A 93,207-nucleotide genomic window follows, 5' to 3' on the forward strand; every position below is an offset into this window, starting at 1 on the left:
ATCGCACAGCTCGGGTGTGCCCCCATCACAGTAGGAGTACTCAAAGGTGTCCATACCGTTGAAGTCCAGGTCCGGGGTATAGGTGAACGTACCGTCCAGGTTCAGCGTCAGCATGCCGTTCATCGGGCCAGTGACCAGCGTGATCAAAGTATCTGGGCCGTCTACATCCATATCGTTCAACACAACGTTGCCCATCAACTGGCCATCTTCGTCAACCATGGCGGTGTCGTCATTGGCTACAGGGGCGTCGTTGATGTTTTCCACCATGATGCTGACTACAGCTGTATCGCAATCTCCGTCAAAATCACAGATCGCGTAAGCCAAGCTATCTACACCAAAAAAATCACCGCCTGGCGTATACAATATGGTATCGTCAGTTGGATTGGCAGGAGTGCCATTGTCATCAACTGAAGCTATCCCATTGGCAGGAGCAGTCACTATAGAGATCGGAGCCAGAGCTGGCCCGTCGAGCCCAAAGTCATCGTTGCCCACAACATTAAGCACAAAATCAACAGCATCCTCTGGCACAGAAACCATGTCATCAACTGCCATTGGCAGGTTATTGTCACAAGCGTCTGGGATACCATCCCCATCAACATCAAGGTTATCATCCCCAAGACAGCACTTATCCAGGCAATCTGGCACCCCATCGCCGTCCTCATCGCCACGAGCGAAACCGTAAAGCAGGTTGACGGTGCCTGCCGCTACACCGGCAGCGACTGTAGCATTGATGCTAAACTGTATTTCATCAAAAGAAAGAGAAGTGGGGAAGCTGATGGCAGCATTGCCCGAGCCGCCGCTCAACAGCCCAAGGTTCAATAAGCCCGTACCACCGGTCACAGATTCTCTAACTGTGCCGTTAAGGTAAGTAGTGACACTCAGCCCGTTTAGGACATCGGCAGAAAGCAATCCGCCATCGATCCGGTAAACAAACCCTGCTTCTTTGCCTGCAGGGATAGGCTCAGGCAATAGTATGGAAACACTCGCATCGCCCAATGCCCCTACCAACAAGTTAATAGGTGTTGCATTGGACAGATCGTCGTCAATGACGTTTGATATAGAACTGATAGAACAGCCCACACACGCAGTGGGTGGCAGCTGTGTACGCGCGTAATTGATGCTTGCGCAATAAAAGGAATTGGCAGTAAAAACCTCTCCACAAGTATCCGCAATATTATCCGTCGCACCATCGCCACCCGGGCAGCTTACCGGCTCTACGAAAGCATAGAATACGTCAACCGTGGACAACAGCCCGAGATCAAGGACGCCTCCCTGTAATACCACTTCTATCTCATTATAAGGAAGGGTGGTGACAAATGAAACCCGCTGTTGCCCTGAAGGGGCAAGTGCATCTGCCCCCAGTAAACTGCCGCCTGTACCAGAAACCTCAACAGGCACTCCATCTAAATAAGTGCGGATCTGGAAACCGCTCAACAGGCCCGCATTCAACAGCCCGCCTGTCTGTACGACGAAGCCAGCGCGAGTGCCACCTGGATAAATTTGGGTAGTATCCACTACGGAAATCAAAGGTGTGGCAGAGCCTAGCAGCCCAAGGTTGAGCAAGCTGGCTGTGCTCACGGCATTAGAAAGGTCTCCGTCAGTAAGGTTTCCAGCATCAGGGCTTGCGCACAGGGTGCAGCCGGGCAAATTGCCCACTATCGTGCCCGGGCCAGATACAGGGTCGTTGCAATCCGTATCTACAGAAGCCTGCCGGAAATCAACTGTAACCGTTTGCGAACAGCCTGGGATGCTGGGGTCTGTGAGCGTGAAGGAGTATATCCCCTGAACCGTTAGCCCAGAGACCAAGCCGTTATTATCTATTGTTGCAGCTGCAGGGTTGCCAGGGTCGGCAGACCACACTTGCCCTGGGCCAGCGGCCGGTAGCTGTGCGGTGCTCGTCAGCCCATCTGGGCATACTTTTACCGGAGCGATGGGAGCGAGGGCGCAGTCCATATCACAGGCATCGGGCACGCCATCACCATCCGCATCGAGTGCATCGCTGCCTCCAGGGCATTTGTCTACACAATTGGGGAAGCCGTCGCCATCATCGTCAAAGCGGACAAAAGCGTAGTATACGCGCCTGGAGGATAGGTTCAAAACAGAAGGGTAGGCTATCCTGACACTGGCGAAAGGCAGGGTAGTCTTGAAGCTGATAGATGCCACGTTGGTGCCAGACAACAGCCCCACACTTGCTAAGCCAGACCCCGCGTCAAATACTTCAAGGGGTGTGCCAAGTACAGAGTAGGTCGTGATGGTAACTCCATCAAGCAGAGATAGGTTGAGCAAGCCTGTGCCCAACAAGCCTGCCGTCTCTATGACAAACCCTACGTCATTGCCTCCGCTGATCAAGGTACCTGTGTTCACCTCAATGAACGGTGCTGCCAGTACCCCGATAGCTGAAGTAGCAAAGTTGGTCGTATCAGGGTCAATAACATTAGCCGTAGGGCCAAAGCTAGCTAGCCCGAGCAGGCCGCCACCGCCCGAAGAGACCGAAGCCAGAGGGAAATTAGCTGTCGTGATAGCTGTAGAGCAATCATAATCGCAGCCATCTACCTCCTCATAAGCATAATACACACGCAGCCCATCTAGCTCCGTATTGAGCAGGCCGGTTTTGACAAGCGCGACCTCGTCAAAAGGAAGGGAGGTGAGGAAGTCGACCCGGCGCCTGCCGGCATTCTCTGCAGAAAGCAGGCTCAGGTTGATGCCCCCCCCACTGCCATTCGAAATGGCGACGGTCTCCTGTACTACATTGTTCAGAGAAGTCTGAATCGCCAGTCCGTTGAGCAGATCGAGGGACAATAGCCCTCCTGTAGCTTCTATGACAAAGCCTGTCCTACGGCCTGCAGGATAGGTGTTGTTTACGTCTTTTACATTGACCAGCTGTAAATTGCCGACCGCAATAGAGCCCAAGCCTGCAAATTCGGCGAAGTTGTTGAGGTCGCCGTCCAAAATGTTGTTCAGATTGGGGTTGGTCGCAAGGAGATTGATCAGCCCAGCGGACAAATCGTCTACCACGACGCCTTTTCCAGAAATGGGGTTGTTGCACGCTCCTGGTATTTGCGCAGACAGGCCGAAGGTTGCCAGGAAAACAAGAAGTGCGGAAAGAAAAGATAATCTACCTCGCCTAGACCAATTAATGGGGCGTGGCATTTGGACAACTGCTGCGGCTGCAGCAGCTCCCGTCATTAGGTGCTGTTTCATGAGCGTTTGTGTCGTTTATAGTGTGCAATATTAGTGCCAAGCAAAAACTCCGAGGACGGGCACCCACTACTATAAACGCTCATGCTCCCACAGAGGAGAGGCCAAACAGGTATAGCCTAATGGCAAAGTTGTGCATATTTGCCGATATGGGCAGCTCACTTCCTCTGTAGCCTTGGTTTACCGTTACAAGGCCCTTAGCAAGGACTGTCTGGCACAATCATCCGGGCAAGTATCCTCTGCTAAAGGACATACGCTCGGGATTGCCGCAGTCAGCGGGCTGTCACATTCTTAATTATAAGGGGGACTATGCGCCGGCAGATTAGCAGCGCATCTTGTTTTTTAAGGGGAAAAGACCTGAGATGAACGGCTTGACATACTGTAGCTAAGCTCATCCAATCAAATCTTCCGATTTACAAAGTTACACTATTAGCTTACCACAAACAATCCTTTAAACACAAAAAAGCGCTTGCTAATACAAAAAAACACCTAACTGTCTAAAAATAAGCAATTTAAAAAACACCCCCCTCCTTCCATCTTACCAAACATCAACCTTCCTGACTTACGAAAGCCAAAGACAGGCCAGCTGCTACAATTCAGTACTGAACCAAGCCCAGAGGCGCTAACGCCGGCGCCGGCGCCACCAAATCAACCCTGCCAATCCGATGGCCAACAGGGGCCAAGCTCCGATTGCCCCTAAGAAAAGCTGCTGCAGCAAATCCCAGCCGCTGCGGAAGGCATCCGCCACTTCCCGCCCAAAAGAACGCTCAGCCAGCCCTGTGGCGGTCTGTTCGTACATAGACAGCCGGATACTGCTTAAGCTCACCTGACGCTCGAGATAACGCATCTGGCCTTCCATAGACTCCAGCTCAGCGATGGCGCTCTGCAACTGACGCTCGACCTCCATCACCTCTCCTACGTTTACGGCTGCTGAAAGCAAAGACTCATAGCGTGCTACGAGCGCGCGCTTGGCAGAAAGGCGCGACTCCAAATCGATGTACTGACGGGTCACATCTTCCTGCCTGACCGAACGGGATTCAATAACTTCTGCCAGCTCCGCCAGCTCATCAAGCAGGCTATCCAGCTTTTCCGGGGCGACCCGGATAACCATTTGGCGCTGCAAGCGGTTGCCATATTGCTCTTCCGTATCTTCTTCGATCTCAGCGCCTGCCCTGCGCACTAGCTGCCTGGCCGCCTCAGCCTTTCGGTGGAAATCAATCACTTCCATGCGCAGCTCAGCCGTCCGGATCAACTTGCGCCCGGGCAACTCGGCCTCATCGGGGGCATCGAACTCCCCAGCCGTCATTTTTGCTTCATAGGAAGGTGCTGAAAATTGACTCCCGTCTTGCGTGCAGGCAGTGCTCATGACGATCACCAAGAATAGGGCAAAGTAGGTGGTTAGCAGCTTCATCATCGTTTGGTTTTCCTGACAAGATGCAGGGATAAAACAGAATGCACAAACTCGGCCACTAAATATATGATCTACGGCATAAACGGTACAGGCAAAAACCAGATTGCCGCTTTTTCCCCTGCATAATGTGAGGGGGCCTGCCCCTGCCAAACGGCAGGTGCCGCTATGCTACGGGGCTCGCTGCCCGCTCGGCCCCTCGCCCTACAGGCGTCGGGTCTGGCCTTCGGCCACCCCTGCGCAGCGCTAGGCCAATGCCAGCCTAGAGCTCAAAAAGCATAAACGCCTGCGGTATTTCAGTTTACGCACAGCTGCACTGCGTCCCCATTTCACCCGCTGCCCCTTTCCGCAGTGCAGACATATTTGCTACCTTCGCACCGCAATTGCTCATCAACCCTCATCCCTCTTGAAAGATACTTACCGTCATAAAGGGCTTAGGCGGCAGCTCATCGAAGAGCTTGCGCAAAAAGGCATATCTGACCAGGCCGTACTCGATGCCATGCAAGTGTTGCCCCGGCACTTTTTCCTGGACAAGGCTTTTGAAGAATGGGCTTATCAGGATAAAGCTTTCCCGATCGGCAATGAGCAGACCATTTCACAGCCCTACACGGTGGCTTTTCAAACCAGCCTCCTCAATGTACAAAAAAGGCAAAAGGTACTGGAAATAGGGACCGGCTCCGGATACCAAGCCTCCATCTTAGCTTTATTGGGCGCGCGCGTGTACACCGTCGAGCGGCAGGAAGCCCTCTATCTCCGGGCACAACAGCTGATCGCTCAGCTCAAGCCAGGGAACATCCGCTGCTATTGGCGGGATGGGTACAAAGGGCTCCCAGAATTTGCACCCTTCGATAAAATTTTGGTCACGGCCGGGGCTCCTGAAGTGCCAACGCCCCTACTCCAACAACTAACGATGGGAGGCCAGCTTGTCATCCCTGTAGGCAAAGGCGCTCAGTCTATGCTCAGGATTACCCGCGTTTCAGCCGATGAATATGAGCAGGAAGAGCTCGGGCAATTCCAATTTGTGCCCTTTCTGAAAGGGCTGCACCGCAAGTAAGCCCATCAGTCTACCCGGCGCCCGCTTGCCACTCTGGAGCGGACATCCGTCTGCCGCACTTTATCCAGATCAATGAGCAGCGTGGCCAGGGCAGCTTCCCCTCCAGTGCGCCACTTTTTACCTTCATAAGTCACCACCCCTGTGCGCCGCTGCCAATCAGATGCCCTCAGGGTATAGCGGCCGGAAACACTGGGGTTGGGCCCAAAAATAAGGTAGCGCCCCTCTCCATTGCCTTCAAAAGCGACCGCCAGCCGCTCTTCTCCGGGAAAGAACTGTACCACTCCCGGGGTCCCTTTCCGGAACACAACCTGTTCGACCTGCCGCCCGTCTATCATTCGGATTTCTCCAGATACTACCTCCGCTTTAGAGCCGGTCAGCTCTCGGGTCAGTATAATGTCGCTGGAAAGATAAAATTGGACCTGTTGCAGTTCTTCAGGTGTGAACCGGCTCTCCTCGTAGAGCTGTTGTGTAAAGGGGCTGAGGGTAGGCCCGCAGGAGGAGAGCAATGGCAGCAGAAGGGCAAACGTCAAATATTTTTGCATCAAACAAAGGTTTTGCTGAGCATGCAAAATAAGCCCTGCACCTTACTCTTGCCGGAATTTAAAACCCCATTAACCCTTTTTAAGGCCACTTTAAAGGTCAGCGCCGCGCTTTGAAAAAAGCCTTCAGCAAACCTTGGCACTGCGCCTCGCGCACACCGTACTCTACCCTTGTTTTGGGGTGCAGCAGCCCATTCCCCTGACGGAGATAACCGCGTTTTTCGTCAGCAGCACCATACACCAGCCGGCCCAACTGTGCCCACTGCAAAGCCCCTGCGCACATCACGCAGGGCTCAAGGGTGACGTACAAGGTGCACTGCCTTAAGTACTTACTGCCCAAATGGTTGGCGGCAGCTGTGAGCGCTAGCATTTCAGCGTGGGCCGTAACGTCGTTCAGGAGCTCCGTCTGATTGTGGGCCCGGGCAATGATCTGATTATGGGCCACCACCACAGCACCGACGGGTATTTCGCCCGCAGCGAAGGCCTCCTCCGCTTCTTGCAGCGCCTTTTCCATGAAATATTCGTCTGTAAAAACCTTTATCATACCTCAAATATAACATGTACCGGCCAACTAGCTTTTTTTCCATTTCCCTACGGGATAGCCTTTTCTTTTTGAAACCAAATTCTTTACCTTTGCGCATGGAAATACAGAAAACAGCTCAAGACAAATTTTTAGGCGAAGGGCTCACCTTCGATGATGTACTTCTCGTTCCTGCTTACTCAGAGGTCCTACCACGGGAAGTCGATGTATCCACTCAATTTACCAAAGACTTACGCCTCAACGCGCCCATTGTCTCTGCTGCAATGGATACCGTTACGGAGAACAAGCTGGCGATCAGCATTGCCCGGCAGGGCGGCATCGGTATCATCCACAAAAATATGACTATCGCAGAGCAAGCCGAACAGGTGCGCAGCGTGAAACGCTCAGAAAGCGGGATGATTGTCGACCCGGTCACCTTGGAGGCGAGCGCAAGCGTTGGCGATGCCCTGGAGCTGATGAGGCGGTTCAAAATCGGGGGCATCCCTATCGTCGGCAAAGGGCAGATCCTCGCCGGCATCCTGACCAATCGGGACCTTCGGTTCGAAAAGGAGTTCAACGCCCCGGTAAGCGAGCTGATGACTAGCGAAAACCTGATCACCGCCCCGGTGGGCACTACACTGGAGCAGGCTCGTGACATCCTACAGCGCCACAAAATCGAGAAGCTGCCTGTTGTAGATGAGAACAGGAAGCTCGTAGGCCTCATTACTTACAAGGACATCATGAAGGTCAAAAACTACCCCAATTCCTGCAAAGACCACCTCGGCAGGCTGGTCGTCGGTGCAGCCGTTGGGGTTACCCACGACCTCATGGACCGGGTGGAGGCTTTGGTTAAAGTAGGCGTAGACGTCGTTATCGTAGATACCGCCCACGGCCACTCAGCAGGTGTGCTCCGCGCAGTACAAGAGGTCAAAAACACCTTCCGGGACGTACAAGTCATAGGCGGCAATGTGGCAACTGGCGCAGGCGCCCGCGCCTTGGCCGAAGCTGGCGTAGATGCCATTAAAGTTGGGGTGGGCCCAGGCTCCATTTGTACCACCCGTATCGTAGCTGGCGTAGGCGTACCTCAGCTCACCGCTATCCACAATGCCTATCAGGCGGTGAAAGACCTGGGCGTGCCTATCATTGGCGACGGTGGCATCCGCTATACCGGCGACATCGTTAAAGCGCTCGCTGCCGGTGCCAGCACCATCATGGCCGGCGGCCTTTTCGCAGGAGTGGAAGAAGCCCCCGGTGAGACCATCATCTACGAAGGCCGCAAATTCAAGGTGTACCGCGGCATGGGCTCCTTGGGCGCCATGGAGCAGGGCTCCAAAGACCGCTACTTCCAAGATGTAGAAGACGATATCAAAAAACTGGTGCCTGAGGGCATAGAGGGCAGGGTGCCCTACAAGGGGACGGTGGCTGAAGTCATGGTGCAATACTTGGGCGGGCTCCGCGCAGGCATGGGCTACTGTGGGGCACAGACCATTGCCGATCTGCAGAAAGCGCAGTTCGTTAAGATTTCCGGTTCGGGCATACTGGAAAGCCATCCGCACAACATCACCATCACTAAGGAATCGCCCAACTACAGCCGCCGTTAAGCGGCCGCAATAAAGAGCCTGAACACAACGGCTCATTAGTTGAGAAGGGGCTTCCGGCAATTCGCCAGAAGCCCCTTCTCTTTTAGGTATATGGTTTAGAGCGTGTTGGAACTTTAGTAATCGGTCTGTCCCGCTAAGCTAGCGGGACACTTTTTCGACTAGAAGACCAAAGTCCCAACACGCTCTTAGAGATCAGGAAACCCTGATTATTTCGTCACCACAACGCGCTTGGTCATTTCTCCCTGGCCAGCTTGTACGCGCACCATGTACACACCACTGCCGTAGGCGGAGAAGTCCAGCTGCTGCTGCACTTTTGCCGTCTGCCCAAGGTGGATCTGCCGGAGCTCTCGGCCTGCTACATCCGTGATGGTCAGGATGATTTCAGAAGCCTCTTCCAGCTGCAGAGAGAAATCTACTGCTCCAGAAGTAGGGTTAGGCCCGAGGTAGTAAGCCGATAAGCCTTCAATCTCGGTTACGCTTACCATAACCTGAATAGTGCCCGTAACCGTACAGCCATTAGCATCGGTAACGGTGACCGTGTACTCGCCATCCTCCAGGTCGGTAGCCATAGGGGTCGTTTGCCCGTCAGACCACTCGTAAGTGTAAGGAGGCACTCCGCCGCTGACCGTTACGGTAGCAGTACCATTGCCAGCTACCAGCTCGTCGATAATTGGCGCTGTGCCGAAATTGACGATAAGGGAGTCTGCAGAAACCTCGCAGATATTGGCGAAAGCCTGCCCACCTGCCGTGTTGGCCGTGACCGCAGCCTTGATGACCCATGTCCCTTGGAATGGAGGGAAGTTGTTGGCACTGAGCAGACCGTTGAGGTCTGCATCGTATTCTGAATTAGGGTCTGCGCCAGTAAGGATAAAGGTGCCACCGAGCGCGCCGGTGCCGCCAAGGTCACTGTAAAATACCCAGCCAAAGCTGCCGGCAGCAGGCACCTCTGAGGTTTCACCTGCCTCAAGGATAAAGGTTTCTTCCTCGCTACATACAGCCACTTCGCCAGTGCTGAGCATTGGAGCAACAGAGCAGGCCTCTTCTTCGCACATCGTAGTACCGTCAACGCAGGTCAGTGCAGGGAAGCCATTGCCTACCCCGGTGTTCTCTCCACCGCCACAAGCGCCAGCTTCATTGATGACAATCAGGTAAGTACCTTCCACATCAGCAGTCCAAGTAATAGAGCATCCGTCTCCATCGCCAGCGCCAAAGGCAACTACCTCCCCGTTGGGGTTGATAATAGTAAACTCAGGTACCCAGGTACCTGCGCCAGGGCCATTGCACATGCTGAATGTATAAGTGCCGCCAGCTTGGAAGTTGTCCACGCTGTAAGCTTCAGAAGCGAATACTTCAAAAGTCGTAATCTCGTTGAACGGGCAGCCGGTGCCGTCGTCGCAAGGCGCTCCTCCAAAAGTAGAGTTGAAGTCGGTCCAGCCCGTAGTATCAGTAGGAGCGACCCAGTCCAGGCAAGGCTCCATAGGCATGCCGCCAATTTCGATAGTACCTTCTGTAGCACAGCCATTATCATCTGTAATGGTAACGGTGTACACACCCTCCATCAGGCCAGTAGCGGTTGCCGTAGTCTGGCCATCAGACCAAGTGTAGGCGTAAGGCTCTACGCCGCCGCTTGCAAATGCCGTCACGGTGCCGTCCATATTGTCTACCAGCGAATCGATGCCTACCGCATCAGTGATGAAGTTGACAATGATAGAGTCTTCAGATACGGAACAGATAGAGCCAGATGGGCTCGCTGCGTTTTCGTAGACCACTGCACGGATAACCCATAAGCCTCCCAGATCAGGCAGGTTATTGGCCGCGAGGATACCGTTTAGGCCAGCATCATAGGAAGCCGGAGTGCTTGCGCCAGTGAGGTTGAATACGCCAGGGATGCCACCTGTGCCGCCCAATACATCAGAAAACTGCCAGCCGAAGCCGCCAGTGCCAGGGATGACATCCATCCCGTCAGTAGCCAGGTCGACACTTTCGCCCGGGCATACTGCCACTTCTCCGGTAGTCGTCAGGACACCCGCCGCGCAGGTCACTACGTCGCCAATGCCCAGCTCGCCAGATACAACGCTGCAGCCTGTTGCATCAGTAACCGTCACGGTGTAGATGCCTTCTTCCAAGCCAGTAGCGGTGGCAGTTGTCTGCCCATCAGACCAAACGTAGGAATAGGGCTCAGTGCCAGCATCTGCAACTACAGTCGCAGACCCGTCGCCATTGTCTGTCAAAGACACAATGAAAGGAGTGAACTCCACGACGAGTGAATCCATTGTGGTCGCACAGATGGTGCTAGATGCGCTGCCTGCGTCAGAATAGACCACCGCCTTGATGGTCCACACCCCGCTGAACGGAGGGAAATTGTTGGCACTAAGTATGCCGTTCAAGTCTGCATCATAGTTGGCAGTGATGCTTGCGCCTGTAAGGGTGAAAGTCCCGCCCAACGCGCCGCTCCCGGTAGTGCCAGGGATGAAACGGTAGCCAAAGCCTCCCCCTTCAGGAATGACATTGGCATCTTCTACGCCGATATCAAAAGAGGAAACACCGGTATCGTCACAGCTAAGCGTGACCACCCCGGTATTCTGAAGTGCGCCGACAGCGCAATCCTGTGCATGGGCTAAAGGTGTGCCCAGCAGCCAGACGGCTGCGAAAAGCAATAATCGGTAATGTTTTGCAATCATAGGTGCAATTAATTAATTAGGTGAAAAGGATTGGACTTGATGCATTGGGCCAGTGCAGTAGGAAAAATGAGCTGTGCTCAACCACGCGCCGGCTTTTCTTAGGAGCTTAGCCTAAGCTAAGTAACTGAAAAAGGCATAGTACGGGCAGGAAAGCGCCATTTCAACCCTGCAATGACCCCGGCACATCAAGCCTATTGATAGCCATAAGGCCAGATAGACTGTGCTAGCCTGCATAAATACAGCCTGTTTATGGGATATTCTCCCTCTACAGCTTTTTTTCCCTGCAAGCAAACCGACAAAGTTCCCTAAAAACTATAGGGCTCAGGAATTCAGCTTGGCCCGATTATTTAGTTAAATTTGTCTTTGACCTTTGCCTTTTCAACGGATGACGCCAACCTTGCCACAACGCATACCGCGTTCTTTTTTCCTGGAAGCAGATGTCCTCCAAGCCAGCAACAAGCTGCTTGGGCACATACTCGCTACTTCCATAGGCGGCATAGTGGCCAGGGGGCGTATTGTTGAAGTGGAAGCTTACCGCGGCAGCGATGATAAAGCTTGCCACGCCTACGGCAACAAGCGCACGCCCCGCACTGAGGTGATGTTCGGGCAAGGAGGGCACGCTTATGTTTACCTTTGCTATGGCATTCACCATCTGTTCAATATTGTAACAGGCCCGGCGGGGCAAGCTGATGCTGTACTGATCCGAGCGCTCGAACCGCTTCCCTGCTCCCATGGCCACATGCTGAAGCGCAGAGGGATGGAAAAAGTGCAAAAACGGCTTACGGCAGGCCCGGGCATGCTCTCCCAAGCCATGGGCATCACCACAGCACTTTCAGGAGCAGACCTGGCAGCGGCCGATAGCCCTGTATGGCTGGAGTGGGGCTCCGCCCTCCCAACTGAAACCGCTATCGCGCGCAGCCCCAGGATTGGCGTAGGCTATGCTGAAGAATGCGCAGCCTGGCCTTGGCGCTTCACTATAAAGCAGAGCCCTTGGCTGAGCCGGTAACGCGGCAATTCAACCGCTCCTTTTTGCGTTATGGAACCGGATTTTTTACTACCCTATGCAGAAAACTCGCTTTATGAAACTTCCAACAAGGACCTTACTCCTTCTCCTTTTTAACTTCGCTGCTCACCTCCAGGGCCAGAACAATCCTGCAGGCCTGAAAAATATAGACTATGTCTATGCCGACCACATCCGCTCTGTGCAGTTTCATATAGATGGGCTTGTGCTCTCCTCCCCTATCATCGACCTCAACAGCGCAGCTAAGCTCGAACTTACTTTTGACGACCTGGACGCTGATGTTAAAGACTATTTCTACAGCATCGTGCATTGCGACCGCAATTGGCAGCCTTCCAACTTACAGGAAATGGAATACCTGGATGGGTTCGCAGAGGAGCGCATACAGCAGTACGACTTTTCCTTCAAAACCCTTTGGCCTTATACGCACTACACCCTTAAGCTGCCCAACCGGGACATGAGGTGGCGGCTCTCTGGCAACTACCTTCTACTGGTTTATGATGAATCCAATAACCGGGAGCTCGTCATTACCCGCCGGTTCGTTGTCGTGGACCAACAAGTTGGCATTTCCCCTAGGTTCCTGCGCGCCAATAATGTGAGCAAGCTGCGTACCCATCAGGAAATTGACTTCAACGTCGCGCACAAACAGCTCCGCATTCAGAACCCGCAACAAGAGATCACCGCGACCATCATGCAAAATGGAAGATGGGACAACGCCATCACCGGAGTAGTGCCCAAGTTCATCCGGCCAGAGCTCATGATTTTCGATTACCAAGACGAGGTCGTATTCCCAGGCGGGAAGGAATTCCGCTATGCAGACCTGCGGAGCTTCCGGCGGGTCTCCTTCAATGTCGCCTCCGTAAGGCAAGAAGAACAGTCTTACGTAGTAGAGATGAAAGCGGACAACCGCAGGGATCAGTTGCCTTATACTACCTTTGAGGACATCAACGGCAATTTCATCGTGGAGACCAACGACCAGAACAGAGGGCGAGACCGGCAGGAAGACTATGAGCTCGATCAGCTCTACGCTGAATATGCGGATGTTTCCTTTGCCCTCAGCTCCCCTCCCCTGCCCGGGTACGACATTTACCTCTTTGGCGCCTTTACCGACTGGCAGCCAAAAGCGCAGTACCGCTTGGAATACGACCCCAAACTGGAAGCGTATACCGGGTGGACCATCCTCAAGCAGGGCTACTATGACTATATGTACGCTGCACTGCCCAGGCAGAGCAACAACCGGAACAAGCCTCAGGCGGGCCCTCTTGATGTCGGCCTTATCGAAGGCCACAGTGATGAAACCATCAATGAGTATACCATCATCATTTATTACCGCCCCTACGGCAGCCGCTACGATCAGGCGGTTGGAGCCGTGACTTTCACCTCTACTTTATGAGCGCAACATAGAGGGAATGCCCGGTTTTAAAGGGTATCTACAGCCGGGCGGCAGCCACTGACGGCTTTCCAAGTTATATGTTTACGTTTATCCGAGATTAGCCCAACTTGATATAATTTATCTTGCTATTTGGCAAAGGCCTGTTAATATTGCTGGGTATTCCAAAGTTAAGCTCCACATAGGGGCTGAACCCGACTTCCTCAGCCAACAGGCTGTCAAATGCCAAACCAAGATGATGCTAAAAAAACTGACTTCCACTTTCCTTTTTGCTGCCGGTTTTTTGGCTGTGCAGGCGCAGAGCCCCGCATGGTCATTGGAAAAATGTATTACCTACGCCCAGCAAAACAACCTTACCCTAAAACTAGCAGAATACGATATCCGCAATGCAGAGCTCGACTTGGAGCAAGACCGTTTTAGCCGGATGCCTACCCTGAGCGCCAACGGCAGGGCCGGTTATCAGTTTGGCCGTACCATTGACCCGACCACCAACACCTTCAATAACCAGCGCATTGGCTTCAATAGCTACTCCCTAGATGCCTCCGTCAGCCTCTACAACGGCGGAGCGATACACAACTCCATACAACAGAGCCAAGTCAATGCACGGGCTGCCCGGCTCGATGCCAAAGCCAGTAGCAATGATATCGCCCTCAGCGTAGCCAGTACTTACCTCAGTATCCTTTTGGCAGAAGAGCAGCTGGCAAATGCCAAAAAAAACCTGGAGCTGACTCAGGAACAATTGAGCCAGACCGATAAGCTCATCGACGCCGGCTCACTGCCGGAGAACGACCGCCTGGACTTCCTCTCCCAGATCGCTGTCAACGAGCAGGCCATCATAGAAGCAGAGAACCAGGTAGCCATAGGGTACTTGAACCTAAAACAGCTCCTCCAGCTGCCCCCCGAAGAGCAACTGCAAATCGTACGCCCAGAATTTATCGAAGCGCCAGAAGCAGTCAGCCCAGACGTGCTCAACCTCGACAAAGTCTACCTGGCTGCTTTGCAAACGCAACCGCAGGTAAGGTCCGCTGAACTCCGTGTGGAAAGCGCACAGTTTGGCGAAAAAATCGCCCGCAGCGGCTTCCTCCCTAGCCTTGCGGTCTTCGCCAACCTCAACTCCAACTATTCCTCAGCTTTTAGCCGGCCCATCACGGAAACGCTGCTTGTGCCACAAACGGTCTTTATCGATGGCAACCCGGTCGTCATTGAGTTTGAATCTACCGTCCCTGTAGATTTTGAGCAGATTTCCTATCCGGACCAGCTCGACCAAAACTTCGGGCAGGTCGTCGGCGTCAACCTCAGCATCCCTATCTATAGCCGGAATACCAACCGGATTAATGTGGAGCGGGCACGGGTGGGCGCTCTCCGGGCAGAAACCGCAAGTGAGCAAATCAATCAGCAGCTCAAAACAGACGTGCAGCGCGCTATTGCAGATACCCGGGCCTCGTACAACAATTACCAAGCGGCCCAACGGGCTGTAGAGGCATCTGCTGTCGCATTCGAAAATGCAGAGCAACGCTTCGACCTCGGTGCTATCAACACCTTAGAGTACACCACTGCCCGAAACACACTCGACCGTGCGCGCACAGATGCCATCCGGGCCAAGTACCAGTTCATCTTCAACCTCAAAACGGTAGATTTCTACCTCGGCAAAGAGCTCAAACTCAACAGCAACTAACCCGCGCCCCTTCTTTCACTTCAATAACCAACTTGAACCATCATCATTATGGCTAAGTCAAAACGAAACAACAAACTAATATTCGGATTACTAGGGCTCATTGCCATCCTTGTTGCAGTGGCTGTCTGGCGCAGTAAGAGCAAGCCCAAAGGTGAGAAAGTGATAACGGAGGCTTGCGAAAAACGCACCATAACAGAAGAGGTTTCGGCCAGTGGGAAAATATTCCCACAGACCGAAGTCAAAATCAGCTCGGATGTCTCCGGGGAAATCGTCGAGCTGCTGATCGAAGAAGGGGACTCTGTAGTCTCTGGACAGCTCTTGGCCCGTATCGACCCTGATGCCTTCGAATCACAGGTAGAGCGGGGCGTGGCCAGTGTCAATAGCGCTAAAGCCCAATTGGCGAACGCAAAGTCGCAGATCGAGCAGTTCAAAGCCCAAAAAGAACAGATAGAGGCACAGCTGGCCAATGCCCGGGAAATTCACCAACGCAATGAAAAGCTCTACGAGCAGGGCGTCATCTCTGAAGCAGACTATCAGCAGTCTCTATCCAACTTCCGGGGGCTGGAAGCCAACCTCAAATCCGCAGAAGCCAATATCAAAGCTGCTCAAGAAAGTGCACGGGCTTCCGCCTTTTCTGTGGAAAGCGCTGAAGCCAGCCTCAAAGAGCTGCGGACAAGCCTGAGAAGGACCGAAATTTTTGCCCCTATGAGCGGCATCGTTTCCCGCCTCGATGTAGAAGAGGGCGAGCGCGTTGTTGGCACCATCCAAATGGCAGGTACAGAAATGATGCGCATTGCCAACCTGAATGCCATGGAAGTCCGGGTGGAGGTCAGTGAAAACGATATCCCCCGGGTAACAGTAGGGGACGAAGTCGCTATTGAAGTAGATGCTTACATCGACCGCATCTTCAAAGGCAAAGTCACACAAATTGCCAACTCCTCTACCAACGCTGCCGCGTCAACTTCCCTGACCAGCGACCAAGTGACCAACTTCGAGGTACGCATCAATATCGACCCGGCTTCTTACAAAGACCTCATCTCCCCTCAAAAGCCCTACCCTTTCCGCCCGGGCATGTCTGCCTCTGTCGATATCCGGACAGAAGTAGCTAAGGGCATTCTCACTGTCCCTATCCAAGCCGTGACTACCCGGGAAAAAGAGGACGCTAAGAAAGGGGAGGCACAAGAAATTGGCGAAGACGACCTGCTGGAAGTTGTATTCCTTATCAAAAATGATACCGTAGCCATGCAGGAAGTCCGCACCGGTATCCAAGACGACTCTTACATTCAGATCCTTAGCGGGCTGGAAGGCGGAGAAGAGATTGTCACTGGCCCTTACGCTGCAGTAGCCCGGAAACTAAAGAGCGGCAAATCTGTTCAAGTGGTATCCGAGGATGAACTCTACAACAAAAGCGATGAATAAACCTGCTGATAAAGCACTGATCATATTTATCCGGAACCCGGAAAAAGGAAAAGTAAAAACACGTTTGGCGCAGGGACTCGGTGAAGACCGGGCCCTGCGTATTTATAAAGCCCTGCTCACCAAGACAAGGGATACTGCTCTCGCGGTAGATGCCCAGCGCTTCCTTTTTTACAGCCAGGCTATAGCTCAAAATGATGGCTGGCCAGAACAGGAATTTGACAAGCGCCTACAGTCTGAAGACCCGGACCTCGGGGTACGTATGCACGACAGCTTTTGCACAGCCCTCGCCAAAGCTGAAAAAGCAGTAATCGTCGGAAGCGATATCGCACAAATCGAGCCTCAAATCCTGGAAGAAGCTTTTGCTAAGCTCGCCCATCATGACTACGTCATTGGCCCCGCTCTCGATGGCGGCTATTACTTGTTGGGGATGAAAACGCCTTCTCCCGAACTTTTTACAGGCATGGCCTGGAGCACGGAAAAGGTGTTCCAGGATACCGTAGGCCGTATTCGGCAGCTCAACCGCACCTACGATACGGTCCCTGCCCTCTCCGATATAGATTTTGCCGAAGACTGGGAAAAGCATGGCTGGGACATCGGCCCAGCATGATTAAGGCCGATAACTCAGGAGCGTTTTCGTCACTTATGTGCTGTGCCAGCATAGCCGGCAGGGCCTTGGCGAAGCCGCTGAATTTGAGCTTAACGGGCTAAGTGAAAATGGGCGTAAACCCAAATACCGCAGGCGTTTAAGCTTTTCGGGCTTTAGGCTGGCAATCGGCCTAGCGCTGCGAAGGGGTGGGAAGCCCGATAGGGCCGAGCGGATAGCGAGCCCCGCAGCATAGCGGCACCTGCCCGCTGGCAGGGGCAGGCCCCCCATCCTTACGGCAGGGGCAGGGCCATCACGCGAAGCAAGCTAGGCAGGCCCCATCCTTGATTCGTAAGAGGAACGGGCTCCAAGCATGCGCTTAGCGCATCAAGACCACCTCCCCACTGTACACCTCCGTCTCCCCGTCTTTAAACCTAACCGCTGCAACGAAAGCATACACTCCGGCTGGCATTTGCTGCCCGCGGAAATTGCCATCCCAGCCGCCCGCGTTAACGTTAGGATCAAGGTTTTTGCCCTCAAATACCATTTGGCCGCCCCGGCTGAACACCCTCAGGTAGCCTACCTCCGCGACATCATTACCGGCAAATACCAAAAACTCGTCGTTCTGCCCATCCCCATTCGGGCTGAAAGCATTGGGGAGAAATACCTGCCGCTCCTTGCTGACCCGGACCCAGACCTCATCTTCCGCCCGGCACTGGCTCACTGTGTCCACGGCCACTACCCGGTACAAAGTGCTCAACTTAGGCGATACCCCCCACTCTGAGGCAGATTGGAAAAGCCCGCTACTGTCCTGCGCAGCCCACTCAAATACGGCAGTAGCTGAACTGGCCTGGGCCTGTAATATTACCGTGTCGCCCAGCCGGATTTCCTCGTCCGGCCCAGCAAAAACCAATAGCTCGGGCGCAGGGGCGACCAGCTGTTCCAACTCGGCCTCACAACCGGCTGAATCACGGACAACAACAGTGTACACCCCTGCAAAAAGCCCAGCCAACTTAGGAGATGAAGCAAACAGCACCCCATCGACAGCGTACTCGTATGGCGGTGTGCCGCCCACTACCGTATCGAAATTGATCACCCCGCCATTTTCCGGGCTCAGGCAGGTGATGTCCACTACAGATACCACCGGCTGCAGCGGCCCTGGCTCTGAAAGGTTGTACACGGCAGAATCCCGGCAGCCCCTTTCATTGGTAAGGGTAAGCCCGTAGGCGCCCGCAGCAAGCCCATTGACCTGAGCCCCCCCACTTCCATTTGACCAAGTATAAGCCACGGATTGAAAGGGGCCGCCGGGCAAGGCTTCCAATGCGCCGTCCGAATCGCCGGAGCAGCTGATGGCTGCTGCCAAAGCTATATCGGCTGTAAACGGGGCCACAGGCTGCGGCAAAAAGGCTTGTAGGGTATCTTGGCAGCCCGAGGCGTTGGTCAGCGTTACTTCGTAAGTGCCAGCTGACAGCCCTTCTATAATGGCCGCTGCCCCGCCGTTGGACCACTCAAACACCAAAGGCGCTTCATTCCCGCTCACAGCAAGCCGGCCATCGCCCCCACCAAAGCAGGAGACCTCCTGTAAGACCTCCACTGTACCGATCAGCTCGGCTGGCTCTTGCACGGCAAAAAACGTATCTGCAACACAGCCATTCCCATCTGTTACCGTAAGGGCATAGCTTCCTGCACACAGCCCCTCTGCCGACGGCCCATTCCCTCCGCCTTCCCACTCGATACTGTACGGCTGCACCCCACCAATTGGCGAAGCTTGCAGGCGGCCATCACAAAAACCAAAGCAACTGGCCCCGGCCGATTCCTCCAGAACAATCGCCAACGGTGCCGGCTCCTGGACTTCTACCGTAAAAACAGTATCCAAAATCCCATCTGTTACCGTAAGCGAATAGGCTCCGGCCCCCAGCCCGGCAAGGCTTGCCACTTCGTTATCTGCGGCCAATATACCAGTGCCGCCAGCCCCAACGCCAGCCGGCGCCCACGTATAGTCATAGGGGGCCAGGCCGCCAAGGACTGAAAAAGAAATCGTGCCTGTGGCACTGCCCTGGCAAAGGGCATCTTCTACCAAAACGGTAGGCAAAATGTTGTTGAGCAGGTCAGGCGTAAAACAAGTATCTGTGGTGCACCCTTGGCTGTCCGTTACGGTCAGGCAGCACGCTATACCACCTACCAAGGATTCATTCAGCGGCCCGGAGGTGCCGTTGCACCAGGAGAAAGTATAGCCACCTGCGCCACCTGAAGCGCTCGCCTGTGCAATGCCATTGGCATTCCCTTCCCCTACCCCAGGCTGCAACTGTTCGATATTCAGCACAATAGGCTCTAGCACGGTCAGGTTGGTCATTACGATGCTATCGCACCCCTGAAACAGGCTAAGGGTATCGGAATAGGTGCCTGCCTGCGTATAGGTAGAGCTGCCCACCTCGTAGGCCGATCCTGCACAAATCGTAGTATCAACGGTTGTCCTTGGGGTGATATCTCCTGCGTCTGACACCTGTAGGGAGAAAATCCCCCTGCCAAAACCGCCGTCCCCGTCTACCAAGACATAATACGTCTCTCCAGGATAGAGGCAACTGACCTGCAACGACTCGTCCCTATCCTCGAAAGTATAATTGCTGGCGATATGCTGAAAGAAACCGCTGCAGGTAGAAAAAGGGCGGTAGAGGGAAAGCTGCGCCCCAAGCGGCTGTGTCAGCGTATCAGCTATGGCCTCGATCAGCACATGGCCCGTAGGCGGAGCCTGAAAGGAGAACCAAACGGAGGCCTGAACAACGAAGGATGGGCTAAAGGGGTCGCCCACGCTGGTAGCGCAAAAATTGCTGTAAGGCTGGCCTGTAGCAACAGCCCCTCCTGTAGGCACGGCCCCGAGGCTGAGCGCATCACAGCGGTTGTCCGGTGCCTCGTCAACGTCTGTACTGTTGAGCGAAATGCCAAAAACACCTTCCTCAGAGCCCGGGCTGCTGAAAGCGCCATCTACCAGCACAAAGTACCGGGTATCGGGCTCAGGGCAGGACAAGCGCATGTAAACATCGGTGCGGTCGGTTGGAGCCGACCAGCTGACCAGTTCGAGGCTGCCGTCGCAATTGCCATTGTCTGAACGGTAGACAGCGACTTCCGCGTCGAAGTTGTCCCCTGTACCTTCTGGGTCTCCCAAAACTTCGATCCAAAGGACACTGCCTATATCTGGGCCGGTTGTAAATTCAAACCACACCCCGTTCTGATTAGAGAACCCTGCGCCCTCGTCTGCAGGGTCAGGCTCATTCTGATTGTTGGCGCAAAGGTTGCTGAACTGCCCCAGCCCAGCATCCCCTATCGTATCTCCCCGCACAAGCAGGCCGAGCCCTACCGCATCGCAGGGCAGATCGTTGTTCCCGGGCCCGGATACCGTTACTGCAAAAGACAGCTCCCCCGTAGTCGCCCCTGAGGAAGGCAAAGGCAAGGTATAAAAAACCGTATCTCCATGAGCAGGCACAGCAAAAGGGGCACAGGCTTGTTCCAGGCAATCGGGGGAAATGATACAGCCAAAAGGGATGATGGGGTCGTTCTCGAATGCGTAGAAACAGACTTGCACCTCCGTAGGGAGGGCATCGCCACAAGCGTAAGGCTCATTGTACTGCAGATTGGGCAGGGCGTTGAAGCAGCCGTCTGTTTGTAAAGGGTAAGTCAGCCGGCCTTGCCCATTGACTTCTACCTGCCAAAGCGGGTCTGGGGCAGAAAGGAAATCGGTGCAGCTCGTCTCCACCTCGGCACCGAGCACAATGACTTCTAAATTGAATTGGGCAAACGCAGCGGAAAAGCTACAGCACAGCAACAAGCACAGGGATAAAGATTTCATGTTTCCTTAAATTGGTTTTTTGATCCGGGCCTGCAGACAGCACCGGGGCAATGGAGTTGTTCACACATCAGGGGCCGCTGGCCAGGATGATGTGAAGTTGGCAATAAATCTATTCAGGGTGCAGATTGTGTGGGCAAGGGCATGGTCTGCCCTTTTACATTTCGCTAAAATCAGGAAGGATTTGTTATCAGCTGTGGGCAGATTTTGGAGATGGCTGCTCGCTCAAAGATAGGCAATAGAACGCTTTTGGCAAGTGCTAAAATAAAAAAAGCAGCACATAACTCAATGTATGTACTGCTTTTGTAGCCCGTACGGGATTCGAACCCGTGCTACCAGAATGAAAATCTGGCGTCCTAACCCCTAGACGAACGGGCCGGGGTTTAAATATTAGTGTGCAGTGGTTTGTAGTAGCCCGTACGGGATTCGAACCCGTGCTACCAGAATGAAAATCTGGCGTCCTAACCCCTAGACGAACGGGCCATGTGCACTCTAATATTTAAAGGATTGCAAAGCTAATGCTTACTTGTAACATTCAAAAGCTTTTTTTCAGCTCTTTTGCCATCCTATTGTCAAGCGTGGGCGCTTTAGCGCTGTCCTACTTGTGCCTTTCTTCAAAAGCGATGCAAATATAAACGCATTTTCAAGATAATGCCAAATAGAAATGTGTTTTTTTTCTACAATCGCATATCGCCCCTTTTGATGGGCTTTAAAATTGGATTACCCACACAGGAATTCCAACTTTATACGGTTTCTATTGGTTCATCAACAAGGAAATTTCTAAAAAAAGCTACAGGAGGAATTAATTATTGTTACTTTTACACTAAGTAATACTCAGCAGGGCACCTCTACCTGAAAAGCTTCAGCTCCTGCCGCAGTACTACTCCTGTTCTAAAAATTACAAAACTGCGAATCAACCATGGCAAAAAAAGTTGCAATCAACGGCTTTGGCCGTATCGGAAGACTGACTTTCCGCAACCTCCTGCAAAAAGAAGGCATCGAAGTCGTTGCGATCAATGACCTGACAGACAATCATACGCTTGCCCACCTGCTGAAGTACGATTCTGCGCAGGGGCCTTTTGACGGCACAGTGGAAGCTACTGAAGACGCCCTCATCGTCAACGGCAAGCGCATCAACGCCTATGCGGTACGCAACCCGGAAGAACTGCCATGGGCAGACTTGGGCGTAGACTTGGTCCTAGAGTGTACGGGCATTTTCCGCTCAAAGGACAAAGCGGGGCTGCACCTGAAAGCTGGCGCAAAAGACGTGGTCATTTCAGCGCCTGCCAAAGGCAGCGACGTACAAACGATTGTACTTGGCGTAAATGATGACGAGCTGGACCGCCGCGCCAACGTTTTCTCTAATGCTTCCTGCACCACCAACTGCCTGGCGCCTGTTGCCAAAATCATAACTGAAAACTGGGGCATCGAGGTAGGGTCTATGACGACTACGCACGCCTATACTTCTGACCAAAATATTCAGGACGCCCCCCACAGCGACCTGCGCCGCGCGCGGGCAGCTGCTTTCAATATCGTACCCACGAGCACTGGGGCAGCTTCTGCCACTGGCAAGGTGGTTCCTGCTGTCAAAGGTAAACTTTCTGCTATCGCTGTACGGGTGCCTGTCGTGACCGGCTCCATGATCGAGCTTAACGTCGTTACTGAAAAAGAGGCCACTGCTGAAGAGGTGAACGCCAAATTCAAAGCTGCCGCTGAAGGCCCAATGAAAGGTGTGCTGCAGTACAGCGAAGACCCTCTCGTGTCCAGCGATATCGTCCGCAACCCACACTCTTCCATCTTCGACAGCCTCATGACTGAAGTCAACGGCAGGATGTTGAAAGTGGTGAGCTGGTACGACAACGAGGCAGGCTACTCCGCCCGCCTTGCTGACCTAGCCCACTTGATCCTGACCAAGTAGGGTTTCAGAAAAAGGCTACAGCCACGGCGGGCAGAGGAAACCTCTGGCAGCCGTGGCTGTCCCCATTCCGGTGCCGCCTACGGCTGCCGCAGCCCCTTATTTTCTTCCTACCTCCACAAACCAGCCCCGTATGCAACTCAACTTCAAAGGCCGCAAAGCTCTTGTAAGGGTCGATTTCAATGTACCCCTCGACAAAGATTTCAAAATCACGGATGATACCCGGATCAGGGCAGCCCTCCCTACCCTAAAACACATCCTGGAACAAGGCGGCTCCGCCATACTGATGTCGCACTTGGGCCGCCCACTGAAGAAGCTCAAGGAAGATGGCAGCATCGACCGTGAGAAATTCACCCTGGGCCACGTCACGCAACATTTATCTAGCCTATTGGGCACAACCGTAGCGTTTTGCCCCGAAACCGTAGGCGAACAAGCTACCGCAATGGCAGCTGCACTGCAGCCCGGGCAAGTGCTCCTCTTGGAAAATACCCGTTTCAACGAAGGGGAGAAAAAAGGGGATGCTGGGTTTGCCCAAGCATTAGCTGCACTAGCCGACGTTTATGTAAACGATGCTTTCGGCACTGCCCACCGGGCACACGCCTCCACCACGACCGTAGCCCAATACTTTGGCACAGACGCCAAGTCGTTCGGATACCTGATGGAAGCAGAGATCAAAAATGCCAACAAAGTGCTCCACCACCCGGACCGCCCGCTGACTGCTATTATCGGCGGCGCTAAAGTATCGGACAAAATATTGCTGCTCGAACGCCTTATCGACTTTGTCGACCACCTCATCGTTGGCGGCGGCATGGCTTATACCTTCATGAAGGCGCAAGGCGGGCAGATTGGCAACTCCCTGGTAGAAAACGACCGCTTGGAGCTGGCCATCAGCCTGGTAGAAAAAGCCAAAGCCAAGGGCGTACAGCTTCTGCTCCCTGAAGACTCTGTGATTGCCGACGGCTTCAGCAATGATGCCAGCCACCGGGTGGCGCTCAGCCAAGATATACCCGATGGGTGGATGGGCCTCGACATTGGGCCAGCTGCCCGGGAGGCGTTCACCCAAGCCATCATGGCCTCCAAGACGCTGCTCTGGAACGGCCCGATGGGCGTCTTTGAAATGCCCAATTTTGCTAACGGCACCAAAACCATTGCAGAGGCAGTGGCTGCCGCCACAGCCAACGGCTCCTTCTCTCTCGTTGGCGGGGGCGATTCTGTCGCCGCAGTAAACCAAATGGGGCTGGCAGAACAAGTCAGTTATGTCTCTACAGGCGGAGGCGCTATGCTAGAGTTCCTGGAAGGCAAGGAGCTGCCGGGCATCAAAGCCATTACCGGATAGCCACGCCCCCAATGGGCAAGCCTTCAGCCTTATTGTCTGCACAGAAAAGCCATACCTGCCGGTATGGCTTTTTTTGGCTTGCAGGTATAACTTCCGGCCAGTATTTTACGTTGCAGATACTGGCCTTTCCGCCATAAAAAAGCTGATGCCCCAAAGAGGGCAATGCCAGGCCAATTCAAGATGAGCCCTCTGCACCCTCTTTGCTTAGTTGACCGCAACTTGTAACTGACATGACCCTACGACTTTCTCTACTGCTCCTGACGGCCTTATTTCTTGCCTTCGCGCTCCCTGAAAGCCATGCGCAGCGCATCGACCGCTACCAGAAAAAGCTCGAAGACATGAGGCGGGAGAACTGGCCGCCGGAACGTGGCTACGCTCGGATGAGCCTGGGCTACGCCCTGCAGCGGATTTTCAAACAGCACTGTGAGTACTGCGGCTTCTCCTCTCCTGCTGGCCGGCGCGACTACGTGCCTGAAGACATCAGCAAATTCCTCGGCCGGCGCGATCTGCGCACTGATGTCGAAATGGCGGACATCCGCGGGGGAGGCTTGCTCTACTACATTTTCACCGCTGATGATATCGAGCGGAAATTCGAAGATATCGACTACGCCCCAAGCCGGGTATTCAACCTGAGCAGTGTGGCCAATCAGTTTGTTGTACAACCAGACGAAAACTTTGATTCCTACTTCATGCACAAGACCTGCAGCGGCTACCTGCGCGCCGCTCTGGAAGCCGGTGTACAGCCACCCTATGCGGCCTTTCAGGCCGCCCTTGACACCGACCACCGCAGAGAATCGTCGGTAATTGCGCTCTCCGGGGCTTTTTCCTCCCCCCTCCGGTTCGTACTCGAAGCCAATGATTACCGCACCACAGAAGCCATGCTGAAGCTCTGGCGCTTTTATCAAGACTATCCCGAGTACATCGGCAACGCCTACTACCTTAGAGAATTTGAGGGGGTCATGCTCAAGCACCTGACTTCTGCAGAAGAAAATTACCGGATCGAAATGGAAGGCGGGCTCAACCTCAACGGCCCACTGCCCGCCCACCTGAATGCCAGCCTGGGGTTTGGCAAAGCGGGGCAGGCCAATTTCGCCGGCACAGATTGGGAAACCATCATCTATACCGAGTTCGACTACCCGAGGGATAAATGGCAACTGTTCAGCCCTCTGCCCGGGCCTGCAGAGGTGCAGGCCTACTTGCAGGGGATCAACCCGGTCTTTCAGCGCGCACAAGATCTCCCCCTCATGATTGAAGGTATTGAGCACAAACATTTCCTCATCGTAGAAGGCATACCGGAAGGTATGACCCAAAACTTTTGGGCCATCGAGTCGGTACAGCCCGGTGTTTACGACGGCACCCCCAGCCTGGCCGCAGAGCATTACTACGATGCAGAAAGCCAGACCGGCGGCTGCCGCTTTACCATTACTGGCCGCCCATTGTCTGCCAATTTTGATGGGCCCGTCGAAAAACGCCCTAGCAAACTGAATGCCCGGTACCGCATCCGGAGCAAAGAGCCCGTTGGGGGGCAATACCTCTATTTCGATATTGACGAAGAGATACAAACCAGCTCCCACCCTATTGCCGGCGTAGCCGACGGCCGGTTTGACCTCACCAAAAAAGATGGATGGGAATTTGCTTTCCAGTGGAAATTTGCCATCGAAATTGAAGACCGCTACAACCCGGTCAATTTCGATGCCAACCCCTACATCGGCAACTTGCTCGTCAGAAGGAGCGATAAGAACATGAACGTCAAAATCGTCAGCGTCGAGCCCGATAAACACCGCAAAAAGTTCTATGTGACCCTTGAGACCCAAGAGACTTACCCCTTGGAGCGCATTGACAATACTGCGATGCAGAGCTACAACCTGAGCCTCGACATCCACTTGGAAAGCGCTAGGACCGGCATAACGAGCGTGCGCCCCATCAAGGGCATTGTGCGCTTCCCTGTCATTAAGGATATTGTAAAGCCGGAAGAGCAGCCTACCGCTGAGAATACCCCTATTGAGAACAGCCCCACTGCTACGCGAAATGGCCTGCCCAATGCAGAGCCCGCCCCGCAAACGCCGCCCGCCCCGCTAGCCTACCCTATGGAAAAGCAGGCTCCACCGCCCAACGAAGGGAACAACCGCTAAAAAGGCCTCCGGGCTCACAAGAAAAGGGCATACCATGCAAATGGCCAGCGTTCAGGGCGCTGGCCATTTGCCAAAAGCTGTTGCCGAACGGGCGTGAACCAAAATGTCGCAGGCGTTTATGCTTTTGGGGCTCTAGCCTGGCATTGGCCTAGCGCTGCGAAGGGGCGGCAGGCCAATGCTATACTGAAGCCAAGGGCTGCGCCTCAGTGCCTTTTATTCTGCTTTGACTACAGCTCCAGCCTCAATGTGTGCAATGAGCTGATCCAATGCCCATGCATTGCTGATGTCAAAATCGCCCACCCGGGTGCGGCGCAGGGCAGTAAGGTAGCCGCCGCTATTGAGGGCTTTGCCAAAGTCATAGGCCAGAGAGCGGATATAAGTGCCTTTGCTGCAGCTTACGCTAAAATCAACCTCAGGGACGGCCACCCTTGTAAAGTCGAAGTTGTAGATATTCACAGTGCGCGGCTGCACCTCTACCACCTCCCCTTTACGGGCTTTTTTGTACAGCGGCTGGCCATCCACCTTTATCGCGCTGAACATAGGCGGCACCTGTTGCTGTTCGCCCAGAAACTGCAGGCGGGCTTCCTCCAGCATTTCAGGGGTAATGTGGCTAGTGGGGAAAGTCTCTTGTACTTCAGATTCTGCGTCGTAAGAAGGCGTAGTAGCGCCGAGGCGGATCGTACCGGTGTAGGACTTGGGCAGCCCTTGAAACTCATTTAAACGCTTGGTGAACTTGCCCGTACACAACACGAGCAGGCCCGTGGCCATAGGGTCGAGGGTGCCGGAGTGGCCCACCTTTATTTTTTTCACCCCTAACTGATGCTTGATTTTATAGCGGACTTTATTGACCACATCGAAGGAAGTCCAACCTTGAGGTTTGTCTATGAGGAGGACAGCCCCAGCTTTAAAGTCGTATTGCGGGAGAGGCGTATCTTCAGCATCCATAATTGCTGCTTCTGGCATGTTTGTATAAGTCGCTTTTTACGATGCTGTGATGGCCACTAGCACCGCTATTGCTGCAATGATAAAACAATATACGGAGAAGTAAATGAGTTTGCTGCGTTTTACCAGGCTGATCATCCATATACAGGCCAGGGCGCCCGTAATGAAGGCCGCAGCAAACCCAGCAGCCAAGGGGGCAGCTTGAGCGCTCGAAAAAGCCAGACCGCCATCCAGGATATCTTTGGCCATCTTGCCTAAGATGAGCGGCACGACCATCAAAAAAGAAAAACGGGCCGCCCGTTCGCGGTCTATCCCCAGCAGTACAGAAGTGGAGATGGTAGCCCCAGAACGAGAGATACCAGGCAAAATCGCGATAGCCTGTGCGATGCCTATGATGAATGCCTGCCCAAACCCCACCGGCTGATCCGTGTGCTGCGCACGGTCAGCCAACAGCAACAGCACTCCCGTGACCGCCAGCATAAGCCCCACCAACAGTATACGCTGCCCGAACAAAGCTTCTATTTGCGTTTCAAAAAGGAGGCCGACAAAGGCCGCAGGGATCATAGAGAGGATGATTTTCAGAGAGAAGCGCAGCTCCTCGTTCCACCTGAATTGGAAAAGGCCCTGCAGGATATCCCAAACGTCTTTCCGGAAAACCAGAAGCGTAGCCAGGGCCGTGGCGGCATGCAGGGTCACCGTCATCATCAGGCTTTCTTCGGCCATACTGTCGTCGCCCAGAATGTATTTAGCCAGCTCCAGGTGGCCGCTGCTGCTTACGGGCAGAAACTCGGTGAGCCCCTGAATGACCCCCAAGAGCACGCTATTGATTATTTCGTTCATAAAACTGACTTGTCACCCAAGCGTTGGAAACCAGGTTAGCTTGTACGTGGAGTAAGCGCTTCCTTTAAGCGGTTTAGCCGTGAGAACCAAGGATATATGCCTGCCTGCTGTGCCGGCAAGGCCCTGGCGGTACCGCTAAATGAAAATTTAGCGAGGAGGCAAGGCCCATAAAGCGTTGATTGGCAATAGGCGCAAGCTCCAAGCATGCGCGAAGTGATCAAAACTTTTTAAAGATGGCATATACCTCAAGGGCAAGGCCCGCGAGCATGACCACAGGAGCGAGCACTGTGCGGCGGAAAGAATAAATGACGCTGTCGTCCCAAACATCAGAGGAGGGCATCTCGCCACCTGCCATGAGGATGAGCCCAAGGAATACAAGCCCCAGCCCGGCCGCGATCAGTATGTAATTTTGCTTGCCCAGCTCCAAGGCTGTTTCACCTGCACTGTTGTCTGCCGCAGCAGACCTGCGTGCAGTTGTCGGTGTGACTTCCGGTTTCGTAGTCGTCACCACTACTTTCTTTTTTACGGGTTTCCCTTTGCTCATATTTTTGGTATTTGAGAGCTTTCTTGGAGCGGTTCCATTGTAAAAATCAAGTATTTAGCCTGCCTGCTGTGCCAGCATGGCCGAGCTGATTTGCAATAGGAACGAGCCCCAAACATGCTCTGAGTTCAATAAAGGTCATCTACCCGCATGCGCAGGTATTTGCGCACCACATAATAGGTGCTCAATGCATTGATAACGCCCCCGAGTAGCATAAGCAGCCCTCCAAGCAGGGCTTTATCGCTCCAGCCCTTGAGGAGGCTCAGCCCAACAGCGCTTTGCTCTACCCAAGCCGCCAGCAGCATTAGCGCTAAGAAGGCGGCTAACCCGCTCAGCGCACCGTGCCAGACTGCGCGCTTGAGAAACGGCCGGCTGATGAACTCCCAAGAAGCCCCGACCAGTTCCATATTTTTGATCAGGAAGCGGTTGGCATACAGGGCCAGCCGCACGGTATTGTGGATAAGGGCCACAGCCACGGCGGTAAACAATGCTAAGATTGCCAAAGCAGCCCAAGCGATAGCCTTCGCATTGCGGGCAATATCTGCGATCAGGTTCTCCTGATAGTATACATCCGCTACCCCTTCCCGTTCAATCAAGCGCTTCCTAATTTTAGCAAGGCTGTCGGACTCCATATAAGCCGACTCTACATTGAAGGTGATGACATCGTACAAGGGGTTGGGCAGATCGAGCTTGAGGAAATCGTCGCCAAACTCCTTGCGCATCAGTTCGGCCGCCTTTTCTTTGCTGATGAAAGTGGCTGAGCCTTCCCGCACATAGGGCAGCCGGTTGATTTCAGCGGTCAGGGCCTCGCCCTGCTCCCCTCCGAGGCTGTTCAGCTCAGCAATCAGGTTGACCTGCTCCTTGAGCTGCTTGATCAGCAAGCGGGCATTGACGACAGTGAGCACAAAAAAACCTAATGTGAACAACACGATCGCCACACTGCCTACCGAGGTCCAGTAATTGGGGCGGTGCTCCCGGGGAGGCCTTGGCGGGGCGGCATCTGACATACGCTCGATGATGATGATTAATAGTGACGGCTGAAGCCAAAGGACAAAATTAGGAAATATCATTCAAACGGCGGGGCAGGCAGGCACGCAATACTTGGTTTATAGCCCGCTTACCCAAGATCCAGCCCTACAGCTGCTCCGCATTGTGATGCCCGGCTTGCCCTTTTCGCACCTCAATGCGATGAAAATACGGCTCATGCTAAGGCCTGCACTGCTTACTGCGCTTTGCGCTCCATGTCATCCATGAGGCGTTCGGTCTTGCGCACCAAGGTCTCCCAGTCTTCTTCCAATTGTTTCTTATCCGCGCTGTCCAGCTGCCGGGCCGGCTGCGGCTCATCGTAGCCCTCGGGGGCAGGCTCGCCGCGCAGCTGCTCTGTGAGCCTGCGCTGAGACTGCTCCAAGTCGGCAATCTGGTCGAGCAGCTCTTTGTTGTCTTCCAACTGAGCAGCCTTGCCCTTCAGATCATCAATGAGGCCGCCGATTTTATCTACTGCCTCATCGTATTTGCCCTCGTCAAACTTTTGCTTTTCTGCCTTGAGCAGATCGAAAGCCGAGCGGGTCAGGTCACGTACATTGGTAAATATCTCTTTGGACTGTGCTTTCTCCTCGGGGGTGCCAAAAAAGTAATTGTACACCAGAATGCCGGCCACCAGGAACAAACCCAACTTGATCAAACTTCGTAACATGCTCTTTTTCGGGTAAAGATATAATTTGCTGCCCACACCTTAATACCGGGCACAGCCCAAAATGTCGCAAGCTTTAGCACGGCCATGGCATCGGCCTAGCGCTGCGGAGGGGCGGCAGGCCTGATAAGGCCGAGCGAAGAGCGAGCCCCGCAGCATAGCGGCACCTGCCGTCGGGCAGGGGCAGGCCCCTATCCTTGCGGAGGGGGCAAGCCCCACAAAATGGGCCATCCGGTTTGCGGGGCTCTCGCTAAGCCGTCGGAAGGATTGCCCCCTTGCAGCCGGCCCGGGCGTTTATTCCCAAGCGCATAGCAGAGCCCTTTTGCCAGTTTTTCTCTATTTTCGCGCCCTGAGCCACTGCACCGAACCACATGGGAACTTCTTGCCCTTTGTGTGCAGTTATTTTCAAATTCAGAACAGAACCCTCAGCCGTATGGAATACAAGCCTGGAGCGATTGAAGCCAAAATCAAAGCTTTCTGGGACAAGGAGCAGATTTACCGTGTCGAAGCGGATGAAGACAAGCCCAAATACTATGTCCTGGACATGTTCCCCTACCCTTCCGGGTCAGGGCTTCACGTAGGCCACCCGCTGGGCTATATCGCCTCCGATATATATGCCCGCTACAAAAGGCTGACCGGCTACAACGTGCTGCACCCTATGGGGTACGATGCATTTGGCCTGCCGGCAGAGCAATATGCCATTCAAACTGGCGTGCACCCTGCCAAGTCTACCGCGGAGAACATCAAGCGCTACCGGGAGCAATTGGACAATATCGGTTTCAGCTTTGACTGGAGCCGGGAAGTGCAGACCTGTGACCCTGCTTTCTACAAATGGACGCAGTGGATATTCATGCAGTTGTTCAACCACTATTACGACAAAGACGCCGACAAGGCTTTGCCCATTGATGCCCTGACAGCCAAGCTGGCCATGGAGGGGAACCGCGGGGTCAATGCTGTATGCGATGAGGAGACACCGGCCATCTCCGCAGCCGACTGGAACGGTATGAGCGAAAAAGAGCAGCAGCTGTTCTTGCTCCATTACCGCCTTACTTTCCCAGAAGAGAGCTACGTCAATTGGTGCCCTGCTATGGGCACAGTGCTCTCCAACGACGAAGTGAAGGATGGCGTGAGCGAGCGGGGCGGCTACCCCGTGGAGCGCAAGCTCATGAAGCAATGGAGCATGCGCATTACGGCCTACGCCGACCGCCTGCTCTATGGGCTGGACCATATCGACTGGCCGGAAAGCCTGAAAGAGCAGCAGCGCAACTGGATCGGCCGTTCTCAGGGGGCTAGCGTCAAGTTCCCGCTGGCACAAGATGAAAACCGGAAGATTGAAGTCTTTACGACCCGCGTGGACACCATATACGGCGTTTCCTTTATGGTTTTGGCCCCTGAGCACGATTGGGTAGCCGAGCTGACTACCCCCGAGCAAGAGGAGGAGGTGAGCCAATATGTGAAGTGGGCGGGCTCGCGCTCTGAGGTGGAGCGCATGGCTGAAGTCAAACAGGTCACAGGGGCCTTTACCGGCAGCTACTGCATCAACCCTGTCAATGGAGAGAAAGTGCCGATCTATATTGCCGACTATGTGCTTGCCGGCTATGGGACCGGCGCTGTCATGGCGGTCCCTTCTGGCGATCAGCGCGACTGGAGCTTCGCCTCCCACTTTGGCCTGCCCATTATACCCATACTAGACGCACAACAGGATATCGGCCAACAAGCGGATGCGACCAAGGACGGGCGCTACATCAACTCGGGCATGATCAACGGCCTGACGTATGCAGAAGCGGTGCCCAAGCTCATTGGCTGGCTGGAGGAAAAAGGCTTGGGCCGGGGCAAAATCCAATACCGGCTGCGCAATGCCGTGTTCAGCCGCCAACGGTACTGGGGCGAGCCGGTGCCTGCCTATTGGAAAGACGGCGTGCCCTACCTGATCGAGGAATCGGAGCTGCCCCTGCTTTTGCCGAAAGTCGACAAATACCTGCCCACCGAGACTGGGGAGCCGCCCTTAGGGCGTGCCACAGACTGGAAGTACAAGGGGGAATATGAGTACGAACTGAGCACTATGCCGGGCTGGGCGGGCTCTTCCTGGTATTTCTACCGCTATATGGACCCCGGCAATGAGGAAGCCTTCGCTTCTGGTGAAGCCCTGAAATATTGGAAGTCGGTAGATTTGTACATGGGCGGCTCGGAGCATGCCGTTGGGCACCTGCTCTACAGCCGTTTTTGGAACCACTTCCTGTTTGACCTGGGCTTGGTGCCTGAGCGGGAGTATGCCAAAAAGCTGATCAATCAGGGGATGATCCAAGGTGTGATCGAGTCTATTTACCTGGATAAAAACAGCACGGCGCCCCGCCGGTTCGTCTCAGCAGATAGGATTGGCCACTACCCTGATGCCGACTGGGCGATGATCCCTGTACATGTAGATTTTGTAACGGACTATGGCAAAGCAGAATCCTACCTGAACGCGGAGGGCATTCAGCAATTCCTCAGCTGGAGGGCAGAGTATCAGGGCGCAGAGTTCGTCACCAATGATCAAGGGCAGCTCGTAACGCATAGCGAAGTGGGCAAAATGTCCAAGTCTAAGTTCAATGTGATCAACCCAGACGATGTGGTGGCCAAGTACGGTGCGGATTGCTTCCGGATGTACGAAATGTTCTTGGGCCCCATTGAGCAGTCTAAGCCATGGGATATTCAGGGCATTGACGGGGTGTTCAAGTTCCTTCGCCGGTTCTATGAGCTTTTTACGGACGAGCATGGGCAGATCAGCCTCAGCACGGAACCCCCGACTAAGGAGGAGTACAAAGTGCTGCACCAGGCCATACAAAAAGTACGGCAAGACGTAGAGCGGTTCTCGTTCAACACCTGTGTGAGCGCCTTTATGATTGCGGCCAATGAGCTCCGCAAGCTGAAATGCAACAAACGGGGCATCTTGGAGCCCATGGCTGTCCTGCTGGCCCCTTTCGCCCCCTTCCTCGCCGAGGAGATCTGGCAGAGCCTGGGCAATGCGGGCAGTGTACACCGCGACGGGCAGTACCCTGAGCTGGACGAAAGCTACCTCAAAGAGGACAGCATAGATTACCCTATCGCCATCAATGGCAAAACGCGGGCCACGGCTTCCTTCCCGGCAGATGCAGAAAAGGCGGCTATCGAAAAAGCAGCACCGGAGCTGGAGGCCATACAAAAATGGCTGGAAGGGAAAACCATCCGCAAAGTGATTGTCGTCCCGAAAAGGATGATCAACATCGTAGTGGGGTAAATACAGGTACACCCTGTTGCCCCTTACCTCCTTCCTGCCCCGGCCAACCCTTCTGGCCGGGGCATTGTTTTAACTTTTTGGCTCGGGCCCTTGGGCCCCTGCCCATTCATCAAAACCCTCTCCCCCATGTCTACTGCTGTACGTTTCTTGTCCGTGCTATTCTTGTGCCCTTTGGCGCTTTCGCTAAAAGCCCAGCCCTTGGTCAGTGCCGATTCGCTCATGGCCCATGTCTACTACCTTGCCAGCGATAGCCTGCAGGGGCGGCGCACCGGAGCGCCCGGCAATGCAGCAGCCCGGGCCTATATCCGCAACCGCTTTGACGCCTATGAGCTGAAAACGTTCGAGAGCGGGCGGGAAGCCCCATTCAAATTTTTCAACCGCTGGATGCAAAAGACTTTTGAAGGCGTCAATGTTGTCGGTTATGTAGAAGGGGACACCTTCCCGGCCCAGTATATCGTCATCAGCGCCCACTATGACCACGTTGGCGTAAGGGACGGGGCGGTTTACAATGGGGCTGACGACAACGCCTCTGGTAGTGGCGCACTATTGGAGCTCGCCCGCTACTTCAAAAAACATCCGGCCCGCCACAGCCTCATCTTCGCCGCATTCGATGCTGAAGAGCTCGGGCTGCAAGGCGCAGCACATTTCGTAGATGAGCCGCCCGTGCCCCTCGATCAGATTGTCTTGAACCTAAATATGGATATGGTGGGCCGGAACAAAAGCCACGAGCTCTACCTCTGCGGCCCGGGGCACTATCCTCACCTCAAGCCAGCGCTGCAGGCGCTGGGCGGAAAGCAGGAGGGGATTAAGGTGTCCTTTGGGCACGAAACGCCAGAACCAGGGCCCGCTGATGATTGGACTTCCGCCTCAGACCACGGCCGTTTCCATGCTGTAGGCATCCCCTTCGTCTACTTCGGCGTAGAGGACCACCCCGATTACCATCAACCGGGGGACGATGCCGAAAAGATCATGCCTGACTTTTACCTGCAGGCTGCCGACTTCATCCGGCAATCCATAATCGCCCTTGACGGGCTGCAGCTTGGCACCGAAAGGGAATAAAAGGAGGCCGTAAATGAAAAAGCGCCTGCTACCGGAGATGCCCGGGCAGGCGCTAAATTTTGTTTTCCTTCAAATAGCAGTGCGCTGCGCAGCCAGCGGTTTAGAGCGTGCTGGGAGTTTGGCCTTCTAGCCGAAAATTAGTGCCTCAAGCCATTTTTTGATCAGACGAGGCCCGAAAACCGGAGTTTAGCGAAAGTTTCGGGGCGAAGTACAAGCGAAAAAGTGTCCCGCTATCTAGCGGGACAGACCGGTCACTAAAGTCCCAACACGCTCTTAATTATCCATAGCCGTAAGCTCCATATAGGTCTCTAGTTTCCCGTTGCTGCTGTAAGACTCTGAACGGACCACCCCCACTCCGTCTGCATAATACTCCACAGATTTAAACTTCCGGGTCATCATCATTTTGATTTCCGATTCCTGGGAGATCTTGTAACAGTCGAAAGTGCCAGCGGCAGTGGTCACCTTTTCTTTCGCTTCCACCTTCCGGTTGGTGATCCGCACCGTCATATTGATGATGGTCAGCCCGCTCGTGCCTGCAGAGATGGTCGTGCTCGCGTCCGGCAGCTCTTCGCCCACGTTGAGGGTAGCCGGTATGCTCAGGGCATCCCCCTCCACCGTCACTTCCATGCCATCAAAAGACTGCTGCATGGCAGGGTTGAGCATGGAATTGACATCCATCAAAAGTTGATTGTCCTGGCAGAGCACCTCAAAAGTGCCAGAAAATTGCTCTTTCCCTTTTTTGTCTTTTAAGACCGATACCACCTCTGCCCTGAGGCCGGCCCCGCTTGTAGCGACAGCTGAAATGGTATTCTCCTGAATGTTCTCCACCTTCCCCTTAGGGCTGTAGGTGGTATACTCCATCGTAACCCCCTCTTTAAAAGGGAAAAAGTTGTTGCACAAGTCTTGCCCTTGGGCAGAAAAACTGGCCGCGAACAAGGCCAACAAAAACGTAATTTTCTCGAGCTGCATGATTGGGTAATATTTAGTAGTCAGTATGTCGGTGTATAGAGCAGCTTCCCCTCCCGAATCCACAGGGGCTAGCGTTAAAGCGAAGTTAAGAAAGCCGGTAGTGGTAGAACTCCGTTTAAAGGCAAAAAATTATTTAGCCCTCCAGTTTTCTAACGGATAGCGCCAAAGCCCACCAGCCCCCCTTTTTTTGGCTTCCCATTGGAGCCTGCCCCTGCCGCAAGGAGGGCTGTAAAGTTTGGGGCTCCCCCTGCCCAGCGGCAGGGGGCGCTATGCTGCGGGGCTCGCTGTCCGCTCGGCCCTAACGGGCTTCCCACCCCTCCGCAGCGCTAGCCCGATGCCATCCTGTGGCCAATACAACCTGAATGGCTGCAACATCTGGGTTTCCGCTCCTAGCACCTGCCCGGCTCCACTGAACCCCAAATCCTTTTTTGTAATTTGTTGTTCTGCCTTTGATTGCTCAAATCCGCATCTGATTGACCACCGAAATTGATATGGTATGAAAAACCTCTTCCTTTTTTTATTCCCCTTTATCATGCTCAGCAGTAGCGGGGCCGCCCAAACCAACCTGCTGCTTACCAACCCGGAAGCCCTTGATGCGCTAAAAGGCTTGCATGCCCCTGAAGATTACCTGCCGGAAATCGTCATTAGCCAGCCTGCTGACATCTTCGAACGCATTGTGGCAGAAGTCAGCCCGGACTCGCTGAAGGCCTACCTGGAAGCCCTGCGCGCTTTTGAAAACCGGAACACTGGCGCAGACACCCTGAGCGAGACTTTTGGCATGGGCGCCGCCCGCCGATGGGCGCATGGCAAGATGGCCTCATTTTCCGAAAGGCAGGCTGGCCGGCTGCTCACCGGCTACTTCCAATTTGACCAGGACATCTGCGGCATGGGCCGCCACAGGAATGTAGTGGGCGTATTGCCTGGGGCCGGGCCCCACCGGTCAGAGGTCGTGCTGGTAGAAGCACATATGGACAGCCGGTGCGAAGAGGCTTGTGATACCGATTGCCTGGCAGAGGGCATGGAGGACAACGGCAGCGGCACTGCGCTTGTCCTCGAGCTGGCCCGAGTCATGAGCAGCTTCACCTTCGACCGTACCCTTGTCTTCATGATTACGACAGGAGAAGAGCAAGGCCTTTTTGGCGCTAATGCCTTTGCCGAATTTGCCGAGCAGGAGGGCATTGACCTGTATGGCGTGTACAACAACGATATCGTAGGCGGCATCATCTGTGGGCAGACCGCCTCCCCTCCGGGCTGTCCGGGGCTCAATGAAATTGACAGCATCAACGTGCGCATCTACTCAGCGGGCGGCGGGGTCTTCGGTGCTTCCTCCTCCCGCCTGCTGGCCCGTTTCACCCGCCTGCAATACGAGGAGAACATAGCCCCGATCGTCCCAGTCGTCTCACAGATCAACATCATCTCACGGGAAGACCGGGCCGGGCGGGGCGGTGACCATATCCCCTTCCGGCAACGCGGCTACGCTGCGCTCAGGTTCACCTCTGCCAACGAGCACGGCAATGGCAACCCCTCTACCGATGACTACCATGACCGGCAGCATACCATGGAGGATATCCTAGGGGTAGACACGGACGGGGACAACGTGCTCGACAGCTTTTTTGTCGACTTCAACTACCTCGCCCGCAATACCGTCATCAACGGCACGACCATGGCGGCCAGTGCTATGGGGCCGCCCACTGTTGATGATTTCGAGCTAGAACCCACTACGGCGGGGCTGAGATACCGCATTTCCGCGCCTGATGGCGCAGGCCCCTTCCGGCTGGGCATCCGTGCTTTCGATAGCGAGACGACCTACTTTGACACCCTGCTCACCGTTACCGAAGCAGAAGACACCCTTTCCTGGCTGGAGGATGGCACTGTCTACCTTGCAGCGGCAGCCACTATCGACAGCAACGGGATTGAGAGCCATTTCTCTGACGAAGGCTTTGCCAACCTTACTACCACTGCACAAGAGATCAAAACCTATCCGGGGCTTACGCTCCTGCAAAACCGCCCTAACCCTTTTGACGAGGCCACCACTATTGGGGTGCACGTAGGGCAGCCTGTCAGCTACAAAAGCGCGCAGCTGAGGGTAACTGATGTACAGGGCCGGCCTCTAAAACAATTTGACATTGAGCTCAAGCCGGGGCTGGTACAAGTGCTGTATGGGTATGAGCACCACCAATACGCAAGAGGCACCTACTACTATAGCCTGATTGTTGATGGGCAGGTGATCGATACCAAAGCCATGATATACGCCTATTGAGCGCCCAATATGTCCTGCAGGTAACAAATGCTGCAGGGCCGCCACAACAAGGCAGCAATAGGCGGGGTTATGATAGGGAACTTAACCCAAAGATCATGACACGCCTGTTGCTGTTTGCTTTAATGTTGTCCGCTTGCACTGCCTGTTCGGCCTCCTCTGCACCTTCCAATGCCCAAGCAGAGGCCAACACAGCCGAAAGTGCCCGTACAGCCCAATTGCCCGAGCCCCAATCCATTTCTGCCCGCCCCAACGAGCTGAGCGCGGTGCTGCCCCAGCAATCTGCTGCGGAAGCTACCGCAGCTGCCACCCCGCGCCCCACCACTAAAGCGGCCGCCCTCAAAGCTGGCCCGGAGGACCCAAAGGGCTCCCCTGACCATAGTATATGGGATGCCCTTTTGCGCAAGCACGTCAACCCCCTGGGCATGGTCGACTATGCCGCCCTGCGCAGCGACCGGGCCGAGCTGCAGCGCTACCTCAACGAGCTGTCTTCTTCCACCCCACAGCCCGATTGGCCAGAAATGGAGCAGCTCGTCTACTGGATAAATGCTTACAATGCTTTTACCATACAGCTCATTTTGGAGCATTACCCGGTAAAAAGCATACGCGACATCGACAACGGCAACCCATGGGATGTCAAGTGGATCCAATTGGGGGGCAAAACCTACTCTCTCAACCAAATTGAAAATGATATCATCCGGCCACAGTTCAATGAGCCCCGCATCCACTTTGCCGTCAACTGCGCCGCCAAGTCCTGCCCCCCGCTGTTGAACCGTGCATGGACTGCAGCCATCGCAGAGCGCTTCCTAGCAGCCCAAACCCTGGCCTTCATCAACAACCCGGCCTACAACACCCTGTCAGCTGAAAAAGCAGAAGTCTCCCAGATTTTCAATTGGTATGGGGCCGACTTTGGCGACGTCCGGGCATTCATCAACCAATATGCAAAAACGCCTGTAGATGCAACGACTACCCTACAGTTCAAAAGTTATGATTGGGCGCTCAATGCGCAGTAGCCTCCTCTTGGTGCTCCTGCTGGGCCTATCCCTGCCCTGCCTTGGGCAGCGGAAGGTGCTACTAGAACACTACACCTCAAGCTGGTGCGGGGAATGCGCTAATGCACACTGGGCTGCACAAGAACTGCAGGCCGCCTATCCCAACCTTATCCTTGCCTTCCACCACTCTTCCGCAGACCCCATGGCGAATGAGCACAGTACGGAATGGCGCCAGGCTTTTCAGATACCGGGCACTCCCCTGGGGCTGGTCAACCGCAGCAACAACGGCGGCGGGCCGCTATACTTGAATGTTGGCCAATGGGAAGAAAACATAGCGGCAGCTTTGGCGCTCCCAGATTTGATGGGCCTGAGCCTTTCCGCCTCCCCTGCCGGAAATGGGCAAGAAGTTAGGCTGCAGGTAGAAGCCAACCTGCTTTCCCCCCTGCCTCAAGGGGAAATCCGGCTGAGCGTGCTGCTCTTGGAGGACTACGTATCGGGAGAAGGGCCCGCATGGAATCAGTCGAACTATTATCATGATGTGCCCGGCCACCCTCTTTTTGGGCTCGGTGGCTCCATTGAAGGGTATGAACACCGGCATGTCGTGCGCGATATCTGGCCGGGGACTTGGGGAGCAGCTGACTTCCTGCCGGCAGGGGCACAAGCTGGGGACAGTTATTTTTGGGAAGGCCGTTTTTTCATTCCTGAAGAAGCCAGGCCTGAATTCCTGAAGGCCGTAGCAGTAGTACACCGCTACCTGCCCGGCAGCCTTAGCGCTCAGGAAGTGCTGGAGGTAGAAGAAATTGCGCTTGGCCCTGTCCTCGTCAGCACAAGCCCCCGGCAAGCTGTTCATGCTATAGATTTTGATGTTTCCCCCAACCCTGCTGCAGGCAGCTGCTCCATCCGCCTGCCCGATGGTTTGTTCTGCCTGACATTGGCCAATGCGCAAGGGCAGCCCGTGAAGGAGTGGGCACAAGCCAGCAACGGGCAAAGGCTTGAACTGCCTGAGCTCCCCAACGGGCTATACCTGATGCGGGCAGCCAATGGCCGCCGGTACGCCACAAAAAAGCTCCTGATACAGCGCTTCTAGCGTTTTAGCTGGCCATCTTCCAAATGGCACAAAGGGCTGAAGCGGAATATACCACTTCAGCCCTTTGGCTTTGAACGAAACTCAAGCTTAGCAGTCCTGCCAAGGCCCTGCCGGCACAGCTGACAGGCATAAGCCTTTGGTTGTCATAGCGCAACTGCTCTAAACAAGCGCTAAGACAGCTTCGCCATATCCCGTACCAGTATTTTGCCCCGGTTAAAGTAAATGAGGTCTGACTTCTTCAGCTCGTTGAGCACCAAAGTGACCGTTTGGCGGGAAGTACAGGTGATATTAGCGATATCTTGGTGCGTCAGGGAGTGCCGCAGCAACATTTCGTAGCCTACCCGGCGGCCACGCTTCACCACTGCATCCTTGATAAACTCGATGATCCGAGTGCGGGCATCCTTGAAAATAAGCGACTCCAGTTTGTCTTCCGCACGGACAAGGCGGCCGCCAAATAAATTCATCACTTGTGTGCACAGCTCAAAGTTGGTCTGCATGAGCGCTTTCATATCTGCCACCCGCAGTTGATAGATGTGGACATCCTCTTTGAGTGCCTGTGCAAAATCTTTGCGCGAAGTTTCCCCCACCAGCCCCAGCTCTCCGAACATGGCCGTGGGGTGGATAAGAGATTTGATGATTTCTTTGCCATCGGTAGAATGTGTCCCGATTTTCACTGTGCCCTTGGCCAGGAAGTAAATATAATCGGAGGCGTCCTCCGGCATGTATATAAAGGAGTACTTAGGCTTTACCTTGTGCTCCATCATCTGTGCCAGCTGAACCTTCTCCGCCGGCGTAAGCATGGCAAACAGGGGGAATAAATCGATAAATGAAGATTTTGCCTCTGCGTTCATAACGTCATTATTTTTAAGCTGTAGACTCCTGCAATCAAATACTGCTGTGTTTTGATTTTGCAATTACACCTATAAAGACACGAAATGACGCCCTTCCCCCCATGTATGGAATAAGAATTTTTCAATATCCGGAAATTAAAAATGGAATTGGGTACGCCTGCCCGGGCAATCGGGGCCTATTCGAAAACGCCCGCACCGGTATGGCCCCAGCGAATAGCAGCCCGCAGGCGATGCCAAGCCCTAAACCGGCTACCGGCCTATTGATTGCGTGCCATGCTGTAGCTCACTTGAGGCGCTTTGTACGCTTATCGAGCTTGGCCCTTACTGCAGGCTTTCGGCTGGAATTGGCCTAGCGCTGCGAAGGGGTGTAAGCCCGATAGGGCCGAGCGGGCAGCGAGCCCCGGAGCATAGCGGCACCTGCCTTCAGGCAGGGGCAGGCCCCTATCCTTGCGGCGGGGGCTGTATGAACACGCCCACGCTACTTGAGCCCCCAACACCTTGCTAGTGCCGTACGATAAGGGAATCTGAGGAAGTGCTAAAGCCCGCAAATACGCCCTGCCCCCCATCGATATTGTCGTATAGGATGACCGGGTCTACAAAAGGGGAATTTTCGGAAGCCTGCTGACGGCTGAGCGCAGAGAAATAACGGTAGTACTCTTCGGATACCGCCCGAAGCTCAACAAACAGCTTGCCCAGCTTCTCTTTTGCAGGATTGTGCAGCTGCCTGACCGGCAGGGTGTAGTCTATGATCGTGCCATCCCAGCCTTCGTCTTGGAGCAGGACCCCGCCCCCAAGGTGGGCGATCTGATCATTAGAATTGTTCCTGTGGTCAAACCTGGCAGCCCGGTAGACCGGCGCACGGAAAGCCGTATCCCCCTCTACCATTTCATAAGGGACAAACTGCTGCAGCAGATTGATATGGTAATAGTTCTGCACCTTGCTGGGGTCTTCAAACCGCAGCAGCAGATCGTAAGTGAACGCCTGGGTTTTGTCATGTTCAGGTGCGGCGAAGGTCAAATTGGAAAGCGAGGTGGACAGCAGGTTGATCGGCTCTGGTATTTCGCTCTTGGCCGTAACGGTAGGATAGCCCGGCGCATCTACAGTAATGGTATAAGCTACCCCCACCTGCGGCACAAACCCATTTGTGGTATAAAACGGGGTCGCCACCTGCCCTTTAGGCCCAGAAAACTCCAACTCCTGTACCAATTCCCCATCCCGGTAGAGCTTCACCTCCGCATCGTCCACAAATTCTGTGGCGGCGGTACCGACCAAGATGTCCCTGGAAAGAGAGACCACTACGTGCAGCGCTTGATCGGGCATAAAATTGCTCACGACCACGAGCTCCCGGTTATTGTCAATAACTTCGAGGGACAAGGGCTTCTCACAAGCTATGATGCTTGCGGCAACCCCTGCAATAATCCAAAACCGGAAATGGGCGTAACTTTTCATACTGTGTATCTTTCCAACAAAAGCCAAATAAGTGCCTGCTAAGCCGCTCCCCTTTGATTAGGTTCAGAATTAAAACTTGTGCCATTTGAAAAATAAAGGCAAAAAGAAGGGGAAATGGCGGCTATTTTTGCCTAAGGCAGCTTATGTCAGTAAATATACAATAATTATTCTTCCCGGGCTGCAACCCTAAAACCGAATGGCGTAATTGAAAGCGGGCATAAATGGGATGAGGGTAACCGGAGTAAAGCTGCGCTGCTGTTCGATGGCAGCCCCGTCACTGACATAACGGACCCTTAGGTCATAGTAAAGCGGGTTGCTGCGGTTGTAGGCATTGTACACGCTCAGGTTGATCTTATGCCTGACTCTCCCCGTCTCGATGTACATATTCAGCCCCAGATCAAGGCGGTGGTCGTAAGGCATGCGGAAGTCGTTTTTGAAGCCATAATCCACCGCATTGACCGGCCCCACGCCCGGCACGAACACCGTATACTGCCCTTGCGGGAGGCTAAAAGCCAGCCCGGTGCTAAACGACCAGCTCGCAGAGGCTTCAAGCCAATCCGCAAAACGGTGCACCGCAGCAACCTTAAGGCTGTGCCTGCGGTCGTACCGGTAAGGGTAAGCCACACCATTGTTGATCCGGTCATACTGCCGGTTGGCCCAGGCCAGCCCGTAGCTCAGCCAACCGGTGGTGAGCCCCTTCGCTTTTTCTAGCACCAGCTCCATCCCATAAGCCTCCCCTTTCCCAAAGGCAACATTAGACTCCCAGTCATTGAGCAGCTGAGCCCCTTCGGAATAAGTCAGCAGATGGCGCATACTTTTGTAATACAAGTCCCCGCTCAATTGCCAGCCCTCCTTGAAGCGCCAGTGAAAGGCAGCCCCGGTATGCCAGCTTTGCTGAGGCCGTATGCGCGCTGTAGAAGGCACCCAAATGGAAGCCGGCAGCCCCAAAGCAGTGTTCGACAGCAAATGCAGGAACTGCGCCATGCGCCCTCCATAGCCGCGGACCGTAAACTGACTAGATGGGGCCCACGATAAGGACAACCGGGGCTGCACCGACGCATAATGCTGTTTTTCTACACTGAACAGCGCCCCATACAAACCGGCATTCAAAGTAAAACCCCGCCCTAGCTCGCTGATATGCTCCATATAGGCGGCATACTCTGTAGCTGCCACCTCCCGGCCAGAGAGCCTTGGCGCATTTACAACGGTATCTGCTTTTTCCACCACCTGCAAATCCAGTACCCCGGGCGTGATGAAATGCTGGGTCAGGTTCCAGCCAAACCGCATGGTGTACCCAGGCTGCACTCGGTAATCAGCGTCGAGGCGAAGGCTGAAGTCCTTGATCTTGCTTTGGTAATCCCCTATGTCCACCCGCCGGTCTGTCAGGCTTTGTGTGCTGAGGGCGAGGAGGGAGTCTGCATCTACATAGCCTATGCCAAGGTCAAGCGCACTATGGGAAGCGGTAAAGCGCGTGAACAAGCGGTCGCCAAACAGGTGCGTCCATTGCAAGGAGCTCACCCGGTTAGCCCATTCCATGCGGTCGTTGAACTGCTCCCGGCTGATGAAATAGGCAGGCTCCGAAACCGAAGCATCAAAAATAGACAAGGTGTCTGTAGACAAGCCTGAATTCTGATAGTGGTCTCTGCCCTGATATACAGAAACATATAGCCTGTCCTTCGAACTGAGCTGAAGATCAAGCTTTGCGTTCAGGTCATAAAAATCATAAGACAGCCGCCTTTCCTCCGGCGTGCTCTGCAAAGAAGCCGCCAAAGGGTTGAGGTACCAATTGATAAGGCTCTTTCTGGCAGAAATGATAAAACTGCTTTTGTCCTTGATGATAGGCCCTTCCGCTGTGAAGCGGGCAGACAGCAGCCCGATGTCCCCTTGCGCATGGTATTCATGCTTATTGCCGTCTTTGGTGCGGATGTCCAATACCGAAGATAAGCGCCCGCCAAAACGCGCCGGGAAATGCCCGCGGTAGAGGGTTGCCGTCCGTACTGCATTGGTATTGAATATGGAAAACAAACCTGCTGCGTGGGAAATATTGTACACGGGCACCCCATCGATCATGATCAAGTTCTGCCCGTCATTGCCCCCCCTGACATGCATGCCCCCTATCCCATCGGTGCCGGTCTGTACCCCCGGCAGCAAATGCAGCGCCCTGACTACATCAGACTCGCCGGCCAGGGCCGGCAGTTGCTGTACCCGCTGTGCCGATAGTACTTTGCCGCTCCCATCTGCCTCTTGTGAAGAAAGTACAGCAGAAAGGCTGCGCTGCCCGATCACCTCCACCTCGCTTAGGGTGAGCTCCGGCTTGAGGGCCATATCCATACGGGTATCCTTTTGGAGGGCAAACGCCCGCTCTTCTGCCTGATACCCAACGTAGCTGCAGAGCAGCTCAACCGCTCCGTAAGGGAGGGATAAGCTGAAAAAACCATACTCATTCGTGCTTGTGCCCAAGCCAGACCGCTGCTCCAAAACATTTGCCCCGATGAGGGGCTCGCCATTCCGGGCATCTCTCAGCACGCCACTGATGGAAAAACGAGATGCGGCAGGAAGGTAGATCACCACCTGCCCCCCTACTGCTTTGAAAGACAAAGGCGTCCCCTGAAGCAGGATAGGCAGCGCATCGGCAAGCGGCAGGCTATCGAATGCCACATCCATGCGCTCCTCCGCAATCAGGCCTTCCGAAAAAGCAAACCGGATACCATTCTCCCGCCCCATTGTATTCAGGGCTTCCTGTAAGGTGACCCCTTCCCCCTCATAAGCGACTTTCTGCTGCAGCAGTGCCTGTGACTGCACATAGCTCCAGCTGAAGGCCAAAATGGTTAGGGTCAGTAAAAGTCGCTGCATACCGGGAAAACTTAAAAAGCCAGGGCAAAACAGCCATTACAACAAGCCGCCCCGGCTTGATCCTTCCAAAATTACAGTAAAATACGGGCAAAACCAATCCGGAGGTTGTACGAACCCCCTGAATATCAACACTCCCGGGCTATAATCTTGCTAAACTCACCCCAATTGCTAAGCCTTATGTCAAATATAGCCCTTCTTTTACCCTGCTATTGCTACTTTTGGGCAATCATTATTTTCAAATACAGCTAACTAGTATGAACCGTAATACCCTGATGCTCGCCACGGTGGCGCTCTTCTTATCTCTGCCCCTTTTTGCACAAGACAGCGCCGCCCCTGAATTCAACCTCGAAAAATCTGAGCTCGAAGCCCACCTCCGTTTCCTGGCTTCCGATGCCCTCGAAGGGCGGCGGACCGGCGAACGGGGCAATGACATGGCCGCAGCCTACCTTTCGGCTCAATACGCTGCCTATGGGCTAAAAACCGTGCCCGGTGCGCAAGGGTACTATCAGCCGGTGCCTTTTGAAGCCATCACCCCCCCTGCCGCAGCCAGCCTCATGCTCAACAAAAGCGCTTTCCAGCAAGGGGACAACCTCCTCATTATGACCGGCAACATCCCTGCCACTAAAACGGACGCAGTCTTCGCCAACTTCGGATGGGCCGACGAAGAAACCGGCCACAACGACTATAAAGGGCTGGACGTCAAAGGCAAAGTTGTAGTGGTGCTGCCGGGCACGCCAGAAGGCCAGGCACCCCTCGTAGTCTTCAATGCCATGAAAAAAAAGCGGCAGCTGGCTATGGAAAATGGAGCCGTTGCCCTTATCGAGCTCTACCGCCTGCAGTTCCCTTGGGAGTTTTTCCTCTCTTACTTCAACAAGGAAAGCCTAAGCCTTGCTGATGATATGGAAAGCACCGCCGAGGCCCCTTCCAACTTTGTTTACGGCTGGCTCAAGGAAGGGGACGCCGAGGAGAGCATCAAGCGCCTCACTGAAGGCAAACGGGCCAAAGCTGAGCTGAGCAGCAAGGGCTTCAGCCGCCGCACAGTCATGTCCAATAATGTCATCGGCATGATCGAAGGTACCGACCCCGAACTGAAAGATGAGTATATGCTGCTCACCGCACACTACGACCACGTAGGCATGGGCAAAAACGGGGGCGGCGCCTACACGGCCGAAGACAGTATCTTCAACGGCGCACGCGACAACGCTATGGGCACCACTGCCCTCCTCGGCGCTGTAAAGTCGCTTTCGCAAAAACCGCCCCGCAGAAGCGTGATTTTCCTCGCAGTCACCGGAGAAGAAATTGGGCTCCTGGGCAGTCAGTACTACGCTGAAACCCCCCTCATCCCGCTAGAGCAGACCGTATTCAACCTCAACACAGATGGGGCAGGCTACAACGATGCGACTTATGTATCCGTCATCGGCTATGGCCGGACCGGCACCGACAGCTCCATCGATGCTGGCGCCAACATCTTCGGGCTCGATGTGTTCCCCAACCCAGCACCCGAACAAAACTTGTTCGACCGCTCAGACAATGCCTCTTTTGCTAAGAAAGGGGTGCCTGCACTTTGCCTCAGCCCGGGCCTGACTTCTTTTGACGATGAGATCGGCAAGTACTACCACCAAGTGACGGACAACCCCGATACCATTGACTTCAACTACCTCCACAAGTACACCCAAGCTTTCATCCGGACGGCACGCCTCATTGCAGACGAGGACGCCCGCCCGTTTTGGGAGGCCGGCGATAAGTACGAGGAAGCCGGCATGAAGCTTTACCAGAAAAAGCCTTAAAACGCACGGCGCACTACTAAAAAACGCCTGAGGGGCTTCCCTCAGGCGTTTTTTTACCACCTCCCCACACATAAGCTACCCGCCGCCTATTTCCTTTTCTATAAGGTAGTTATTGCGGTCCGTAGCGGTACGCGACACCAGCTCCGCCAGAAAGCCCGACAAGAACAGCATAGTGCCGATGATCATACAAGTAAGGGAAATATAGAAATAAGGATTGTCCGTCACCAGTATGGTTGGCAGCTTTTGGCTGAGGCGGTAGAGCTTGCTCACCCCAATGTAGCCTGCTGATAAAAAACCTAAGACAAAAATGGCAGCCCCCCACATGCCAAAAAAGTGCATCGGGCGCTTCCCAAACTTAGAGATGAAGACCACGGAGAGCAAGTCGAGCGGGCCGCGGATAAATCGCTCGATCCCAAATTTGGTCGTACCATATTTGCGCTCCTGATGCTGCACGACCTTCTCCCCGATTTTCTTAAACCCCGCCCACTTGGCCAGCACCGGAATGTAGCGGTGCATGTCGCCATACACCTCTATGCTCTTCACCACCGCCTGCCGGTAAGCCTTGAGCCCACAGTTGAAATCGTGCAGGTGGATGCCGGTCATCTGCCGGGCCGTCCAGTTAAAAAACTTGCTGGGCAGGTTCTTCGTCAACACAGGGTCGTAGCGCTTGCGCTTCCAGCCCGAAACCATATCAAAACCCTCCTCGGTGATCATGCGGTACAGCTCGGGCACCTCCTCGGGGGAGTCCTGCAGGTCGGCATCCATCGTAATGACGACATCCCCTTTCACCGCGGCGAAACCACGGTTCAAGGCCGCAGACTTGCCATAGTTGCGCCGGAACTTGATGCCGCGCACAGTAGGCTGCTCTTGGGCCAGGCGAACGACCACATCCCATGAGCCATCGCGGCTCCCATCATCTACGAAAAGGATCTCGTAAGAGAAATGGTGTGCCTCCATGACCCTGCGGATCCAAGCTTCAAGCTCCGGGAGGGATTCCTCCTCATTGAACAAAGGGACAACTATTGAAATATCCATATTCCCGTTTTTGGGCCTTTACCGGCGGCTAGCTATAAAGGCCAGCGCCAGTGCGAGTAAAAAATATCCGATCAGGCTGCGGGCGTAAGTCAGCAGGGTATTCGGCAGCGTCACCCTCAGGCTCTCTTCGTTCAGAGAAGCAGAAAAGGCTTCATACTGCTCTTCCGACAGCATCGCCTTGCGGGCTTCCAAGACTTCCCGCATCACTTCAGCCTGTACATCTGCAAGGCCAGGGTCAGCCAAGCCATGAAGCACAAAATAATATACATAATACAGCAAGCTGCTCACCACCAATACCGCAAAGCCGGCCCGTATGCCCTCTTTAAGGTCCAGCTTGCCCCCCTCCTGCGCTTGCCGCTCATCTTCCACCGCTTTCCAGGCTGCCGCAACATACAAGCCGACCGTCGCCCAGTGCAGGAAGGAATTGAAAACCCATTCCTTGTTGATCAGGTAAGCCACAAAATAAATCGCCACGACGGCCAGGCCTGCAATGAGGCCATACCGGACACTACGGTTTTGTAAAAGCTTGCCCATGCTGATTTTGTTTTCTGGCTGCCCTGCCCTTCAAAAGCTTTTGGCAACCGCTAGTTGATGATAAAAAAGCCTGCTCCGTAGAAGTTCCCCCGGAGCAGGCCTGCCAATAGTCAATGCTCAAGCCAGGCACTGCTTCAGGCCCGGCCAAAGATAAAAATTATCGCTCGCGCTTGAGGAACGGAGCAATGATAAGCGAAAAAATCACGCCCACAACCAGCGCGCCCCCGCCGCCAAACACCGCAAATGCTGCCGGGCTGAACATAAAGCTCATCATCTCCATCGCATTGTCGGCATCGCTTGCGCTCATGCCCTGCTGCTCTATCATCTGATCGCGGCTGACCTCAAGCAGAGTATCCATAAGCCCCGGCTCAATGAAGGCAAAGAAGACATAGCTCCAGATCGCCGAGACGATCGCAATCATCAGCGCTGCAATAAAACCGGTATAGAACGATCGCCCGAACGTGATGAAACCGCCAAGCTCGTGGTCACGATGCTGCCGGATGGCCAGCACCATAGCGGCGATCATCACCGTCCAGGTCGCCAGATTGGAGACCCAGCTAGAGCTCGACTGCGGGTCGGAGTAATCTACTGCGCCAGTGAGGTGGATGACCAAAGAGATCACGACCAGCACCAATCCGCCAAGCAGCCCGTGGCGAGTGGCTGTTGGCCAGGGCGAAACCGATTCAGGCGCTACATTTTCATTCGGGTTGTCAAAAGTACTCATGGCTGATTTTTTTTGTTTTGTTTATAAAATCGGGGGGACGCCCCAAAATACCCTACTAACCTACAGTATTTTCCAACAACGCGCCAAGGATTCCGGCAAAGCCTGTACTTTGTTAGACCAACAGGAATGCAAAATGGCTTGAACACCGCTGCGATTGCGGATTGTTTTGGGGCCTGCCCCCTCCGCAAGGATAGGGGCCTCCTCCTGCCTGACGGCACGAGGCGCTACGCTACGGGGCTCGCTGTCCGCTCGGCCCTATCGGGCTTACACCCCTCCGCATCGCTAGGCCAGTGCCAACTTAGAGATGTTGGGATTTTGCTTTTGGAGCGAACGCAGCCAAATTTTGCCCTGATCGACCGACCTGCCCGCCGTAAGACTTTGGCAGGCGGAAGAACAACGGAGAGCAGGAGAAAATTTGGCAAGAGCAGCCCGAAGTGCAAAATCCCAAAAAGCTCTTAAACCCCGGCAAACGCTGTATCTTGTTTGCGTTTCAGTCTATGCCCATTCGTTTGACCTCAATGCGGGGCCCTAGCGCGGCTAGACCGGATGATTTGATGGCATTTCCACGCTTAAGCCTTTTCTGGTGCGTGGTCTTCAATTGTCAAAAATATACGGCTCAATCTACTCACACAGCCCCGCTATCCAAAACAAAAAAACATGCGCCGCCTCGCTCAAATCCTTTTTTGGTCTGTCATCTCTGCCGCATTCATAGGCCCCGGCACAGTCACCACCGCGGCCAAAGCCGGCAGTGCTTTTGGCACCGCCCTGTTGTGGGCACTGCTTTTTTCCGTGGGCGCTACTTACCTGCTGCAAGAGACCGCAGCCAGGGTAGTCATTGGCAGTGGGCAACAGCCCGGGCAATTGATCGGCGGCGGCCATCGGAAGCGCCTGGCCTATGGGCTCTTCTACGCAGTTGCATTTGGCTGTGCAGCCTACCAGGCTGGGAATGTCATGGGAGCGGTAGCGGGCCTGCAGCTCAGTGCCCCTGTCCCCGGTTATGTGCTCAGCTTAGGCATAAGCGCCCTGTCTGCCACACTGCTGTGGGGCGGGAGCTTCAAAGTGATCACCCGGGGGCTGAGCACCCTCGTAGCCGTTATGGGCTTTCTATTCTGTTGGGCAGCTTGGCAGGTGCGCCCCTCGCCCGGGCTTCTAGGCAGCGGCTTGAGCCCCAGCTTGCCCAGCGGCAGCCTGCTGCTCACCATCAGCCTGATCGGCACTACGGTAGTGCCCTACAACCTCTTCCTTGGGGCTGGCCTCAGCCGGGGCAGGGAGCTCAAAGCTACAAGATGGGGCCTGGGCGGGGCAATTGCCCTGGGCGGGCTGATATCAGCAGCCATACTCATCACCGGAACGCAAGTCAGCGAGGGGTTTAGTTTTGAAGGGCTGGCAGCAGCGCTGCAAAGAGAGCTCGGCCCTTGGGGAAAGCCCGCTTTGGCCGTGGGGCTCGGGGCAGCGGGCATCAGTTCTGCCATCACAGCCCCGCTGGCAGCAGCTGTGGCAGGGCAGAGCCTGATCGGGCAGGAACACGGGCATTGGGGCACTCAAGGCCGCTATTTCCGGCTCACTTGGGGGGCGGTCCTTGGCATTGGGCTCTTGTTCAGCCTCTCTGGCATACAGCCCGTGCCAGCCATCATCATGGCACAGGCCATCAATGGGCTCCTCCTCCCCTTGGCAGCAGGCTTCCTCATTTATGTGGCCAACGATAGCGCAGCCCTTGGCCGAAACGCCAATGGCCCACTGGCCAACTTCTTGTCCCTCCTGGTATTTGGCGTATGCGTTTTCCTTGGGCTGAACAACCTGGCCGCAGCCCTCTCCAAAGCCATTGGGCTGAGCGGGGGCGCACTGCGCTCTCCTGCGTGGCTGGGCCTGCTCAGCGCAGCCGCTTGCCTGCTGATGGCCCGCTGGGCTTTCGCCAAAAGGGCACAGCCTTGAATGCTGTTGCGCTGGCCCTCATACAAGCGCTAAGCCAGCGCAGAGAAAAACTGGTTGTTGTTGATGACGCCCAACGGGCGGCCCTTCAACCGCTGGCCAAGCACAGGGGAGTTCAGCGAGCGGGAACGGACACGGCCGCGCTCATATACCCACTCCATATCTGGATGGAAAATGGTCAGCTCCGCAGGCTGGCCTACGGCTATGTGAGGTACCGGAAGGCCAAAAAGCTTGCGAGGGTTGTAAGCCAGCGCCTGCACCAGGGTTTCCGCATCTAGCCAATCCGACAAGTAGGTCCTGCTCAGGGCGTATAAGGTCTCCAGCCCGGTCACCCCAAAATCTGCATAGCTGAACTCCAGCTTTTTCACTTCCTCTTCCAGCGGCACATGATGAGCCGAGATGATGTCAATGGTGCCATCCTTTACGCCCGCTAAAAGAGCAGCCCGGTCTTCGGCCCTGCGCAGGGGCGGCATGACTTTGAAGTTGCTGTCAAAATCTGCTACAGCCGTTTCGTCGTACACCAAGTTCATGATACTGACAGAAGCCGTTACCTGCAAGCCCCTGCTTTTGGCCTCCCGCACCATTTGTACCGCACCTGCCGTGGAAAGGTTCGCGAGATGGAGGCGGCTTTCGGCGTACTCCAGGAGGTGCAGATCCCGGCGCACCATAATCTCTTCAGCGATAGCAGGCACCCCGGCCAGCCCCATAGCTGTCGATACCCGCCCCTCGTGCACCTGCCCGCCGTGGCTGACCAGCTTATCCAGTGGCTGATTGATGACCAGCCCGCCGAAGGCCTTGACGTACTCTAGGGCACGGAGCATGACGCCGGCATGCTGCAAAGGCTTTTCCCCATCCGAAAAGGCGACCGCCCCGGCGCGCTGCATATCGATCATCTCCGTGATATCCAGCCCTTTACAGCCTTGAGTAATGGCCCCGATCGGCAGAAACTGCACCAGCTTGCCATACGCGTTCTTGCTGATGTACTGCACACCAGATTTATCGTCAATAACAGGTTGGGTATTGGGCAGGGCTGCCACTGCGGTGAAGCCGCCTGCTGCCGCTGCTGCGCCTGCGGTGTGTAGGGTTTCCCGGTGCTCCAGCCCGGGGTCTCCAACCTGTGCTCCAATATCTACCCAGCCAATAGAGGCGCATTGCCCCTTATAGGACAGCTCCTCCAAGCCCGGCGCGGAGGGGAGGTTCTCCCCTATTGCTGCGATATAGCCATCTCGGATCAAAAGGTCTTTTTCCTCCCCGTGCAGGTCTTCCCCCGGGGCCACAATGTGTGCGTTTCTTATCAGTAGGTCCATCGGTCAGTTTGCTGAAATATCAGACTTGCATCAAGCCTATTGTGCTGCAAATATACACTCCACCACGGTTTTCCGGTTAGAACAGCCTGCAATGTCTATGCTTACGGGAAAGGTTGCTGCACAGCCGCTGTATTTACCCCCCTACCGGGAACCAGCGGTTGTTGCGGTAAACGTAGCCCGGGCCCTGCCGGTACACTTCTACGGCATCTGGCCGCACGAGCAGCTCATCCACCCAGAGCGTATCCCTCAGGATGCGCGGGTGCTGTACCCACAGCCTTACTTTCGTATCCGAACGCTGGGGGATGAATACCTTTTCAAACAAAGCCCAGCCATTGGTATCTACTACAGAGAGGCTCCGGTGCAAGGGGAGCACTTCTGCTTTCACCACCGCTCCAGTCTCCGGCTCGTACTCTTCAAAGTGGGCCTCGGCTTGGGCGAGGCGGTCCTGATCGATGTATACCCAGGCCGAGAAATTGTACCAGCCTGTGCCAAACTGCTTGGGGATGGGCTGATCGAAAAGCACATTCCGCTGTCCGGACAGCCCTTGGAACGCCCCACCTCCCCGGTAGTAGCGCGCTGAACGCAAAGTATCGAAAGACTCAAGGCTGATGCCAGCCGTAGCGTCCGTTGCCAAGCATCCATCCACGGGGAATAAGCCGGTGCTGTCGTTGGCAATGCGGTAGCGGATTTCCCTGGCGCGGGCCGCAATGCGGTCTTCAAAGGCCTGTAGCGGCTGACGGTACAGCCGGTAGGAGTCCGACTCATAGATCAGCTGCGCCCCTTCCAGCAAGTGGGCATACCGGGCCTTCTGCTGACTGAAATGGTGGTTGTCCACCAACATGAGCAATGGCTTGCCGTTGGGGAAATCGGCCAGGATGCGCGGCAGGCGGTAAGGCTCGTGCACCAGCTCCAGCTGCCGGATGGCCTGCCCACGTGAAGTGCGGGTCAGGGCTGCCCCTGTAGTCGGCAGCCCGGTCTGTATGCCGATGATCAGGGTGCGCGGCATGGGCAGCCCTTCTGTTTCGTACCAGAAATTGTCGCTCCCGAGGTTGAAGTAAGGCACCGGGAGCACCGCCTGAAACTCTCCCCAATCTATACCCGGCAGATCGGTATACTTCCGCCCTTCCTCCAGCTCAGCTATGCTGTCGAGACGCAGATCGGGCCCGTTGGCAGAGTACCAGGCTTCTGCCCCTAGCAGCAGCAATGCAGCAATGCCTGCCCCAAGCCTTAGGTTGTCCTGCTGTTTCGCTACCCAATGCCAGAGCTCAGCGAGCACGACTATATTCGCGACATAATAAAACGGCCAGTTGAACCGGCCCACAGACCGGAACTGCTGATACGGGCCGGTATAATCCAGGTACCCCTCCAGCCCCGGCAGCGTAAAGGGCAGCCCAAAAGAAAGCAACAGCAGTATGCTGCTAGCCCCCAGCGCTTTGGCCAGGAAAGGCTGCAGCTTGCCCCCTGCCCGGACAAAAGGCTGCCGGAACCGGCTGCCAGCCCAGCGGCCCAACATCGCCAACAGCCCCACGATGGCCACCAGCCCTAAGTATGCCTGCCCTTCGTACGACTGCTGTATCTTTATCCAGTGCTGATCGATGTATTGATACCAGGGGATATAAGGCGAAGTCACCAGGTTTTCCCATATCGCATGGAAGTGGAAAAAGCCCCAGGGGCGGGCTGCCCGGTCTGTAATGCTGCTGTTGTGGTACATCCAGAAATAAAAGAACACCAGCGGCAAGCCTACCTGTACCCCGTAGTGCAGCGCATATTTCAATAACCGCTTAATGCCGGGCTTGCGCAGGAAGCCTATCCCAAAATACAAGCCCAGGGTCATGGCCATGATGGCAAAGTAATAAAAGTGGATCAGGGAGAAAGCCGCCACAGCCAATGCCATAAGGAAGCTGAACTTTAGGCTGTGCGCCTCTTCCAAGCGGGCCAGTAGGTACAGCATGACCGGGATGACCTCGAGATGGGCCAGCCCGTAATGGGATATGAACCGGTGCAGCTGAGGGGACAAAAAGGCCACGCCCAGCCCCGCAGCCATGGCCCACCAGGGGTGGCAGCCGAGGCGCCGCAGCAACAGCATCAGAAATAAAGAGGCCAGCCCGATCCCCAGCAGCAGGCTAAAATGTATAATAGCCCGGGTGTAGCCCGTAATGTCCACCACATAATCGCTCACCAGCTTGATCAGCCCCGATACCAAGGGCTGGGTGACCGCAGCTGAAGCGTGGTCGCCATAAGGGTAGTTCATCCCTTGAAAGTAAGTAAGGGAAGAATCGTAGCGGGCGTGGTACTCTATGTTGGTGTAGGCTTTCAGCCCGTCTGCATAGGGCTCAATGACCTTGCTGTTGGGCGATTGGAAAAAATCAGGAAAGCGGAGGCCCAAAGCCGCCAGCAGCAGCAGGAGCCAGGCAAGGTTAGTCCAGCGGTGGGAGGAGTGCGGTGTCGACATAGGGTTGGTTCGGATGCCTTTACGGCAAAAGTACATTTTTCCGGCCAAGCAGCGGTGCTGTACGTACAATTCGGCCGGCTGCGGGCAGGAGGAATGCAGGCCTATCCCGGCTGGTTTTGTATATTCGGCTTGATATGACAGGGGCACTGCCAATTTTACCTGCTGCCCTGCCCCGGCGCACCAAGCATCTTTCATCAAACGAAAAACCAGGCAGGCCAGGGCTTGCCGCCACACCAACGGAACTATGAAACCTCTTTGCCCACTTTGCCTTTTGCTGATCGCCTGCCTGATGGCCAGCTGCTCCGAGCCGCCCATGCCGAAGGTGCTGGTTTTTTCCAAAACTGCGGGGTTCCGGCATGCCTCTATCCCGGCGGGCATTGCCGCCATACAGCAATTGGGCATGGAGCACCATTTTAGTGTGGACACCACGGAAGATGCTGCTGCTTTCCGGGAAGAGAACCTGAAACAATATGCTGCCGTCATTTTCCTGAACACGACCGGCGATGTGCTCGGCCATTATCAGCAGGCAGACTTTGAGCGTTACATTCAAGCCGGGGGCGGGTACGTGGGCATACACGCTGCAGCCGATACCGAATACCAATGGCCTTGGTACGGCAAGCTTGCCGGCGGCTATTTCGATGGGCACCCAGACTCGCCCAATGTGAGGGCGGCGGAGCTGGAAGTTGTCTACCCCAGCCACCCGGCCACTTCCATGCTGCCCGAACGGTGGGCGCGCGAGGACGAATGGTACAACTACAAAGCCCTCAACCCCGATGTGCAGGTGCTCCTCAACCTGGACGAGTCCACCTACGAAGGGGGGACAAACGGCAGCCACCACCCGATTGCCCTCTTCCACGAATACGATGGGGGGCGGGCATTTTATACCGGAGGGGGGCATACAGAAGCGGCTTATGCCGAGCCCCTCTTCCTGCAGCACCTGGCAGGCGGCATACAATATGCGATAGGGGAAAACCGGCTGGACTACAGCCTGGCCCGGACCGCGCGCGTGCCCGAGCAGAACCGTTTCCAGAAGACTGTCTTGGCCAGCAACCTGTTTGAGCCCATGGAAATCGACCTGCTGCCCGACGGGCGCATACTGCTGATTGAACGGCGGGGGGGCATCAAGATGTACGACCCTGAGCGCGGCGCCCTCGATTCTATTGGCCATCTCCCGGTACACACCGAACACGAAGATGGGCTGATGGGGCTGGCTGTCGACCCCGCCTACGAGGACAATCATTGGATTTACCTGTGCTATTCGCCGGTTGGGGAGGAAGCGGTGCAGCAGGTCTCCCGCTTTGTTTTTGCCCAAGATTCCGTACACTGGCTGAGCGAGCAGGTCATCTTGAAAATACCCGTACAGCGGGAAGAGTGCTGCCATTCTGCAGGCTCGCTGGAGTTTGGCCCAGACGGCAACCTCTTCATCAGCGTAGGCGACAACACCAACCCTTTCGAATCAGAGGGGTACGCCCCTATTGATGAGCGGCCGGGGAGAGCGCCCTTTGATGCACAGCGGACTGCGGCCAACACCAATGACCTTAGGGGCAAGATCTTGCGGATCACGCCTCAGCCCGATGGGTCCTATACCATTCCGGAAGGCAACCTTTTCCCGGAAGGCACGCCCGGCACCCGGCCGGAGATTTACGTCATGGGCTGCAGGAACCCTTTCCGCTTTAGCATAGACGCGCGCACCGGCTACCTCTATTGGGGCGATGTAGGCCCAGATGCAGGCGTCGGGCGCGAGCAGCGCGGCCCCAAGGGCATAGACGAGATCAATCAGGCCAGGGAAGCCGGCTTCTTTGGCTGGCCTTACCTCAGGGGCAACCTGCAGGCATACCATGATTTCGACTTTGCCAGCAATCTGGCAGGCCCACAGTTCAGTGCACAGCAGCCTGTGAACGAATCGCCCAACAATACCGGGCTGCGGGAACTGCCGCCCGTACAGCCGTCCATGATCTGGTACTCCTACGACAAGTCGAAGGAATTCCCCTGGGTAGGCGTTGGCGGCAAAAACCCTATGGCGGGGCCGGTATACTATGCAGAACAGTACGAAAATGAAGACAAGTACCCGGATTACTTCAATGGCAAGCTGTTCGTCTACGAGTGGATGCGCGACTGGATTTTTGTGCTCACCCTTGACGAAGACGGGCGCTTCGTGCAGGCAGACCCCTTCCTTTCGGAGCAGGGCGACTTCGCCAACCCTATGGATATGCTCTTCGGGCCCGATGGGCAGCTGTATGTGTTGGAATACGGGGAGCAATGGTTTACCCAAAATGCAGACGCCCGATTGTCGCGCATCGCTTACATCAAAGGCAACCGCAAGCCAGCTGCCCGGATAGAAGCGGCCGCCCTGCAAGGGGCTGTGCCGCTGAAGGCCAGTTTTTCCGCTGCTGCTTCCTACGATCCGGACCGGGACCCCCTGCAGTTCGATTGGCAAGTTGACGGGCAGGCATTTTCGGGCGAAAGCCTGAGCTATACCTTTGAACAGCCTGGCACCTATACGGTACAGCTGAAGGCGACCGACCCCGACGGCAATACCTCGGAGGCCAGCGTGGCCGTCATGGCCGGCAACGAGCCCCCGCAGGTCAATTGGTCCATTGCAGGCAACCGGTCATTCTATTGGGATGGCAGGACGGTAGCCTATGAGGTAGCCGCCAAGGATAAAGAAGACGGGCAGGTGCCGGCAGCGCAGCTGAAGGTGAGCGTTGACTACCTTGCCGAAGGGTACGACCTGGCTGCTATAGCCCAAGGGCATCAGCAGGCTTCCAGCCTGCAGCCTGCCGGGCTGGCCCTCATCGAGGGTTCGGACTGCAAGGCCTGCCATGCCAAGGATAAAAAAATCAACGGCCCGAGCTACCTGCAGGTGGCCGAAAAGTATGCCGGCGACCCCAAAGCGCCGGCTGTCCTTGCCCGCCGCATACGAGAAGGGAGCTCCGGCGTGTGGGGCGAGACCGCTATGTCGGCCCACCCTCAGCTCACGGAGGCGGAAGCCAGCCGCATGGTGGCCTATATCCTATCCTTGGCGGCGGCCCACAGCAACAGCCTGCCGGCTAAAGGGCAATACACCACCGATCAGCACCTTGGGAAAGCAGAGAAAGGTCGTTATGTATTCATGGCCTCTTACACCGATCGGCCCCGGAACGGGCAGCCGGCCATCACGCGGCAGGAAAAAGTACAGCTGCGCTACCACCGTATGCCCGCAGCCGCCTTTGATGAGGGCACTCCTACCCTGATGCGGCAGGAAGGGAGCGTGGGGGAGATTTATGACGGCGACCACATGGCCTTCCGGTCGGTTGACCTGGCCCAGGTCAACGGTATTTCTTTGGAAGCCTCCACAGAGCAAGGGCGTTTTGCCGGGGGAGAGGCAGAGGTCCGCACCGGCTCCCCCTCAGGGCCGCTGCTAGGCCGCATGCCCCTGCCTGAATCGGGCAAAGCCACCCTCCCCATAGCCCCTGCTCCTGGCCTGCAGGATGTGTACCTGGTGTTCAGGGCAGCAGAGGGGTCTAGCTGGCAGATTGCCAGGCTGGATGCGGTGACTTTTGAAGTCCGTTAGCAGCCCCTGCCCCATCAGCAAGGAGAGGGGGCAGTGTGCAAGAGCAAAAAACGGCCCATCAGCAGAATGCCAATATCCATTTTTTTATTAAATTGCATTGTTGATTAGCTGGCGTGACCGGGCAGCAACCCGAATGCCCGGTGCTTTGGGGCACTAGCCTGGCAGCGGCCTAGCGCTGCGAAGGGGGGGCCGAAGGCCAGACCCGACGCCTGTAGGGCGAGGGGCCGAGCGGACAGCGAGCCCCGCAGCATAGCGGCACCTGCCCTCAGGCAGGGGCAGGCCCCCTCACATGGTACAGGGGCACCGTGCTAGCTGCAGTACCTAATGACATCAAAACCCTACTACAATGCCATCCAAAGGCCATGAATACAGTACTAAAACACGGTTGCTGAGAGTCCTCAGGGCCATACAGGAGCAGCCTTATCGTTATACCAAACGGGAATTGGCTGAACTGTACGGAGTTGACCCGGATACCATTAAGCATGATTTTGAGGCGATGCGTAACGCAGGCTTCCAAGTGAAACCTGACGACAAGCACCGCTACGGCTTCGCTGCGGACAAACCGTTTGAAGACTTGAAAGCGCTCCTGCAATTAGAAGCGTCAGAGCAGTTGCTGTTGCTCCGTGCCCTACGCCAAGTAGATGCTGCGTCTGATAAGATTATCGCTTTGCAGCAACGCCTGGCGGCCATATTTGGCAATCAGCAGGATTACCCAGGGGCAGCAGATACCCTTGGGGCGGTGAGCACCCCTGGGCCTGAGCACTGGAGAAGGCCATATCTGACCAAATTTCAACTGCTGCAGCAGGCTCGGCAGCAAAAAGTACAAGTGGTACTGCTGGGGTACCGCTCTTCTAACAGCAATGAAGTAAAAGACCGGCTGGTGGAGCCCTTCCACGCAAAGGTAGAGGATGATACGGTACAGGCTTATGATGTGGACAAGCAGATGCTGCGGCATTTCCGTATTTCCCGCATCCTTAGGATCCGCATGACGGATACGCCCTGGGCGTACGAAACGGAACACAACAAGCTGGCCACAGACCCTTTCCGTATTGTGGACAACGAACAGGAACTGGTCCACCTGCGCCTAAAAGTAGGCGCTTACAATGAACTGGTGGAGCGTTACCCCTTGACCAAAGCCTACATTCAGGAGGATGCGCAGCAGGAGAATGTATATGATTTCCAGTGCCGGGTGAACCATAAATTCTATGGGCTGACGAATTTCATACTGGGCTTCCACCATCAGGTGATCGAGGTGATCGCACCGGAGGGGCTGAAGCGGCATTTGGAACGGGAGCGGGGGCGGATGCAGTTTTAGGGGGGAAGCTGTCACAATTTTGATGGTTTTGAGGTCGACCTATTTCAGGAGATGACCAAACGAGCAAAAATGAAAGCAGGGGCAGCAGTCTGGCTTGGGGCTTGTTGAGATTTTAGGGGCACAAACCAGATCGCCGTTTTTTGCCTGCCCAGCCTGCTTCGCGTGATGGGCTTGCCCCCTGCCGCAAGGATGGGGCCTGCACCTGCCTGCAGGCAGGTGCCGCTATGCTACGGGGCTCGCTCTTCGCTCGGCCCCTCGCCCTACAGGCGTCGGGTCTGGCCTTCGGCCCCCCCTTCGCAGCGCTAGGCCAATGCCAAGCTATAGCCCGAAGGGCATATACTCTTGCGGCATTTTGGTTCACGCCCGATTTTAGCAGGCCCAATTGTCTCTCCAGTTTGAAACAATGTCGTACATTCACCGTACAACAATATCACAATAGCGTTCCTGACGCTACATCTGTACATACCGATAGCACATTTCTGAGAAAAAAAAATTTAGCTGGGGTGATAGCTGCCCTAGGGGTGGCTGTAGCTTTGCCACTGTGAGTGATAAAAAAATTGATGGTTTATGCGTATATATTTGAGACTAACACCGAACACAGAAACCGTCCCTTTCGATTATCAAAGGGCATTGGTAGGCGCTTTCCACAAATGGCTCGGAGAGAACGAGCTGCACGATGAGATTTCATTGTATTCCCTTTCCTGGCTGTACGGAGGGAAGATGCGCCGGGATAAAAAAGGCTACGACTTTCAGCACGGCGCGGAGTTTTTTATCAGCTCCCCCCTCGAAAGCCTGCACAAAAGTGCAGTATCCGGCCTATTCAAAGACGAGAAGATACAATGGGGCATGCGGGTGGAAGAAGTAAGGATGCGTACTACGCCCGACTTTGGAGAGCGGCAGCGGTTCTTCGCCCAAAGCCCGATCTTCATCAAAAAACACCGGGAAGCGGATAACGGGCAGCAGTTTATTTTCCCCGGCGATGAAGAGGCGGGTGCCCTGATGACCGCTACCCTTCAGAAGAAGCTCGCCCGCGCGGGCTTGGGCAGCCACGCTACCGTAGCCTTTGACCCGGAGTACCAAAACCCGAAGACCAAGAAGATCACCTTCAACAAGATTGACCTGATCGGCACTTTCTGCCCGGTCATTGTGGAGGGCGACCCGGAAGCGGTGCGCTTTGCCTGGGATGTGGGGGTCGGGCATTCTACGGGGATTGGGTTTGGGGCGTTGAGGTAGTATTTTAAACAAAAGAAGAAGGCAAATGGCACTTGAAACCATAGAGTATCTTTTCTCACAAACGGAATTCAGTAAGCAGTTTCGTTTGTCAGTAGAATTATTATCACCAATATCAATGGTGAGCCAATTACCGGGAAGTTATTATCGGTCAGACCGATTACCGGGGAAGTTACAGCTAGCTGGACTCTTTGAAAATGTGATGGGCTTGCATTTTCCACCTCAGCTACGCAAACAACTCTTCAAAACTCTGGTCAAAGCTTGGAAGAAGCAACACAAAGTTGAACTGTCACCAGAGTCATCTGGTTCAGGCTATCAGCCGTTAGTCGTTCATCTGTTTGAGATGAATCACTTACATGTAATTCCAAGCTTAGAGAGTTTTGATGACACTTGGAAAAAAGCTATGCGGCGTGATGATGCAAAAACCCATCCGAATGGTACTCCTAATTTAGATTACCGCCTGATACCAGAAAAACGCAGGCTTGCTATAAAGTCTGGAGGTCCTGGAGCAAAAATAGAAGACGATGACTTGACTACGCTATTCAAGAATAACCTTGATTGTTTTCCGCTTTACTATACAACGGTTTCTTCTAGAGAATATCTAATACCTACAAATGCCAGAGGGTCTTCTCTGGAGCGATCATATCAGCTACAGTTGAGTTGCACATCTCCGTTTTTGGAAGTCTTGCAAAAAGCATTAGAAAAAGTATCCACGGCTTATTTAGGACACAGTGAAAGTTGGGTAGAACTTAAAATTGATACAGAATGAATCAACAACACCCTTTAGTAAAATATGGTATTGCCGTAGCACTAGCGAATCACCAAGATAAAATCAATGAGCAAGGGCTACCCACCATGGAATCCTTATTTTTTGAGCTAAAAAAAGGAATAACCTACTTTCGGCTAGGGTTAGCTGATGACTTAGCGAAAAAAGAAGTAAGCTTTAAATACTATGATCAGAAGAAAGCAGATGCTAAGAATTATGTCTATTTAGCTCCTAATGTCATCACCTCCGATGAAAAAGCAGGCAATACTTACGGAGCAATTCAAAAAGTATTGAAAGGATTGGAAGACGACCCACTAAAAACAACCAATATAACTATGGCTATAGCTCCGATGGCCGGTGACTATTTAGTTTTTAGCTCAAAAGCACGAAAGGGAGCTGGAAAAATGACCTTTCTAGATGCCGCTGCATCCCTAATCACAAGCACTACACTAGATAAACCGTCTTTGGCTTACAAAAAACGTGAACGGGGTACCACTAAACGATTTAATATAGGAATTATTCCCGACTTAGATATTGCTGATTTAGTCACTTTTGTCCGCATAATAAAAGACATAAAGTTATCGGCAGCAAAGGATTATTACCGCTCCAAGGTTCGTGTAGAAACTAACAGTAAAGGAGAGGAAAAGAACCGTTACCCCATTCGACCGGCGATTTATGATGGAAACTTCCCTTACGCACCTCGAAGTAGTGCATTCAGTAAAGCTGGATTATTAGCAAGTATTGCTGAGTTAGTCAAAAATGCAGAATATCGAAAACGTAGTCCCTACTGGTCTAAAATAGAGCGTTTGTTAGACAGGCTGCCACAGACTACTTTTTATCTTTTTGGCTATGGTCACGCAGAGACTTTTCGATATGACCACTATGTGGTTGAGCTAGCTTTAGACAAACATATTAACCTTTATCAGGTAGTCGAAGGAATTTATCGCTCAAAGCTATTCCTTCATCCTGATCGTTACAAAGAAGACCCAAAAGAAAGCGAAAATATCAAGAAGGCATATGAAAAGTTCGATCTCTTTGCGAGTCGTTTTTTACAACTTTTTAACCAAGCTGCGTTCACTGATTTTTTTGCCTTTCGGGCAGAATACTCTCCTGATATTTCACCATTAATAAATACCTTTTTTATGAAGAAACATCACCTTGATCCTGAACTGGTCGCTTCGGCTAAAGCCTTGGGAGCGTGGATTAATCAACAAGCTTATCGACTGGCTAATGCAGACAACGAAGCCACCGGGACGATATACGAAAAAAAAGCTAAAGTATTGGCTACGGTGGAAAGTTCAATTATGAGTTCACCCTCTGCGGCGGATTTTGCCATTCGAGCGATTCGGGACATTAGCCAACACAGTAAGAGTGATGCGCCGCCGGAAAGCAGTGCTTTCTTAGAAGCGGTATTAGCTGGACAGGTAGATAAGCAAACAGCTAAGCACATGCTCTTGGCATTCAGCCGAATTGGAACTTGGTCGAAGAAAGAACTTGAGCAAGATTCAATACCATCAACTGAATCTCCAGACAATAATGAAGATTAATTTCTAAACAAATAAATATAACTGTATTATGGAAATCAAAAACATTCTTGTTTCGTTACTCGCGCCTTTTGAAAACCACATCGCTAATGGTGGCGAGAAAATACTAGGCAATGCCTCATCCATAAAGCGAACTCCGGATGGTCGCGTATATATCAGTGGACAAATGCAACGCCACGCGCTTTTTACTGCGATGGAAAGGCTGAACGAAGCAGACCCCGACAAAGGAGAAACTTATGTTTCTAACGGCGACGGGGTTACGAACTACGTAGAAAAAGACTTACGGGCCGACATGGGGGGCTTTATGCATCCTAGTAAGAATGACTATAGTGGCCGAAGGACAGCTCCAATATCAGCTACTATGGCTATCTCAATCAGTAGCAATCCCGCAGATGAACTAAGTTTAGAGGAAAGTAAAATTGCTCGGGACCTATTGATTCGTTTAAAACAAGATGACAGTTCTACAGAGGGGGCTAAAAAGCAAGCATTAGCCACCAAGGAGTTTAGTGCTTACGATCTGATGCACATGAATTTCTCTTTAGACATAGGGGCATTGAGTATTTCTAAAGGCTTTGAATACGGCGGAAAATCTATGCATTTAGGTTCTACCTATTTTCTACACGCTGATGCTGCGGAACGTAAACGCCGTGCCCGCTTATTCTTGGAGGCTGCTATGAGCCTTAACGACTATGCTAATCAAGCTCGCAATATGGTCAGCGGCGAACCACAGCAAGTACTGATCGTCTTTGACAACAAAGTTAGCCGGAAGGCAGCACGTTTCTTTCAGGCGAACGAAAAGGAACGAGAAAACATATTGGCTGAACTGAGAGAACGCAAGGCTCGCGTATTCTATGGTAATGATAAAGAGGGGGATACTTCTGTTTTTGCCGCAAAAAAGCAAGCAATCACTTTCTTAATGGAAAATGCCTTGTTTAATCCTGCTGGAGAAACTTCAAACGTCGTACCCTATGCCACTTTCGCCGGAGAAGAGTAAACTCAGACTCGCCAAGCCCGATGGGCTTTCTTATGAGGAACATGTAAGGGATGTACGAGAAAAGTTGAAAGAAATAGGCGACTCATTTCCAATCGCGATATATAAGTATGCGAATTGGTTTGGTGATGATAATCTATTGTCAATCACAGATCAAGCGGTCATCTACCATGACGAAGGCAAGCTGAACCCATGTTGGCAGCTACCTTGCCAGAAAGACTATCAAGCTTATGTGAAGTGGGCTAGCAAACAGAATCGAGAAGTTACGCACACCGATTTTGAGCGAGAATGTAGAGACGAGGCAGGGAAAAACCTACGGCTAGCAAAATTCCGCCATGAGATTGGTTCACTCGTGATACATGGGCGAAAGTTACCATTGCGAGTTAAAGCGGCGATTGCTGCTCATCATGGGAAATTATCGAAAAAGGATGAGGCACGCTGGCTAGAAGTGAAAGATGGGTTTTACTATCTTGAAAAACTATATGAAAGAAGCTATTCGGTTGATGACAACTTTAAGGCTACCCTAATTGAATTCCTAAAGTTTTCTGGCCCACGCGCTTGGCTACAAATAGCAGACCGAAGGGCTAGTGCCATGGAAGGAGGTAACCCACATCCAGAGATTATCCCTTTCCGGTATCACTTTCCGATTACTTGGACTCGTCGCCCCGTCCAGCAATTAGCAGAAGACAATTACCGGGAAGACCTCTTAGTTTTTCGAGCGCCTACGGGTGCTGGCAAAACATCGGCAGCTTTGCTTTGGGCTAAAAAACAAATAGAAACTCGTAGAGCAGAACGTCTAGTGATAGCAATGCCAACGCGATTTACCAGTACGGCAATGGCACTGAGTACGGAGGACGATATTTCGGAAGTAGGCTTATATCATTCTTCGGCTAAATTCGTTGAACGTAAGCACCGGAAAGTCACCAACCAAACTTTTGATGCACACAGCTTATACGCTCGTTGGCTGATGACACCAGTAACCATTTGTACAGTTGACCATTTGCTAATGAGCCTAACCTTGACTCGGGAAGATCATCACATCACTAGTTTTAATCTGGCTAATAGTTGCTTGGTCATTGATGAGGCGGATGCCTACGACGATTTTGTTCGACAAAACATGGCGGTCTTATTACAAGCTTGTAAGCATTGGAAAGTACCAGTACTATTCATGAGCGCATCCATCGCCGATTGTGAGAGGGATTTCTTCCGAGAAATCGGCTATGGCACCGTAAAAATACTGGAAGATGATAGCGAGTACGAGCAAGAGCAGTGTAGGCTGTCTGGAATTGAAGATTTTGAACAGCCTGAAGATATTGAACATCTCTTGGCGGAATGTATAGCGAAAGAAGCTGCTATCATTTATGTCAATACGGTAGATCGGGCAGTGCAACTGTTTCGGAATTTGAAAGATCAAGTAACTGACGTGCCCATCTTCTTATATCACAGTAGATTCTTAGAAAAAGATAAGCGTCAAAAAGAGGAAGCTATTCTACAAGCATTAGGAAAAGCGGCTTGGGAAGAAGGGAAAGCTAGAGGGATTGTCATTATGACCCAAATTGGAGAAATGAGCATCAATATTAGCGCTGAGATTATGCTCAGTGAACTCTGCCCAATTGACCGTTTAGTTCAACGAGTCGGACGCTTATGCCGGTTCACTGAGAATAAGAAGCCTGGATCCTTATTTATCTTGAGACCTATCAAGAATGGATACTTATATCCACCACCCTACGGTTCTTATGAACAAAAAAAGAAAAGCTGGATACCCCTACAGGCATTTACCCAAACGCTTCAAAAATTGGAGACAGGAAAGGTATACCGCAAGGGGAGTTGGATCAAATTGATTAATGAAATATATCCAGTTTACAACAAGGATATTGGGAAAGCTCGAATAAACAGTGAAAGCCTGAAAGAGTTATTCCGGAATAATTGGCTAGTAAGGTTTTCTGCATCCAGTAAAGCAGCTGAAGAGGAAGGCAGTAGTGGATGGAGAGCTAGAGATATTGACCCTCAACGTACGGTATTGATACTAGACTGCTACGAAAAAGATGGATACTTTACTTCTTGGGGGGCCTATTATCACTTTCAAAGCACTAATGGCATAAGTATTCCCTTGTACTTAGCCGAAAGAGGTTTGAAAAATAAGGCAATTGTACAGCTCGATCTGTACATAAATGGCGATAAGCAAGATGAAAGCGTGTTCGTAGTAAATGGTGGTTCTTACAATTTTGATGTTGGCCTTATTTTAGATGAAGATTCGTCTTTTATCTAATATTTGATAGCTTATTCTACCCCCTCACCCAAACACCGCCCTCAGCTCCACCTCAAACCCCGGGAACAGCCCCACCGGTACCTTATCGCCCACGGTGTACGGGGTGGAGCGGGGCAAGGCGTACTGTCCGTCCGCGTCCAGCCGATAAGGGAGCACCGTGCCCTCAGCCGGGTGCACCACCCAGTACTCCTGCACGCCGGCGTGGCGGTAGAGCTCAAACTTTTCGTTGAGGTCCTTATGGGCGGTGCTTTGGGAAAGGATTTCGATGATCCAGTCGGGTGCGCCATGGCAACCACGGTCATCAAGTTTGCTGGTGTCGCAGATGATGCAGAGGTCGGGCTGCACTACCGTTTCAGTTTTATCTTGCTGCTGTTCTGCTTCAGGAAGTGGAAGGCGCACATCAAACGGGGCACTGAACAGCTTGCATTGTTTGCCTATCAAATAGCTGCCAATGGCTACGTGTAAATTACTGGAAGCCGACTGATGAGAAGTACCCGGAGCAGGTGACATACGCACGACCTTTCCGCGGATGAGCTCCACCATTTCGTCGAGCTGCCAGGTGAGGTAATCGGCGTAAGTATATTTTTTTGAAAGATCTAGCTGATCGATGCTGGTAATCATGCCAATGCTTTTGACTAAAATACAGAGAAATGGCAGATAGTTCAACTTTTGTAACGGGTACTCAGATTGCCTACTACCACCTTTGCCACCGCAAACTTTGGCTGTTTGCCCACAATATCAAGATGGAACAGCACAGCGAGCTGGTGGCCGAAGGTAAATTCATCGATGAGCACAGCTACCTCAAACGCGCAGAGCGATGGCAGGAGCTGAGCATTGAAGGTATCAAAATCGACCACTTTGATGCGAAGCAAGGGATTGTGAGGGAAGTCAAAAAGAGCCGTAAGAAAGAAAACGCACATAGAGCGCAAGTGCTGTACTACCTATATGTGTTAGAGCGGAATGATATCCCCGTTTCACATGGCTTGCTGGAATACCCCAAGCTCCGCCAAACCGAAGAAGTATGGCTAACAGAGGGAGACCGAAAGGTTATCCCTCATTGGGAAGCGGAAGTGCTCCGGATCACTCAGTTGGAAAGTTGCCCGGGGTTGGTCAAAAAACCCATCTGCAAGAACTGCTCCTATTACGAATTTTGCTACGCCGAATAATGAACCATGAAAAAGCCCTACTACCTGTTCAACCCCGGCCGCATGAGCCGCCGCGACAACACCCTCAAGTTTACTGCCGTAGATGAGTTGGGCAATGAGCAAAAGCCCCGCTATTTGCCCATTGAAGGCATAGAAGCCCTCTACATCTTCGGCAGCATAGATACCAATAGTGCGCTTTTCAATTTTCTAGGGAAACAGCAGGTGCCCGTGCACTTCTTCGATTACTACGAGCACTACACCGGTTCTTTCCAGCCCAAGGAATACCTTCTAGCAGGAAAAATGCAGGTAGAGCAGACCCGTGCCTACCTGAGCAGCAAGCGCCGGATGCATATAGCGCAGCGCCTCGTAAGCGGGGCGAGCTACAATATGTTGAAAAACCTGCGGTACTACAACGCCCGAGGCCGTTCTTTGGAGCAGCTGATAGAGCAGATCGAAAAACTACGGCAGCTTATTCCAGAGGCGGAAGATGTCCCTTCGCTGATGGGGATAGAAGGCAACTGCCGGCAGACCTACTATCAGGCCTTTGAGCACATCATTACACATTTTGAAATGAACGGCCGGCACAAGCAGCCACCGTCCAATGAGGTAAATGCTGCTATTTCTTTCGGCAATATGATGTGCTATGCATTGGCGCTCGACATGATTTACCATACACAGCTCAACCCCACTATCAGCTTTTTGCACGAGCCAGGCACAAGGCGCTTCAGCCTGGCGCTAGACATAGCCGAAATTTTCAAGCCCATTTTGGTAGACCGCACCCTGTTCCGGCTGTTCAATCAGCGGGAGCTGCAAGAGAAGCACTTCGAGCAGCAAGCCAATGGCTGTTTTCTCAAAGACAAAGGCCGCAAGGTTTTCATCATGGCTTTTGAAGAGCGGCTGAAGCAGACCATACAACACCGGAGTTTGGGGAGGAAAGTCAGCTACAAACGCCTGATGCTATTGGAATGCCATAAACTAGCCAAATATTTTTTACGCATGGAAGAAGCGTACCAACCCTTCAAAATCTGGTGGTAATGTATGTGATCCTGGTCTACGACGTACATCAAAAGCGGGTCGGCAGAATGTTGAAGCTGTGCCGCCGCTACCTCAACTGGATTCAGAACTCTGTCTTTGAGGGCGCTATCAGCGAGCTCAAGCTCAAGGAGCTGATCTTCGAAGCCCGGCAGATTATGGATGAATCCTACGACAGTATCATTATCTTTAGCAGTAGGAACGAGCGTTGGCTGGACAAACAGGTGATCGGGCTGGAGAAAAATGAGATCGATCAGTTTTTGTAGTGCGCGTCGACCTGCGCCCGAGAACACAAACGGTATAAAACGCACACCCATTTAAATGCTCAAAATACTGGATATCAATTTATTAAGCCAGTCGTCGACCTCTTGGCAAAATCCGCTTATTGGAGGCCGACGAGAAAACCGGAGCCAAAAAGGCTCAACGTTCTTTGACAATTGGTTAATCTTTAGTTACTTACACATCGGCTTTGCCGGCCACTTAATCGCACCATACTGGAATTGAAACTAGCTGCACGCTCTTGCTGCTGCCTAGCACCTCATCACTTAATCGCACCATACTGGAATTGAAACCTCTTTTGCCCTGGCTAGGGCGTAGTGCTTCTCAAACACTTAATCGCACCATACTGGAATTGAAACTCGTCTGAACACCCACCTTGTTGTGGGTGTATTCCACACTTAATCGCACCATACTGGAATTGAAACTTCTTGAAGAAATTAGCCCCATAATCACGTGCAGCACACTTAATCGCACCATACTGGAATTGAAACGATGCAAAGAAAATGTTCATGCTGTTAGAGTGTGAACACTTAATCGCACCATACTGGAATTGAAACCCCTCTATACCCAATCTGGAACTGGCAGTTGCCGCCCACTTAATCGCACCATACTGGAATTGAAACATCACATCATGGGGTATGAATATTCTCCAAATGAAACACTTAATCGCACCATACTGGAATTGAAACCCGGGAAACAATGCTTGAGTTTACGCTGAGGGAGTACACTTAATCGCACCATACTGGAATTGAAACTCAAAAACAACAACAATGAGAATAGAGACTTTCAACCACTTAATCGCACCATACTGGAATTGAAACTCCACGACAGGCTCATTGGTGTAAGACTTTGACGACACTTAATCGCACCATACTGGAATTGAAACCCGGCAACCAGATCGAGTGGCCTACGGTTGATGACACACTTAATCGCACCATACTGGAATTGAAACCTTTCGGTAAGTCATCTTGCCCCTTACCGCGACCTCCACTTAATCGCACCATACTGGAATTGAAACTTTTGGAATACAATTCTATTGAACCCACTCGTCGCACACTTAATCGCACCATACTGGAATTGAAACTTTTTATCTATTGCTGCAACCCCTATTGTGTTATCATCACTTAATCGCACCATACTGGAATTGAAACAGGGTACAACCTTTTTTTGTTTCACTGTTAAATCTCACTTAATCGCACCATACTGGAATTGAAACGGGCAAAAGAGTGGGCCTCTAAGAAGCAGTTGCCGCACTTAATCGCACCATACTGGAATTGAAACAACAAACAATAGGTAGGGCAAAAAAAGTAAAAAAAACACTTAATCGCACCATACTGGAATTGAAACGTCCTTATTCCTGTAAGCCTCTTGCTCGGTAGTGCTCACTTAATCGCACCATACTGGAATTGAAACGGCGCTGTAATCTCCCCTGTAGCAGCACTTACCGCTTCACTTAATCGCACCATACTGGAATTGAAACAAAAGCCTGATGGGACTTCAGTATTCGCGCTTGCACACTTAATCGCACCATACTGGAATTGAAACATAAAGTGACTCATCAGATTTAAGCACCTTTACTGCACTTAATCGCACCATACTGGAATTGAAACGGTATCACCCTGCTGCCCCTGCCGGCCATCTGAAGCACTTAATCGCACCATACTGGAATTGAAACCTGACCCCTTGCCGGACTTGGTCGAGGCGCACAAGCCACTTAATCGCACCATACTGGAATTGAAACTCCTTTTAGCCAACAGGATGAGAAATGCCGCGATACACTTAATCGCACCATACTGGAATTGAAACTTTTCCCCTACAATAATCCTCAAACGTCCTGTACTCACTTAATCGCACCATACTGGAATTGAAACCGATGTAAACATATCAGGAGCGACAGATGGGCAAGTCACTTAATCGCACCATACTGGAATTGAAACCTGGAATACCTACCCTAGCGAAAGGGGGTTGCTGTCACTTAATCGCACCATACTGGAATTGAAACAAAGCAAGAAACCAAATACCTTGTCCGGGCTTAAGCACTTAATCGCACCATACTGGAATTGAAACAAAACACGCAACCCTTTACTGCTAACTTCATAGAAGCACTTAATCGCACCATACTGGAATTGAAACCAGCGTCACAGACAATGCAGTGGGTTCAGTTACTAATCACTTAATCGCACCATACTGGAATTGAAACCTTGATAGTCCTGCTCATGGCAGCCCATCTCAATCCCCCACTTAATCGCACCATACTGGAATTGAAACCTCGCCCGGTGTGCTGGCATTTTCGATAGCGTCAGCCACTTAATCGCACCATACTGGAATTGAAACTCGTCTGAACACCCACCTTGTTGTGGGTGTATTCCACACTTAATCGCACCATACTGGAATTGAAACTGGCCTCTCCGATTCCCAAAGCCCATGCGCCTCTGCACTTAATCGCACCATACTGGAATTGAAACCTTTCGGTAAGTCATCTTGCCCCTTACCGCGACCTCCACTTAATCGCACCATACTGGAATTGAAACCATACTTTAAAGTCCTAAACGCAAGCAGGCTAGAATCCACTTAATCGCACCATACTGGAATTGAAACATCTAATGAGGACTGCAGGCTATTTTATGCCCGTTACACTTAATCGCACCATACTGGAATTGAAACATTTGTCCCCATTATGCTTGCTTTTTAATTCTGCGACACTTAATCGCACCATACTGGAATTGAAACATCTCTTTTAGCCTTGTTAGTTCTTTTTGAAGTCCACACTTAATCGCACCATACTGGAATTGAAACTTGAGGGCTTGTTGTCGTTCGCTTCTATCGTCGCTCACTTAATCGCACCATACTGGAATTGAAACTCAGCTCCCTGAACCGGTCTGCATCTTCCCAATTCCCACTTAATCGCACCATACTGGAATTGAAACGAGGCTTTATGGATTTGGTCGGTCTGGGTCTGATCACTTAATCGCACCATACTGGAATTGAAACGACTCATCCCACTCGTCATCTATCAGCGTAAAGCCGCACTTAATCGCACCATACTGGAATTGAAACCTTCCTCACGAACAGCTTTGCATATTCGCTGCCCTCACTTAATCGCACCATACTGGAATTGAAACCTTGGTGATCGTGCGGTTCAATTCTTTTGGAGCACCCCACTTAATCGCACCATACTGGAATTGAAACAAAGTTTGATGAGGTATAAAACGGGTTTTGTTTCATCACTTAATCGCACCATACTGGAATTGAAACTCCGGTAAAATACATCTGGAAAATGCTGCCTTACCCACTTAATCGCACCATACTGGAATTGAAACCCGGCTTGCAGCATCAGCTCGACCCTGTCTGTCACCACTTAATCGCACCATACTGGAATTGAAACCTTTTGCTGCAAGGATTTTTATCTCCTTGCCAAGCTCACTTAATCGCACCATACTGGAATTGAAACTTCAGCTTCTTAGGTGTCTTTACGAACCCTAACCGCACTTAATCGCACCATACTGGAATTGAAACTATTGTGATGCCACCAGCCTTTTTTCCAGCCCATCACACTTAATCGCACCATACTGGAATTGAAACGTCGGCATCCACCACAACTTCGCCGCCCCGCCGGGCCACTTAATCGCACCATACTGGAATTGAAACCTCCTCTCCGGTGGTAGGGTCTACGAGCACGTCATGCACTTAATCGCACCATACTGGAATTGAAACTGCGCTCCTCTATCTCTTCTTGTTCATTGCGCTCGCACTTAATCGCACCATACTGGAATTGAAACCTGCTGTTGCATGTAGGTACGCACTTGCGCCTCTGTCACTTAATCGCACCATACTGGAATTGAAACGCGCTAAGGCTGTCCTTTAGCCACCCTGTGCCTCCACTTAATCGCACCATACTGGAATTGAAACTGGTAATGGCGAGGGCAGAGGCGATGGACCTTGAAACACTTAATCGCACCATACTGGAATTGAAACTGCGTTTCCTGTCATTATCGTTCAATTTTCTTGATCACTTAATCGCACCATACTGGAATTGAAACGACTTTCTCTGAGTTTATCGGCAGTGTAAAAGATGCACTTAATCGCACCATACTGGAATTGAAACGCGGCGGGTGGATTTTCCGGATTAATGCGGTAGGCGCACTTAATCGCACCATACTGGAATTGAAACCAGCATCAGCTGGGCATTTATTTTCCGGTCTACCTCCACTTAATCGCACCATACTGGAATTGAAACGTTATCAGGTCGGAGAGGATTAAGCAAGATGGCAATCACTTAATCGCACCATACTGGAATTGAAACCACTTTAGCGGAAGGCGACCCGGAAATATTAAAGCACACTTAATCGCACCATACTGGAATTGAAACTTTTCATGGGACAGTGGAGGGCGTTACAGTTGATAGCACTTAATCGCACCATACTGGAATTGAAACCGCTCTAAAAGCGACGATAGCGATAATAATGCCTACACACTTAATCGCACCATACTGGAATTGAAACGGCAGTATATCAACTTCTGCCTCTTGCCTGAAAAACCACTTAATCGCACCATACTGGAATTGAAACAAGCACATTACGCCGGAGCGCGTCATCCAGATGGCCACTTAATCGCACCATACTGGAATTGAAACAAGCCACCTGTGGTAGTTGATGGCCTGCCCTAATCACTTAATCGCACCATACTGGAATTGAAACTGCGTTTCCTGTCATTATCGTTCAATTTTCTTGATCACTTAATCGCACCATACTGGAATTGAAACTCGACAATAATAGAAAACAAGGAATAATCATTATACACTTAATCGCACCATACTGGAATTGAAACCTGGCCGGTAAGGACAGGCGTAGGATTGCCTGACCACACTTAATCGCACCATACTGGAATTGAAACCAAGCACCGGCAGGCAGTGCAACTACAGTAACGTGGCACTTAATCGCACCATACTGGAATTGAAACCGGAAAGCACCTCAAACTGATAGCCGCCATCCTTGACACTTAATCGCACCATACTGGAATTGAAACCAAATGTAGAGGCTATCCGGGCAACAGGGATTAGCGCACTTAATCGCACCATACTGGAATTGAAACGAATGTAAAGTATAGGATTTCAGGTTTATTGACTACACTTAATCGCACCATACTGGAATTGAAACTACTACCTCCGACCCCTCGCGGGCTTCTAAGCTATCCACTTAATCGCACCATACTGGAATTGAAACAAAATCCTAAAATGCTCGACATCCGCTATATCTACACTTAATCGCACCATACTGGAATTGAAACATTCCCAATCAGTTCGTGCAGGACCCAGTGCGGCTCACTTAATCGCACCATACTGGAATTGAAACCTCATTTTTCTTCTTGCTGAAATAGGGCGCGAAGTACACTTAATCGCACCATACTGGAATTGAAACCACATTGCCGGCCCTCAGGGCGGGCTGGATGGCTATGCACTTAATCGCACCATACTGGAATTGAAACAATGGGGAGGAAAACGAATACATTGACTTCACTGATCACTTAATCGCACCATACTGGAATTGAAACGTTTTCAATCAGCTCATGCAGCACCCAGTGCGGCTTCACTTAATCGCACCATACTGGAATTGAAACGAGTTGCCGGCACTTGGTCAGGCGTGCCTACCCCTCACTTAATCGCACCATACTGGAATTGAAACACGGCATCTGGATGTTCAATGACAGCACCCTTGCTGCACTTAATCGCACCATACTGGAATTGAAACTGCGCAGGTAGTATTCAATTTCCATCCGTCAGGGTTCACTTAATCGCACCATACTGGAATTGAAACAGGCCTGAACAAAGAGTGCAGGGCGCGCTCCATCCCCACTTAATCGCACCATACTGGAATTGAAACCGTAGGTCAAGCTTTAGCAGATGCAGGCTTTGAATACACTTAATCGCACCATACTGGAATTGAAACCGCAGGGTCAGGACGCTTTTAAGGGCTAAGCCTGCACTTAATCGCACCATACTGGAATTGAAACTGTTACTAATGACCTACCTTTTTGCAGGGCTGGCTCACTTAATCGCACCATACTGGAATTGAAACGTTGCTTTTACAGTTTGGTTATCGCTTATTTCATCCACTTAATCGCACCATACTGGAATTGAAACAGGATTTAGTTTTAGCGGAAAGCAACTAAACTTTGACACTTAATCGCACCATACTGGAATTGAAACCCATAGTGTTGTCTGTAGCCAAGGCCGGGATAAAGGCACTTAATCGCACCATACTGGAATTGAAACCTGATAGGCGTAGGTAATCGTGCCTGTGCCCGTCCCACTTAATCGCACCATACTGGAATTGAAACAAAAGAAAGGAGGGCCGTATGCCCCCCTAACCCCCACTTAATCGCACCATACTGGAATTGAAACAAAGCGAGGGCTAGGGCAATGTAGGGCGATAGGGCGCACTTAATCGCACCATACTGGAATTGAAACGACGTTGCAGGGAGTTTTAATTTTGTCGGGAATGGCACTTAATCGCACCATACTGGAATTGAAACTGCTATCAGCAGACGAGGAGTGGTGGACAGGCACAGACACTTAATCGCACCATACTGGAATTGAAACCCTCTAGGGTAGGGGTGGTGTGCTCCTCCTCCACTTCACTTAATCGCACCATACTGGAATTGAAACTTGGCGGCCTTCCTGTTGCCGCCTCTACCAAAAAAGCCACTTAATCGCACCATACTGGAATTGAAACTCATACACTCCTCCGGAAAACGTCAAGACCGGCAACACTTAATCGCACCATACTGGAATTGAAACTCGCCTCAGCCGCCTGAATATATTCAGGCTTTTCTTCACTTAATCGCACCATACTGGAATTGAAACCATAGCGGGCTAAATTCATTATCATGCTCACAGATACACTTAATCGCACCATACTGGAATTGAAACTTTTCGATACATCGTTAAGACCTTTTTTGTAAGTCCTCACTTAATCGCACCATACTGGAATTGAAACAGGTTACCCCACATGGGGTTTCCGTCCGGCGTAAAACACTTAATCGCACCATACTGGAATTGAAACATTGTTTAGGCGCCCTACTCTCCTTCCTCCGGTTCCACTTAATCGCACCATACTGGAATTGAAACCGTTAAAGGTCGTGACGTACTGCCGGGCGGCGGCTTCACTTAATCGCACCATACTGGAATTGAAACTAGACGGGCTTCCCCGTTGTTTCTCAGTTCCGCAACACTTAATCGCACCATACTGGAATTGAAACCCGGGGCGCGTTAATGTGGTAATACAGAGCGAAGACACTTAATCGCACCATACTGGAATTGAAACTGCCCTGTAGCGCTGCGGCCCAAGGGCTGCCCGTTCACTTAATCGCACCATACTGGAATTGAAACACCGTTAAACGCATTGGCAAACCGGCGTGCTTCCCCCACTTAATCGCACCATACTGGAATTGAAACTTTTCAATTGTAAGCGTGATCGTTTCGCTTCCTGACACTTAATCGCACCATACTGGAATTGAAACCCGGGCATTATCGGTTACAAAAGTGCTATCGTACTTCACTTAATCGCACCATACTGGAATTGAAACGCGGGCAGGAGGTCAAAACCTATTTACCGCCTACGCCACTTAATCGCACCATACTGGAATTGAAACCGTTAAAGGTCGTGACGTACTGCCGGGCGGCGGCTTCACTTAATCGCACCATACTGGAATTGAAACAGGGTGTTGTCCGTAACGCTGTGGGCTGAATAGATCACTTAATCGCACCATACTGGAATTGAAACACGGTGGACACTCCAATAAATGCCCTCTTTGGCGTCACTTAATCGCACCATACTGGAATTGAAACAGGTTACCCCACATGGGGTTTCCGTCCGGCGTAAAACACTTAATCGCACCATACTGGAATTGAAACGAGAGCAGCTTCGCCACCCCAACCGCTGGGCAAGAACACTTAATCGCACCATACTGGAATTGAAACAAGCCCTATTGGCGGGCTAATGGCTATAATTATGAACGCACTTAATCGCACCATACTGGAATTGAAACTCATCCATTCTACAAAGCCTGGTTGCAACTTCATGCACTTAATCGCACCATACTGGAATTGAAACAAAATCGTCTGCCTTTTCAAGCAGATGGGCGCCAACACTTAATCGCACCATACTGGAATTGAAACTGTATCGTCTTTTGCACCACCTTTTTTTATAGGCAACACTTAATCGCACCATACTGGAATTGAAACAGGGACAAATGGGAATCATGCTACGCAGACAACTGCCACTTAATCGCACCATACTGGAATTGAAACCTCTTATTCCCTTTCCTAAAGTGGGGGCTATTGCACCACTTAATCGCACCATACTGGAATTGAAACTGAAGTTGTCCGCATCAAGCCGGGCCCCGCCTGCGGCACTTAATCGCACCATACTGGAATTGAAACTCCTTCTCCCACTTCCTGTAAGTCATCTTGCCCCCACTTAATCGCACCATACTGGAATTGAAACGCCTTTTTTCCAGCCCATGAGCTCCCTGAACCTGCACTTAATCGCACCATACTGGAATTGAAACTATTCATCTGATTTGATTTTTGAGACCTCATATACCACTTAATCGCACCATACTGGAATTGAAACCCTTTCTGCCGTCCACAACATAAGCTGAGCATTTATCACTTAATCGCACCATACTGGAATTGAAACACATTTTGCAGCGCATTCTTTAGCCCTCCATTCACTTCACTTAATCGCACCATACTGGAATTGAAACTTGTTGCTCAGGTGCTCATCTGTAAGCACTTGCTCGCACTTAATCGCACCATACTGGAATTGAAACCGCCCTAGCGAAAGGGCTTTTTTTTGGCCTAATGGCCACTTAATCGCACCATACTGGAATTGAAACTCTTTATAGTCAGCAACCACATCATAGCCCAGCTCCACTTAATCGCACCATACTGGAATTGAAACAGACCTCACACAGGCTATCAGCATGAAGACTGCAACCACTTAATCGCACCATACTGGAATTGAAACAGCTTAATTACTGATTGATTTATCTCTCTCCCTGCGCACTTAATCGCACCATACTGGAATTGAAACCTGGCGCGAGGCGCGCAATGTCTACAACGGCGATGCACTTAATCGCACCATACTGGAATTGAAACTTGCTATCCTCTACCACATTGCCGATTATGATAGTACACTTAATCGCACCATACTGGAATTGAAACGAGGCCAACAGGGCCACTTTGGGCCATGCAACGAATCACTTAATCGCACCATACTGGAATTGAAACCAAGTTTCAAATCCAGTACCTTGGCGGCTTGGCGGCACTTAATCGCACCATACTGGAATTGAAACACCTATAGGACTGTAGAATATACAGAACCTGGAAGACACTTAATCGCACCATACTGGAATTGAAACATCATCTTGCCCGAACGACACGTTGTCCTTTATCGCCACTTAATCGCACCATACTGGAATTGAAACCAAGGCGTAAGCCTCAGGGGAGATTACAAAGGTATTCACTTAATCGCACCATACTGGAATTGAAACAGCTCTAATCTTAATGTTCATGTTTTTGTTGTTTACCACTTAATCGCACCATACTGGAATTGAAACTACTTCGAACGGCACGCCCTCCGGGGCGCTCTTGCCACTTAATCGCACCATACTGGAATTGAAACAAAACTTACCTTTCAACACACCTGCGCGAAGCAGTGCACTTAATCGCACCATACTGGAATTGAAACTGGTGCTAGGCATTTCGAATAGACTTCCTTTATCGTCACTTAATCGCACCATACTGGAATTGAAACATAAATAATCGGCTCCCGGAGGATGCGGAGGGAGCTACACTTAATCGCACCATACTGGAATTGAAACTCCTTTCAGCGATGCAAGAAGAAGTTTATCGCGAACACTTAATCGCACCATACTGGAATTGAAACTTATTGAATTGAATCCTGTTAAACCCATTCACAGCCCACTTAATCGCACCATACTGGAATTGAAACATGACTGCGTAGTTAGCAGTGTCAATGTCGTTTAGATACACTTAATCGCACCATACTGGAATTGAAACGATGAATTCGGTGTTTTGGTGTTTTGGTGTTTTGGTGGTTTGGCCACTTAATCGCACTATACTGGAATTGAAACGATGGTCGCTGCGCTCACTCCGGCGCGCGTTGCGGCACTTAATCGCACTATACTGGAATTGAAACCATAGTTATGGTTTTACGGTTTTATGGTGTTTTGGTATTTTGGCCACTTAATCGCACCATACTGGAATTGAAACCATAGTTATGGTTTTACGGTTTTATGGTGTTTTGGTATTTTGACCACTTAATCGCACCATACTGGAATTGAAACTTTTAAGAGCACCACAGCACCACAGCACCACAGCACCACAGCACCACAGCACCACAGCACCACAGCACCACAGCACCACAGCACCACAGCACCACAGCACCACAGCACCACAGCACCACAACACCACAACACCACAACACCACTTAATCGCACCATACTGGAATCAGCAACAGCCTGATAGCGTTGGGCTATTATGTATAAATTACCTAACCAACAACTCAGCCTTCCCAAGTCCAACCCAAAATATCACAGGGGCTTATGCTTTTCGGGCGCTAGCCTGGCATCGGCCTAGCGCTGCGCAGGGGTGATAAGCCCGTTAGGGCCGAGCGGGCAGCGAGCCCCGGAGCATAGCGGCGCCTGCCCTCAGGCAGGGGCAGGCCCCAAAAAACGACAATCTGGTTTTTGCCCGTTCAAGAGCTGCTATCTCACCACTATCTGCTCTGTAGCTATTAAAGCTCCATCCTGCGAGAAAACCTGCATCCAATATGTGCCTGCTGGTAGAGTCGACAAGTCTACTTGCCGTAGTGCATGGCCTCTAGGGGCCTTCCTTGAAAGCATATTCCGGCCTGCAATATCCAGAAACTGTAACAGCAAAGGGGAATGCATTTCTGTTTCTATAAAAACTGAACCTGCAACAGGGTTTGGGAACACAAGCAAAGGCTGAGCGTTGAGGCTTTCCGCCTTATTTACCATCTGTACCTCGAAAGTAAAGCTTGCAAAACATCCATTTGCATCCGTAACAGAAAGGCTGTAAACCCCAGGCTCAAGCAACGACAAGGAAGGCCCGGTATGGCCGTTGCCCCATTCGTAGGCATAAGGCGGTGTACCACCAATAAGACTGTCTAAAGTAATACTGCCCAAGCTACTCTCGGTTGCAGGTTCTATTGTGGCAAAAGCGTTAATTGAATCTAAGGCTGGCACTTCAAAGAACAGGGTGTCCTGGCATAGGGAGCTGTCCGTCACGACCGCTACGTATGCACCTGATAGGAGCTGGGTGTTTGACGCTATAAGCTGGCCGGCGGTGTCAATGACCTGATAGGAAAATGGCCCAATACCTGACGCTGTCAGTACCACTTCGCCATTGGCTTCTCCCGGGCATTCCGGAGGCAGGACTTCCAATGTGGCCAGGCTTAGTTTTGGCTGCTCAAAGGCCCCAAGGTCAACCGCCCCGTCTTGTATGCGTGGTGAGCCCAAAAGATCCGTGGCCAGGCCGAATGCCTGAACGATAGAGTCCAGCCCGGCATCAATCGCTGGTGAGCAGGAGGACAGCCGGAAATCCCCACCATCAATATCTACAATTTCTGAGTCTGTAGCTAAAATCACCCCTTCTCCGCAGGCCTCATCGCCCCCGGGCATATCACAATCCGGAGCAGTGAAGATGCTATGGCTGACTTTGAAATCATACAGGTTGTTTTCTACCCCTTGAATGATCCCATTCAACAGATGGTTGCGCATGGTCTCTGCTCCTGCCTGTTGAAAGACACAGTTGTAGATGTACATGTCATTGTAGAAAGTTTCGTAGTCAAAATCAGGGGAGCGATTTTTTGAAATGGTATAACTCCCATTTTCAATAAAAGAGCAATTCAGGATCGTAGACTCCACCAGGCCATGCCCACTTGTAAAGCTTAATGCGCCCGTATTATTGGCAAAGAGACAATTATAGAATAGGTTATAACATTTTGTTGGGCTCCCTAAATTCCCCAGTACGACAAAGCCCCCTCCAATTATTGGCCCTCCGTCATTATTAATGAATTGGGTGTTCGAAATGGTTTGGTAAGAAGTGATCTCTCCGCCGAGAAAGGTTGTCTGAAATCCCGCTCCACGGGTAGTGGATTTATTATTGATAAAGGAAACAGAATCTATCTCCAAGAAATATGCTGAACTATTAGGCCCTGCTATTGATAGAGATACACCTCCCCCCCAAGCATTGGTTGACTCGTTGCCATCGAAAATACTTCGGTAGATTTTAAACCCGGAAGCCCCTCCCGAAGAAAATAAATCGACATCAAGGAAGACCCCTCCGCTTGTTGCGGAGTAATTATTGACGAACTTAGAATCAACAATAATGACTTCAGAGCCCCCTGATGCTGAGAAAAAGTTTGCTCCGCTCCCAGACACCACTGTGTAGTTATTTTCAAACTCGCATTCCTGAAACAGTAAAGGCTGGGCCAAAGCCACTAGATTTACACCACCTCCGGAGAGCGCATAATTCTCACTAAATACACAACGATCAAAGAACAATGTATCAATAATACTGCCGTTATCTCCGCTTCTGTAGAAAGCTCCCCCATCAACAGTAGCCCGATTAGAAATAAAATGGCAATTTTCAAGCCTTGGCGTAATGCCCAGATTGTCCGGGCTATTCACGCCGATTGCAGCCCCGTAGGAACCGCTGTTGCCTTCAAAGGTACAGTTACGGATAATCATTTTAGATGCCGAAGTGTCCCCCTCCTCGGTTGTAATAAACAGCCCTCCCCCATAGCGGGTATCAAAGGTATTGCCATTGCTATTGCCATGCCTGATATGGAAACGGTCTAAGACCGTATGCTCATCGGGGCTGCGGGCCGTCAGTACGTGATAGCAATTATCTGTGCTATCCGTAAATACGCCAATATCTCCACTCAATATGCTGAGTACACCTGTGGTGTCCCGCTCTTCAAATGTAGCTTCATTGCCCAGAAACCCTCCAAATATTTTCACCCCTTTTGGGATTTCATAGGTCGCATGCCGGTCCGTGCCATCTGTCGGTCGATAGAACCCCTGGGCCACCCATATAGAATCGCCTGCTTCTGCTACCTCCAACGCGCTGGATAGGTTGGAGTAGGCCGTCAACCATTGGAGCCCGTCCTCAATTCCTGATGTATTACCCCTGTCCACTATTATTCGTTTGCTTTGAGCTTCCAGGGAGGGAAAAAGCCCAAAGATTACGAGAGCTATGATAAAATAAAGCCGCATCTGTGAATGATTTTCGTAAAAGCCAAACAGAAAGGCTTCAGAAGCCTTTCTGTTGGTGAGACTCGAATATGTTTTAACTGACCTTACTGTTTGATAAGACTACCAAGAACTACTTCATCATCTGCCCTTAGCACATAGAATACTGTCGTTCCATTAGGTAGCGTACTAAAGTTATTGTTGACTACAAAACTAGACGTACCAACAGGAAAGCTCCCCTCATCCTCGTACCAAAAGCCAAAACCATCGTACATGGTCAGTTCTACGGTTTTACTCTCTGTGAGTTCAAAAGGTATGTTCACCTGAGTTGAAACTGGGTTTGGAAAAGGAGCTGTCGCCCTTAGCTTATTGACTGAAGTGACAATTTCAAGATCTAAATCAAAAGCGCTCACTATCCCTCCCGATTCCTCTCCGAAGACAAAGAAGGATGAAAAAATCGCATTGTTGGTTGATATAAAATTAGAAATGTTACAAATTGGCTTCTCTGCCACCAACGTTAGTTCAAATAAATCTACCTGCCCAGCATATCTTTCCTTAGATTTCGCTGACCCCAGTTCAGGGTCAACCCATACTATGGAAATATTCTGATCCTCAGAAACAGAAAAGTTGGTTGTGGAAAACCCTGCTAAGTCCATTGACCTAACGCCTCTGATGTAAGCCCCTTCCAACTGCAAATTAGCCTGAAAACCCTCAATATTCTGTAATTGATCAGTAGATACGGCTACCTGGAATACTTCACCCGCTGAAATACAGGCATGAGGGTCGTTGACAAACGTAAGTTGTGTAACAGTGGTATCTCCTATCAAATTTTCATCAAGTGACCTTGCAAAAGAGTTATCAGCATCACCGGATTTTACCGCATTAAAGGTCCAGGTATCCACATCCTGTGCCTCCGCATTTAACAGATTAATGGTAATCTCAGACAAATAGCTAGGATCGCCCGTTTGCGGATCATCCAGGTAGGCTCTATCTTCTGTACCAATAGCCCAACTGGCATTGAATGGGTCTTGAAAAAACGGCGTTTCGAATGATGTTGATGATAGGGCATATCTTGGAACAAGCCTGAAAACAGGCACCTCTGGGAACTCCAAGAATATACCTAAAATCAACTTACGTATTTGTATCATATCCAAAACAGTAATACTGCCAGTATTATTGACATCACCAGCTATTTTATCATACGGCGAAACAATCAATTCAGTGCCCAATATGTGCTTTTGTAGCCGGATTAAGTCTAATACGGACACCTCATCAGAAGCATTATAAAAATCAGCGGTCCTGTCTTCTCTCTGCCTGATCACAATATCCTTATCCTCAGGCAATAAGATCAAGTCTGGATTGATGAAATAGCTGCCATCTTCAATACTCAAAACTTGGCTAAAATCTGTTAGTGAAATATCCTGATACCTCAGCGCCATATTTTCCATTGGAGGAAAAGCAAACTGATCGTTTGCCTCATCGTAGGCCGGTGCAAACACAAATCCCTCAGAAATACCCAAATAATTAGGTGCAGGGAACGAAGTGCAACCTGTACCTGTATTATTGATAATGGCACTACCATGGGTAAGGAGGACTTGTCCCATTCTTGTTTGCTGCCCAGCACTGAAATATTCCCAAGAGAATTGATAATACGACATAATGTTTCCTTGATCGGGAAAATACGTTTCCTGAAGCTCACTGCCATCGGGTGCAACATGAGTTACAATGCACTCACCTTGGGCATTAAAGTCGCACAAATTTCCTGAAACACCCCCAATTTCATAAAAGACATCAACTTCCGTATCAGCTATCATGTCGCCAGTGCCAGAAGGTGTACAGGAACAACTTGAAGGACAAGGGCATAAAAACCCATTCGGGTCTACAAAAAAGTTATAAGAATTGTCTGGCTTTAAAAAGGCGGCTATTTCGCCAGAAAAAGGGTTGTCGCCAACGGTATTGTGGAATGTATGCCGCAATCCAAGCCAATGGCCTATTTCATGTACAAGTGTCTTATCTCCCCATGCTTGAGATATAGCTACTCCTGATTGATTGGTTACACCTAGCGTGAAAGCCCTTGCTCTCCCATCAGAAAACAAATAGACATTTAGCTTATCCGAATCATGATATTGGCTTGACAGTGTATTATATGTTGCGCCAGATATCGGCTCCCCGTGATAAGCCGGGTCGTCTACAACAGTATGCTTACATAAGTAGAACGTGATATCATCAAAATACTGGGCTGAATTGATCCTATCGATTGAAGCCATAAAGTTTTCCAAAGGATAGTTTTCGGGCTGTACACCTGCTGCCGGGTTCACCTGTACCAAATGGATAGGTATCGAATAAGTCGTAGTCCCACTTGAAATTGAGGAAGATAAATTACTGATAAACAAGTTATAGGCCGGATCATCTAACGATTCGTACCCACATTGGAACTGAGCAGAGAGCGGAAACCCTATACCAAAGGACAAAAACAATACCATTGTTGATATTTTGGCATTATTTACCAATGAAACAGGGGGGGGGGGTGAAATAAATAACTTCATATCGGAATGAATTTTAAAATGGGTTAATAGTTGATGTTAATCGCCTCTAAAGATATGAAATATACTGGACAAACACACAATGTACCCTCACTTTAAATACATATACCCATCGAGCGCAACCCAAAATATCACAGGGGCTTATGCTTTTCGGGCGCTAGCCTGGCATCGGCCTAGCGCTGCGCAGGGGTGATAAGCCCGTTAGGGCCGAGCGGGCAGCGAGCCCCGGAGCATAGCGGCGCCTGCCCTCAGGCAGGGGCAGGCCCCTATCCTTGCGGCAAGGGCAAGCCCATCACGCAAAGCAAGCTGGGCAGGGCAAAAAACGACAATCTGGATTGCGCCCAACTCCTCCCTCCGCTTTTTCCTAAAATGTACCTCCATACAAAGTGCCGGGCTACAACCTTTGCAGCCCGCCGCCAAGTCCGTATCTTGAACCGCCACGACCTAACCTCCAACGCCATGTCTTTCCAAACCCGGTTGATTGCATTTATCGCACTGTTTTACCTCTGCGGCCACTTCTGGCTCGGCCGCTGGCAGACCGCACTCTTCTATGGTGACAGCAATAGCTACTACCTTCACACCTTGTCTTTGCTGCATTATCAGGATGTAGGGGATTACAGCAAGACGATAGGCAGCCTGCTGCAGGCCCACCCGGGCGCAGCAGACCCCCGCGAAGACAAATATGGCGTCCGGCAAACGCCTACAGGCCGGTACTACATCAAGTATACCCTGGGAGCACCGCTTATGGAAGCCCCCTTCTATTTCCTTGGGCATTGCTGGGCCAGCTTGTCGGGGCACTACCCTGCAGACGGGTGGAGCCGCCCCTACATCCTCGCAGTCAGCTTGTCTACCTGGTTCTACCTGATGGCAGGGTTCTACTTATTGGCAGGGCTGCTGCTGCGGTATTTCCCTCCCTGGGCCGTAGGGCTTACCATCCTTACCCTGGCTTTGGGCACCAACCTCTTCTTCCACAGCACCTATCTGACGATGGCGCACGGGTTCCTGTTTTTTGATTATTGCGTGCTCTTGGCACTGAGCGAGCGGTTCTACCGCAAACCGGGGCCAGGAAGCGCTCTGCTCATCGGGGCGGTAGTAGGCCTCATTGCTCTTACCCGCGCCCCAGAGGTCATCAGCCTGCTGATCCCCCTCCTATGGGGCGTCAGCAGCCAGGCACAATTCCGCGAACGGCTGCAATTTTTTACTGCCCACTGGCACTACCTCGGGCTCGCCGCAATCGGGCTGCTCCTGGCCTTCAGCCCTCAGCTCGCCTACTGGCAGTATGTAAGCGGGGAGTGGCTGTTCAACCCCTATCAGGGGGAAGGGTTCAACTTCCTGAAGCCGCGCATCCACAAAGGGTGGTTCGACTTTGCCAATGGCTGGCTGATTTATACACCGGTCATGGCCCTGAGCCTGCCCGGGCTCTATCTGCTGCGCCGCTTTGCCCCCGGCGCTATCCTGCCAGTAGCACTTTTCGTGTTCCTGCAAGCTTACATCCACTATTCTTATTATGCCTGGACCTACTTCCCCGGCCTGGGCTCCCGCCCAATGGTAGAGGCTTATGCAGGGCTCAGCTTTGGGCTCGCTGCCCTGCTCTCCCTCGGCTTTCGCCGAAAGGCTACCGCTATCCCCCTTGCCGTTTTCCTCCTGGCCTGTACCGGGCTAAACCTTTTCCAGACTTGGCAGATGCAAAAAGGCATCATCTGGAGCGAACGGGGCAACGCTGCCTTTTACCTCGAAACCTTCGGCGCTACAGGGCCATCGCGCAATGCCCTGATCGCATACGACCTCAAGGAGGTGCAGCCCGATACCAACCGGCTGGCTTTTCAGCAACGCCTGTTGGCCCATGCTTTCCCCAATAGCACAAAGGAATGGGTCGCCCCTTCCGGGGAATACGACCTGGCGCCCGGCATCCCCCTGCCGCAACAGGCCGCTGGCCAATGGCTCAAAATAACCTTGGATGCGCGCATTGCCCCTGGGGACGAAGTGTGGAACCGCGACCTGACCGCCGTGCTCTTCCTTTTTTATGAAAATGAAAAAGGGCACCGAAAAAAGGGGCGGCATTTCCGGATTTCTTCCCACCTCGGCAATGAGGACTTTAACATCTGGTCCGCGGGCAAGCCGGGCCCCTGGCAGGAAGTCAGCTTCTTCATCCGCATACCGCGGAAAGCAGCGCCCGGCTGGGAAATGCAGCTGGTGCTGAACAACAGCCACAACCAAAAGCTCCGGCTCCGGCAGCTCGCTGTAGACTGGTACGGCCCTTCCTGAAGCGGCAACGGTTTTTGCTAGGGCGTGCGCACCATTTTTCGTAAGTTTACCCGTTTCCGGAAAAAACCGTTTTACGGGGTGCGCAGCGCGTTCTGCTGAGTGGGCTGCCGCGCCAACCGCAGCATTTTGATACCTGGTATGCAATTGTTCCAAACCGACACCCACAAAGCAGCTCATCAGATTGTCTTTGACCTCTACCATTTCGGGGCACAGCTTCACCTGCCGACCGGCTATATCGTCAGCGAAGACCGGGACGGACTGCTGGCTCATATCCGGCAGAAGGCCCTCCCGGAAACGATCGGCAGCTTTGGCCTGCCACTCTCCCCTACCCTTTCCCGCCTGTTCCAGCTGGTGGAAGAGCTGCAGCCCAAAGCCCTGGAGGCTCGCTTCAAACCCAATAAGCGCAAGAAAACTACCCTGGAGGAACTGCTAACAGACCGGGATATCGCCCGAAGCATCTACAAATATGCACATGCCCGCCTTGATGAGCTGCTGTCCACAGCCGTTAAACATCAGATCGCCATCACTTGGCAGGTAGAGCGGACTGTGCTCGCCAAAGACTTTGTGCTATTGCCTCAACCTGCCCCTTTAGAGCCCCGCCTTTTCTTCAAGCGGGAAACACAAGGGGTGCGCTACCGGCTGCAGCTGGAAGATGAGCACGGCACCTGGCCCATCAGCTCAAAGGATGTGGTGCCCATTACCAACCACCCGGCCTGGATTTTCGTCGATTACCAATTGTTCCGGGCACCCGCCATCAATGGGCATATGGTGCTGCCTTTCCAAAAGAAAGAGGAGGTCATCATCCCCCAAAAATCGGTAAAAACCTATTTCCAGAAGTTCATCCTCAAGGTCGCTGCCAAATCTGAAATAGAAGCGGAAGGCTTCGAGGTCACACAGCACCAGGAGCTCAGCTCCTGCATACTCGAGCCCATCCGGGATATTTTCTCAGGCCGCTGGGCACTAGCGGTGTACATGCAGTACCCTGGCAGCAAGTTCCTTTGGAGCGACCGCAGGGAAAAGAAGACCAGCCTTGAGTTTGAAGGGGAGGAGGTCCGCATCCTACAGGCACAGCGGCAGCCCGGTGCAGAGCACGAAAAGGTGGAATTGCTGAAAGCCATGGGCCTGGCCGCCGGGGAGCATGCCCACTTCTACCCCGAAGGTGCACAGCCCGACACCCCCTATGCCACCCTCGAATGGCTGAGCAGCCACCGGGCAGCACTGCAAGCAGCCGGGTTTCAATTGCTGCCCGTAGCAGAAGATGGGCAGCAGCTCTACCTCCACCCTCCTTCTATCTCGCTCAGTGCAGGCCAGGACAATGACTGGTTCGACCTCAAAGGGGTTGTCACCGTAGGCGAATTCAGCTTCCCCTTTATCAAGCTGGCCAAGTACATCCGGGACAGGCAGCCGCTGTTCCCCCTGCCCAACGGGGCGTATTTCATCATCCCGCAAGAGTGGATGGCCCGCTACAAAAGCCTATTCCAATTCGGCTCCCGCGAAAAAGACGGGCTGAAGCTCGCTAAAAGCCACTTCACCCTGCTCAAGGAAATAGGGCTCGGGGCGGGGGAAGAAGTAGAAGAAGAACGGCAGCCGGCAACCGATTTCCAGCCTTCCCCTCTGCTCAAAGCATCCCTAAGGCCTTATCAGCTAGAAGGCGCGCGGTGGCTCGTCGGCTTGTACGAGAGCCAGCTCGGCGCTTGCCTGGCCGATGATATGGGCTTGGGCAAAACCCTGCAGACCATCACCGTGCTGCTGCACGCCAAAGCGCAAAAAGCACAGCGGGGCAGCTCAGCGCCTCAGGAAAGGCCGGCACAGCAGCTTGGGCTCTTTGCCCCGGCAGAAGACTTCGATACCCTGCAGCCCCTCCAATCGCTTATCATACTGCCTGCCTCCCTCGTCTTCAACTGGGAGGCCGAAATACGCAAATTCGCCCCAAGCTTGCAGGCCTACCGGCATACCGGGCCCAAACGCTATAAAGACATCCGCCTCCTCTCCCGATTTGATGTCCTCCTGACCACTTATCAGACCGCCCTGCGCGATCAAGAGCTGCTTGAGCAAATCGAGTTCGAATACATTGTCCTGGACGAGAGCCAGTACATCAAAAACAAAGACAGCAAAGTATTCCGCGCCATCAACCAGCTGCAGGGGCGGCACCGGCTTTCCCTCAGCGGCACGCCCATCGAGAACTCCCTTTCCGACCTCTGGGCCCAAATGCAGTTCATCAACCCCAACCTCCTGGGCAGCTTCAACTTTTTCCAAAAAGAATTCATCCGCCCCATTGAGAAACTGCAGGACGAGGACAAAAAAGCACAGCTGCGGCGGCTCGTCAGCCCTTACCTCCTCAGGCGGACCAAAGAGGAGGTCGCAAAGGACCTGCCACCGCTGACGACCAAGACGTTCTACTGCGAGATGACGGCAGAGCAAAAACGCCTGTACGAACGAGAAAAATCAGCCGCACGCAACTACCTCCTCGAAAATTATGATGCCGCCAACCCCCAATTCCGCTTCAAAGTGCTGCAGTCGCTGACCAAGCTCAGACAGCTGGCCAACCACCCTAAAATGGCGGTAGAGGCTTATGCCAAAGGCAGCGGCAAATTCGAAGATGTCCTAGAACACATGGACACCATACGGCGGGGAGGGCACAAAGTACTGCTGTTCAGCTCCTTCGTTCAACACCTCGAGCTGTTCAAAGCGGCTTTCGAAGCCCAACAACAGCCCTATGCCTGGCTGACCGGCGGGCAGGCCAGCCAAGAACGGGAGAAAGCCGTGCAGCAGTTCAATGAAGACCCCAGCCTGGGGGCTTTCCTCATTTCCATTAAGGCTGGCGGGACGGGCCTCAACCTCACTTCGGCAGACTACGTCTTCATCCTCGACCCCTGGTGGAACCCCACAACCGAACAGCAGGCCATTGCCAGGGCCCACCGCATTGGGCAAGACAAGCACGTCATGGCCATCAAGTTCATCACTCGGGGCACCATAGAAGAGAAAATCCTAAAGCTGCAGGAAAAGAAAGCCCGGCTGGCGGAAGATATCATCGAGAATGTGCAGCAGGCCCAGTTTTCAAAAGGCGACCTGGAGTACTTGTTTGACTAGTGCCTTAAGTCATAAATCTCTGATACTTAAGTTGAAGTTGTTTTCCGGCTAATCAAGGCGAAGGTTCGCGACTTTAGCCCGAGCTAAAGGAGCGGTTCTTTAACGAAGAGTAGACGGAAAATAACGAAACTTGGGGTGTCAAGGATTTATGGCTTGAGGCACTAGTGCTGCCCAGTTGCTGAAGTGGCCCGAGGCTTAAAAACCAAAGCCGGCAGGTTGGATAAAACCCAGTTGTAATCTATCCACAGCAGTTGTGGGCAATGACACAGCATCAAAGCCCCTCTGTTTGCAGGCCGGATCTTTTGGGGCTTGCCCCCTCCGCAAGGATAGGGGCCTGCCCCTGCCCAGCGGGCAGGTGCCGCTATGCTACGGGGCTCGCTGTCCGCTCGGCCCTGACGGGCTTATCACCCCTCCGCAGCGCTAGGCCGTTGCCATCCTGGAGCCAAAGCCTGCGACATTTGGGCTTAGAGCTCAACCTATAGTTTTGGCCCTTTTGGACGCAAATGGGTGGCGGCCCTACACAACAAAAAGGCTCCATCAGCCTATGGGCAAAACGAGCGCATGCCCTCGGCCCTCCGGGCCAGCTCCTCAATATTGAGGTCATGCTCATCCATAAACCGGAAGAGCAGGGTTTTGCCGGGCAGGAAAGCCACATAGTTCTCCCCAAAACCGAGCATGTACGAAACCCGGAACCGGCAGTCTTGCCCAGCCACCTCCTTTGACCAGAAAGAATGCTGATAAGCGCCCCCCCGATAGTCCCCCCCGGTAGCAAAACCCTCCCAAGCGGCCGGGTCGAGCGCTTCAAGGACAGTTTCCCGGTGCAGGAGCTGCTCCCCTGCATGCTGCCCGCCGTTCGCCAAAAGCAAGCCAATCTTCGCCGCTTCATCCAAAGTAGGCAAGGCGCCATACGCCAAAATGGGGATAGCCGCTGAGGCGTCCGCCTCCAGCGTATGAAGCACGGTAAAGTGGGGTGCCCCTATGGGGTTCAGGACATGCTCCCTTACCAGCTCCCAATAGTGAACACCTTCCCCCTCCCGGCTTTCCACATACCGCTGCAGGGCATAAGACAATACAAATGAATTGGTGGAAGCATAGTTGAACTGCTGCCCAGGCAAAGGGGGCGCATCGCCCAGGGCCGCAATATTGTGAATGGCCTCCTCGGCTGTCTCCGCAGCAATGAGGGGGGCAAAAAGTTGAGCAGCGCCCTCGCCACCGGCCGTGCCCGTTGTCATATCGAGCAAATGGCGGAATGTGACGCCTTCCCAGCCGCCTCGCCCAGCCAAAGCGGCCACGTACCGGCTGACGGGCTCTTCCAAAAGCCCTGGGCCATAACGTTCCGCAAAGTAAAACAAGGAAAGGGCGCCAGCCATGCTTTTGGTCACAGAATACAGCCCATGCCGCATCTCCTCAGGGTAAGGGAAAAGACCGTGGCGGGTCTTGGGCGGATGCAGGAAAAGCGTGCTGTCCAGCATAACAGCCCCTAGGCTTGTAGGTGCGCTGGTGTAACCCATCTGGCCGAAATAAGCAGCCAAAGCCTCACTCCCGGGCGCTTCGCCAAGCGGTCGGACGGGAAGCCTGCCCTCCTCCTCCTCCAAATGCCTGCTGACAACCGCCGCTGAATCCGGCAATGGCATAGGCTGGAAACTTGCAGGCAGTACCGCGCGGATATTGCCCAGCTGCCGATCGTCAATGTCGGCAGTCTCTTGGCTGCACTGCAGGCAAACCTGGCTGACGGAGTCTTGCCCATAGACAAAAGTGGCGACGCAATTCCTCGCCTGCCCCACCCATCTATCGGTCAGGGTAAGGGGGAAAGACGCCCGGCTCCAAGCGCCATCGCCTTTTTCGCGCCATACCCTGCCCGCACCGGGTATCACATCCCAATAGCTATCGCTCTGCTGCCTGGTATCCATCCGATCTTTTCGGCCCGGTATCAGCTGGCCTTGGCTGGCCACAAAGGAAAGGCTTATGCGGGGGAACCGGTCTTCGCCAGGATAATAGGCTTTCTCCTTAGGGAAAACCAAAGGGGAGGCAGCAAGGGACAAAATGCCCGAAAAAGGGGCAGCTGCGCTATCTTCCGCCCAATCTGGGCGGGCAAAAAAGCTCATATCCATCAGCGGCTGAGGCTTGCCCTGCAAGAGCTCATCTACGGTCAGTTGGCTTCTCGGGCTAGACATCACAGGGCCATCCCAAGCGGTAGGGCCTTTCTGGCAAGCGCCGATAAATGCCGAAAGTGCAATCAGTATAGGGAGGTGCTTCACAGGCAGAAACGGTTTTTATGGCGAGAAAATACAAAAAACAAAGCGATCCCTGCCTTTACTTATCTTCTGTATCAACCTGATAAAACATTATTGGCTCTATTTTTTGATCTAAACTTGCCATATTTTGAATCTTGTTTTTTAATGATACACAACGGTCCGGGCAGGCGCAGTAGGGGATTCTCATCCACCAGTGTTGCCTCCCAAATATACAAAGGCCCGACGACAGCAGGCGACCTTTTTTCGCCTGATGGCGGCGAGCGCCGGTAATAGAATAATCAGCGTCGGTTTCTAAACCACTCCCCTATTGACGCCTGCCCATTGTTGTCTGACGTTTCTATATTCCAAGTTATTTTATTTCCTCGTTTGTTGAGTTAAATGCTTTAAAAGCAAAAGAATCTTCTTTGACATAATCTTCTTTGAACATACTCCAAATCATTTCATCTCTTAATTCTCCTTCTGTATCAGTAGTTCTATTTTTGAGAGTGGCTTCGTGATAAAACCCAAGCTTTTTGGGGATTCCTTGACTTGCGATATTATTTGGGGCACATCTTATTTCAATTCTATCAAGTTGTTCGATTTCAAATCCAACCTTAATTAGAGCTTTAACTGTTTCGGTAGCATATCCTTGTTTCAGATAATTTGCATTAATCCAATAACCAATTTCTCTTGCATTTTCTCCCAATCGGGTGTGAAGTCCTGATGACCCAATAAGTTTATTTTCATCTTTGTTAAAAATCCCAAAAGTATAGTCAAGTCCTAAG

The 93,207-nt window shown here is 52.5% G+C and carries 54 protein-coding genes, 2 tRNA genes and 1 CRISPR repeat array; of the genes, 29 read left to right on the plus strand and 27 right to left on the minus strand.

What is annotated here, in order from left to right:
• Both FRY97_RS11995 and FRY97_RS12000 read right to left on the minus strand, forming a co-directional pair.
• Nucleotides 1-3,201: Ig-like domain-containing protein (locus tag FRY97_RS11995; RefSeq protein WP_170254615.1), on the minus strand; the 3,201-nt coding region annotated here is incomplete at its 3' end.
• Nucleotides 3,202-3,820: 619 nt separating this feature from the next.
• Nucleotides 3,821-4,612, minus strand: a complete 792-nt coding sequence (locus FRY97_RS12000; protein WP_147167781.1) for a DUF4349 domain-containing protein — start codon at nt 4,610-4,612, stop codon at nt 3,821-3,823.
• A 400-nt stretch (nt 4,613-5,012) separates the two neighbouring features.
• Between FRY97_RS12000 and FRY97_RS12005 the strand changes: the two genes are divergently transcribed.
• Nucleotides 5,013-5,660 carry a protein-L-isoaspartate(D-aspartate) O-methyltransferase gene (locus FRY97_RS12005; RefSeq protein WP_147167782.1) on the plus strand — a complete coding sequence of 216 codons (648 nt, stop codon included), beginning with the start codon at nt 5,013-5,015 and terminating at the stop codon, nt 5,658-5,660.
• Nucleotides 5,661-5,665: 5 nt separating this feature from the next.
• Here FRY97_RS12005 and FRY97_RS12010 read toward each other — a convergent pair whose 3' ends face one another.
• Nucleotides 5,666-6,202, minus strand: a complete 537-nt coding sequence (locus FRY97_RS12010) for a hypothetical protein (protein WP_147167783.1) — start codon at nt 6,200-6,202, stop codon at nt 5,666-5,668.
• Nucleotides 6,203-6,299: 97 nt separating this feature from the next.
• Nucleotides 6,300-6,743, minus strand: a complete 444-nt coding sequence (locus FRY97_RS12015) for a nucleoside deaminase (protein WP_147167784.1) — start codon at nt 6,741-6,743, stop codon at nt 6,300-6,302.
• A 95-nt stretch (nt 6,744-6,838) separates the two neighbouring features.
• On the opposite strand from FRY97_RS12015, the gene guaB reads away from it, so the two are divergent.
• Nucleotides 6,839-8,320 carry an IMP dehydrogenase gene (guaB, locus tag FRY97_RS12020; protein WP_147167785.1) on the plus strand — a complete coding sequence of 494 codons (1,482 nt, stop codon included), beginning with the start codon at nt 6,839-6,841 and terminating at the stop codon, nt 8,318-8,320.
• A gap of 206 nt (nt 8,321-8,526) precedes the next feature.
• On the opposite strand, the gene FRY97_RS12025 is transcribed toward guaB, so the two are convergent.
• Nucleotides 8,527-11,001, minus strand: coding sequence for a T9SS type A sorting domain-containing protein (locus tag FRY97_RS12025; protein ID WP_147167786.1), 2,475 nt, complete (start codon nt 10,999-11,001; stop codon nt 8,527-8,529).
• Nucleotides 11,002-11,371: 370 nt separating this feature from the next.
• Between FRY97_RS12025 and FRY97_RS12030 the strand changes: the two genes are divergently transcribed.
• The 5 genes from FRY97_RS12030 to FRY97_RS12050 all read left to right on the plus strand — a co-directional run bounded on the left by FRY97_RS12030 (nt 11,372) and on the right by FRY97_RS12050 (nt 17,110).
• Nucleotides 11,372-12,007, plus strand: coding sequence for a DNA-3-methyladenine glycosylase (locus FRY97_RS12030; RefSeq protein ID WP_211356860.1), 636 nt, complete (start codon nt 11,372-11,374; stop codon nt 12,005-12,007).
• 73 nt (nt 12,008-12,080) lie between these two features.
• The gene (locus FRY97_RS12035) at nt 12,081-13,412 is read left to right on the plus strand and encodes a type IX secretion system plug protein (protein WP_170254616.1); all 1,332 of its coding nucleotides are present in this window, start codon (nt 12,081-12,083) and stop codon (nt 13,410-13,412) included.
• Nucleotides 13,413-13,644: 232 nt separating this feature from the next.
• Complete coding sequence (locus FRY97_RS12040) at nt 13,645-15,084, plus strand: TolC family protein (protein ID WP_147167788.1); 1,440 nt, start codon at nt 13,645-13,647, stop codon at nt 15,082-15,084.
• A 48-nt stretch (nt 15,085-15,132) separates the two neighbouring features.
• Nucleotides 15,133-16,503 carry an HlyD family secretion protein gene (locus tag FRY97_RS12045; RefSeq protein ID WP_147167789.1) on the plus strand — a complete coding sequence of 457 codons (1,371 nt, stop codon included), beginning with the start codon at nt 15,133-15,135 and terminating at the stop codon, nt 16,501-16,503.
• Entirely contained in the window at nt 16,496-17,110 is a 615-nt protein-coding gene (locus tag FRY97_RS12050) for a TIGR04282 family arsenosugar biosynthesis glycosyltransferase (protein WP_147167790.1), read from the plus strand. The genes FRY97_RS12045 and FRY97_RS12050 overlap by 8 nt, the downstream gene beginning before the upstream one ends.
• Before the next feature lie 355 nt (nt 17,111-17,465).
• On the opposite strand, the gene FRY97_RS12055 is transcribed toward FRY97_RS12050, so the two are convergent.
• The 3 genes from FRY97_RS12055 to FRY97_RS12065 all read right to left on the minus strand — a co-directional run bounded on the left by FRY97_RS12055 (nt 17,466) and on the right by FRY97_RS12065 (nt 21,410).
• A complete protein-coding gene (locus tag FRY97_RS12055; RefSeq protein ID WP_147167791.1) occupies nt 17,466-20,930 on the minus strand; it encodes a T9SS type B sorting domain-containing protein in 3,465 nt (1,154 codons plus the stop codon).
• Between the two features lie 303 nt (nt 20,931-21,233).
• Nucleotides 21,234-21,305: transfer RNA gene (locus FRY97_RS12060), tRNA-Glu, on the minus strand.
• A gap of 33 nt (nt 21,306-21,338) precedes the next feature.
• Nucleotides 21,339-21,410, minus strand: a tRNA-Glu gene (locus FRY97_RS12065).
• A 436-nt stretch (nt 21,411-21,846) separates the two neighbouring features.
• On the opposite strand from FRY97_RS12065, the gene gap reads away from it, so the two are divergent.
• The 3 genes from gap to FRY97_RS12080 all read left to right on the plus strand — a co-directional run bounded on the left by gap (nt 21,847) and on the right by FRY97_RS12080 (nt 26,310).
• On the plus strand, nt 21,847-22,845 hold the full coding sequence (gene gap, locus FRY97_RS12070) for a type I glyceraldehyde-3-phosphate dehydrogenase (RefSeq protein WP_147167792.1): 999 nt from the start codon (nt 21,847-21,849) through the stop codon (nt 22,843-22,845).
• Nucleotides 22,846-22,975: 130 nt separating this feature from the next.
• Nucleotides 22,976-24,178, plus strand: coding sequence for a phosphoglycerate kinase (locus FRY97_RS12075; protein ID WP_147167793.1), 1,203 nt, complete (start codon nt 22,976-22,978; stop codon nt 24,176-24,178).
• A gap of 230 nt (nt 24,179-24,408) precedes the next feature.
• A complete protein-coding gene (locus tag FRY97_RS12080; RefSeq protein WP_147167794.1) occupies nt 24,409-26,310 on the plus strand; it encodes a hypothetical protein in 1,902 nt (633 codons plus the stop codon).
• A gap of 213 nt (nt 26,311-26,523) precedes the next feature.
• Here the strand turns inward: FRY97_RS12080 and truB are convergent, their stop codons facing one another.
• The 5 genes from truB to FRY97_RS12105 form a co-directional block, all read right to left on the minus strand.
• Complete coding sequence (gene truB / locus FRY97_RS12085; RefSeq protein ID WP_246141704.1) at nt 26,524-27,273, minus strand: tRNA pseudouridine(55) synthase TruB; 750 nt, start codon at nt 27,271-27,273, stop codon at nt 26,524-26,526.
• Nucleotides 27,274-27,291: 18 nt separating this feature from the next.
• Entirely contained in the window at nt 27,292-28,092 is an 801-nt protein-coding gene (locus FRY97_RS12090; RefSeq protein WP_147167795.1) for an undecaprenyl-diphosphate phosphatase, read from the minus strand.
• 217 nt (nt 28,093-28,309) lie between these two features.
• A complete protein-coding gene (locus tag FRY97_RS12095) occupies nt 28,310-28,636 on the minus strand; it encodes a DUF3098 domain-containing protein (RefSeq protein ID WP_147167796.1) in 327 nt (108 codons plus the stop codon).
• A gap of 125 nt (nt 28,637-28,761) precedes the next feature.
• Nucleotides 28,762-29,703 carry a cell division protein FtsX gene (locus FRY97_RS12100; RefSeq protein WP_147167797.1) on the minus strand — a complete coding sequence of 314 codons (942 nt, stop codon included), beginning with the start codon at nt 29,701-29,703 and terminating at the stop codon, nt 28,762-28,764.
• 152 nt (nt 29,704-29,855) lie between these two features.
• On the minus strand, nt 29,856-30,326 hold the full coding sequence (locus FRY97_RS12105; protein ID WP_147167798.1) for a hypothetical protein: 471 nt from the start codon (nt 30,324-30,326) through the stop codon (nt 29,856-29,858).
• Between the two features lie 430 nt (nt 30,327-30,756).
• Between FRY97_RS12105 and leuS the strand changes: the two genes are divergently transcribed.
• Nucleotides 30,757-33,579 (plus strand): leucine--tRNA ligase, encoded by a 2,823-nt coding sequence (leuS, locus tag FRY97_RS12110; RefSeq protein ID WP_147167799.1) that lies wholly within the window; start codon nt 30,757-30,759, stop codon nt 33,577-33,579.
• Between the two features lie 126 nt (nt 33,580-33,705).
• On the plus strand, nt 33,706-34,638 hold the full coding sequence (locus tag FRY97_RS12115; RefSeq protein ID WP_147167800.1) for a M28 family peptidase: 933 nt from the start codon (nt 33,706-33,708) through the stop codon (nt 34,636-34,638).
• 273 nt (nt 34,639-34,911) lie between these two features.
• On the opposite strand, the gene FRY97_RS12120 is transcribed toward FRY97_RS12115, so the two are convergent.
• A complete protein-coding gene (locus FRY97_RS12120) occupies nt 34,912-35,607 on the minus strand; it encodes a TapB family protein (RefSeq protein WP_147167801.1) in 696 nt (231 codons plus the stop codon).
• 496 nt (nt 35,608-36,103) lie between these two features.
• Between FRY97_RS12120 and FRY97_RS12125 the strand changes: the two genes are divergently transcribed.
• The 3 genes from FRY97_RS12125 to FRY97_RS12135 all read left to right on the plus strand — a co-directional run bounded on the left by FRY97_RS12125 (nt 36,104) and on the right by FRY97_RS12135 (nt 39,943).
• Complete coding sequence (locus FRY97_RS12125; protein ID WP_147167802.1) at nt 36,104-37,867, plus strand: M28 family peptidase; 1,764 nt, start codon at nt 36,104-36,106, stop codon at nt 37,865-37,867.
• A 95-nt stretch (nt 37,868-37,962) separates the two neighbouring features.
• Nucleotides 37,963-38,877: a DUF547 domain-containing protein gene (locus FRY97_RS12130; RefSeq protein ID WP_147167803.1), complete on the plus strand. Its 915-nt coding sequence runs from the start codon at nt 37,963-37,965 to the stop codon at nt 38,875-38,877.
• The gene (locus tag FRY97_RS12135) at nt 38,822-39,943 is read left to right on the plus strand and encodes a T9SS type A sorting domain-containing protein (RefSeq protein ID WP_147167804.1); all 1,122 of its coding nucleotides are present in this window, start codon (nt 38,822-38,824) and stop codon (nt 39,941-39,943) included. The genes FRY97_RS12130 and FRY97_RS12135 overlap by 56 nt, the downstream gene beginning before the upstream one ends.
• A 170-nt stretch (nt 39,944-40,113) precedes the next feature.
• On the opposite strand, the gene FRY97_RS12140 is transcribed toward FRY97_RS12135, so the two are convergent.
• From FRY97_RS12140 to FRY97_RS12150, 3 genes are all read right to left on the minus strand, one after another.
• Entirely contained in the window at nt 40,114-40,794 is a 681-nt protein-coding gene (locus FRY97_RS12140; RefSeq protein WP_147167805.1) for a Crp/Fnr family transcriptional regulator, read from the minus strand.
• 501 nt (nt 40,795-41,295) lie between these two features.
• A complete protein-coding gene (locus tag FRY97_RS12145) occupies nt 41,296-42,243 on the minus strand; it encodes a DUF4249 domain-containing protein (RefSeq protein ID WP_147167806.1) in 948 nt (315 codons plus the stop codon).
• Nucleotides 42,244-42,429: 186 nt separating this feature from the next.
• A complete protein-coding gene (locus FRY97_RS12150) occupies nt 42,430-45,096 on the minus strand; it encodes a TonB-dependent receptor (RefSeq protein ID WP_147167807.1) in 2,667 nt (888 codons plus the stop codon).
• Nucleotides 45,097-45,350: 254 nt separating this feature from the next.
• Here FRY97_RS12150 and FRY97_RS12155 point away from each other — a divergent pair, with 254 nt between their 5' ends.
• Complete coding sequence (locus FRY97_RS12155; RefSeq protein ID WP_147167808.1) at nt 45,351-46,883, plus strand: M28 family peptidase; 1,533 nt, start codon at nt 45,351-45,353, stop codon at nt 46,881-46,883.
• A 75-nt stretch (nt 46,884-46,958) separates the two neighbouring features.
• On the opposite strand, the gene FRY97_RS12160 is transcribed toward FRY97_RS12155, so the two are convergent.
• From FRY97_RS12160 to FRY97_RS12170, 3 genes are all read right to left on the minus strand, one after another.
• Nucleotides 46,959-47,918: a glycosyltransferase family 2 protein gene (locus tag FRY97_RS12160; protein WP_147167809.1), complete on the minus strand. Its 960-nt coding sequence runs from the start codon at nt 47,916-47,918 to the stop codon at nt 46,959-46,961.
• 18 nt (nt 47,919-47,936) lie between these two features.
• Nucleotides 47,937-48,452, minus strand: coding sequence for a DUF4199 domain-containing protein (locus FRY97_RS12165; RefSeq protein ID WP_147167810.1), 516 nt, complete (start codon nt 48,450-48,452; stop codon nt 47,937-47,939).
• 157 nt (nt 48,453-48,609) lie between these two features.
• The gene (locus FRY97_RS12170; RefSeq protein WP_147167811.1) at nt 48,610-49,176 is read right to left on the minus strand and encodes a DUF4199 domain-containing protein; all 567 of its coding nucleotides are present in this window, start codon (nt 49,174-49,176) and stop codon (nt 48,610-48,612) included.
• Between the two features lie 657 nt (nt 49,177-49,833).
• On the opposite strand from FRY97_RS12170, the gene FRY97_RS12175 reads away from it, so the two are divergent.
• A complete protein-coding gene (locus FRY97_RS12175) occupies nt 49,834-51,108 on the plus strand; it encodes an NRAMP family divalent metal transporter (protein WP_147167812.1) in 1,275 nt (424 codons plus the stop codon).
• Between the two features lie 29 nt (nt 51,109-51,137).
• Here the strand turns inward: FRY97_RS12175 and FRY97_RS12180 are convergent, their stop codons facing one another.
• Both FRY97_RS12180 and FRY97_RS12185 read right to left on the minus strand, forming a co-directional pair.
• The gene (locus FRY97_RS12180) at nt 51,138-52,412 is read right to left on the minus strand and encodes a dihydroorotase (protein ID WP_147167813.1); all 1,275 of its coding nucleotides are present in this window, start codon (nt 52,410-52,412) and stop codon (nt 51,138-51,140) included.
• Nucleotides 52,413-52,545: 133 nt separating this feature from the next.
• Nucleotides 52,546-54,864: a hypothetical protein gene (locus FRY97_RS12185; RefSeq protein ID WP_147167814.1), complete on the minus strand. Its 2,319-nt coding sequence runs from the start codon at nt 54,862-54,864 to the stop codon at nt 52,546-52,548.
• Nucleotides 54,865-55,108: 244 nt separating this feature from the next.
• On the opposite strand from FRY97_RS12185, the gene FRY97_RS12190 reads away from it, so the two are divergent.
• From FRY97_RS12190 to cas3, 7 genes are all read left to right on the plus strand, one after another.
• Nucleotides 55,109-58,417 carry a ThuA domain-containing protein gene (locus tag FRY97_RS12190; protein WP_147167815.1) on the plus strand — a complete coding sequence of 1,103 codons (3,309 nt, stop codon included), beginning with the start codon at nt 55,109-55,111 and terminating at the stop codon, nt 58,415-58,417.
• 346 nt (nt 58,418-58,763) lie between these two features.
• A complete protein-coding gene (locus FRY97_RS12195) occupies nt 58,764-59,732 on the plus strand; it encodes a helix-turn-helix transcriptional regulator (protein ID WP_147167816.1) in 969 nt (322 codons plus the stop codon).
• A gap of 567 nt (nt 59,733-60,299) precedes the next feature.
• Nucleotides 60,300-60,965, plus strand: a complete 666-nt coding sequence (gene cas6, locus FRY97_RS12200; RefSeq protein WP_147167817.1) for a CRISPR-associated endoribonuclease Cas6 — start codon at nt 60,300-60,302, stop codon at nt 60,963-60,965.
• Between the two features lie 25 nt (nt 60,966-60,990).
• On the plus strand, nt 60,991-61,731 hold the full coding sequence (gene cas5p / locus FRY97_RS12205) for a type I-PGING CRISPR-associated protein Cas5p (protein ID WP_147167818.1): 741 nt from the start codon (nt 60,991-60,993) through the stop codon (nt 61,729-61,731).
• Nucleotides 61,728-63,275 carry a hypothetical protein gene (locus tag FRY97_RS12210; RefSeq protein ID WP_147167819.1) on the plus strand — a complete coding sequence of 516 codons (1,548 nt, stop codon included), beginning with the start codon at nt 61,728-61,730 and terminating at the stop codon, nt 63,273-63,275. The genes cas5p and FRY97_RS12210 overlap by 4 nt, the downstream gene beginning before the upstream one ends.
• 28 nt (nt 63,276-63,303) lie before the next feature.
• Nucleotides 63,304-64,266, plus strand: coding sequence for a type I-PGING CRISPR-associated protein Cas7/Csp1 (cas7p, locus tag FRY97_RS12215; RefSeq protein ID WP_147167820.1), 963 nt, complete (start codon nt 63,304-63,306; stop codon nt 64,264-64,266).
• Nucleotides 64,241-66,532: a CRISPR-associated helicase Cas3' gene (gene cas3, locus FRY97_RS12220; protein ID WP_170254617.1), complete on the plus strand. Its 2,292-nt coding sequence runs from the start codon at nt 64,241-64,243 to the stop codon at nt 66,530-66,532. The genes cas7p and cas3 overlap by 26 nt, the downstream gene beginning before the upstream one ends.
• Nucleotides 66,533-66,556: 24 nt before the next feature.
• On the opposite strand, the gene FRY97_RS12225 is transcribed toward cas3, so the two are convergent.
• Complete coding sequence (locus FRY97_RS12225) at nt 66,557-67,153, minus strand: Uma2 family endonuclease (protein ID WP_147167822.1); 597 nt, start codon at nt 67,151-67,153, stop codon at nt 66,557-66,559.
• Between the two features lie 29 nt (nt 67,154-67,182).
• Here FRY97_RS12225 and cas4 point away from each other — a divergent pair, with 29 nt between their 5' ends.
• Genes cas4 through cas2 form a run of 3 tightly spaced genes read left to right on the plus strand, consistent with a single transcriptional unit; the run spans nt 67,183 to nt 68,975 of the window.
• On the plus strand, nt 67,183-67,698 hold the full coding sequence (cas4, locus tag FRY97_RS12230) for a CRISPR-associated protein Cas4 (RefSeq protein WP_147167823.1): 516 nt from the start codon (nt 67,183-67,185) through the stop codon (nt 67,696-67,698).
• Between the two features lie 6 nt (nt 67,699-67,704).
• The gene (gene cas1b / locus FRY97_RS12235; RefSeq protein WP_147167824.1) at nt 67,705-68,712 is read left to right on the plus strand and encodes a type I-B CRISPR-associated endonuclease Cas1b; all 1,008 of its coding nucleotides are present in this window, start codon (nt 67,705-67,707) and stop codon (nt 68,710-68,712) included.
• Nucleotides 68,712-68,975: a CRISPR-associated endonuclease Cas2 gene (gene cas2 / locus FRY97_RS12240; RefSeq protein ID WP_147167825.1), complete on the plus strand. Its 264-nt coding sequence runs from the start codon at nt 68,712-68,714 to the stop codon at nt 68,973-68,975. Before cas1b ends, cas2 begins: the two co-directional genes overlap by 1 nt.
• Nucleotides 68,976-69,186: 211 nt before the next feature.
• Nucleotides 69,187-79,359: a CRISPR direct-repeat array (repeat unit 30 nt; unit sequence CACTTAATCGCACCATACTGGAATTGAAAC).
• A gap of 420 nt (nt 79,360-79,779) precedes the next feature.
• Here cas2 and FRY97_RS12245 read toward each other — a convergent pair.
• On the minus strand, nt 79,780-82,236 hold the full coding sequence (locus tag FRY97_RS12245; RefSeq protein ID WP_170254618.1) for a T9SS type A sorting domain-containing protein: 2,457 nt from the start codon (nt 82,234-82,236) through the stop codon (nt 79,780-79,782).
• A gap of 161 nt (nt 82,237-82,397) precedes the next feature.
• Nucleotides 82,398-84,836, minus strand: coding sequence for a dockerin type I domain-containing protein (locus FRY97_RS12250; RefSeq protein WP_147167827.1), 2,439 nt, complete (start codon nt 84,834-84,836; stop codon nt 82,398-82,400).
• 366 nt (nt 84,837-85,202) lie between these two features.
• Here FRY97_RS12250 and FRY97_RS12255 point away from each other — a divergent pair, with 366 nt between their 5' ends.
• Complete coding sequence (locus FRY97_RS12255; protein ID WP_147167828.1) at nt 85,203-87,098, plus strand: hypothetical protein; 1,896 nt, start codon at nt 85,203-85,205, stop codon at nt 87,096-87,098.
• Nucleotides 87,099-87,224: 126 nt separating this feature from the next.
• Nucleotides 87,225-90,188: a DEAD/DEAH box helicase gene (locus FRY97_RS12260; protein ID WP_246141706.1), complete on the plus strand. Its 2,964-nt coding sequence runs from the start codon at nt 87,225-87,227 to the stop codon at nt 90,186-90,188.
• A gap of 542 nt (nt 90,189-90,730) precedes the next feature.
• Here FRY97_RS12260 and FRY97_RS12265 read toward each other — a convergent pair.
• Nucleotides 90,731-92,446, minus strand: a complete 1,716-nt coding sequence (locus FRY97_RS12265; protein ID WP_147167829.1) for a serine hydrolase domain-containing protein — start codon at nt 92,444-92,446, stop codon at nt 90,731-90,733.
• Between the two features lie 346 nt (nt 92,447-92,792).
• On the minus strand, nt 92,793-93,207 hold a 415-nt coding region (locus tag FRY97_RS12270; RefSeq protein WP_147167830.1), incomplete at its 5' end, for a GNAT family N-acetyltransferase.

Source organism: Phaeodactylibacter luteus (genome assembly GCF_007993045.1).
GTDB classification, from domain to species: domain Bacteria; phylum Bacteroidota; class Bacteroidia; order Chitinophagales; family Saprospiraceae; genus Phaeodactylibacter; species Phaeodactylibacter luteus.

Excerpts from the sequence above, each read along its gene's own strand:
- FRY97_RS12140 (WP_147167805.1), bottom strand. The coding sequence starts at position 40,794 with ATGAACGCAGAGGCAAAATCTTCATTTATCGATTTATTCCCCCTGTTT.
- FRY97_RS12055 (WP_147167791.1), bottom strand. The coding sequence starts at position 20,930 with ATGAAATCTTTATCCCTGTGCTTGTTGCTGTGCTGTAGCTTTTCCGCT.
- FRY97_RS12160 (WP_147167809.1), bottom strand. The coding sequence starts at position 47,918 with ATGGATATTTCAATAGTTGTCCCTTTGTTCAATGAGGAGGAATCCCTC.
- cas1b (WP_147167824.1), top strand. The coding sequence starts at position 67,705 with ATGAAAAAGCCCTACTACCTGTTCAACCCCGGCCGCATGAGCCGCCGC.
- FRY97_RS12165 (WP_147167810.1), bottom strand. The coding sequence starts at position 48,452 with ATGGGCAAGCTTTTACAAAACCGTAGTGTCCGGTATGGCCTCATTGCA.
- FRY97_RS12125 (WP_147167802.1), top strand. The coding sequence starts at position 36,104 with ATGAAAAACCTCTTCCTTTTTTTATTCCCCTTTATCATGCTCAGCAGT.
- FRY97_RS12040 (WP_147167788.1), top strand. The coding sequence starts at position 13,645 with ATGATGCTAAAAAAACTGACTTCCACTTTCCTTTTTGCTGCCGGTTTT.
- leuS (WP_147167799.1), top strand. The coding sequence starts at position 30,757 with ATGGAATACAAGCCTGGAGCGATTGAAGCCAAAATCAAAGCTTTCTGG.
- FRY97_RS12150 (WP_147167807.1), bottom strand. The coding sequence starts at position 45,096 with ATGCAGCGACTTTTACTGACCCTAACCATTTTGGCCTTCAGCTGGAGC.
- FRY97_RS12130 (WP_147167803.1), top strand. The coding sequence starts at position 37,963 with ATGACACGCCTGTTGCTGTTTGCTTTAATGTTGTCCGCTTGCACTGCC.
- cas4 (WP_147167823.1), top strand. The coding sequence starts at position 67,183 with ATGGCAGATAGTTCAACTTTTGTAACGGGTACTCAGATTGCCTACTAC.
- FRY97_RS12025 (WP_147167786.1), bottom strand. The coding sequence starts at position 11,001 with ATGATTGCAAAACATTACCGATTATTGCTTTTCGCAGCCGTCTGGCTG.
- FRY97_RS12010 (WP_147167783.1), bottom strand. The coding sequence starts at position 6,202 with ATGCAAAAATATTTGACGTTTGCCCTTCTGCTGCCATTGCTCTCCTCC.
- FRY97_RS12120 (WP_147167801.1), bottom strand. The coding sequence starts at position 35,607 with ATGCAGCTCGAGAAAATTACGTTTTTGTTGGCCTTGTTCGCGGCCAGT.
- cas7p (WP_147167820.1), top strand. The coding sequence starts at position 63,304 with ATGGAAATCAAAAACATTCTTGTTTCGTTACTCGCGCCTTTTGAAAAC.
- FRY97_RS12000 (WP_147167781.1), bottom strand. The coding sequence starts at position 4,612 with ATGATGAAGCTGCTAACCACCTACTTTGCCCTATTCTTGGTGATCGTC.
- FRY97_RS12115 (WP_147167800.1), top strand. The coding sequence starts at position 33,706 with ATGTCTACTGCTGTACGTTTCTTGTCCGTGCTATTCTTGTGCCCTTTG.
- FRY97_RS12190 (WP_147167815.1), top strand. The coding sequence starts at position 55,109 with ATGAAACCTCTTTGCCCACTTTGCCTTTTGCTGATCGCCTGCCTGATG.
- FRY97_RS12095 (WP_147167796.1), bottom strand. The coding sequence starts at position 28,636 with ATGAGCAAAGGGAAACCCGTAAAAAAGAAAGTAGTGGTGACGACTACG.
- FRY97_RS12045 (WP_147167789.1), top strand. The coding sequence starts at position 15,133 with ATGGCTAAGTCAAAACGAAACAACAAACTAATATTCGGATTACTAGGG.
- FRY97_RS12145 (WP_147167806.1), bottom strand. The coding sequence starts at position 42,243 with ATGAAAAGTTACGCCCATTTCCGGTTTTGGATTATTGCAGGGGTTGCC.
- FRY97_RS12050 (WP_147167790.1), top strand. The coding sequence starts at position 16,496 with ATGAATAAACCTGCTGATAAAGCACTGATCATATTTATCCGGAACCCG.
- FRY97_RS12185 (WP_147167814.1), bottom strand. The coding sequence starts at position 54,864 with ATGTCGACACCGCACTCCTCCCACCGCTGGACTAACCTTGCCTGGCTC.
- cas3 (WP_170254617.1), top strand. The coding sequence starts at position 64,241 with ATGCCACTTTCGCCGGAGAAGAGTAAACTCAGACTCGCCAAGCCCGAT.
- FRY97_RS12075 (WP_147167793.1), top strand. The coding sequence starts at position 22,976 with ATGCAACTCAACTTCAAAGGCCGCAAAGCTCTTGTAAGGGTCGATTTC.
- FRY97_RS12195 (WP_147167816.1), top strand. The coding sequence starts at position 58,764 with ATGCCATCCAAAGGCCATGAATACAGTACTAAAACACGGTTGCTGAGA.
- FRY97_RS12015 (WP_147167784.1), bottom strand. The coding sequence starts at position 6,743 with ATGATAAAGGTTTTTACAGACGAATATTTCATGGAAAAGGCGCTGCAA.
- FRY97_RS12080 (WP_147167794.1), top strand. The coding sequence starts at position 24,409 with ATGACCCTACGACTTTCTCTACTGCTCCTGACGGCCTTATTTCTTGCC.
- FRY97_RS12255 (WP_147167828.1), top strand. The coding sequence starts at position 85,203 with ATGTACCTCCATACAAAGTGCCGGGCTACAACCTTTGCAGCCCGCCGC.
- cas5p (WP_147167818.1), top strand. The coding sequence starts at position 60,991 with ATGGCACTTGAAACCATAGAGTATCTTTTCTCACAAACGGAATTCAGT.
- cas6 (WP_147167817.1), top strand. The coding sequence starts at position 60,300 with ATGCGTATATATTTGAGACTAACACCGAACACAGAAACCGTCCCTTTC.
- FRY97_RS12175 (WP_147167812.1), top strand. The coding sequence starts at position 49,834 with ATGCGCCGCCTCGCTCAAATCCTTTTTTGGTCTGTCATCTCTGCCGCA.
- truB (WP_246141704.1), bottom strand. The coding sequence starts at position 27,273 with ATGCCAGAAGCAGCAATTATGGATGCTGAAGATACGCCTCTCCCGCAA.
- FRY97_RS12170 (WP_147167811.1), bottom strand. The coding sequence starts at position 49,176 with ATGAGTACTTTTGACAACCCGAATGAAAATGTAGCGCCTGAATCGGTT.
- FRY97_RS12100 (WP_147167797.1), bottom strand. The coding sequence starts at position 29,703 with ATGATATTTCCTAATTTTGTCCTTTGGCTTCAGCCGTCACTATTAATC.
- gap (WP_147167792.1), top strand. The coding sequence starts at position 21,847 with ATGGCAAAAAAAGTTGCAATCAACGGCTTTGGCCGTATCGGAAGACTG.
- FRY97_RS12225 (WP_147167822.1), bottom strand. The coding sequence starts at position 67,153 with ATGATTACCAGCATCGATCAGCTAGATCTTTCAAAAAAATATACTTAC.
- FRY97_RS12135 (WP_147167804.1), top strand. The coding sequence starts at position 38,822 with ATGCAACGACTACCCTACAGTTCAAAAGTTATGATTGGGCGCTCAATG.
- FRY97_RS12155 (WP_147167808.1), top strand. The coding sequence starts at position 45,351 with ATGAACCGTAATACCCTGATGCTCGCCACGGTGGCGCTCTTCTTATCT.
- FRY97_RS12250 (WP_147167827.1), bottom strand. The coding sequence starts at position 84,836 with ATGAAGTTATTTATTTCACCCCCCCCCCCTGTTTCATTGGTAAATAAT.
- FRY97_RS12180 (WP_147167813.1), bottom strand. The coding sequence starts at position 52,412 with ATGGACCTACTGATAAGAAACGCACACATTGTGGCCCCGGGGGAAGAC.
- FRY97_RS12035 (WP_170254616.1), top strand. The coding sequence starts at position 12,081 with ATGAAACTTCCAACAAGGACCTTACTCCTTCTCCTTTTTAACTTCGCT.
- guaB (WP_147167785.1), top strand. The coding sequence starts at position 6,839 with ATGGAAATACAGAAAACAGCTCAAGACAAATTTTTAGGCGAAGGGCTC.
- cas2 (WP_147167825.1), top strand. The coding sequence starts at position 68,712 with ATGTATGTGATCCTGGTCTACGACGTACATCAAAAGCGGGTCGGCAGA.
- FRY97_RS12105 (WP_147167798.1), bottom strand. The coding sequence starts at position 30,326 with ATGTTACGAAGTTTGATCAAGTTGGGTTTGTTCCTGGTGGCCGGCATT.
- FRY97_RS12090 (WP_147167795.1), bottom strand. The coding sequence starts at position 28,092 with ATGAACGAAATAATCAATAGCGTGCTCTTGGGGGTCATTCAGGGGCTC.
- FRY97_RS12210 (WP_147167819.1), top strand. The coding sequence starts at position 61,728 with ATGAATCAACAACACCCTTTAGTAAAATATGGTATTGCCGTAGCACTA.